Genomic DNA, 113,359 nt, shown 5'->3' on the forward strand with positions numbered 1-113,359 from the left:
TTGGCCGCGGTGCCGGCGTTGGCCCCGGCCCACTGCTGGTTCAGCACGTCGTAGACCTGCTGGCCCGTCAGGGTCATCGAGACGAGGTAGTTGTTGAACGGCTGGACCGTGAACGCCTCCTCGAAGGTGACCTTGCCGGCCGGCTCGCCGTAGGGGCTGTTGGCGTAGGTGAGGTCGGCGCGGATGCCGCCCGGGTTCATGAAGCCGATGACCGGCGTCTGCCCACCGGTCACGACGGACGGGTCGGCGAGCTGGGCGTCGGCGATGAGGTCACCGAGCTGCGACTCCCCGGCCACGTTCTGCGTCTTCGTGACGTCCGCGGAGATCGTGCCGACGATCTTGCTCGCGATGGTCTTGACGAGCTCCTTGTACTTCGCGATGAGGGTCGTCTGGGCCGGGTCGGCCGCGACGGTGCGCGTCACGAGGTTGTTGCGCGAGTCGGCCTCCGTCGGGCGCACGAGGTCCTGCGTCCAGCGGTCGTAGCGCACCTCGGTGTCGTTGTAGAGGCGCCCGAACGACGACGCCGACGTCACGAGCCGCGGCTTGCCATTCGAGTCGGGGATGGCGCAGACGTAGGGCTGGTGCGTGTGACCCGAGATGACCATGTCGATCTCCGGGCGGAGGTTCTTGACGATCGGGATGATCGGCGAGTCGGCCGACAGCGTGCCGCCGCCCTTGCACGTGTAGTCGTAGGGGGTGCTGGCCGGCGGGGTGCCGCCCTGGTGCACGAGCACGACGATCGCGTTGACGCCCTGGCGCTTGAGCTTGGGCACGAGGGCGTTGGCGGTGGCCACCTCGTCCTTGAACTCGAGGCCGGCGATGCCCGATGCGGTGACGATCGAGGGCGTGTCCTTGAGGGTCATGCCGATGAAGCCGACGCGCGCGCCGTTCGGGAAGCGCTTGATCGCGTAGGACGGCAGGATCGTGCGGCCGGTGCGCTTCTCGACGACGTTCGCGGCGAGGTACTGGAAGTCCGCACCCTTGAACCGGCCTGCGGGGCAGGAGTTCTGGTTGTTCGCGCCGTCGCCGTCATCGATGCAGCCGCCGCGCTGGAGGCGCTGGAGCTCCTTGTAGCCCTCGTCGAACTCGTGGTTGCCCACGGCCGTGATGTCGAGGCCGAGCTTGTTGAGCGACTCGACGGTCGGCTCGTCGTGGAAGGCGGCCGACAGCAGCGGCGAGGCGCCGACCATGTCGCCGGCGGCGACCGTCACCGTGTTCTTGTGACCGACGCGGGCCTGCTTGAGGTGCGTCGCGAGGTACTCGACACCGCCGACGTTCGTCGTGTCGGTCGACGCCGGACCCGTCTGGAGCCGGCCGCTCGAGCCGCTGGGGGCCTCGAGGTTGCCGTGGAAGTCGTTGAACGACAGGATCTGCAGGTCCGCGTAGCGGCTCGGCACGGGCCACGGCCAGTGGTGGCCGCCGTGGCCGCCCCCTCCGTGCATCGGCGTCGCGGGCGCGGCGAGCGCCGGGGCCGCCACGGCCGCCGCGCAGACGGCGGCGAACGCGACTCCCGTGATGCGGCGAGTCTTTCGGGTCATGTGCTTCCTCTTTCACTCCGGTGCGTGCCTCCGCGGCACGAGAGGGAGGCTAGCGGCGCGAGGGGCCGGGTGGGGCGCTGGACGGTGTCCGCTCGGTGAACGGCACCCGCCCACCGGCAGGGCCGCCGCGCCGAGCAGTGCCTGTGGTGGAATCGCCGTATGCCGCGCCCGACGGTCGCCCAGCGCGACGAGACCCAGCCGCTCACCGACCGCGAGGCCGACGCCGTGCTCGCCCTGGCCGCCGAGGCCGCGTCGGCCGACGGGTCCGAGCCGCTCTCGGAGCAGTTCCGCCTCTCCGTGCGGGCCCGGGAGCACGACGGCGTCGACCACCTGCTCGCGCTCGGCGCCGACGGGCAGCTGCTCGGCTACGCGCAGTGCCGCCGCGGCGACCCGCACCCGTCGGCGGAGCTCGTCGTCGCCCCCGGGGCCCGCCGGGGCGGCGTGGGCGCGGCGCTGCTGGAGCGGCTGCCGGCCGACGCGCGCGTGTGGAGCCACGCCACGGGCGCCGGCGCCGAGGCAGCCGCCGCCTTCGCCGCCGCCGGCGGCCTCCAGCCGGTGCGCTCGCTCCACGTCATGGGCCGCTCGCTCCGTGCGGGCACGCCCTGGCCCGCCGCCACGGTGCCGAGCGGGTATGCCGTGCGCTCCTTCGAGCCCGGGCGCGACGAGGAGGCGTGGCTGGCCCTCAACGCCGCCGCCTTCGCGCACCACCCCGAGCAGGGCTCGGTGCGCCGGGCGGACCTCGACCAGCGGATGGAACAGGCGTGGTGGGACCCGGCGGGGCTGATCCTCGTCGTGCCCGACGACGACCCCGACGTGCTCGCGGCCTCGCACTGGACCAAGGTCGACCCGCCGGACGGCACCGTCGGCGAGGTCTACGTCGTGGCGGTCTCCCCGGACCGGCAGGGGCAGGGCCTCGGCCGGCTCGTCACCGTGCTGGGCCTGGACCACCTGCGCTCACGCGGCCTCGAGCGCGTCGTGCTCTACGTCGACGAGGACAACGTCGCCGCCGTGCGCACGTACCGCGGGCTCGGCTTCGAGGACGTCGAGCTGCACCGGCAGTTCGCGCGCCCGGACGACTTCACCTCCTCGTCACCCAACGGTGCCACGATGGGGTCATGAGCACCGGCAGCCTCACCTCCACCGACCTCGAGATCCAGGCGAACGGCTCGGCGACGCCCGAGGCGCCCGACGCCCCCGAGGCCCCCGAGGCCCCCGAGGCCGCCGAGGTCAGCTCGTTCACGAGCACGGTGCCCACCCGGCGCGTGCCCGCGCGGGCCCCGAACGGCCGCTTCGTCGGCCAGGGCGGCCCGGCCGACGGCGACGACGACCTGCCGGCCGACCGCTACCTCGAGCGCGAGCTGTCGTGGCTGCAGTTCAACGAGCGGGTGCTCCAGCTGGCGATGGACCCGGCCGTGCCGCTGCTCGAGCGCACCCGGTTCCTCGCGATCTTCGCGAACAACCTCGACGAGTACTTCATGGTGCGCGTGGCGGGGCTCAAGCGCCGCATCGCGACCGGCCTCGCCGTGCGCACCGCGGCCGGTCTCGAGCCGCGCGAGCTGCTCGAGCGGGTGGCGCGCCTCGCGCACGAGCTGATGCAGCAGCACGCCTCCGTGTTCCAGCACGACGTGCGGCCGTCGCTCGGCGACGAGGGCATCACCATCGTGCGCTGGGACGACCTCGACGAGGACGACCGCGAGCCCCTCCACTTCTTCTTCGCGGAGCGGGTCTTCCCGGTGCTCACGCCCCTGGCCGTCGACCCGGCCCACCCGTTCCCCTACATCTCGGGGCTCTCGCTCAACCTCGCCGTGCTGCTGCAGAACCCGAAGACCGGCTCGGAGCACTTCGCGCGCGTCAAGGTGCCGCCGAGCCTGCCCCGCTTCATCCTCGTCGAGGAGGACGTCGACGCCGAGGTCGAGCGCAAGCGCTTCGTGCCGCTCGAGGACGTCATCGCGAGCCACCTCGACCAGCTCTTCCCCGGCATGCTCGTGCAGGAGCACTTCTCCTTCCGGGTCACCCGCAACGAGGACCTCGAGGTCGAGGAGGACGACGCCGAGAACCTGCTGACGGCGCTCGAGAAGGAGCTGACGCGCCGCCGCTTCGGGCCGCCGATCCGCCTCGAGGTCGAGGACGACATCGACCCCAAGGTGCTCGACATGCTCGCCCGCGAGCTGCAGATCAGCGACCGCGAGATCTACCGGCTCCCGACGCCCCTCGACCTGCGCGGCCTGTTCACCATCGCCGACGTCGACCGCAGCGACCTCGAGTTCCCCAAGTTCTTCCCCCGCACCCACCCCGACTTCGCGCCCACCGAGAGCGCCAAGGCGATCGACCTGCTCGCTGCGGTGCGGCAGAAGGACGTCCTCGTCCAGCACCCCTACAACTCGTTCTCGACGTCGGTGCAGGCCTTCATCGAGCAGGCCGCGAACGACCCGAAGGTCCTCGCGATCAAGCAGACCCTCTACCGCACCTCCGGCGACTCCCCGATCATCGACGCCCTCATCGACGCCGCCGAGGCCGGCAAGCAGGTGCTCGCCGTCGTCGAGATCAAGGCCCGCTTCGACGAGGTCAACAACATCTCCTGGGCGCGCAAGCTCGAGGAGGCGGGCGTGCACGTCGTCTACGGCGTCGTCGGCCTCAAGACGCACGCCAAGCTGTGCCTCGTCGTGCGCCAGGAGTCCGAGGGGCTCGTGCGCTACTGCCACATCGGCACCGGCAACTACAACCCGAAGACCGCCCGCGTCTACGAGGACTTCGGCCTCTTCACCACCGACCCGCAGGTCGGCGAGGACCTCTCACGCCTCTTCAACCTGCTCTCGGGCTTCGCCCCGCGGAGCAAGTTCAAGCGGCTGCTCGTCGCGCCGCGGTCGGTGCGCTCCGGTCTCATCGACCTCGTCGACGACGAGATCGAGATCCACGAGGCCCGGCGCAAGGACGCCCCTCCCGGGCGCATCGTCATCAAGGCCAACTCGATCGTCGACGAGGCGCTCGTCGACGCGCTCTACCGCGCGAGCATCGCCGGCGTGCACGTCGACATCTGGGTGCGCGGCATCTGCGCGCTGCGCCCCGGCGTCGAGGGCCTCTCGGAGAACATCCGGGTGCGCTCGATCCTCGGGCGCTTCCTCGAGCACTCGCGTGTCTTCTGGTTCGACCACGGCGGCGACCCGCAGGTCTACATCGGCAGCGCGGACATGATGCACCGCAACCTCGACCGCCGCGTCGAGGCGCTCGTGCGGATCTCCGAGCCCGCCCACGTCGTCGAGCTCGCCGACCTCATCGACCTCGCCTTCGCCGAGACGACGTCGCGCTGGGACCTCGGCTCCGACGGCCGGTGGACCCGGCACCACCAGTCGGAGTCCGGCGAGCCCCTCGACGACCTGCAGGAGAAGCTCATCGAGCGCCACGACAAGCGTCGCCGCAAGGCCCGCCGCCGCTGATCGCACCCCTAGGGTGGGCGGCATGGCGAGCGTGAGGCAGGTCCAGGTCACCTTCGACTGCGCCGACCCCGAGCGGGTCGCCCGGTTCTGGTGCGAGGTCCTCGGCTACGTCGTGCCGCCTCCCCCGCCGGGCTTCGAGGACTGGGGCGCCTTCGACCGCTCGCTCCCGGCCGAGCGCCAGGGGTCGGCGTTCGCGTGCGTCGACCCGACGGGTGCCGGGCCGCGGCTGTTCTTCCAGCGGGTGCCGGAGGGCAAGGTCGTCAAGAACCGCGTGCACCTCGACGTCCGGGTCGGCACGGGCCTGCGCGGCGACGAGCGCCTCGCAGCCCTCGAGTCGGAGGGCGACCGGCTCGAGCGGCTCGGGGCGCGCCGCGTGCAGCTGCTGCGCGCCGACGGCTTCGACGAGTCGTGCCTCGTCATGCAGGACGTCGAGGGCAACGAGTTCTGCCTCGACTGAGCCCTACGGTGTGGGCATGACCTGGAAGCGCACCCACACCCAGCACCTCGCCGCCGACCCCGACGCCGTCTGGTCGGTCGTCGGCGACCCCCGCCGGTGGCCCGAGTGGTGCGCGGCGATCCACGCGGTGACCGTCGACGGCCCGCCCCGTACCGGTGCCACCGGTGCCTACCTGCCGTCCGTGCGCTGGGTCCGCGAGCTGCACCGCCGCACCGCCCCGCCGCTGCGGGTCGTCACCGTCGACGCGCCCCGCACCCTCGTCGTCGAGCAGCCCAACCCCGGCGGGGTCATGCGGGTCGAGTGGACCGTCGAGCCCGACGGCACCGGCACGCTGCTGCGGCAGCGTGTGACGGTGACCGGCCCCCTGACGACGCCCGTCGTGCTCGGCGTCGCGCGCTCGCTGGCCGACGGCTGGCCCGAGCACGTCACCCGGCTGGCCGCCCTCGTCGTCACCCCCTCCCGCGACCTGCTCAAGGTCGTCGTGGCCGGCGGATCGGGCACGCTGGGGCGCAGCCTCGCCGCCGACCTCACCGCGCGGGGCCACGAGGTCGTGCTCCTCACCCGGCGGCGCGACCCACGCCTGCCTCACCGGCAGACCGAGTGGGACGGCATCCGGCAGGGGGCCTGGACCCGTGAGCTCGCGGAGCCCGCCCGCACCGCCGTCGTCAACCTCGCGGGCCGCCTCGTCGACGCCCGGCCGACGGCGCGGACCGTCGACGAGCTGCGCACGTCGCGGGTGCACCCGACGCGCGCCCTCGTCGAGGCGAGCCGCACGCTGCCCCACCCGCTCGCCGCGTGGGTGCAGGGCTCGACGACGGCCATCTGGTCGGACGCCGGCGAGACCCGCGTCACCGAGGGCACCCCGCTGCCCACCGGCGCGGACGCCCTGCCCCAGATGACGGGGGTCGCGCAGCCGTGGGAGGAGGCCGCCACGGGCGCGGCCACCGACCACCTCGTCGTGCTGCGCACCTCGATCGTCCTGCAGGCCGGGTCCCCGGCCTTCGACCGTCTCACCGGCCTCACCCGCGTGGGGCTCGGCGGACGGGTCGGCACGGGCCGCCAGTGGTTCAGCTGGATCCACGTCGACGACTGGCTGGCCGTCGTCCGGGGCGGCCTGGGGCTGCCGTCGGGCCCTGCCCTGCCCGACGGCGTCGTCGTGGGCGCGGCGCCGGCCCCGGTGCGCAACGCCGACCTCATGGCCGCCCTGCGCCGGCACCTGCACCGTCCGCCGTCGCCGCCCACCCCGACGGTCGCGGTGCGGGTCGGCAGCATCGCGCTGCGCACCGACCCGGCGCTCGGGCTGACCGGGCGGCACTGCACGTCCGACGTCCTGCGTGACGCCGGCTTCACCTTCGCCCACCCCACGCTCGACGGTGCGATCGCCGACCTGCTCGGCTGACGGCATACCGCCCCTCGGGACGTGGGGGCGACCGCACGGCGCCGATCGGGCAGACTGGCGCGCGTGGCCTCCGTGATCCCCGCCGCCGGCACCCTGCCGTGGCGTCGCCGCGACGGACGGCTCGAGGTCGCCCTCGTGCACCGACCCAAGTACGACGACTGGTCGTGGGCCAAGGGCAAGCTCGACCGCGGCGAGCACCCCTGCGTGGCCGCGGCCCGCGAGACCCTCGAGGAGACGGGCCTGGTCGTGCGACTCGGCGTGCCCCTGCCGTCGGCGGAGTACCCCGTGCTCGACTCGACGGGCGGGCCCGCGACGAAGCAGGTGCACTACTGGGCCGCGCGCGTCACCGGCGGCACCGGCGAGCTGGAGCACGAGATCGACGAGGTGGCGTGGGTCGACGTGCGCACCGCGCACGACCGCCTCGACTACGCCCGCGACCGGGAGCAGCTGCTCGCGCTCGTGCGCGCCGAGCGCGCCGGGGAGCTGCGCACCTGGCCGCTCGCCCTCGTGCGCCACGCCAAGGCGACGCCCCGCGGCAAGTGGGCGGCCGACGACCGGCTCCGCCCGCTCGACGCGGTGGGCCACGCCCAGTCCCGCACCGTCTCGGCCGCCCTCGGCGCCTACGGCGTGACCCGGGTCGTCTCGTCGTCGTCGGTCCGCTGCGTCGCCACCGTCGAGCCGTATGCCGTGTCGCGCGGGCTGCGCGTGCGCACCCGCGACGCACTCTCGGAGGAGGGCTTCGCCGCGGCCCCCGCGGGCGCGGTGACCCAGCTCGAGCGCCTGCTCGACAAGGGTGACCCCGCCGCCCTCTGCAGCCACGGCCCGGTGCTGCCGACCCTGCTCGGGATGCTCGCCGACCGGGTGGGGCCCACCCCCGAGCGCGGCCGCGCGGCGCTCGACCGGCTGGAGGCGGCGGCCTCCTCGGCGATGGGCAAGGGCGAGGTGCTCGTGTGCCACCTCGTCGGCCGCGGGCCGGACGCCCGGGTCGTCGACGTCGAGCGCATCGACACCTGATCCCAACCCTCCATCGTGGGCCGCGGCGACCCCACCCGCATCCCGAGGGCGGGGCCCGTCCCAAGTCGTCGCCCGGCGTTCACCGGGTGTTCACCGCAGATGGACGAACGGTCACCCGGCGCCCCTATGTTCGCCGTGGACGAGACGTCCGGCAGCGCTGCCCGAGGTCCGTCCCCACCATCCGGAACACCTCAGGAACACCCCATCGAGAGGGATCACACTCGTGTCTGTTTCGCGTTTCAGCGCCATCGGCGCCGTCGCCCTGTCCGGCGCCCTGGCGCTGTCGGCCTGCGCGTCCGAGAACAACGGTGCCGCACCCGGCGCCGGTTCCACCGCCGCCGGTGGGACGGCCAGTGGCGACTGCTTCAGCGGTGACCTCAAGGCGGAGGGCTCCTCGGCCCAGAAGAACGCTATCGACGAGGCGATCAAGGCGTACCAGACGGCCTGCGCCGACGCCAACATCGACTATCAGCCCACCGGCTCGGGCGCCGGCATCAAGCAGTTCATCGCCAAGCAGGTCGACTTCGCCGGCTCGGACTCCGCGCTCAAGACCGAGCCCAAGGACGGCAAGGTCGAGGCCGACGACGCCAAGGCCTCGTGCGGCTCGGACGCCTGGAACCTCCCCATGGTCACCGGCCCGATCGCCATCGCCTACAACGTGCAGGGCGTCGACACGCTCGTGCTGGACGCCGAGGTGGCCGCGAAGATCTTCGACGGCAAGATCACGACGTGGAACGACCCGGCCATCGCCGCCCTCAACAAGGGCGTCACCCTGCCGGCCACGCCGATCAAGGTCTTCTTCCGCTCCGACGAGTCGGGCACCACCGAGAACTTCACGAAGTACCTCAAGGCCGCCGCCCCCGACGCCTGGTCCTACGAGACCGGCAAGAAGTGGACCGGCAAGGGCGAGGGCAAGGAGAAGTCGGCCGGTGTCGCCACCGCGACGAAGGGCCAGGACGGCGGCATCACCTACGTCGAGCTCTCCTACGCCCAGCAGAACTCGCTGAAGATGGCCCAGATCGACACCGGGGCGGGCCCGGTCGAGCTGACCGCCGAGTCGGCCGGCAAGACGATCGCCACCGCGAAGCAGACCGGCACGGGCAACGACCTCGCCCTCAAGATCGACTACGCCACCAAGGAGGCCGGGGCCTACCCGATCGTCCTCGTGACCTACGAGATCGTCTGCTCGAAGTACGCCGACGCCGAGACGGGCAAGAAGGTCAAGAGCTTCCTCAAGACCTTCGCCTCCGACGACGTGCAGAAGGGCCTCGAGGCCAAGGGCTACGCGCCGCTGCCCGCCGAGGTCGCCACCAAGGTGCAGACCGCGGTCGACGCGATCTCCTGACCCACCGCCCACCCAGGGGCGGGCGCCGCACCCGGCGTCCGCCCCTGCGGGTTCACCGCAACCGAAGGAAGGGGGCCAGCACGTGTCCACCGTCACGGGCGTGTCCGCCGCGGACCAGTCTCCCGGGCCCGAGGGCCGACCGCCGCTGCACGCGGACCAGGCGTCGACCGGTCGCCTCGGTGACCGGGTCTTCGGTGGCGCCGCCACCGCGTCCGGTCTCGTCGTCATCGCCGTCGTCACCCTCATCGCGGTCTTCCTCGTCGTGCAGGCCGTGCCGGCCCTGCGCAACAACTCGGAGAACTTCTTCACGAGCCGGGTGTGGGCGCCGGGTGGCGAGCAGCCGGGCTTCGGCATCCTCGAGTTCCTCTGGACGACCGTCGCCGCCTCGACGATCGCGATGCTCATCGCCGTCCCGGTCGGGGTCGCGGTCGCGCTCTTCCTGACGCAGTACGCGCCGGGCTGGCTGCGCCGCCCCGCCGCCACCCTCGTCGACCTCCTCGCCGCGGTGCCCTCGATCGTTTACGGGCTCTGGGGCCTCATCACCTTCTTCCCCGTGTGGAAGCCGGTGCAGACGTGGATCGAGGAGACGCTCGGCTGGGTCCCGGTCTTCGCCCCCGCCGGGATCTCCGGCGGCACGATCTTCTTCATCGGCATCGTCCTTTCGATCATGGTGCTGCCCATCGTCACCGCGCTGTCGCGCGAGGTCTTCGCGCAGACGCCGGTCGCGCACCAGGAGGGCGCGCTCGCCCTCGGCGCCACCCAGTGGGAGATGATCCGCACCGCGGTGCTGCCGTTCGGCCGGCCGGGCGTCATCTCGGCCGCCATGCTGGCGCTCGGCCGCGCCCTCGGCGAGACGATCGCCGTCACCTTCCTCGTCTCGGCGCTGCCCGACGGGGCGAAGTGGACGTTCTCGCTCTTCAACGGCGGCGAGACGTTCGCCTCGAAGATCGCGAACAACGCGGCCGAGTTCAGCAACCCCGGCAAGACGGGCGCCTACATCGCCGCCGGCCTCGTCCTCTTCGTGCTGACGTTCATCGTCAACAGCATCGCCCGCGTCGTCATCGAGCGCAGGAAGGCCTTCACCGAATGAGCACCGCGACCGACCGCCGCGCGGCCGGCGACGCCCCCGGCGCCGTCGACGACGCCGCGACCCCGCCGGGCGACCGCCCGGGCCGCGACGCCCTGGCCGAGATGCGCAGCCCGCACCGGGCCCGCGCCGCCAAGGACGTGCTGGCCCGCGTCGTCATGTGGTCCGCCTTCGCGCTCGCCATGGTGCCCCTCGTCTGGATCCTCGGCACCGTCGTGGCCAAGGGCGCCCACATGCTCACCACCTCGACCTGGTGGACGGGCAACCAGCGCAACGTCAACTCCGACGACTTCGGCGGTGGCGCGCGGCACGCCATCGAGGGCACCCTGACGATGGTCGGCTTCACGGCCCTCATCGCCGTGCCGATCGGCATCCTCACGGCCGTCTACCTCGTGGAGTACGGCCGGGGCCGGCTCGCGAAGGCGATCAGCTTCACCGTCGACATCCTCTCGGGCGTGCCGTCCATCGTCGCGGCGCTGTTCATCTACGCGGTGTGGGTGACGACCTTCGGCATCGGGCGCTCCGGCTTCGCCGCCTCGCTCGCCCTCGTGCTGCTCATGATCCCGGTCGTCGTGCGCTCCACGGAGGAGATGCTGAAGCTCGTGCCCAACGAGCTGCGGGAGGCGGCATACGCCCTCGGTGTGCCCAAGTGGGTCACGGTCGTCAAGGTCGTGCTGCGCACGGCCTTCTCGGGCATCGTCACCGGTGTGCTGCTCGGCATCGCCCGGGTCATGGGCGAGACGGCGCCGCTGCTGATCCTCGCGCCGTACACGAAGAACTTCCAGCGCGACCTGTTCAACGGCAACTTCCCGACGCTGCCGATGATGATCAACCAGGACCGCGGCGACTTCGCCCTGTCGACCGCCGCGGAGCGCATGTGGGGCGCCGCCCTCACCCTGATCCTCCTCGTCCTGCTGCTCAACCTCATCGGCCGGGTCATCGCGCACTACGGCTCGGTCAAGAAGTAAGAGAAAGCGAATCCTCGAACATGGCAAAGCGAATCGACGTCACCGACCTCAACGTCTACTACGGCGCCTTCAAGGCCGTCGAGGGCGTCTCGATGACGGTCGAGCCCCGGTCCGTCACGGCCTTCATCGGGCCGTCGGGCTGCGGCAAGTCGACCTTCCTGCGCACGCTCAACCGCATGCACGAGGTGATCCCCGGCGGCCGCGTCGAGGGCAAGGTCATGCTCGACGACCAGGACCTCTACGCCAGCTCGATGGACCCCGTCACCGTGCGTCGCACGGTCGGCATGGTGTTCCAGCGCCCGAACCCGTTCCCGACGATGTCGATCTACGACAACGTCGCGGCCGGCCTGCGGCTCAACGGCGTCAAGAACAAGAAGACGCTCGACGGCATCGTCGAGTCCTCGCTCAAGGGCGCCAACCTGTGGAACGAGGTCAAGGACCGCCTCGCCAAGCCCGGCGCCGGCCTCTCCGGCGGCCAGCAGCAGCGCCTCTGCATCGCCCGCGCCATCGCCGTGCAGCCCCAGGTGCTCCTCATGGACGAGCCGTGCTCGGCGCTCGACCCGATCTCGACGCTCGCCATCGAGGACCTCATCAACGAGCTGAAGAACGACTTCACCATCGTCATCGTCACGCACAACATGCAGCAGGCGGCTCGCGTCTCCGACCGGACGGCCTTCTTCAACCTCAAGGCGACGGGCGAGCCCGGCCGGCTCATCGAGATCGACGACACGGCGCGCATCTTCAACAACCCGACCCAGCAGGCCACCGAGGACTACATCTCCGGTCGCTTCGGCTGATCCACCGCTCCCCCGACGACGAAGGGCCCCCGCGACCGGACGGTCGCGGGGGCCCTTCGTCGTGCCACCCGCCCGGGGGCGGTCGGCGCGGCGGTCGTCAGCGGAAGACGGACGTCACGTACCAGGCGAGGACGGCGACGAGGCCGGCTCCGGGGAAGGTCAGCACCCAGGCACCGACGATGTTGCCCGCGACGCTCCAGCGCACGGCCGAGAGGCGCTTGGTGGCCCCGACACCCATGATCGCGGACGTGATCGTGTGGGTCGTCGAGATCGGGGCGCCGAAGGCGAGGCCGGCGACGTAGAGGATCGCGGCGGCGGTCGTCTCGGCCGCGAATCCCTGCGGCGGGTTGAGGTCGATGATCCGCCGGCCCAGCGTGCGCATGATGCGCCACCCGCCGGCATACGTGCCGAGCGAGATGACGACGGCGGACAGCACGAGCACCCAGATCGGGATGCTGTCGCTGTCGTGGTGCCCCGAGATGTTGAGGGCGAGCACGACGACGCCTGCGGTCTTCGCGGCGTCCTGCAGGCCGTGGCCGAAGGCCATCGCGGCCGCCGAGGCCGTCTGCGCGAGGCGGAAGCCGCGCGTCACCCGCCCCGGGTTGGCGTTGCGGAAGATCCAGAAGAGGGCCGTCATGACGAGGTAGCCGAGGACGAGGCCGATGATCGGGGACGCGATCATCGGGATGATGACCTTCTCCCAGATGACGGTCCACTGCACGGCGACGCCGGCCACGAGGGCCGCTCCCCCGAGCCCGCCGATGAGGGCGTGCGACGAGGACGACGGGAGCCCGAACCACCAGGTCAGCAGGTTCCAGCCGATGGCGCCGACGAGAGCCGCTGCGACGAGCCAGAGGCCGTCGACGCCCTGCGGCTGCTCGATGATGCCGGAGCCGATCGTCTTGGCCACCTTGGCGCCGAAGAAGGCACCGAAGAGGTTGGCGACGGCCGCCATGGCGAGGGCGACCCGCGGCGTCAGCGCCCGCGTCGAGACCGAGGTCGCGATGGCGTTCGCCGCGTCGTGGAAGCCGTTGGTGTAGTTGAAGCCCATGGCCAGTGCGATGACCGCACCGACCCCGAGGACGGGGATGGTCGTGTCCATCAGCGGGTCAGGACTCCTTGACCGCGATGCCCTCGACGACGTGGGCCACCTTCTCGAACGCATCGGCGGCGTTCTCGAAGCCGTCGACGATGGCCTTGACCTTGATCACGTTGATCGGGTCGGGAGAGTTGTTGAAGAGCGCGGCCACCATCTTGCGGTGGAGCGAGTCGGCCTGGTTCTCGAGACGGTTGATCTCGATCCAGTAGCTCTTGAGGTCCTTCATCGAGCGCAGCCGCGGCATGGCCTCGGCCGTCACCTCGGCCATCCGGGCGAGGATCTCGAACTGCTCCGCGAGGCCCTCCGGGATCTCACCCATGCGGTAGAGCACGATGAGGTCGGCGGTCTCCTCGATGTAGTCCATGCAGTCGTCGAGCGACGCGGCGAGGTTGTGGATGTCCTCGCGGTCGAACGGCGTGATGAACGAGCTGTTCACCTTGTTGATGAGCTCGTGCGTCGCGTCGTCGGCGGCGTGCTCGAGCTCCTTGAGCCGGTCGGCCACCGTCTGCCGCTTCGAGGGCTCGACCTCGAGGAACCGGGTCAGCTCCCGGGTGGCCTCGACGAGCAGCTGTGCGGAGGAGGTGAAGAGGGAGAAAAAGCTCGTGTCCTGGGGTGTGAGGCGAAAACCCACGGGGTGCTCCGGTCGATCGAGGTCTGGTCCGGGGAAGATGCTACGGCGTAGTAGACGCTCCGACGCAACCGAGCCGTCGTCCCCCGTTCACCGCCGGGTCACGAGGGAGGTCGCGGGGTGGCGTCACGGGGTGGCGTCACGGGTGGCGTCACGGGTGCCGTCACGAGGCCGGGTCGACGACGGACGCGCTCGCGGCCGGGGTCCCGGAGGCGGCGTCGGGGCCGGCGTCGGGGCCGGCGTCGGCCGGCGCCTCGGTGGCGTTTCCCACGGCCGGGCCGACGGGTTCGCCGCCGATGCCGAGCAGCTCGTCGACCTCGTCGGGGGTGAAGTGGCGCGGGCTCGACGAGGCCGCCACCACGAGGTCGCTCACGAGCTCGATCTCATCGGCGAGCTCGACATCCAGCAGGTCGGCAGACCGCTCCTCCTCGGGCGTCATGCGCTCAATCTAGGGGGCGCTCGACCCGTTCGTGCGACGAAGCCCCGAACCAGGTCGCTCCGGACCCGTCGTCGTGCGCCGGGTGCGGCCGGCCGCTGCCGGGGAGGGGGTCGCGTCGGGTCGGGAGCGCCTCTCGGCACAGGGCCGCTCGGAGCGGCGATATTTGGGACCCGGGGCTACCGCGACCCGACGCACGAGCAAGGATAAACGCGCCGCAGCGGATCGCCAAAGGGATCGGCGAAGTCCGCCCCGGGCGCGTCGGGCCGCTCAGCCCAGGGCGCCCGTGCGCCACAGGTGGGCGCACACGCTGAGGTCCTGCGCCATGCCGAGCACGCTCGCGGCGCGCTCGGCGCTCTCGTCCCCGGTCGAGGTGTCGGCCCGCCCGGCGGAGACGACGCGGCAGAAGGCCGCCGCGCGCTCGAGGGCGACCGCGAGGTCACCCTCGAAGACCCCGCGCAGCACCTCGTCGATGACGCGGCTCATCTCCGCCGGCCCGGGCGGCTCGGCCGCACCGGCCACGGCGTGGTTGGGACCGGTGAACCGGATGCCGGCGGCGTAGTCGCGGCTCGCCTCCTCCGGGGCGCGGTGGACCCACTCGCGCAGGACGTAGAGGCGCCACAGGGCCCCGGGCAGCGAACGGGCGGGGCGCTGCGACCACAGCTCGGCCAGCGTCGAGAGGCCGATGTCGTCGACGAGGGCGACGAGCTTGCGCGTGACGGCGGGATCGGCAGCGGCCCGTCCCGCGTGGACGAGCGCGAGCGCCGTCTCGTGCGCGACGTGGATCTGCTCCGTCGGGTCGTAGGCGGGCCCGAGGGCCTCGAGCGCGGCCTCGCTGAAGAAGGCAGGCCGCCGAGGCGCCCGGTGCTCGCTCTCACTCATCCCAGCAGGCTAGCCCGGCGCCTGCCACGGGTGCCGCACGCGGGCTCGCGCGGGTCGGCGCGGCCTCCCCGGGTCGACCCCGGCACCGGTGGACGGGGTGCCGCACAACGTTGGACAGACCCTCTACTTGCATCCTGTTCATGCTTTGTCTAGGGTTTGTCACGTCGGTCAAGAAAGCGCCGCCACCTTTGATGGAGGACTCATGACCGACCCGTCGCGCGGCCCGCGCAAGGATGCCCGCACCCGAGAGCTTCTCGACACGATCCGCACCTGCACGAGCGAGACCGAGAAGGCGATCGCCCTCGAGACCGTGACCCGGCTGCACATGCCGCTGGCCCGCTCGCTCGCCCACCGCTACGCCGGCCGCGGCCTCGACCGCGAGGACCTCGAGCAGGTGGCCTTCCTCGCCCTGCTCAAGGCGATCCAGCGCTTCGACCTCGCGCAGACCACGGAGTTCGGGGCCTACGCGACGCCGACCATCACCGGTGAGATCCGGCGGCACTTCCGCGACCACGGCTGGCTCGTGCGCCCGCCCCGCGGGCTGCAGGAGCGGCGGCAGCTCGTCACCGACGCCCGCAACCTGCTCGAGCAGACCCTCGGCCACGAGCCCGACTGCGCCGACATCGCGGCCGCCCTCGACCTGACCCCCGAGCAGGTGCGCGAGGCCCAGGTGGCCTCCACCAACCTGCGGCCCGCCTCGCTCGACGCGACGACCGAGGGTGGGCGCCCGGTGCTCGACCTCGTGGACGCCCACGGCGACCGGGAGGGCGACCCCGGGCTCGACGACGACATCGTCGTGCGCACCGCCCTCGGGCGCCTCCCGGCCCGCGAGCGCCGGATCGTCGAGCTGCGCTTCACCCACGACATGACCCAGGCCGAGATCGCCGAGACGATGGGACTGAGCGCCATGCAGGTGAGCCGGCTGCTGCGTCGGGTGCTCGCCGATCTGCGCGAGCACCTCGGCTCCGCCGAGCTCCTCACGGCCTGAGGCCCGTTCTCCCTTCGGTGCACGCCCGCCACACGGGAACACCGGACGGACGGAGCGAGCGCAGGAACGGTCCCGGACGCGCTCCGTCCGGGACCGTTCCTACGCTCGCGCCATGACGACGAACTCCGGCCCTGACGGCGCACCCGACCCCACCCCGTGGGAGCCGCCGCCGGCGGGCACCGAGACGGAGCAGGTGCTCGGCGCGCTCGAGCGGCTGCGCACGACCTTCCGGTGGAAGGCCGACGCCCTCGACGAGGCCGGCCTGGCTGCGACGGTCGGAGCCTCGAGCCTCAGCCTCGGCGGCCTGCTCAAGCACCTGGCGGCTGCGGAGGACTTCCACCACACCGTCAAGCTGACGGGTGAGCCGCTCGGGGAGCCGTGGGTCGGCTTCGGCTGGGACGGGTCGACCGACTGGGACTTCGAGTCGGCAGCCCAGGACTCCCCCGAGCACCTCTACGACCTCTACGACGCCGCCGTGGAACGCTCCCGCGCCCGGCTCGCGGCGGTGCTCGCGACGGGCGGCCTCGACCAGCCCGTGCACGCGGGCGCGCCCGGACGGCACGCGAGCCTGCGCCGACTGCTGCTCGACCTCGTCGAGGAGTACGGCCGGCACACGGGTCACGCCGACCTGCTCCGCGAGGCCGCCGACGGCGTCACCGGGGAGGACCCGCCCGAGGGCTGGACGCCCCGGGCGGGCCGGTTCCGGCTACCGGGCTGACGGGACACCTGCTCGGGGGCTCGGCGTGCGACCCGCTCCGCGCCTCAGTGCTGGTAGGTGCCGTGCAGGACGGCCCGGCCCAGCGTCTTGAAGGCGAGGTTGAACGAGACGACGGCGGGCGACGCCGAGTCGTCGACGCCGAGCGTCGGCTCCGAGACCGCGTGCACGACGAAGAAGTAACGGTGCGGCATGTCGCCCTCCGGCGGCGCGGCCCCCATGAAGCCCGACGTGCCACCGTCGTTGCGCACGTGGAAAGCCTTGCCGGGCAGGGACGCCGACTCCGCGCCGGCGCCGGTGTCGAGCGACGTGACGTCGGCCGGGAGGTCGACGAGCACCCAGTGCCAGAAGCCCGACGGGGTCGGCGCGTCCGGGTCGAAGCACGTGACGACGTAGCTCTGGGTCCCCTCGGGTGCGCCGCTCCAGGACAGCTGCGGCGAGGTGTTGCCGGCGTCGGCGACCTGCGCGTCGGCGAGCGGGGCACCGTCGGTGACGTCGGTGCTCCTCACGTCGAACGACGCCACCGAGGGCAGCAGCTCGTAGGGGTTCGGGGCGACCGGTCGGTCGAGGCTCATGCGGTTCTCCCTCGCGTGGTGGGTGGTCGTGATCGGTGGGTGGTGCGTGGTCGTGGTGCGTGGTCGTCCGCCCTCCGCGCTGCCCGCCGTGGGGACGGCGGGACCGGGACAGCGGGTCCGGTACGGCGGCGTGGGCGACCTACGGGTGCGTACCCCTCCTGACGCTAACCGCAGCGCACCTGCCGCGACAGGGGCGCTCGACGGGACCGCGCCGACGCGTGCGACGCCGTGGACGCGCCGGTACCCTTTGGGGAGGAATCGGACACGACAGACAGGCTTCGCCGATGCGCGACGACGCCTCACCGGCAACCGGGACAGCTCCCCCGTCGAGCACCTTTCCCGCGCACGCCGTGCGGGAGTGGGCCGCGCGCCTCCACGAGCAGGAGCTGGCACGGCGGGACGCGTCCCCCCGGCGGCTCGCGTGGCCCTTCGCCGTGGCCGCCGCGCTGCTGGTCGGCGCCCTGGCCGTGGCCGTCCCGCGCCTCGTGGCGTCCGGGTGGGCAGGGCTGTCCGACGGTGGCGGGTTCGCGTTCGGCGCGGTCGTCGTCCTGGTGGCAGCGACCGTCGGCCTCCTCGTCGGCGGCGCCCTCCGTCTGCGACAGGCGCGGCGCCGGCTCGAGGTGGCGCGCCGGCGACCGGCGACGGTCGGCTCCCTCCCCGCTGCTGCTCGCGACCTCGTGCTCGACTCGCCGCAGCTGCGTTACCGCCTCCCCCGTGACGCGCCGGGGTTCGCGGCGGCCCGGGACGCCGTCGCGCGCTCGGCCCAGGTCGGCCCGTTCGCGGCCGGGGTGCTCGTGTGGGCCCTCGCGGTCGACGGGCGCGAGGACGGCACCCTCGAGCACTGGCTGCGCTGCGACGACGCCTGACGCGCGGTCAGGGTCGCTGCCAGTCGGGCTTGTTCGCCCAGACCTCCCGGTAGTAGTCGGCAAGCTCGAGGCGCGCGGCGGCCTCGGGGTCGAGGAGCACCGTGACGCGCGGGTGCAGCTGGAGGGCGGTCGCCGGCCACCGGGCGCTCACCGCGCCCTCGACCATCTGCCGCACGGCCTCGGACTTGGCGGCGCCCGTGGCGACGACGACGATCTCGCGGGCCTCGAGGATGGTGCCGACGCCCTGCGTCAGGCAGTGCGTGGGCACCGCGTCGAGGTCTCCGCCGAAGAAGCGCGCGTTGTCGAGCCGGGTCTGTCGGGTCAGCGTCTTGATGCGCGTGCGCGAGGCGAGCGACGACGACGGCTCGTTGAAGGCGATGTGGCCGTCGGTGCCGATGCCCAGGATCTGCACGTCGACACCGCCCGCATCGCGGATCGCCGACTCGTATGCGGCACAGGCACCCTCGACGTCCGACGCGCCGCCGTCGGGGCCGTGCACCCGCGACGGGTCGATGTCGACCTTGCGCGTGAAGATCTCGTCGATGACGGCGCGGTAGGCCTGCGGGTGCCCGACCGGCAGCCCGACGTACTCGTCGAGCATGAAGGCGGATGCCCCTGCGAGCGAGAGCTCGCCACGCGCCACCCGCTGCGCCAGCTCGTCGTAGATGCCGACCGGGCTCGACCCGGTGGCGACGCCGAGCACCGGGCTCGTCGAGCCGACGAGGGCGGCTGCGACGAGGTCCGCCGCCAGGGCGGCCGCCTCCCGGGCCGATCCGGCGATTCCGACGTCCATGGTCGCTCCTCAGGCGTTCTCGGCGCCGGAGTCGACCGGCTCACGGTGCGGACGGCGCGTCGCGTCGAGGTGGTCGATGAACGACCTCGTGATGCGTGTCGGGTGCGTGATCGCCGTGCCGACGACGACGGCATACGCGCCGGCGGCCAGGCACGCGGCCGCGTCGTCGGGGTGGCGCACCCGGCCCTCGGCGATCACCGGGAGGGTGAGCGTCGTGGCGAGCTGGGCGAGCAGCTCGAGGTCCGGGCCCACCGTCGCCGGCCGCTCGCCGGTGTAGCCGGCCAGCGTCGTCCCGACGCAGTCGGCGCCGGCCGCCACGCTGTGCAGGGCGTCGCCGAGGCTGCCGCAGTCGGCCATCACCAGGGCGCCCGCCCGGTGCACCGCCTCGACGCTGTCGCGCAGCGGCCGGCCGTCGGGACGGTCACGGGGGGTGCCGTCGAGGGCCACGACGTCGGCACCGGCCGCGGCGCAGGCGACGGCGTCGTCGACGGTGGGGGTGATGAACACACCGGAGTCGCCCCGCTTGACGAGGCCGATGAGGGGGACGTCGACGAGGGGCCGGATGGCTCGGAGGTCGTCAATGCCCTGGGCACGCACCGCGCGGGCACCGCCCTGCACGACGGCGAGCGCGACGGCCGCCATGATCTGCGGCGAGCGCATCGGCTCGCCGGGATAGGCCTGGCACGAGACGACGAGCTGCCCCTCCAGCGCGCGGAGCACGTCGGGCAGGGGGTCGGTGGTCACGGTGCCATCCTCCCCAGTGCGTGGAGGGCGGCGCCACGCAGGGCCGTCCGGGGGCCGGCATCGGCGACGACGACGGGGGTGCCCGCCGACGCGGGCATGAGGGTGTCCGCGTAGGCCTCGCGCAGGGCGGTCTCCCACACCGCCCCCGCCCTGGTCACGCTGCCGCAGACGGCGACGAGGTCGGGGTCGAGGGCGTTCGCGAGCGAGGCCGCCACGGCCCCGAGGGCCGCGCCGCCCGTCGTCAGCGCGGCCACTGCGGTCGCGTCGTCCGGCCGAAGGGAGAGCTCGTGCGCGCTCGCGACGCCCGGGTCCCCGCCGTTCGCGCGGTACCAGGCGAGGATGCCGTGACCGGAGGCCACCGCCTCGAGGTGGCCGGTCGCGCCGCACGGGCAGCGCAGCCCCCGCGCCTCGGCTGCCACGACGTGCCCGAAGTGGCCGCCGGCGTGGTGCGCACCCGTGAGCGGCTCGCCGTCGACGACGAGGCTGCCGCCGATGCCCGTGCCGGCCACGAGCGCGACGAGCGAGCGCGCCCCGTGATCCGCGGCGAGGGCGGTGCCGAAGGCGTTGCCGTCGCCGACGACCCACCCCGGCAGCCCCAGCACCTCGCCCACCTGCGCGGCGAGCGGCGTCCCCGCCCACCCCGCGATGCTGCTCGTCGCACCCAGCACCGTGCCGGTCGCCGTGTCGACGACCCCGGCGGTCGCGATGCCGAACGCCGCGTCGTCGGGGGCGCGCACCTGCTGGAGGGCGGTGACGGTCGCGGCCACGACGGCCGCGGCCCCCCGCGATGCCGGCGTGGGGACCGACACCACGTCCGAGCAGAGCTCACCGTCGTCACCGGCCCTGGCGACGGCGATCTTCGTCCCGCCGATGTCGGCGACGAGCATCATCCGGCGTCCCGGCTGATGACGAGGTCGTAGCCGTAGCGGTCGCCGCGGTAGATCGTCATGGCGTGCTCGACCGGTCGACCCGCTTCGGTGTAGGTGACCCGGGTGACCCGGAGCGCCGCCGCCCCGACGGCCTGGTCGAGGGCGTGGGCGGTCTCGCGGTCGAGGTTGACGGCCTCGATCGTCTGCGCCGCACGCTCGACGGTCCACCCCTGGGCCGCCATCTGCGCGTAGAGCGACGTACCGGGATCGACCGAGGCCCAGTCGATCCCGAGCGCGGGCAGGTGCACCCGCTCGAGCGCCATCGGGGTGCCGTCCGCGAGTCGGAGGCGCTCGAGGACGAACACCTCCTCCCCCGGCTCGATGCCGAGCCGGCGGGCGATCTCGGCCGAGGCGGCCGTCGAGCCGGTGGACCGGACGGTCGTCGTCGGGGTGAGGCCGCGCTGCTCCATGTCCTCGGTGAAGCTCGTCAGGCGCAGCGTCTTGGTGACGACGGCCGGGTCGGCCACGAACGTGCCGGAGCCCTGCACCTGGTAGACGAGGCCGCGCCGCACGAGCTGCTCGATGGCCCGGCGCACCGTCATGCGGCTGACGCCGAGCTGCTGCATGAGCTCGCGCTCGGACGGCAGGGCGTCGTGCGCCGCGAGGTCGCCGGCCCGGCGGCTCAGCTCGTCGGCCACGAGCTCGTACTTGGGACGCGTCATGGCGCCATCCTCGACCATCGTCATCCCTTCACCGCCCCGGCCGAGAGCCCGCTCACGAGGAAGCGCTGCGCGAAGACCGCGAAGAGCACGGGCGGGAGCGTCGAGAGGATCGTCGTCGCCGAGATGTCACCCCACCGGATGCCCGTGCTCGTCACGAAGTTGGCCGCGCCGAGGGTGATCGGCGTCGCCTCGGACGAGGAGAGCACGAGCGCGAAGAGGTAGTCGTTCCACGAGAAGATGAAGACGAGCACCGAGACCGCGACGAGCGTCGGGGCGAGGATCGGCAGCAGCACCGACCACAGGATGCGGTAGGTGTTCGCGCCGTCGACGGCCGCGGCCTCCTCGAGCTCGACCGGCACGTCGCGGAAGCCCGCCCCGAGCAGGATGATCGCGAGCGGCAGGTTGAGGAAGGTGTTGGCGAGGACCAGCCCGACGACCGAGTCGAGCAGGCCGAGGTTCGACATGAGCAGGAAGTACGGCACGGCGAAGAAGATCGCCGGGAGCAGCCGGAGGGCGCTCGACGCGTTGAGGATGAAGCGGCCCCCGAAACCGAGGCGGATGGCGGCATACGTGCTCGGCACGGCAATGGCCAGGACGAGCGCGACGGCACCGAGCGCGATGAGCCCGGAGTTGAGGAAGAAGCGGGGGAAGTCGTAGCCGGCCGCACCGAGCGCGTTCGCGTAGTGGTCGCCGGTGGGCGTGCCCAGCGTGAGCGCGCCCCGCGAGATGTCGCCGTCGGACTTGACGCTGACGAGCAGGGCGTTGAACCACGGCAGGTTGACGACGACCGCGACGACGCCGACGGCCGCGGTGGTCCACCAGAGCCGGGGACGGGAGGTGGCGGTCACGAGGCCTCCTTCCCGGAGGTGACGATGCGCTTGACGAGGAGCGGGACGAACGGGACCAGCGCGATGAGGACGATGGTCGAGGCGGCGGCCGCGAGGCCGAACTGCCCTGACTCGAAAGCGGTCTTGTAGATGTAGATGCTCATCGTCGTCGTGCTCGTGCCGGGCCCACCGGCGGTGAGGACGTAGATGACGTCGAAGGTGCGGATGGCGTCGATGAGCCGGAGGAAGACGGCCGCGAAGATGATCGGCCGCATGATGGGCAGCACGATCGAGCGCAGCGTGCGCCAGCGGCCGGCGCCGTCGATCTGGGCCGCCTCGAGCACGTCCGTCGGGAAGGACTGCAGGCCGGCATACATGATGAGGAAGGTGAACGGCGTCCACTGCAGCACGTCGAGCACGACGAGCAGGGGCACGACGGTGTCGGGCGCGAAGAGCGAGATGTCGAGGCCGACGCCGCGGAGCAGCTCGGGCACGAGCCCGATGTCGCCGTTGAGCAGGAGGCGGAACATGACGCCCATGAGGGCGGGCGCGATCATGATCGGCACGAGCAGCATCGTGAAGAAGACGCGCTTGCCGGGGAACTGGCGGTTCATCAGCAGCGCGAGGGCGAAGCCGAGCACCGTCTCCAGGGCCGTCACGACGAGGGCGAAGACGATCGTGAAGCGGGCGGCGGACAGGAAGCCCGGGTCGGTGAGCACCTCGGTGAAGTTCGAGAGACCGGTGAACGGGATCTCCGGGTCCTGCAGCGAGAGGCCGAAGAAGCCGGTCTGCACGCCCTGGAACACCGGGTAGGCGACGAGAACCGCGGTGAAGAGGATGAGCGGCGCGCCGAGCACCCACTTCGCGGCGGTGCCGCGCGAGGCCGTGGTGGCAGCCATGGGGAATGGATCTCCTTCGAGGACGGGCCGATTCGAGGATCGACAGGGACCGGCCGGGGCCGGCCGGGACCGCGTCGTGGCGGCCCCGACCGGGCGACGGGTCAGCCCAGCAGCTTCTGCAGGTCGGCGTTCGCGGTCTGCAGCGCGGTCTTGGCGTCACCCTGACCGACCCAGGCGCCGCTCAGCGCCTCGGCGATCTTGCTGTAGGCCTGGAACGTGTTCGGGAAGACCGGCACGGAGTAGCCGTACTTCTCGATCGACTCGGAGATCTTGTCGAAGGCGGGGTTGATCGACGCGTTCGCCTTGAGCACGCTCGGCACGGGCGGGATGCCACCGGCCTTGGCGTAGGCGGTCATCGCGTCGGTCGTCGCGAGGTAGCCGAGGAACTTCTTCGCGGCGGCCTTGTTGCCCGAGTACTTGTTGAGCGCGACCGCGAGGGCGTGGACGTGGGTCTTCTGACCGGGCACCGGCGCGATGGCGATCTTGCCGGCCACCTTCGGCGACTTCGCCGGGTCGTTGAGCTCGGCGAAGCCGGCCGACCACTGGAGGGCGAACGCGGCGCTGCCGGCCTTGAGGGCCGCCTGCGTCTCGGGGAACTCGGCCTGCGAGCTGTCCTTGGACGTCCAGCCGTTCGTGTAGATCGAGCGGTAGACGTTGACGGCCTTGAGTCCCGCCTCGCTGTCGAGGGCGGCCTTGCCGTCGGAGCCCGTCCAGCCCCCGCCCTCGCCCCAGAGCACGTCGTCCCAGATCATCGTGTTGTAGAGCAGGTTCTTGGCCTGCAGGATCGTGCCGTACTGCGTCGGCGACGACGGGTTGGCGTTCTTGCTGAACCACGCCGACATCGCGACGTAGTCGTCCCAGTCCCACTGCTCCGCCGGATTGGGGTCGCGCTTCTCGCCGATCGCCTTCTGGGCGACCGCGGCATACGCCCCCCACTGGCCCTTGTCGGACAGCAGCGCGTCGAGCAGGTCCTTGCGGTAGAGCAGGAAGTGGTTGCTGACGTCGAGCGGCAGGGCGAACTGCTTGCCCTCGTACTTGAGACCGTCGACGGCCACCGGGAAGTAGTTGCTCGCGTCGACGTCGCCGAGCGGCTCGAGCGCGTTGGAGAACTGCCCGACGTTGTAGCTCGCGACGAAGTAGATGTCCTGCTGGCTCGACTTGGCGGCCATCAGCGTGGACTCCTTCGAGAAGGTGTCCTGGCGCGAGAGGAGGGTCATGTCGACCTTGACCTTGTCCTGCTGCCCCTGACCGGCGTTGTAGGCGGCGACGACCTTGCTCATCGCGTCGCCTTCCGGGCCGGGCCACAGCACCATCTTGACGGTGCCCTGCCCGTTCCCCTCGTTCCCGGCGGCGGCGTTCGAGCCGCCGCCCCCCGTGCTCGGCGTGCAGCCGGCCAACGCCACGCCCACCGCGGTGAGCATCACCAACCCGGTGGCTTTCGCCTTCATGCGATCTCCCTAAGTGGTACGGACCAATATGGGGAGGATAGGCGAGCACTCGGGCGCAGGTCTAGGGGTTGCCACAGATTGGTACGAACCACTTTTGATGCACCTGCGACACCCCGCAGAGCGGGCGCACATCGTGCCAGCAGGGGCTTCGGCCCGGAGTCGTCCGTCGTCGCTCGTCACGCCGGCGTGCCGCGGCCGGCGCGGCCGACGCGGCCGACGCGACGGTCGAGCCGGCGAGGCAGCCACCACGCCCGCTCACCGAGCAGCTCGAGCACCGCGGGCGCGAGGAAGAGCCTGACGACCGTCACGTCGATGAGCACGGCGGTCGCGAGCCCCAGCCCGATCATCTTCACCTCGGTCTCGCTGGTCACGGTGAAGCCGAGGAAGACGAGCGTCATGATCGCTCCGGCCGTGGTGATCAGGCTGGCCGTCCGCCCGACGCCGAGCGGCACGGCATCACGCGCACTCCTGCCGGCCAGGCGCTCCTCGCGCACGGCCGAGAGCAGGAAGACGTTGTAGTCCATGCTCAGTCCGAACAGGATCGCGAACATCAGCATCGGGACGAACGACACGATCGGCTGCTCGTTCACGCCCAGCAGGTTCGTGCCGACCTCGGTCTGGAAGGCCAGGGTGACGACGCCGTACGCTGCGCCGATCGACAGCAGGTTGAGCAGAGCGCTGACCACCGGCAGCACCACCGACCGGAACGCCGCCGTCAGCAGGATCAGCGACAGGGCGACCACGACGACGATGAGCAGCACGAGGCTGTCCGACACCTTGGTCGCGAGGTCGTCGTAGGTCGCGGTCTGGCCACCGACGTACGCCGTGCCCCCGGTGCCCGCGAGCGACGACGGGAGCACGTCCTCGCGCAGGAGCCCGACGAGGTCGCTCGTCTCCCGGGCCTGCGGAGCCGTCGTGGGGATGACCGTGATCACGGCGGTGTCCCCGGCCGGGTTGAGCTGGGCGGGAGCCACGGACCGGACGCCGGCAGTGCCAGCGATTCCCTCGGCCACCGCCTGCGCGGTGGCCGCAGGGTCGGTCACGCCGCGCACGTCGACCGCGACCAGGAGCGGCCCGTTGAAGCCGGCACCGAAGCCTTCGGCGAGCCGTTCGTAGGCGACCCGCATCGTGTCTCCGGCCGGTCGGTTGCTGTCGTCGGGCTGGCCCAGCTGCAGGCCGAGCGCGGGCGCTGCGAGACCGAGCAGCAGGACGGTGGAGACCGCGGCCGTCAGAGCTGGGCGCTTCGCGACCCACCGGGCGAGGCCGCGGGCGCGGCGGCCCTCCGGCCCGTCGCCCTGGGGCACGGTCGCACCCTCGGGGAGGTTGCGCTCCGCCTTCGGAAGGACGCGGCGGCCGGCCAGACGCAGCGCCGCGGGGACGATGCTGACGGTGGTGAGGGCGGCGACGGCGACCACGACGGCCGCAGCGAGGCCCATCCGGCCGATGATCGTGATGCCGGTGACGTACAGGCCGCAGATGGACACCACGACGATCGCGCCGGCCGTGACGATCGCGGTCCCCGTGGTGCTGTTCGCCTTCGCGGCCGCCGTGACGACGTCGTCCCCGGCTCGCAGACGCGCCCGGACCCGGGCGAGGAGGAAGAGCGCGTAGTCCACGCCGGCACCGAGTCCGAGCATGATGGCGATGGTGGGCGCGACGGTGGGGATGTCGATGAAACCGGACACGACGGCGAGCACGGCGTTCCCGACCGCGAGGCCGACGAGTGCCGAGCCCACGGTGACCACCGTGGCGACCAACGAGCGGAACAGCAGCGTCACCAGCACGATCGCGGCGACGAGGCCGATCGCCTCACCGAGCGGGACCGGTCGCTCGCGCCAGCGGTCCACGAGGGGGCCCCGCATGCTCGCCTCGACGCCCACGCCCCGGAGCGGCGCCACCGCGTCCTCGAGGCGCTGCAGGTGGTCGACGGACAGGTCTGCAGCCTTCTTCCCGAACAGCACCGTCGCGTAGCCGGTCGTCCGGTCGGTCGACAGCTGCACGGGCGTCGTCGAGACGACGTCGGGCTGCGTCCTCAGGGTCGCCGTCGCTCGATCGACAGCAGCGCGCACGTCGCCGTCGAGTCCCCCGTCGGAGTGGAGGACCACCGTCGCCGTGTCGCCTGCAGCCGCCGGGAACCGCTCGGTCAACAGGTCGGACGCCTGCTGGGACCCGGTGTCGCCCAGGCGCACCTCGTCGGTGAACCCGGCACCGACGGCGCCGGCGACGCCCCCGAGCAGGAACAGGGCGAGCACGAAGCCCGCCAGCACCCGCCACGGCTTGCCGGCCGCGCCGGCCCCCACCCGCTCCAGCAGTCCCGACATCCCCGTCTCCTCACTCATCCAGCGGTTTCAATCAAGTGATTGAATCATTTGATTGAATCATAGGCAAGGTCTGGCATGATGACCGGCATGACGTCGTCCACCGCCGAACGGCTGCGCCTGGCGGTGGAGGACCTGCTGCTCGAGCGGGGACAGGCGGCCACGACGCTGCGCCACATCACCGAGCGAGCCGACGCCAACGTCGCCGCCGTCAGCTATCACTTCGGGTCGAAGGACGCACTCATCGCGCGCGTGTACGGCGACGCGCTGCGCGAGGTGTCCGAGGTGCAGCGCCGTCGTCTCTCCGAGGTGCCGGACGGGGCGCCGCTCGAGGACCTGGTGCGCGTCTGGCTCGCCCCCGCCCTGGGCGAGCGAGATCGTGACCCGCGGGAGACGCGTCTGTGGGCCCTCGTCCAGCGCGGCATGAGGGAGCGCGCTCCGGGTCTGCTCGAGAGCCTGCCCGCGGTACGGGACGCGGTCGACACGCACCTCATGGACCGCCTCGCCGCCGCACTCCCGCACCTGTCCCGCGAGGAGCTGGTGCTGCGCCACGACGCGGTGCTTGCCGCGATCGGCGGCCTCGCGAGCCCCGCGATGGAGGGCATGGCGAGCGGCCGCCCCTCAGCGCGGACGATCGAGATGATCGTCGCCTGGGTCGTCGGCGGCCTCCGGGCACCCGCCGCGTCGCACGGTCACGGCGTCGACCACGGGCACCGCGACCGAGGACCCTCGGCACCGACACCCCGCACACCGCCCGCAGCCCACTGACGGATCTCCGGCATACTGGGCCCCAGGCGTCGGGCCGGCGAGCTACGAGGATGTTCTTCCCACCGTGGTCTCGACTGTGCGTCCGACGTCGCGGGCCTCTAGCTCAGTCGGTAGAGCATCGGACTTTTAATCCGCCGGTCGTCGGTTCGAGCCCGACGGGGCCCACCACTGCGGGAGCGCACCTCCAGCACCCAGCCGTGGCTGGATGCTTGAGGTCGAGCAGGCTCGCGAGCCGCGACGATCCCGCCACGGCTGGAACTCGGGGGCGCGGTGTCAGGCGAGCGAGGCCCCGCCGCAGATGACGAGCGTCTGACCGGTGATCATCGCCCCGCTCGGCTCGAGCAGGAAGCGCGTCAGAGCAGCCACCTCGGCCGGCTCGACGAGCCGGCCCAGCGCCGGCACGACGGGTGGCACCGTGGCACGGTTCGGGTCGTCGAGCATCGCCGTGCGGGTCGGGCCGGGCGCGACGACGTTCACGGTGACGCGTCGCGGCGCGAGCTCCCCGGCCCACGCGCGGGCCATGGCCGCGAGCGCGGCCTTCGTCGCCGCGTACTGGCTCTTGCCCGGCACGCCGACCATCGTGCGGCTGCCGACGAGCACGACCCGGCCGCCGTCGGGCACCAGGTCGAGCAGGCCGTCGACCACCAGCTCGGCGCCCCGCACGTGCACGGCCCACATGCGCTCGCCGTGCCCCGGCGCCAGCTCGCCGACCCGGCCGGTGTGCTGCAGGCCGGCGGCGTGCACGACCGCGTCCACCCCCTGCGCCGACAGCTCCCGCACGTCCCGCACGGCGCGCGCCGCGGAGGCCTGGTCGGCCAGGTCGCAGGGCACCCAGGTCGCCGACGCGGGGAGGGCACCCCGCGACCGGCTCAGGCCGATGACGTGCCACCCGCCCGCGAGGAGGTCCTCGGCGACGGCGAGGCCGATGCCCGAGCTGGCCCCGGTGACGACCGCGCGGCGTGTGCGACGGTCGTCACCGGGTCCCGGCCGGTGCCCTTCGGGCCCGGTCACGCGGACGGGCCGCGACGGAGGGCGTCGACGACCTCGGCCGGCAGATGCACGTGCTTGATCGCCCGCCGGTGGTAGGTGTAGGCGACGTGCAGGTCGCCGTCCGGCCCGGGCAGCACCGAGGGGTAGGAGAGCTCGCGGTTCAGGCCGTCGCGCGAGTTGTTCGACATGCAGTAGCCGTCGCCGGTCTCGAGGTCGACGAGCACGGGCCACGAGGCTCCGTCGTCGGGGCTGAGGCCCAGGGTCATCGGGGCCCGAGGCGCTCCCCAGAAGGCCTTGGGTCTCCCGTCGTCGGCGTCGACGTCGGGCTCGGCGACGACGGGCCCGTCGATGCCGTCGCGCACCCCCTCGTCGTCGATCTCGTCGTAGAGCGAGACCCGGCGCTCGGTCGCGTCGGCGGCAGAGCTGCGGTTGAGCACCATCGCCACCTCTCCCCCGCCGGTGGCGACGGCCTGGATCGACGAGTTGTTGTTCGGCAGGGACGTCGGCGTCGGCGCTCCCCACGTCACCCCGTCGTCGCTCGACGTCGTCTGCCAGACGTGGTCGGCCCAGCGACTGCGGAAGCAGGCCCACAGCGAGTCGTCCTGTCGCACGACGATGTTCATGTGCACGCACCCGAGGGAGCCGGGCACCTCCGACTCCGTCCACGTCGCGCCGCCGTCGTCGCTGCGCCAGACGCTGGACGTGTCCTCGTTGCCGACCCACTTCTCGCCGGGCACGGTGACGCAGTTGAAGACGGGCAGCAGGATGCGGCCGCTCGCGAGGACGACGGGTGGCTGCCGCACGAAGACGCCGCCGCGGTCGGTCGCGGGGAGCAGCACGGTCGGCTCGCCCCACGTGTCGCCGCCGTCGCGCGACACCCGCCGCCGCACCTCCGAGGTGTCCTGGTTGCCGGCGAGCTGGGCCGTGTAGAGCAGCCAGAGGTCGCCGTCGGGCGCCGTGAAGATCACCGGGTTCTGCTCCGAACGCGTCGGGTCGTCGCTCAGCGGCACCGGAGCGAGCCACGTGTCGCTGCCCGAGGGCAGACGCGAGAGGTAGGCCGTGATGTCGCTGACGCCCTCCTGCGTGCCACCGAACCACACGCAGGCGAGGTCGCCTCCGGGCAGCCACGCGAGGTTGGCCGCGTGGCACTGCACCGTCGGGGTGGGCAGGTATGCCGTCCGGCCGCCCCCCTCTCGCGCGCGCAGCACGCCGTCGGTGACGACGGCCTCGGCGGCGTTCACGACTCGCCCCGCGCCACCTTGAGGTGGGCCGTCGCGGCCTGCTCGAGGTGGATGAGGTCGGAGCTGACCGTGGCGAGCGTGAAGCCCTGGCCGATCCGCCTGGCCGCGACCTCCCCGCTGGGCGTGTGGAACCCGGCTGCGATGCCCGCCTCCTTCGCCGCGGCCAGCACCCGCTCGACGGCTGCCTCGAAGACGTCGTCGACGGCCGGGTCGGTCGAGGTGGCACCGCCGACGGCGAGACGGAGGTCGGACGGGCCGATGTAGAGACCGTCGATGCCGGGCGTCGCCGCGATCGCCTCGACGTTCTCGAGGCCCTGCGGCGTCTCGATCATGGCGAGCACCACGGTCGCCTCGTTGGAGTCCGCCGGGTTGGGCCCGATCCGCAGCTGCGAGCGCATCGGGCCGTAGGAGCGCACGCCTTCCGGGCCGTACTTCGCGAACGAGACCGCGCGGGCGGCGTCCTCCGCCGTGTTGACGAGGGGCACGATGATGCCGGCAGCGCCGGAGTCGAGTGCCTGGCCGATGAGGAACGGGTCGTTGGCGCCGACCCGCACCATCCCGACCGACTCGCCGCCGGCGTCGATGGCGGTCATCCCGGCGAGGATGCCCTTGTAGTCGAGCAGGCCGTGCTGCGCGTCGAAGCAGACGTAGTCGTAGCCGAGACGGGCGAGCCGCTCGGTGGAGACGGGTGAGTCGATGATGACCCAGTAGCCGAGGATCGTCTCCCGGGCGCGCACCCGTCGGGCGTAGTCGAGCACGCGCTCCCGGCTGCGCTCCATCGCGGTGCTCATCGGTTGTACCCCGGCATCGAACCGGCGAGGGCCAGGCCTGCCTCGTCGCAGGCGGTGAGCACGTCGTCCGGGAGCGGACCGGCTTGTGCAGCAGTGATGTTGGCCTCCAGTTGGTGTGGTTTGGATCCGCCGAGCAGGACCGACGAGACGACGGGCTTGGAGAGCAGCCACCGCAGCGACAGCTCCGGCAGCGTGATGCCGGCCTCCGTCGCGATGGCTCCGAGCGCCTCGATGACCGCGAACGTCTCGGCGTTCCAGTAGCGGTCCTTGTACATGGTCGACAGCGCCGAGGTGCCGAAGCGGCCCTCGCCCGGCGACTGGGTGAAGGAGTGCCGGCCCGTCAGCAGCCCGCCGCCGAGCGGGTTGTAGACGATCGTCGCCAGGCCCTTCGTCGTCGCGAACTCCACGTACTCGGCCTCGATCCGACGCGCCACGAGGTTGTAGAGCTGCTGGGCCAGCACGGGGCGCGGGGCACCCAGGGCGTCGCACGCGGCGAAGACGTCACCGATCTGCCAGGCCGAGAAGTTCGAGACGCCGATGGCCCGGACCTTGCCCTCCTTGACGAACTCGCCCAGCGCCGAGACGGTCTCGTCGATCGGCACGGAACGGTCGGGCATGTGGAGGTAGTAGATGTCGACGTGGTCGGTACGGAGGCGTCGGAGGCTGGCCTCGAGCGAGGCCCGCAACCCCGCCGCCGAGAGCAGCGGTTCCCCGCCCGCGTCGCCGGGGTAGATCCCGGCCTTGGTCGCGAGCGTGGCGGCGTCGCGCCGACCCGCCAGGATCTCGCCGAGCATCTCCTCGCTGCGCCCGGCGGCATACCCGTTCGCGGTGTCGAGGGAGGTGATCCCGGCCTCGAGGGCGGTGTCGACCATGGTCCGGGCCGTCTCGAGGTCGACGGTGTCGCCGAAGGTCATGGTGCCGAGCACGAGCTGCGAGAGGGGGCGCTCGAGGCCGGGGAGGTCGATGGTCGGGAGGGTCATGAAGCCTTCTCGGTCTCGGCCGCTCGGGAGGCGGCGATGTGGCGGATGAGGTGGCGCGGCTTGACCCCGGTCATGAGACCGGGCTCGAGGGCCGACCTGCGGAGGCGCTGCGTGTAGTCCTCCTGCGGTCGTGAGAGCAGCTCGTCGGTGCGCCCGGCCTCGACGACCCGGCCGGCCCGCATGACGAGGGTCTCCTGCGAGATGGCCCGCACGACGCCCAGGTTGTGCGAGATGAAGAGGTAGGTCAGGCCGGTCTCGGCCTGGATGTCGGCGAGCAGCTCGAGCACCTGGGCCTGCACCGACACGTCGAGGGCGCTCGTGGCCTCGTCGCAGACGAGCAGCTCGGGGCCGGAGGCGAGCGCGCGGGCGATGCCGATGCGCTGGCGCTGCCCACCGGAGAACTCGGGCGGCTTGCGCTCGAGGGCCGTCTTCGGCAGGCCGACCCGGTCGATGAGCTCGGCGGCCTTCTCCCGCTGCACCGCCCGGCTCCGCTCGCCGCGCACCCGAAGGGGCTCGGCGACGATCTCCTGGGCGGTGAGGTGCGGGTCGAGCGAGCCGTACGGGTCCTGGAAGACCATCTGCACGCGGTGCCGTATCGGGCGCAGCTGCTTCTCGCTCAGCTGCGCGAGGTCGGTGCCGGCCAGGTCGATGGTGCCCGACGTCGGCCTCAGCAACCGCACGAGCGCCTTGGCGATCGTCGACTTGCCGCAGCCCGACTCGCCGACGATGGCGAGCGTGCCGCCCCGGGGCACGCTGAACGAGACGTCGTCGACGGCCCGGAAGGTCTCCTTGCCTGTGCGGTACTCGACGACGAGGTTGCGGACGGTGAGCAGGTCCTCAGCCACGGCTGGCCTCCTTGACGACGAGGCTCGGTGTCGGGTCTGCCGTCGACGCCGCGGACACGTCGTCCCACGGGCCGAGCTCGGGGATCGCCCCGAGCAGCTTCTGCGTGTACGGGTGCTGGGGGTGGTCCACGACGTCGACCACCGGACCGCCCTCGACGAAGACCCCGGCCTGCATGACGTGGATGCGGTCGCTCATCAGCCGCGCGACGCCGAGGTCGTGGGTGATGAGGAGCAGGGCGATGCCGGTCTGCTCCTGCAGCTCGAGCAGCAGGTCGAGGATGCCGGCCTGCACGGTGACGTCGAGCGCGCTGGTCGGCTCGTCGGCGACGATGAGGTCGGCGTCGGTCGAGACCGCCATCGCGATGAGCACGCGCTGGAGCATGCCGCCCGAGAGCTGGTGGGGGTAGGCGCCGAACTGCTTCTCGGGGTTGCGGATGTGCACCTGCGCCATGAGGGAGAGGGCCCGCGCCCGCGCCTCGGCCTTGCCGAGCTCGGGGTACTTGATCCGCACGGCCTCGGTCATCTGCCGGCCGATGGTGCGGATCGGGTCGAGGGCGGTCATCGGGTCCTGCGGGATGAGGGCGACGGCCCGTCCGCGGAGCCCGTCGATGACCTTCCGGCTCCCCGTCACGTCCTGGCCCCCGATGCGCGCCTCGCCCGAGATGACCGCGAGGTCGTCGGGCAGCAGCCGCAGGATCGCCATCGCCGTCGTCGACTTGCCGGAGCCGGACTCGCCGATGATCGTCACCGTCTCACCCGCGTCGATGTGGAAGCTGACGCCGTCGACCGCGCGGACGACGCGACTGCCGGTCATCAGCTCGACCTGGAGGTCCCTGACCTCGAGCACGCTCACGACTGGTCTCCCTTCGCCCGGCGCACGCGGTCGCGCAGGCCGTCTCCCACGAGGTTGACGCCGACCACGAGCAACGCGATGACGAGGCCCGGGATCGTGACGAGCCACCACTTGCCGGTGACGAAGAGCTCACGCCCGTCGGAGATGATGCCGCCCCACGTCGGGTAGGGGCGCTGCACGCCGGCGCCGAGGAACGACAGGGCGCTCTCGAGCAGGACGGCCTGGGCCAGCAGCAGGAGCACGACGACGAGCACCTGCTGCAGGATGTTCGGGATGACGTGGCGCAGGATGATCGAGACCCGGTGCAGGCCGAGCACCCGCGCCGCCGCGACGTACGGCTTCTCCCGCTCCACGAGCACGAGGGCCCTGGTGATCCGGGCCGGCTCGGGCCACTGCGCGAAGGCGATGACGAGCGTGATGACCGGGATCGAGGGCCCGAAGAGGGCGACCACGAGGAGCAGCATGAGCAGCAGCGGCAGCGACATCTGCGCCTCGAGCAGGCGCGAGATGATCGTGTCGACCCAGCCGCCGAAGTAGCCGGCCGCAGCGCCCGCCACGATGCCGACGAGGCCCGAGACGACGATCGCGAGCACGCCGATGACGAGCGAGGTCTGGCCGCCGTGCAGGATGCGGCTGAGCAGGTCTCGCCCGTTGGGGTCGGTGCCGAGCAGGTGCCCCGGGCTGAGCGGCGGCAGCGACGACTCGGTCAGTGCGCCGACGATCGGGTCCGGCAGCGGCAGCACCCGGGCCAGGGCCACGGGCACGACGACCAGGCCGGCGCACAGGACGCCCACCCAGATCTTGATGGTGCTGTAGCGGGCCCGCCGTGCGGCGGCCGAGCGACGCAGCAGCAGCTTCGTCACGGCGGAGTCGCGGCCGAGGATCGAACCGGGCACGGCCGTGAGGTCGGGCGCCTGTGGACGCCCCGAGACGTCAGGGGTCGAGGTGGTCATGCGCTCGCCTCTCCGAGTCGGACCCGCGGGTCCATGAGCGGGTAGAGCAGGTCGACGACGAGCTGCACGACGAGCGCGAGCAGCACGGTGACGAGGACGGTCGCCTGGATGAGCGGGAAGTCGCGCTGCTTGAGCGCGTTGACGACGAGCTCGCCCACCCCGGGCCAGTTGAAGACGACCTCGACGATGACGACGCCGTTCAGCATGGCGGCGAACCGGGTGCCGAGCGCGGTGACCACGGGCAGCGCGGAGTTGCCGAACGCATACCTCCACGTCAGCGCGCGCTCGGAGACCCCGCGCGACCGGGCCACCGTGAGGTAGGGGGCCGCCAGGTTGACGACCATCTCGCGGCGCACGAGTCGCGAGATGAGCGCGATCTGCAGGATCGCGATCGTCACGGTCGGCAGCACGATCGAGCCGACCGAGCTGAAGCCCGACGGCGCGAACCAGCCGAGATTGACGGCGAAGACGATGAGCAGGACGAAGCCGATCCAGAAGTCGGGCATCGACTGCCCGGCGATGGTGCCGATGTTGGCGCCGAGCTCCGGTGCCGTGTTGGCGCGCCGGGCCATCCACACGCCGAGCGGGATGGCGACGAGGGCCGTCACGGCGATGGCGGCGACCGCGAGGGTCACGGTGTAGGGCAGGCGTTCCATGACGACCTCGAGCGCCGGCCGCTTGAAGAAGAACGAGGTGCCGACGTCGCCCTGGAAGAGGTGCTGGAGGAACGTCACGAACTGCACCGGGATGGGCTGGTCGAGCCCGAACTGCTGGCGGATCGCCTCGAGCTGGGCCGAGGTGGGGTTCGGCGGCGCGTAGTTCGCCGCCGGGTCGCCCGGGGCCATCCGCAGCAGGACGAACACCGTCGCGGTGGCGAGGAACGCGGTGAGGACGGTCTGTCCGACGCGTTTGAGGACGTAGGTCAACATGGGATCACCTTGGGTGCCGGGGCCCCCGACCGCTCAGGCCGAGACCGTGACGGAGCCGAGGTCGTAGGAGTTGATGGCTCGCAGCTTGAGCGAGGTGACGCGCTTGCGCTTGGCGAGGACGTTGTTCGGCGTCCACGCCCACATGGCCGGCCAGAGCGCCCAGATCTTCTCCTGGGCCTGCTTCAGCAGGTCGTTGCGCTTGGCCTCGTCGGCCTCGGCGCCGGCCTGGTCGAGCAGGTTCGAGACCTCCGGCACGACGAAGCCGTGGTAGCTGTCGCGGGTCTTCTCCTTCTCCGCGGTGCCGCCGTACTGACCGACGAGGTTCGTCAGGGCGAGCCCGGTCTGGTTGCCGTAGCCGTTGGCGAGCACGTCCCAGTCGCCGGCCTCGCCGCGGCGCCAGGCGTTGATCTCGCCGCCCTTCGGGATCATCTTGAGGGTCGCGGTGACCCCGACGGCCGCGAGCATCTGCGAGACCGCCTCGAGCACGCGCGAGGCGCCCGCGAACTCCGAGTCCTCCCAGATGAACGTCAGCTTGAGCCCACTGCCGCCGTTGTCGGCGAGCATCTGCTTGGCCTTGCCCGGGTCGTAGGTGTAGTCACCCGTCTTGGCGAAGCCCGCGAGGGTCTTGGGCACGACGCCCTCGGCCGACGTGACCTGGTTGTTCATCAGGGCCTTGATGAGCGAGTCGTGGTCGATCGCGTACGTGAGCGCCTCGCGCACCTTGGGGTTGGCGAGCGGGTGGCCGGCGGGCTTGCGGAAGTTGTAGAAGAGGTGGATCAGGCGCGTGCCCGGCGTCTCGATGACGTCGACGTCGGAGTTCGTCTTGAGCGACGCGGCCGACTCGGGGGTGATCGTGTCGATGACGTCGGCCTGGCCCGAGGTGATGGCGATGACGCGAGCGCCCTCCTCCTCCTGGTAGGAGACCTTGACGGTGTCGAGGGTGGCCTTGGTGCCCCAGTAGTTCTCGTTGCGGGCCAGCGTGTAGGTGCCGGTGCCGGTGTCGGCGCTCGCGATGGTGAAGGGACCGGTGCCGATCCCGGTGCTCAGCTCCTCGGCCTTGTTGTCCTTGGCCGGCGTGATGAGGATGTTGGACATGAGCGAGTCGAGGGTGACGACGGGGTTCTTGGTCGTCAGCGTGAAGGTCGTGTCGTCGACCTTGGCGAAGGCCGGCTGCTCGGGGAACTGCGACGCGACGTAGCCGGCCTTGACCTCGAAGTAGAGCTTGAGCGCCGTCTCGACGTCCTCGACGGTGACCGGCGACTTGTCGGAGTAGTGGATGTCCTTGCGCAGCTTGACGGTCCAGACGGTCGGCTTGGTCTGCTCGAACGACTCGGCCAGGACGAGCTCGGGCTTGAGGTCGTCGCCGATCTTCGTCAGGGCCTCGCGCACGGCGCGCTGAACAGTGACGGCTGCGTCGTACTGGTTGAGCTTGTTGTCGAGGCTGACCAGGTTGCGGTTGAGCACGATGCTCAGCGTGCCCCCGGCGCCGCCCGCACCGCCGGTGCTCGGCGCGTTGGCCGACTTCGGGCCCGCGCAGGCTGCGAGCGCCGGGGCGAAGAGGGCGCCGGCGCCGGCCAGGGAGGCGAACTTGAGGACCGAGCGACGCGAGACCTCGCGCGCGGGCTGGTCGGACGTGGGGAGCAGTGCGTGCAGGGACTTGGTCATCGGGACTCCTCGTTGAGCGGTGGCCTCCCCGTCGGCGGCGCACGCTGCGCCCCTCGGGTTGAACCACCTTCGCACCATTGCGCGATGTGCGCAATACCTGTAGCGTTTTTTGTGAAGCCAGCGTTGGTCGTATGCCATCCGCCCCCCAGGCGGGAAGCTCGAGCACCGCTCTTCTGAACTCGGCAAGGTCGCCAATCTCCTTGCTGCACAAGCAATATGACGCACACAGCACGGTGAGGAGGAACCATGACGACTCTGCTCCTGGGTGTCGTTGCGGACGACCTCAGCGGTGCAGCCGAGTGTGCGGCACACGCATATTTGCGCGTTTCGCGCAGCGAGGTCATCCTTCACCCTGCCGCTGGGAGGACGCCGGACCGTCCCGTCATCACGATCGACTCGGACTCCCGCCGTCTCGGGGCCGCGGACGCAGCGGTGGCCGCACGGGAAGCCGCCCGCATGGTGGCCGCGGCAACGGTCGTGGTGAAGAAGGTCGACTCTCTCCTGCGCGGCCACGTCGCGATGGAGGTCGCCGCCCTCGCCGAGCAGCTCGACCGCCACCCCGTGGTGTGCGTCGCCAACCCGGCTCTCGGCCGCGTCGTGCGCGAGGGCGCACTGCTCGTGCACGACGCCCCGCTCGGGCAGACCGGGCTGTGGGCCGTCGAGGGCCGTCCGGCTCCCGCCACCGTCAGCGAGGCGCTCGCGCCGCTCCCCACCGTGCTCGTGCCGCTCGGCACCGTGACGCGAGGTGTCAGGGCTGTGGCCGAGGCCCTCCTGGCTGCGCGCCGGGAGGGACGGGTGGCCGTCTGCGACGCCGAGAGCGACGCCGACCTCGACACGGTGCACGCCGCCGCGGTGCTGGCCGGCGGGGAGGGCGGCATCCTGCTCGTGGGATCCGGCGCCCTCGTCGACGCGGCTGTGCGCTCCCTGCCGCTGGATGCGCGCCGTGGCGCACGTGCGGCCGAGCCGGGCGCCGAACCCGGTGGCCGCTCAGCCCTGTTCGTGCTGGGGACCCGCGCCACGGGTCTGCCCGACCAGCTCGCCGCGCTCGCCGCTGCGCACACCACGCACGAGGTGCGCCTCTCCCCCGACCGTCTGCTCGCCGACCCCGCCGGCGTGACCGACGAGCTGCGCGCCGCCCGCGAGAGCCGCTCCGCGGCGCGTCGGGGGCTCGTCGTGACGCTCGATCCGGACGAGCCCGTCGACCCGACGCGGTCGCGCGCGCTCACCGAGTCCCTCGCCCGCGCCGTCGCCCCCGTCGTCGACGCCTACGCGGCGGCCTTCCTCTCCGGCGGGGAGACCGCGCGGGCCGTGCTCGACCGGTTGGGCGTCGACGCCCTCGAGGTCGTGGGCGAGCTCGGGACCGGCACCGTCGTCTCGCGCCGTCCGGGTGGCGCGCTCGTCGTGACCCGCCCGGGCAGCTTCGGCGACCCGACCTCGCTCGTCCGCGTGGCGGACCACCTGCTCGGCCCCGCGCCGGACGCCGTCATGCCCCCGGCAGCCGCCACCCCCGAGCCCCAGAGCGCTCCGGACACCCGCAGCACCACCGAGACCGCCCCACCCCGCCCCACCACCCGCACCGCCACCGGTGCACCCACCGAGGAGAACCCATGACCGTCGCCCTGCCCCGCATCGCCGTGACCATGGGAGACGGCGCCGGCATCGGCCCCGAGATCATCGTCAAGGCCCTGGCCGACCCGCACGTGGCGACCCTCGCCCGCACGGTCGTCGTCGGGGACGCCCTGCGCCTCAAGCAGGCCGCCGAGGCCGCCGGGGTCTCGATCGACATCGTGACGGTCCACGACGTCGAGGAGGCCGTCGAGCTGCCGGGCCGCATCAACGTCATCGACCTCGCGCTCCTCCCCGAGGACCTCCCGTTCGGCGTGCTCTCCGCCGTGGCCGGCGACGCGGCCTACCACTACATCCGCGTGGCCTCGGAGCTCGCGATGAGCGGGGCCGTCCAGGCGATCTGCACGGCGCCCCTCAACAAGGAGGCCCTGCACGCCGGTGGTCACGTCTTCCCCGGGCACACCGAGCTGCTCGCCCACCTCACCGGCACGCCCGAGGTGTCGATGATGCTCTCGACCGAGAAGGTCAAGGTCATCCACGTGACGACCCACATCGGTCTCATCGACGCGGTGAACCGCATCGAGCCCGGCCTCGTCGAGCGCGTGATCCGCCGCGGACACCGCGCCCTCGTCGACGCCGGCAACCCGAACCCGAAGATCGGCGTGTGCGGCATCAACCCGCACGCGGGTGAGAACGGCCTGTTCGGCTACGGCGAGGAGGAGTCGAAGATCAACCCCGGCGTGGAGGCGGCGCGGGCCGACGGCATCGACGTGCACGGGGCCCTGCCGGCCGACACGCTCTTCTTCCTCGCCGGCCGCGGCGACTACGACCTCGTCGTCGCGATGTACCACGACCAGGGCCACGGACCCGTCAAGGTGCTCGGCCTCGAGGCCGGCGTCAACGTGACGATCGGGCTGCCCGTCATCCGCACGTCGGTCGACCACGGCACGGCCTTCGACATCGCCGGTACGGGTGTCGCCGACCACCGGTCGATGATCGAGGCCCTGCGCCTGGGCGCGGAGATGGCGCCACGACCGGCTGGCGCCTAAGGTGCCGAGCGTGGCGAAGCACAGCGCGCAGACGCGTCGGGGAGAGATCGTCCGGCTGGCCACGACGAGCGGCCTGGCGAGCGTCGAGGAGCTCTCCGACCAGCTCGGGGTGACCGCCTCGACGATCCGGCGTGACCTCGCCAAGCTGACGGCGCAGGGCAAGCTCGCCCGCACCTACGGCGGCGTCATGAGCCTCGCCCACCACCCGGAGGCCTCGCTGCGCCAGCGCCTCGGCGAGGCGCACGCGGCCAAGCGGGACATCGCCCGGTGGGCCGCAGAGCAGATCGAGCCCGGCGAGACGGTGCTCCTCGACGCCGGCTCCACGATGGGGGCGCTCGCCGACGCCATCACCAAGACGCCCGAGCTCACCGAGCTGACCGTGGTCACGGCCGGCATCAGCGCCATGGGCACGCTCGCCGACAGCGTCGGCATCGACGTCATCGCGCTCGGTGGACGCCTGCGCCCGCTCAGCCAGGCGTTCGTCGGCCCGCTCGCCGAGGTCGCGGTGCAGCGACTCTCCTTCGACCGCGCCTTCATGGGCGCCGACAGCGTGCACGCCGAGCGGGGCATCTGCGAGGCCGACCTCGAGCAGACCAGGCTCAAGGAGCTCATGATGGGCCGGGCGGAGCGCACCTACGTCCTCGCCCACTCCGAGAAGCTCGGCCAGTCCCCCTTCCACGCGTGGGCGGTCATGCCCCGCACGTGGACGCTCGTGACCGACGATTCCGCGGATCCGGAACGCCTGCAGGCGTTCCGCGACAACGGGGTCGAGGTCGTCGTCGCCCCGCGTCGGGACTGAGCCGTCGAGCCCGAACTCCCAACCGGCCGTCCGGCACCTCCGCGGTCGCCTCGTGCACGCTAGTCCTCGACCACGGTCGTCATCACCCAGTCACGCACCTGCGGCATGTCCTCGAGGTGCTCGACGATGTGGTGCTGGTGCTCGACGAGCTGGGCCTCGCACCACGCCTTGAGTTCGCTCGAGCCGCGCACCTGACGCCCCGCGTTGTTGATGGCGTCCATGACGAGGTGGTAGCGGTCGACCTCGTTGCGCACCACCATGTCGAAGGGTGTCGTGGTCGTGCCCTCCTCGCTGAAACCCCGCACGTGGAAGCGGTCGGCGTCGGGCCGCCCGTGCACGAGCTGGTGGATGGCCCCGTGGTAGCCGTGGAAGGCGAAGACGACGTCGACGTGGTCGGTGAAGAGCTCGCCGAAGCGGATCTCGTCCATGCCGTGCGGATGGCTGCGCGGCCTCGAGAGGCTCATCAGGTCGACGACGTTGACGACGCGCACCCGCAGCTGCGGCAGTCGCTCCCTGAGGATCTGGGCGGCCGCGACGACCTCCATCGTCACGACGTCGCCGGCGCAGGCGAGCACGACGTCGGGGTCGCGGTCCCCGTCGTCGGTGCCGGCCCAGTCCCAGATGCCGGCTCCCGCTGCGCAGTGCGCGACGGCCTCGTCCATGCTTAGCCACTGGGGTTGCGGCTGCTTGTCGATGACGAGGAGGTTGACGTAGTTGCGAGACCGGAAGCAGTGGTCTGCCACGGAGAGAAGGCAGTTCGCGTCCGGCGGCAGGTAGATGCGCGCCACCTCGCCGCGCGCGTTGAGCACCGTCTGGATGAGGCCGGGCCCCTGGTGCGAGAAGCCGTTGTGGTCGTTGCGCCACGCCGTCGACGTCAGGAGGATGTTGAGGCTCGGCACCTTGGCGCGCCAGTCGAGCTTGTTCGCCTCCTGGAGCCACTTGCTGTGCTGCACCGTCATCGACGCGCTCACCATCGCGAACGCCTCGTACGTCGCGAAAAGACCGTGGCGGCCCGTCAGGGTGTAGCCCTCGAGCCAGCCGTGACAGGCGTGCTCGGAGAGCACCTCCATGACCCGGCCCTCGTGCGAGAGCTTGACGTCGTCGTCGACGACCCGCTCCGCCGTCATCCGGTCGCTCACGTCGAAGACGGCGCCGACCCGGTTGCTGTTCGTCTCGTCGGGGCTGAAGAGCCGGAACGTCGTCGGGTTGCGCACGTAGATCTCGCGCATCAGCTCGCCGAGGGCCCGCGTCGACTCCTCGCGCACCGTGGCCGGAGCCGGCACGTCGCGCGCGAAGTCACGGAAGTCGGGCAGGTCGAGGTCCCTCGTCAGGAGACCACCGTTGGCGTGCGGGGACGCGCTCATCCGCAGGTCGCCCTCCGGGTTCGCCTGCAGCACGGTCGCGCTCGGTCGACCTGCGTCGTCGAAGAGCTCCTCCGGGCCGTAGCTGCGCATCCACGCCTCGAGCAGTGCCAGGTGCTCCGGGTTCTCCTTGACGCCCGAGAGCGGCACCTGGTGCGAGCGCCAGGTGCCGGTCACCTTGACGCCGTCGACCTCGTCGGGCCCGGTCCAGCCCTTCGGCGTGCGCAGGACGATCACGGGCCACCGCGGTCGCCCGCCCATCGTCCACCCATCCCTCCGCGCCTCGTCCTGGATGCCGCGGATCCGCCCGTATGCCGTCGCCAGGGTCTCCGCGAAGCGCTCGTGCATGCCGGGCAGGTCGTCACCGCCGACCTCGAGGACCTCGTAGCCGTGCCCCTCGAGCAGGCTGCGGACCTCGGCGGGGTCCTTGCGCCCCAGCACGGTCGGCCCGGCGATCTTGGCGCCGTTGAGGTGCAGCACCGGCAGCACCGCCCCGTCGCGCGCGGGATTGAGGAACGAGATGCCCTTCCACGAGCCTTCGAGCGGACCCGTCTCCGCCTCGCCGTCACCGACGACGGCGAGCGCCAGCAGGTCGGGGTTGTCCATGACCGCACCGAACGCGTGGACGAGCACGTAGCCGAGCTCGCCGCCCTCGTGGATCGACCCCGGCGTAGTCACCGACACGTGGCTCGGGATGCCGCCGGGTGCCGAGAACTGCCGGAAGAGTCGGCGCAGCCCCTCCTCGTCGGTCGTCACGCGGGGGTAGGTCTCGGTGTACGTGCCCTCGAGGTAGCCCGCGGCGACGAGCGCCGGACCGCCGTGACCGGGCCCGGTGAGGTAGATCGTCTGCTGACCCGTGTGGCGGACGACCCGCGACACGTGGGTGTAGACGAAGGACAGGCCGGGGCTCGTGCCCCAGTGGCCGAGCAGGCGCGGCTTGATGTCGTCGGGCGACAACGGACGGCGCAGCAGCGCGTTGTCCTGCAGGTAGATCTGCCCGATCGTCAGGTAGTTGTTCGCCCGCCACCACGCGTCCATCGCCGCGATCTCGTTGGGCGTCGCCGGGGGGACGGGGGCGGTCGTGCTCGTCGGTGTCACGGGAGGCCTCTCGAGGGGAACGAAGAACCGTCCCTCGAGCCTCTCCGCAGAGCCGCGCCGTGGCAAGGGGACGCCGACCTCCTACCCCACCCGGCGGCATACGGACGCCGACCGTCGGAGCTCGGGCGCACGCTCTCCCCGCCACCGGGGCAGAGCAGTGGGCCGGCCCCCGTCGGGACCGACCCACCCCACTCCGGAAGGTCAGCGGTCGAAGGCGTCCTTGACGTCCTTGCCCGCGTCCTTGAGCTGCTCGCCCCGCTGCTTGAGGTCCGCCGAGGCCTGGTCACGCTCGCCCTCGGCCTCGAGTCGCTCGTTGTCGGTGACCTTTCCGGCGGCTTCCTTGGCCTTGCCCGTGAGCTCTTCGCCCATGTTGCTGGCCTTGTCTGCGATACCCATGTCCGGGCTCCTTCCGTATCCGATCGGATGCCGTTGTCCTACCCGCTCCCCCTCGATCCGCACCACGCGAGGGGACGCCGGGGCCGGATGCGCTCCGCGTCCACGGGCGCGCCGCAGCACGCCCGTCGTCGGCCCCGTTTGCCACACTGGTCGGGTGCCAGCGACCCCGAACCCCGACAGCCCGGCCACCGGCCGCGGGCTGCAGACGCGCGACCTCAGCCGGTTCGCGTACCTCTCGATCGCCGCGGCGGTCGTCACGATCACGCTCAAGGTCATCGCCTGGCGCGTCACCGGCTCGGTCGGCCTGCTCTCCGACGCGGCGGAGTCGGTCGTCAACCTCGTGGCGGCCGTCGCCGTGCTCATCGCCCTCAAGGTCGCCGCGATGCCGGCCGACAAGAACCACCACTTCGGCCACACCAAGGCGGAGTACTTCTCGGCCGCGGTCGAGGGCATGATGATCTTCGTCGCGGCCCTCGTCATCATGTACACGGCCGTCGAGCGCTTCCTCGACCCGCAGCCCATCGAGAACGTCGGCCTCGGCCTCGCCATCTCGGTCGTCGCCTCGGCCGTCAACGGGGTCGTCGCGGTCGTCCTGCTGCGTGCGGGGCGGCGGCACCGGTCGCTCACGCTCACCGCCGACGGCAAGCACCTCATGACCGACGTCTGGACGTCCGCCGGCGTCGTCGTCGGGGTGCTCCTCGTCGGGCTCACGCACGTCGAACGGCTCGACCCCGTCATCGCCTTCCTCGTCGGCGTCAACATCGTGTGGACGGGGTGGAAGCTCATCCGCGAGTCGACCGAGGGCCTGATGGACATCTCGATGAGCAAGGAGGACAACGGCGCGATCGCGGACGTCCTCGCCCGCTTCGTCACGAGCGAGGTGCACTTCCACGCCCTGCGCACGCGCGTCTCGGGGCACCACCGCTTCGCCGAGGTGCACGTGCTCGTCCCGGGCGCGTGGACGGTGCAGCGTGGCCACGACCTCGTCGAGGAGGTCGAGGAGGCCGTGCACCGCGAGTTCGGCGAGATCGCCCTCACCTGCCACCTCGAGCCGTCCGAGGACCCCCGCGCCTACGGCGACTACTCGGCCGAGTACCCCGTGCCGACGCACGACGACATCGTCGCCGCCCACGGCGCCGCGACGCCGGACGGGGCGAGCGGCCCGTCCACGGACGTGCCGTGACCGGCTCGGGTCGCGCTCACGTCCTCGTCCCCTCGCCCATCGGCGACCTCACCGTCGTGGCCGAGGGCGGCGCCGTCACGCACCTGCTCATGGATGCCGCGAAGTACCGCCCCGAGGACCCCGACGTCATCGGGGTGCCGGGCGACCCGGCCGACGAGCCGTTCGCGTCGGTCGGCGTGCAGCTCGCCGCGTACTTCACCGGCGCCCTGACCGAGTTCGACCTGCCGCTCGCCCCGCGCGGCGACACCTTTCACCAGCGCGTCTGGGCGCTGCTGCGCGAGATCCCCTACGGCGAGACCCGCAGCTACGGCGACCTCGCCCGCGCGCTGGGCGACCGCAAGCTCGCCCAGGCCGTCGGCACCGCCAACGGGCGCAACCCGATCGCCGTCGTCGTGCCGTGCCACCGCGTGGTCGGCAGCGACGGCTCGCTCGTCGGGTACGCCGGCGGCCTCGACCGCAAGCGTTTCCTCCTCGCGCTCGAGGAACCGCCGGCCGCGGAGACCGGCCGGCTCTTCTGACCCCCGCGCCGTCCCGGGGCCGGGAGTCCGGCCCCGGTCCGGTGACCTGTCGGGCTCCCGGGACCAGGTCGCCGGACCGAAGCCGGATGCCGGGCCCGCGGACCCCCCACACTGGGTGACCTCACACTTCTGCGACCCGGAGCGTCTACAGGACATGTTGCGACCGTTCGAGCAGGCCGTCACCGAGCACGGGGCCGTGGTGCTGCGCGTCTGCCGCACCGTGCTCGGCCCGACCGAGGCCGACGACGCGTGGTCCGAGACCTTCCTCTCCGCCCTCCGCGCCTGGCCCGACCTGCCCGACGACGCGAACGTCCGCGCGTGGCTCGTCACGATCGCGCACCGCAAGGCGCTCGACGTCGTGCGGGCCGGTGCCCGCCGGGCCGTCCCGGTCGCGGCCGTGCCCGACGCCGCCGGCTCCCGGTCCGACGAGCCGGAGGCGGCCCTGCCCGACGGTGCGCTCTGGGCGGCCGTCGCCGCCCTCCCGGAGAAGCAGCGCCTGTGCGTGGCCTACCACCACGTGGCCGGCCTGCCCCACCCCGAGGTGGCCCGCATCGTCGGCGGGAGCGCGGCCGCGGCCCGCCGCGCGGCCGCCGACGGCATCGCGCGCCTCCGGAACACGTACGCCCCTCACGAGCAAAGGTGATCCCGCTCATGTCCGAGAACACGTCCCACCACTCCGTCGCGCTGCTGCGTGAACCCGCTGCCGGCGACGCCGAGCACCTCGACGCGCTCCACGCCGCCCTCGTCTCCCGTGCGAGCGCCGAGTCGTCGGTCGACATGACCTACCGCCTGCTCGACTCCCCCGTCGGGGCGCTGCTCCTCGCGGCGACCGGCCAGGGGGTCGTCCGCGTCGCCTTCGAGGTCGAGGACCACGAGCGGGTGCTCGACGCCCTCGGCGTCTCCGTCGGCTCGCGGATCCTGCGCGGCGGCGACCGGCTCGACCCGCTCGCCCGCGAGCTCGACGACTACTTCGCCGGGCGGCGGCACGCGTTCGACGTGCCGATCGACCTGCGGCTGGCCCGGGGCTTCCGCCTCACCGTGCTGCGGCACCTCCGCGAGATCCCCTTCGGGTCGACCGAGAGCTACGGCGAGGTGGCGGCCGCCTCGGGCAGCCCGCGGGCCGTGCGCGCGGTGGGCACCGCCTGCGCGACGAACCCGCTGCCGATCGTCGTGCCGTGCCACCGCGTCGTCCGCTCCGACGGCTCCCTCGGCGGCTACCTCGGGGGCCTGCCGGCCAAGGAGCGCCTGCTCGCGCTCGAACACGCCGTTCACGAGGGGGTGCGGCCGTGACGTGGCCGGTGCGGCACACCCGGGTCGTCTACGAGAACGCGTGGCTGCGGGTGCGTGAGGACGACGTCGTGCGTCCCGACGGCAGCCCGGGCGTCTTCGGCGTCGTCGAGCTGCGACGCCCGGCGGTCTTCGTCGTGGCCCTGACCGAGGCCGACGAGGTCGTGCTCGTCACCGTCGACCGGCACACCGTCGGCCGCTCGGTGGAGGTGCCCGCCGGCGGCACCGACGGGGAGGACCCGCTCGTGGCGGCCCGGCGCGAGCTCGCCGAGGAGACCGGGCTCGCCGCCGCCGAGTGGCAGCAGGTCGGCACGATGAACGCGCTCAACGGCGTGTGCCGCGCACCCGAGACCGTGTTCCTCGCCCGGGGGCTGACCCCCGTCGACGGGGCCGACGGGCACGCCCGCGCCGAGGAGGGCATCGCAGCCGTGACCCCGGTGCCCGTCGCCGAGGTGCTCGGGATGCTGCGCGACGGGGCCATCACCGACGGGGAGACCATCGCCGCGCTCATGCTCGCCCTCACCGCGCTGGGCCGCGTCGGCTGAGACCGGGATCCGGGTCGCTCCGGATGCAACGGTCCAGGCAGGTGGTGTGTCCTAGGGGTGAACGGGCGCCGACGCACGGCGGCCGACGAGACGACACGACACGACGACGCGACTGACGCGACCGAGAGACCGACGAGCAGACCGGGAGCCCCATGCGACGCAGGGACGAGGCGGCGTTCCGCGCCTTCGTGGAGGAGCGGCAGACCATGCTGCGCCGCCGCGCCTACCTGCTCTGCGGCAACTGGGCCGACGGCGACGAGCTCGTGCAGGAGGCGCTCGCGCGCGTCTACGTCGCCTGGCCCCGCATCGGCCCGGGCGCCGAGACCGCCTACACGAGGCGCACCATGATGAACCTCTACCTCAACGACCAGCGCAAGCGGCGCCGCGAGGTGCTGACCGACGAGACCCCCGAGCCGGCCACCCAAGAGCACGACCGCGAGCTCGCGATGACCCTCACCGAGCTGCTGCACGACCTGCCGGAGAAGCAGCGGGCCGTGCTCGTGCTGCGGTTCTGGGAGGACCTCACGGTGCCCCAGATCGCCGAGTGCACCGGCGTCGCCGAGGGCACCATCAAGAGCCAGATCTCGCGGGGGCTCGCCGCGCTGCGCGGCCGGCTCGCCGACCCACCACTCACCGGGGCAGGAGCCGTCTCATGAGCGACGACACGACACGCGACCCCGGAGGCAGCCCGCCCGCACCGGAGGCCGGCGAGCAGCAGCTGCGAAAGGCGCTGGCCACCATGAACGACCTCGAACCTCCTCGCGACGACCTCTTCGCCCAGCGTGCACTCCAGCGCGGCCGCGCGATGACGTCGCGCCGCCGGAGCCGGGTGCTCGGGGCGGCCGCGGTCGTCGTCGTCGCCGGCGCCGTGGGCGGCACCTGGGTGGCCACGCAGGGCGGCCCGTCGAGCATGACGGCCGGCTCGGCGGTCGCCGATGCGGCAAAGGGCGCGGAGAGCACCCCACCGCCGGACTCCGGCACCGGGTCCACCGGCCGTCCCGAGGCGGTCGACGGCGGTGGCGGCGGGGCCCGCCAACCGGGCACGACCGACGGGAAGGGCCCCTTGGCCGCGCCGTCCGTTCCGTCCGCCCGCGACCTGTCGCAGTGGTTCGGCGCACTCTCGACGCCGCAGACGACGGCCTTCACGGCGGCGGCCCCGACCGTGGTCTCCCGCTGGGGCGACGTCTTCTCGGGGGCGTATGCCACCGAGCCCTCGGGAGCGCGCGTGACCGTCGCCGTCACCCGGCACGACGCCGCGCTCGAGGCCTACGTCAGGCAGGCGATGCCTTCGCCGGACGACGTCGACTTCGTCGTCGTCACCCACTCGATCGCCGAGAAGCAGCGCGTCGCGAACGAGATCATCGACGAGCGGATGCTGTGGCGCAGCAAGGGGATCCAGGTCGTCGGTGCCAAGGTCGACGCCCGCCTCGACGTCGTCGACGTGCTCGTCGACGGTGACGACCCGCAGGGGCTCCTCGCCCAGCGCTACGGCACGATCGTCCGGGTCGTGCCGGGCACGCCGGGCACTCCCGGCAAGCTGCCGGACGGCAGCACGGTGCCGCCCCCGCAGCGCTGACCCCGCGGCTAGGCTGCCGTCCATGGAGCAGCCGACCGCGCCCGAGGCGCCGATCAGCCCGATCGACGCGCTGCGCCGCATCTGCTTCCTCCTCGAGCGCGGGCGCGAGAGCAGCTACCGCATCGACGCGTTCCGCCGGAGCATCGATGCCATCACGCTCATCTCCGACGAGGAACTGCGCGAACGCGTCGAGGCGGGAACTCTCAAGCAGATCAAGGGAATCGGCGACTCCAGTGCCGCGATCATCGGCCAGGCCGTGCGCGGGGTGCTGCCGGCATACCTCGTCTCCACCGAGGAGAAACACGGCGAGCCGCTGACGCGTGGCGGTGCCGAGCTCTACGCGGCGCTGCGTGGCGACCTGCACGCGCACTCGAACTGGAGCGACGGGGGCAGCCCCATCGAGGAGATGGTCCTCGCCGCCGTCGAGCTGGGGCAGGAGTGGATGGCCCTGACCGACCACTCCCCCCGCCTCACGGTCGCCAACGGCCTCAGCCGCGAGCGGCTCACCCAGCAGCTCGGGCGCGTCGACGCCATCAACGCCAGCCTCGGCGACGCCTTCACGCTGCTGCGCGGCATCGAGGTCGACATCCACCTCGACGGCACGCTCGACCAGGACGACGACCTGCTCGACCAGCTCGACGTCGTGACGGCCTCGATCCACTCGAAGCTGCGCCAGCCCTCGTTCGAGATGACCCCGAGGATGGTGGCCGCGGTGCGCAACCCCCGCACGAACGTCCTCGCGCACTGCACGGGGCAGCTCGTCACGGGCAGCCGGGGCAAGCGACCGCCCTCGCAGTTCGACGCCGAGAAGGTCTTTCGCGCGTGCCTCGAGAACGACGTCGCCGTCGAGATCAACTCCCGGCCGGAGCGGTGCGACCCGCCCGACGAGCTCATCGAGCTCGCCCGCGACCTGGGCTGCCTCTTCACCATCGACTCGGACGCGCACGCTCCCGGCCAGCTCGACATGAAGTCGCTCGGCTGTGAGCGCGCGGAGCGCCTCGGCATCCCGGCCGAGCGGATCGTCACGACGTGGCCCGTCGACGACGTGCGGGCCTGGGCGAAGGGCTGACCGGGCGCGTCCGGAGCAGCTGCTCGAGCACCCCCTCGAGCAGCGTCGGGAGCCGATTTGGACGGTTCCCGAAACTCCCATATAGTTTCGACGTCCCAACGGATAGGTCGGGCAGGTCCCCATCGTCTAGCGGCCTAGGACTCCGCCCTTTCACGGCGGCAGCACGGGTTCGAATCCCGTTGGGGATACGCAGTACAGTTCAACCCGCACCACCCAGTAAGGCCCCGTAGCGCAGTTGGTTAGCGCGCCGCCCTGTCACGGCGGAGGTCGCCGGTTCGAGCCCGGTCGGGGTCGCAAGACACCACGAGAGGCGCCGCTCCCAGGAGCGGCGCCTCTCGCGTTCCCGGGTCGTGACGACGCCGCCGCCGCCACGGGCCTCCTAGGGTGGGCGCATGCGGATCGCCGTGCTCGACGACTACCAGGGAGTGGCGCTCTCGAGCGCCGACTGGTCGCCCGTCACCGACCACCCGTCCCACCCGTGCACGGTCGACGTCTTCCGCGACCACGTGTCGGCGCCCGAGGCGCTCGTCGAGCGGCTCGCGCCGTACGACGTCGTCGTCGTCATGCGTGAACGGACACCGCTGCCGGCGACCGTGCTGACCGCGCTGCCGCGGCTGCGCCTCGTCGTGACGACGGGTCGGCGCAACCCGAGCATCGACGTCGAGGCGGCCCGGCGCGCCGGCATCGTCGTCTGCGGCACCGAGAGCCTCGCGACGGCGCCCGCGGAGCTGACCTGGGCGCTCGTGCTGGGACTCTCCCGGCACCTGCTGCCGGAGGCGACGGGCGTGCGCGACGGCGGTTGGCAGTCGACGGTCGGCCGCGACCTCGCCGGCCACACCCTCGGGCTGCTGGGGCTCGGACGCATCGGCAGCCAGGTCGCCGCCGTCGGGCGGGCCTTCGGCATGGACGTCACCGCGTGGAGCCGGTCGCTGACACCCGAGCGCGCCGCGGCCGCGGGGGCCCGGTCGGTCTCGTTCGAGGAGCTGCTGACGACCTCCGACGTCGTCTCGGTCCACCTGCCGCTCGCCGCCGGGACGCACGGCCTGCTCGGAACACGCGAGCTCGGGATGATGCGCCCCGACGCGCTGCTCGTCAACACCTCCCGCGGCCCGATCGTCGACGAGGCGGCGCTGCTCGCCGCGCTCGACCGCGGCCACCTCGGCGGCGTGGGCCTCGACGTGTTCGACGTCGAGCCGCTGCCCGCCGAGCACCCGCTCCGGCGCGCTCCCCGCACCCTGCTGACGCCGCACCTCGGCTACGTCACGCGCGACGTCTACGCGACGTTCTTCACCGGGGTCGTCGAGGACGTCGCCGCCCACCTCGACGGCACCTCCCTCCGCGCGCTCTGACGGCTCTCCCGCAAGACGGCGGGGACGGGGTCGGGTGGGCCGGTCAGCGGTGCCCGGCCCTGAGGACGAGCTCGAGCTCGAAGCGGGCCTGGGGGTCGTCGAGGACGTCGCCGAAGAGGTCCTTGAGCTGGGCGACGCGGTAGCCGACCGTCTGCTGGTGCACGAAGAGCTCCTCGGCGATGGGCGCGCGCTGCCCCTGGTGTCGCAACCACGCGAAGAGCGTCTCGGTCAGGCGCTCGCGCACGGCCGGGCGGAGGTCGTCGAGAGGGGCGAGGCGGGTGCGGGCCAGGTCGGCCGTCGCGAGGGGCTCGGCCCGCACGACGAGCTCGGCGAGGTGCTCGTCCACCCACACGGGGGCCGTGTCGCGGTGCGGGTCGTCGGGGCCCGGACCGAGCCCGTGGGCGTCCGCGGCGGTGGCGAGGTGGAGCGACTCGCCCGCCTGCTGCCACGGCCGGGCCGGGCCCACGATTGCGCTCCGCCCGCGGAGGGCGCGCTCGAGGTCGCGGCGCCGCGGCGCGCGGTGGACGAAGGGGAAGACGACGACGACGTCGGTGCCGCGCTCGGCCACGAGGCCGTCGGGGCCGAGGGCAGCGCGCAGCCCGTCGACGTGCGGGGACGGCACGAGCGCCACGACGACGACCTCGGGCAGCGTCCAGCCGACGGAGGCCGCGAGGCGACCGACACCGCCGTCGCTCGAGTCGCCCCGGAGGATCATCTCGAGCAGCTCGCTGCGCAGCCGCAGCTGCTCCCCCGCCCGCTCCGACTGCTCCTGGGCGTAGCCCTGCGCGCTCGCGGCCGAGATCTCGTCGATGTAGGCGAAGATCGACTCGCCGAGGGCGAGCAGCACGTCGGGCGGCATCTGCGAGACGTCGACGAGGCGCGAGATGGCCCGGAAGGTGACCCGGGCGCCGTAGCGGTAGGCCGCGAGCAGCGACTCGAGCGAGCGCCCGGAGCGCACCTCCCCCCGCCCGAGGCTCTCGTAGACCCACTTGCCGTCGTCCGAGAGCGCCGGCAGCCGCGTGCCGGGCAGGTCGAGGAAGCGGTTGAGCGCGACCGTGACGCCCTGGCGCACGCCCTGCCCGAAGCGTCCCTCCATCGGCATCGCGTAGACCGGGACGTCGCGGGGGATGCCCTCGATGATCGCCTCGACCATGTCGTGCACGACGGGACGCAGGCTGGCGCTGATTTTTGCAGGGAGAGACAACCACGGCGGGTCAGACGTGGTCTGCGCCACATTGGCCTCCGGCAATTTGTTGCGACACGACAGATTCCCTCCTCAAAGAGTACGCCTCACCCCAAGATCCGGAAGCCCCTCCGGCGGCATGATGGTTCCATGGCCCAGATCAGAGCTCTCCGGCGTGTGGCGTCCATGCTGACGACCCCGCTCGCCCCCGAGGACATCCTCGGTCTGGTGAACCCCCTCTCCTCCTCGCGCCAGCTGCGCGGCGTCGTCACGAGGGTGGTCCGCGAGACCTCCGACTCCACGACGATCCACTTCCGCCCCGGTCGCGGCTGGAACCCCCACCTCGCCGGCCAGTGGGCCCGCATCGGCGTCGAGATCGACGGGGTGCGCCAGTGGCGCAGCTACTCGCTGAGCGCCGCCGTCGGGCACGACCCGGCCATCACCGTCACGGCGATCGGCTTCGTCTCCACCGCCCTGGCGCGCGACACGAAGGTCGGCGACATCCTCTTCCTCGACGCGCCCCAAGGTGACTTCGTGCTGCCGGAGCACCCCCGCCCGCTGCTGATGCTGACCGCCGGCAGCGGCCTCACCCCGGTCATGTCGATGATCCGCACGCTCGTGCCGCGGCGTCCCGACGCCGACGTCGTGCTCATCCACTCCGCGCGCACGCGCGACGACGCCCTGTTCCACGACGAGCTGCTCGAGCTCGCCGACCAGTTCCCCGGCCTGACCGTGCGGCACTGGTTCACGCGCGAGGAGGGTGGGCGCCGCCTCGACCTCTCCGACCACGCCGACCTCGAGACGCTCTGCCCCGACTGGCGCGAGCGGGCGGCATACGCCTGCGGCCCCACCGAGTTCCTCGACGCCGCCACGGACCTGTGGCTGCGCGAGGCCGAGACGGACGGCGCCGACGGCGCCGCCCCCGCTCTGACCATCGAGCGCTTCGCTCCCGTCCTGCTGCCGGGCTCCGGCGGCGAGGGCGGGCTCGTCACGTTCGAGAAGTCCGACAAGGAAGTGGAGGTGGGCGGCGACGTCCCCCTCCTCGAGGCCGGCGAGGAGTGCGGGGTGGTGATGCCGAGCGGATGCCGGATGGGCATCTGCCGCAGCTGCCTCACCCCGCTCGTCGCCGGCAAGGTCCGCGACCTGCGCACCGGCGAGGTGCACGGCGACGAGGGCGAGCTGATCCAGACCTGCGTCAACGCCGCCGCCGGACCCGTCCACCTGGACATCTGAGAAGGGAATCCCCATGACCGCCACCACGAACCGACCGACCACGACGCCCACCGGCGCCGCGGTTCCCACGGGATCCGAGGGCGCCGCCGCGACGATCCGGCCCAGGAAGCCCGTCCTCGCAGCGACCGGCGGACCGGTGAAGCGCCCGAGCGCCGCCGCCCACCTCTCCGACGCCGACGTCGTGCGCCTCGGCCAGGAGCTCGACGCCATCCGCGACCGCGTCGTCGCCTCGCGCGGCGCGAAGGACGCGGCCTACATCCGTCGCGTCATCCGCGTGCAGCGCAGCCTCGAGGTCGCCGGCCGCGCCACCCTGATGCTGTCGAAGAGGAAGACCGCCTTCGTCGCCGGCACCGCGATGCTCTCCGTGGCCAAGATCCTCGAGAACATGGAGATCGGCCACAACGTCCTGCACGGTCAGTGGGACTGGATGCGCGACCCCGACATCCACTCGACGACGTGGGAGTGGGACTTCGTCACGCCCGCCGCGGCGTGGAAGCACACGCACAACGACCTGCACCACACGTGGACCAACGTGCTGGGCAAGGACAAGGACGTGGGCTACTCGATCCTGCGCATGGACGAGGACCAGCCGTGGCACCCCGGCAACCTCGGCAACCCGCTCTACAACATGGTCCTCGCCCCCTTCTTCGAGTGGGGCATCGCGATCTACGACCTCGAGCTCGAGGCCGTCAAGGACGGCGAGAAGTCCACCGCCGACCTCAAGAAGGACCTCAAGGCCGTGGGCCGCAAGGTCGTGCGCCAGTTCACCAAGGACTACGTCGCCACGCCGCTCGCCGCCGCGCCCTTCGGCTCCGGCAAGCAGGCCCTCATCGGCACCTTCACCGCGAACGCAATCCGCAACGTGTGGGCGCACTCCGTCATCTTCTGCGGCCACTTCCCCGACGGCGTCGACACCTTCACCGAGGAGGAGATCGAGGGCGAGACCCGCGGCGACTGGTACATCCGCCAGATGCTCGGCTCGGCCAACATCTCCGGCAGCAAGCTCATGCACCTGATGACCGGCAACCTCAGCCACCAGATCGAGCACCACTGCTTCCCGGACCTGCCGAGCAACCGCTACCACGAGGTCGCCGTCGAGATGCGCGAGATCTGCGAGCGCTACGGCCTGCCCTACACGACGGGGCCGCTGCCCAAGCAGGTCTACCAGGCCTGGGCCAAGGTGTTCCGCCTCGCCCTGCCGAACCGGCCGCGCACGCTGCCGAAGGGCTCGGGCAAGGCCGTCAACGACGCCGTCCCGCCGCGCCGCTCCGCCCTCCCCCTGGTGGCCAGTGTCGGGTGAGGCGGGGGCGCTCGCGCCCGCGGCCGCCTTCTTCGACCTCGACCGCACCCTGATCCGCGGCTCCGCGAACTACCCGCTCGCGATCGCCGCCTTCCGCAGCGGCCACGTGCCGTGGAAGGACCTCGTCAAGGACACCGTCAACGCGATCGCCTTCCACCGCAAGGGATCCACCGACGAGGGCTCGGAGGCGCTGCGCGAGCGCATCCTCCGGGCCGTCGCCGGCATCCGGCAGTCCGACATCATCCACCTCACGGACGCCATCACGCCGGGCATCGTGCGCAAGGCGATCCCGACCTCGATGGCGCTCCTGGCCGACGCCCGCGCCGCGGGTCAGGACCGGATCGTCGTGTCGGCCTCACCCATCGAGCTCGTGAGCCGCATCGCGACGGCGCTCGGGCTCGAGGGCGCGGTCGCGACCCGCAGCGAGCTCGACGACGAGGGGCGCTACACCGGCCACCTCGCCGGCGAGTTCTGCTACGGCGCAGGCAAGGTCATCGAGATCGAGAAGCTCGCCGCGGAGCGTGGCTACGACCTCTCGCGCTGCACGGCGTACAGCGACTCGATCAGCGACCTGCCGATGATGGAGCGCGTCGGCACCGCCGTCGCCGTCAACCCGGACGGTGAGCTGCGTGAGCTCGCGCGCGAGCGCGGCTGGCGCGTCGTCGAGGTCGGCCGCAAGCGCCATTGAGCGGCCCGGGCCCGGATGCCGGGTGGCCGGCTCAGAGGGTCCAGCTGGCCTTCTCGTAGCCCACCGCCATGCATCGGGTCGGGGCGCACGCGATCCGACTGGGCAGGAAGCCGATGCGGTTGGCGCTCGCGACCCACGGACCCCCCGCCCACCAGTAGGCCGTTCCGTCATCGGAGGCCATGACGCAGCGCGTGCTGCTCTGGCATCCGAATCGGCCCCCGCCGGCCGGCAGCGTCCTCCGGACCGACCAGCTCGACCCGTTGAACGTCGAGTAGAGGTCGCTGTCGGACTCGACCATGCAGAACGTGCTGGAGGTGCAGGTCAGCTGGTTCGTGTTGGTGACCCCGGACCGGCGTGCCGCCGACCACGACGACCCGTTCCACGTCCGGAACAACCCGTCATCGGTCATGGCGATGCAGAACCGCGAACCGGCGCAGTCGAGACGCACGTCCATGCCCGTGGGGGCGAAGAGCTGGGTGGACGCCGACCACGCGCGTCCGTTCCAGCGCCGCACGTCTCCTGCCTCGAACACGAAGCAGGCCGTCGTGGAGGCACACTCGGCAGGTCGCAGCAGCGTGACGTAGTCGACGCCGGTCACCGCGCCCCACGACCCGTTCCAGATGCGTGACGTGCTCTGTTGCGAGTCGACCGTCATGCACCAGCTGGAGGACGGGCAGGAGACGGACGACGACATCGTCCCCAGGCGCGAAGGTCCGCTCCAGGTCGCGCCCTCCCATCGGAAGGCATTCCCGACCTGATCCGTCGCCATGCAGAAGGACGATGTGGGGCAGGAGAGGTCCGCGACCCCGGACCCCGTCGTCGTGTCAAAGCTCCGGGCCGCGCTCCACGTCGAGCCGCCCCCACGCCACCACCGTCCACGGTCGTCCACGATCACGCAGGTGGAGGACGACGGGCAGTCGACGGCATACGTCGCGCCGATGATCGGGAAGAGCTCACGGACCGACCAGCTCGTGCCGTTCCACCGCCCGACCCGCCCGTACCCGGCAGCGGTGCAGGACGTGGTCGACACGCACGAGACGACGTTCGCATCGAGGTAGATGCCGTCGCGCGTCTCCGCGGCGGCGCGCCACGAGGTCCCGTTCCACCGCCAGCTGCGGTAGCTGTTGCCGCTCGTCGCGAGGCAGAACGACGTGGAGGTGCAGGACAGGTCCAACGTGGCGAAACGGGTCGCCTGCCCCAGGTACGAGGCGACCCATGTCGCCCCCGAGGACCGGAGGGCGATCGCACCACCACTGGGCTCCACGCCGATCGCGAGACACGTCGTCACGGACACGCAGGACACGGCGTCGACCCGGTAGGCCCACGGCATGTTCACGGACGACGTCAGGCTCGAGCCGTTCCAGTACGCCATGGCGTGGGACGAGAAGACATCCCCCCGGATCAGGGCGCAGCGGGTCGCGCTGTAGCAGCCGACCGTGCGGAAGGGTGCGAGCGCCGACCGGGTGACCGTCCAGCTGCCCGAGCGGTACACCGCGTAGCCGGAAGCGTGGGTCGCGAGGCAGAAGGTCGTCGTCGGGCACGACACGGCCGACTGCGGCTGTCCGGGGGCCTTGGGGAAGATCTTCCGCGGGCTGCTCCAGGTGGTGCCGTCGAAGGTGAGCACCTGGCCCGAGAGGTCGATCGCCATGCACCACGTCGTCGATGGGCACGACACGTCGCTCGGCTGGCCGCGGTCGGGGATGGCCGTGACCGGCGCGCTCCAGACCGGGTCGGCCTCGGCGGTGGCTGCCGGGACGCTCTGCTGCGCAGCCCCCGTCGGCGCGCTCGCCTGCGCCGTCTGCGCCGACGGCGACACCACGGTCGTGACGAGGACCGCCACCGCCGCGACGACCTGGACCAGCACGCGGCCACCGCGCATCTCTCACCCCTGTGTGCTCGTGCACGCGACGACCGCGTGGGCCGATGCTAGGGACGGCGACCGGGTGGGGCAAGACCCTGCCGGGACCGGCTCACCAGGAGGTGTGGAGCGGACGTCCCTCCGCGAAGCCGGCCGTGCTCTGCAGGCCGACGATCGCCCGCTCGTGGAACTCCTCGAGGGTGCGCGCGCCGGCATACGTGCAGCTGCTGCGCAGCCCGGCGATGATCTCGTCGATCACGTCCTCGACCGACGGCCGGGCCGGGTCGACGTACATGCGCGCGCTGCTGATGCCCTCCTCGAAGAGGGCCTTGCGGTCGCGGTCGTAGGCGGAGTCGGTCGCGGTCCGGTTGCGCACGGCGCGCGAGCTCGCCATGCCGAACGACTCCTTGTACTGCCGGCCGTCGTTGTCGGTGTAGAGGTCGCCCGGGGACTCGAGGGTGCCGGCGAACCACGAGCCGACCATGACGTTGGAGGCGCCCGCTGCGAGGGCCAGGGCGACGTCGCGAGGATGCCGGACCCCGCCGTCCGCCCAGACGTGCTTGCCGAGCTCTCGTGCGGCAGTGGCGCACTCGAGCACAGCCGAGAACTGCGGACGACCGACGGCCGTCATCATCCGCGTCGTGCACATCGCGCCCGGGCCGACGCCGACCTTGACGATGTCGGCGCCCGCCTCGATGAGGTCGCGCGTGCCGGCGGCCGACACGACGTTGCCGGCCACGACGGGCACGCCGGGGTCGAGCGACCGCACCGCACGCAGCGCGTCGAGCATCTTGTCCTGGTGGCCGTGCGCGGTGTCGATGACGAGCACGTCGGCGCCCGTGGCGAGCACCTGCTCGGCCTTGGCCGCGACGTCGCCGTTGATGCCGACCGCGGCCGCGACGCGCAGCCGGCCGTGGTCGTCGGCCGCAGGGCTGTAGAGGCCGGCTCGCAACGAGCCACCGCGCGTGAGGATCCCGACGAGCTCGCCGGTGCCCGAGACGACCGGGGCGACCTTGCGCCGGGCTGCGGCGAGCCGCTCGTAGGCCTCCTGCGGGTCGATGTCGTCGGGCAGCACGACCATGTCCTGGCGCATCACGTCGTGAACCTGGGTGTAGCGGTCGACGCCGGTCAGGTCCTTCTCCGTCACGATCCCGACCGGCTTGGCACCGTCGACCACGACGGCCGCGCCGTGGGCGCGCTTGCCGAGCAGCACGATCGCCTCGCCGGCGGTCACGTGCCGCTCGAGCGTGATCGGGGTGTCGTGGACGAGGTGGCGCTCCTTGACCCAACGCACGACCTCGCTCACGACCTCGACCGGGATGTCCTGCGGGATCACGGCGATGCCGCCGCGGCGGGCGACGGTCTCGGCCATCCGGCGACCGGCGATGGCCGTCATGTTGGCCACGACGATCGGGATCGTCGTGCCCGAGCCGTCCGCGGTCGCGAGGTCGACGTCGAGACGGCTCGTCACCGAGGAGCGACTCGGGACCATGAAGACGTCGTCGTAGGTGAGGTCGTGGGCGGGCTGGAGGCCGTTGAGGAACTGCACGAGCACCAACTCTAGGCGTCGGGGCCGGAGTCGGGGCACCCGCGCCACCGGACGGCATCGGGCGTTCTGCTGTGCGCGGCGCCTCCGGCGAGGACGATGGAAGGCGGGCGCGGGTGACGGCCCGGGCCCCAGCGACTGAAGGGGTGGCGCCATGACGGATGCACCGCACGTCTGCTTCGACCGGATCCTGCCCAAGGACCTGATGCGCCCCCACCGGCGCCAGCGAGGCCCTGACGGCGCGGATCGCGCCATCTCGCCGATCGGCAAGGCGTGGATGAACGGCACGACCCTCAAGGTCCGCTTCCTCGGCGGCTCCGCCGCAGAGCAGGCCACGGCCCGCGAGCAGGCGGCGTGGTGGTCCGCCGCGTGCAACCTCACCTTCGACTTCGGCGACCACCCCGACGCCGACATCCGGATCTCCTTCGACCCCAACGACGGGGCCTGGTCGTACGTCGGCACCGACAACAGGAGCATCCCGGCGAACGAGGCCACCATGAACCTCGGCTTCCTCGACGGCGGCACGGCCGGTCACGAGTTCGGGCACGCCATCGGGCTCGCGCACGAGCACTCGAACCCGGCGGGCGGCATCCAGTGGAACGAGCCCGTGGTGATCCGCGCGCTCGCCGGGCCGCCGAACTTCTGGGACGAGGCGAAGGTGCGCCACAACGTTTTCATGAAGTACGCGCTAGACCAGATCAAGGGCACGGCCTTCGACCCCGACTCGATCATGCTCTACTCCTTCCCGGCGGCGTGGACCCTCAACGGCGTCGCGACCCACGCCAACGACGTGCTGTCCACGCTCGACAAGGCGTTCGTCTCCGGGGCGTCGATGTATCCCCGGTCGACCACCGGCCCGACCGGCCCGGCCGACGCGACGGCACTCGTCGTCGACGGGCCGAAGGTCGCGGGGTCGATCGGCGCCGCCGGCGAGGAGGACCTCTACGCCTTCGAGGTCGCCGAGGACGGGCTGTACGAGGTGACCACCCGGGGCTCGACCGACGTCTTCCTCTCCGTCTTCGGGCCCGACAGCGACACCGCCCTCGTCGCCGAGGACGACGACAGCGGCTACGGCGTCAACCCGCGCGTCCGCGCGAGCCTGGTGCCCGGGCGCTACGTCGCGCAGGTGCGCCACTACGCGCCGACCGGCACGGGCAGCTACTCGATCCGCGCCCGGCGGCGGTGAGCCCGGGTCGGCCCGGGCCACGCCCTCCCACCTGGCCCGGGCCGGCTCGTCCCCGCTCACTCCCCGATTCACTCCCCCGCTCGCTCCCACGCTCACGGCAGAACGCGTTGACCCGTACCCGCTCCGGCGTAATTTTGATTACATGATTACTACTGAAGCACTGGAGCGGGTGCGTGGCTGGTTCGTCGGCCGTCTGCCCGAGGAGTGGCGCAGCACGCCACCCGAGATCACCGTCGACCGCGAGGAGATCACCGTCGTGCTGACGGTCGGTGACGTCGACCTGCCCGACGGCTCCGGCGACGCGGAGCGGGCCGAGGCCCGCGCCGGCCGCGCCAAGGCCTTCCGTGAGGACACCCGCAGCCGCCGCATCGAGATCGCCCGTGAGGCGGAGCACCGCTTCGACCGCAAGGTCTCGTGGGCCGTGCGCGTGGGCGACCGCACCGAGCTGTTCACGCACGTCGCCGCCCCCTCGATGACGCGGCTGCGCCAGCCGGAACGCCTCGTCCTCGACACGCTCGTCGACGCCGGGGTCGCGCGCTCGCGCGCTGAGGCGCTGGCGTGGTGCGTCAAGCTCGTCGGCCAGCACGAGAGCGACTGGCTCGGCGAGCTGCGCGAGGCGATGTCGCACGTCGCCGACGTGCGCACCAAGGGCCCGTCCGCGTGACGCCGGACGGTTTGCAGGAAGGGGCAGCGGGTCGGCTATAGTTCCACTCGTTGTCCCGGCCAGGTAGCTCAGTTGGTACGAGCGTCCGACTGAAAATCGGAAGGTCGGCGGTTCGACCCCGCCCCTGGCCACAACACGACGAAGCCGCAGTCCGGAGCACTCCGGACTGCGGCTTCGCCCGTTCCCCCCTCGGAGTCAGCCCCCGGTCAGGGCGTCCTCGTCAGGGCGTCGGCGTCAGGGAGTCGGCGTCAGGGCCACGGTCCACATCGCCGTGTTGCTGCTCGTCGCGTTCGTCGTGGCCGTGCGGCCGCCGTAGCTGCCCGAGACCGCGGCCCCGGAGTCGACGAGCAGCGAGCCGAACCGGCCCGAGCCCGTGTCGGCCGACGAGTCGCGAGCGGCCGTGCCCGCCGGCGCCGTCCACGCCGTCGTCGCCGACGACTTGTCGGCCCAGTACGTCACGGCCCACGACCCTGCGGCAGCGGTCACCGTCGGGCTCGTGTGGGTGGCCGTGTTCGCGTCACCGGAGCGCGCGAGCGACGCCGTCGTCAGCGCCGACCCGTTCACACCGGACCACACGCCGAGGCTGAGCACCGCCTTGGCGTATGCCGTCGCGTCCACCCGGACGGTGCGGCCGGCGTCGCCCGTCGCCACCGTCCGCTTCCACAGCGTGGAGGTCACGCCTGCCGTGGTGAAGCTGTCGACCTGGGTCCAGCCGGTGACGCCGGTCGGGGCGCCCCAGCTCGCGGCGGTGCCGCGGGTGAGCCACAGCAGCATCGTGTCGCCGGGCCTCGCCGCCGCCGGCACGACCGCCGACTTGAACAGGGTGGCCCCCGGGGCGGAGTGCGCCGCCCCGACGAAGGCGAGCGGTGAGGTCGGCACCGACGCGATGGTGACCGGGTGCGTGACGACGCCGGTGGCGCCCGCGTTGTCGGTCACCGTGAGCCGCACCGTGTAGGTGCCGGCAGCCGCGTACGGGTGGCTCGGCGACGCCCCGGTGCCGGAGGAACCGTCACCGAAGTCCCACGCGTACGAGGCGATCGAGCCGTCCGGGTCGTTCGAGCCGGAGCTGTCGAACGCCGCCGTCGACCCCGACACCGTGGACGAGAACGCCGCCACCGGTGCGCGGTTCGTGCCGCCCGCGGTGAAGTCGGCGACGCCGGGCGTGCCGCTGCCGGTGGAGAGCCGCCAGTTCGCGCCGTTGTCGTTGTCGGCGAGCGGGTCGTTCAGCTCGAGCGAGCTGCCGTCCGTCGAGACCGGCCAGCCCGGGCCCCCGTAGGTCACGGCGTCCGCGGTCGAGCCGTCGGCGCGCCTGAGCGTCAGGGTCTCCCCCGCCGACAGCCCACCGCTGAACCGCCCGCCCACGAAGACGCGCGGACTGTAGGTCGTGCGGAACGTCGGGTCGTTTGCAACGAAGGTCATCGTGCCCTTGGGCAGGATGACGGTGCCCGGCTGCACGGTGAGCGTGACGCCGTCCGCGATGCTCCACCCCGAGAGGTCGACGGCCTCGGTCGCCGACGGGTTGTAGAGCTCGAGGAACTCGGCGGCGCCACCCGCGGTCGGGCTGTGCTGGATCTCGCTGATGACGACGTCCGGGTTCGCGCCCTGGGCGGCGGGAACCCGCGAGTCGGTGCGGAACACGTTGCGGCGAGCGTTGATTGCGGCGAACAGGTTGGTCCGCTGCGTGCTGTACGCCATCCACGACTGGCTCGGGAAGGCCTGCAGGTCGAGGGCGAACTCGGGCTGCGCCGGACCCACCTTGGCGTCGAAGACCGCCTCGGGGCGTCCCGGCGCGAGGATGTCGTCGACGAGGGTCCGGAGGCGTCGGAAGTACATCGCCCGCCACTCCGGCTGCGACAGCACGGCGGCCATCAGCCGGTTGGGGGTGTCCCCGGGCTCGGACGGGGTCACGAACGTGCTGGTGATGCCGCAGCAGGTGTTGCCCCAGGTCTTGTCGAGGTCCCACGGGATGATCGACCAGCGCCCGGTGGCGGGGTCCTGGCTGTTGTACCAGTTCTTGTTCGACGCGTCGCTGCTCTGGATGATCGCGGTCACCGCCGCGTAGTTGAGCATCTGCGGGATGTCGACGTTGGCGAGGACGTAGTCCCGCTGCGCGGTGCCGTTCAGCTCGATACCGCTGAGGAACGAGCGGATCGGGGCGTAGTTGGGGTCGCTCGGGTTCTTCTTCTCCATCCGGTAGTCCTCGAGCACCCGCGACTCGTCGAAGGCGTCGTGCGAGGCCTTGTAGAACTCCTTGTCGCTGTAGCCCTCCCGGTCGCGCCACGTGCCGTCGAAGAGGTCGACGTAGGTGTAGAGACCCTGGAACTTGTTGTTCCGCTGGGCGCGCATCGGGAAGACCTGGGCGTTGACGACGCCCGCTCGCTGGTAGGCGTCCCAGCCGAGGATCGGGCGCCCGCGCGAGTGGTCGCTCCAGTCCCCGTTCATGGCGAACTCGTCGACCGGCTCGACGAGCCTGCCGGGCATGTCGATCGGGTGGCTGTGCGCGAGCTCGAACTTCCAGCTCGGCTTCGGCGAGGTCTGCGAGATGGCGCCGCGGATGCTGACCATGGTGTTGTCGTAGACCTTGCCGCCGTAGGCGATGACGGCCGGGCGCACGATGTCGACGGTCGGCTGGCTCGTGATCGCGTTGTAGTCGGCGTCCGGGATGAACCACTCGAGCACCGGGATGGCGCTCTGGGTGCCCGTCGGCGGCATGACGCCCTCGTAGGCGATCGTGTCGTCCGTGCGGGGCAGGGTGCTCTGCCCGACGGCGTTCGACGCGACGACCCGGTAGCGGATGACGTGCCCGGCGGTGACGCCCGGGATCGTGCCGGTGTAGACGTCACCGCCGACCGGCGTCAGGGCCGTGCTCTGCTCGGCGCCGAAGTCGACGCGGTAGCGCAGGCTCATCGACGTTGCGTCGGTCACCGTGACCGAGACCTGCACGGCCTGACCGGCGGCGGGCACGGCCGGGGTGGGCGTCATGGCCGAGATGCGCGGGCTGAAGCCTTGGCGGGCGGTGGAGTTCGCGGCCCCAGCCGTGTGGCCGGCCGCCGCGGTGGAAGCCGCCCAGTTGAGCGGGTCGTTGTGGTCGAGCGTCGGGTCGCGCAGCTCGAGGGACGTGCCCCCACCGTCGGGCGTCACGGCCCAGCCACCCGTGTCGCTGTAGGTCACCGAGTCGATGGTGACGCCGCCGGCGTCCTTGAGCGTCAGCTTCTCCCCTCCGTTGGAGAGCTTGCCCGTGTAGACGGCGGCCGGGTTGGAGCCGTAGAGGGTGCGGAACCGTGCGGCATCCGGCGCGACGGTGAGGAAGCCCTTGGCGGCGATCGTCGTCCCCGTCGGGAGGCACAGCGTGACGCCGCTGAAGCACCAGCCCGAGACGTCGACCGGGGCCGTCGTCGTGTTGGCCACCTCGAGGAACTCGTCGGTGTCGTAGTCGGACACGGGGTCGTACATGATCTCGCTGATCACGACGTCCCCGGGTGTGGCGGCGGAGGCGCTGGGCACCGCCACCACGAGAGAGCCGACCACGGCGGCGGTGGCTCCGAGGGCCACCCTGCGTCGTCGGCTGCGCGTTCGATCGCTCATGTCCATCGCCCAACGTCCTCCCTGACGTGGCACGGAATGCGTGCCGCACGTCGGTCGGGGTGGTCGGCAAGACCCCCTGTCCCCGTCCGACCGGCACAGTATGGCGCCGCTCTGCGGGGGCCGGCGGTTCTTTCACCACTTGCCGAACGCGTATCAGACATATGGGAGATCCAGTGCGGCACAAGGGTTCTCATCCGCCGACATTGCGGACACCCCTTCCCTCCCGGCCGCTACGGGCGTAGCCTCCGGACACACTCGGGCAGCCCGCGCCCGGCACCAGGGGGAGAGATCATGGGTCGCGCTCGCGTCGTGTCCGTCCTTGCCGCGGCAGCCCTCGGGCTCGCCGCTGCCGTCACGCCCGCCGCTCCGGCACCGACCGCCGCGGCCGCGACGACGCCGGTGCATCTCTCCGCGGCCGGCGACTTCTCCGCGACGGGCGACACGGCCAGGGTGCTCGACGGCATCCGCGCGTCCGGCTCGCAGCTGACCCTCGCCCTCGGCGACCTCTCCTACGGGATGACCGCGACGGAGCAGGCATGGTGCGACTTCGTCACGAGCCGGGTGGGCACGAGCCACCCGTTCCAGCTCGTCGCCGGCAACCACGAGAGCAACGGCACCGACGGGCGCATCGACGCCTTCGCCGCCTGCCTGCCCAACCGCCTGCCCGGCATGGTCGGCACGTACGCCCGCCAGTGGTACGCCGACGTGCCCCAGACCGCTCCCCTCGTGCGCGTCATCATGATCTCGCCCAGCCTGCGCTTCCCCGACGGCACGTACTCCTACGCCAAGGGGAGCGCGCGCTACACGTGGACCGCCAACGCCATCGACAGCGCCCGCGCGGCCGGGGTCAGGTGGGTCGTCGTCGGCTTCCACAAGCCCTGCTTCTCGATGACGTCGGTCGCCTGCGACCCCGGCGCCGACCTCGTCAACCTGCTCGTCTCGAAGAAGGTCGACCTCGTCCTCACGGGCCACAGCCACGTCTACGACCGCACAAAGCAGCTGTCCCTGTCCGCGGGCTGCCCCGCCCTCGTGCCCGGCACGACGTCGGCGGCCTGCATCGCCGACTCCGACTCCTCCTTCACGCAGGGGGCCGGCACCGTGTTCTCCACGGTCGGCACCGGCGGCACCCCGGTCGAGCTCGTGCGCCCGGCGGACGCGGAGCGCAACTACTTCTCCGCGTATGCCGGCAACGGCTCGAACCCGACGTGGGGCTTCCTCGACGTCACGGCCGACGAGAACCGGCTCTCCGCGCGGTTCGTCCCGACGAGCGGCGCCGGGTTCACCGACGCGTACACCATCACCAGACCGACGACGCCGGCGCCGGTCACGAGCGTGGCCTTCGTCGGCGCCGGGCACTCGGCCCCGGGTGCCACCCTCTACAAGTCGGCGACCGTGCCGGCCGCGGCCCAGCCCGGCGACACCCTGCTGCTGTGGCTGACCCGCGGTGCCGCCGTGACGTGGGGCGCGCCCACGGGTGTGACCGGCTGGACGCAGGTCGACACGGTCACCACCGGCTCGGTCACCTCGACGCTCTGGAAGAAGGCGGTCGTGGCCGGCGACCCCGGTCGCACGGTGCGCGTCGACGCCACGACCTACACCAAGGGCGTGCTCACCGTGGCCGCCTACTCCGGCGTCGACACCGCGGCACTGACCGCCGCCACCCTGGCCCGTGCCGGTGACGCGAACACCGCGACGCACACGAGCCCCACGGTCGCGACGACGGCTGGGACGTGGCCGGTCACCTACTGGGGCGAGAAGTCCTCCGGCACGACCGCGTGGACGGCTCCCGCCGGTGTCACGAGGCGTGACACGTCCACCGACACCGGCGCCGGCCGCTTCAGCTCGCTCCTCGTCGACGCCGGTACGGCCGTGGGAGCCGGCAGCTACGGTGCCCGGACCGCGACGACCGACGCGACGAGCAGCAACACGGTGATGTGGACGGTCGGGCTGCGACCCCGGCCCTGAGGATTCACGTGAAAGCACCGCCATTCACGTGAAATCCACATCGTTCACGTGAGGAATCACGTGAGAATTAACGTGAATGGCATTCACTGCCTGCCGTTATTCTTTTCTTCACAAAGAGTCCGCAAAGAATGTGGCCAGCGGCAGGAATGTCCTTTAGCGTCGGCTTGCCATTGACGCCAACGACATTCTCTGGAGCTCACGTGCCTCGCCTTCGCATCCTCGCCGCGCTCGTCGCCGCGGCGCCCCTCGCCCTTGCCGGCCCCCAGGCCGCGACGGCGGTCGCCGACGTCCAACCGTGCCGCGACGCCCCCACCGGGCCGGTGCGCACGGGAGCCGTGCTCAACAACCCGGCGGAGGGCGACCCGACCGCCGTCGTCCGCCAGGTCTGCAGCCTCGTCAAGCAGGCGCCCCCCGGGTCCCTGGTCCGGATCGCCCACTTCGTCGTGAGCGGGTCGGCCGGCCTCGACTTCGCCCAGCAGGTCGTCGCCGCCCACGACCGCGGTGTGCGGGTGCAGGTCGTCCTCGACGGGTGGCAGGACACAACGCCCGCAGCGCAGCTCCTGCGAGAGGGTCTCGGCGAGGACGCCGGCGCCGAGTCGTGGCTGCACGTGTGCAGCAACGTCTCGCCCGAGGGCAACACCTCGTCCTGCCTCGGCACGAAGGGAATGCACAACAAGTTCTACCTCTTCTCCCAGACGGGCGACGCGGACAATGTCGTCGTGCAGTCCTCGGCGAACTTCACCGACGTGAATTCACGGTCGTACTGGAACAACGCCCTGACGCTGGTCGGGAACGAGCGGCTGTACGCGGCATACGGCCGCTACTTCGAGGAGCTCGCGGCGGAGCAGCGCACGGACCGCACCCGCGGGCCCATCCACACGGGGATGCGCGGCGGGCCGGTCACGGCCTACTTCTTCCCCGTCGTCGACGGCGACCCGGTGCTCGACGAGCTGGAGGGCGTGCGCTGCCACCGGGGTGGCACCGTCCGGGTCGGCATGTCCGAGTGGGACGACACCCGCATCGCGCTCGCCGAGCGCCTGGGTGAGCTCGCCGAGGCCGGATGCCGGGTCCGCGTCGTGCACGGGCCCCTGGAGCCGGGCGTGACGGCCACCTTCGCCGCGCACCCGTCGATCGAGACCCGCGCCCTCGACTCGTCCGCCCTGCCCGGGCGCATCCACTCCAAGTTCCTCGTCGTCGACGCCGGCGACGGCGCGCGGTCGCGGTGGGTGCTGACCGGGAGCCACAACTACAACGCGACGAGCCTGCGGCGCAACGACGAGGCCCTCGTCAAGGTGGCCGACCGCTCGGTCGTGCGCACGTATGCCACGGGCTTCGACAGGATGTTCGCCCACGCGCAGTGACGGCCGGCCGCCGGGTGGCGGCGCCGTGGGTCAGCCGGCGTGGAAGACGACGTCCTCACCGGTGGGCAGCCGGAGGTGCAGCTGCACGTCTCCCACGTTCGGGTCGTGCCCCACGGCATAGGGGAACGAGCGTGGGCCCTCGTCGGAGTCGGGCTCGGGCACGAGCGACAGCACGCCCCCGGCAGCGCGCACGACCCCCTGCTCGGACCCCTCCAGCACACAGCTCGTCGACGACTCGCAGCGGGCCAGGCGGTACTCGTAGCGACCGTCGGGGGTGAAGGTGTAGGTGCGCACGATCGCCCGCGACCCGCTCGGGTCGAGCCAGTGCTGGGTCTCCCAGGAGCCCACGAGCTCCTTCGAGAGGGCGGGCGGGTCCTCGTGCCGCACCGGGGTCGCCGTGTGGCTCGAGGTGCGGTCGCCGGGCGTCACGACCGCCGGGCCCGGGCACACCGGGCCGGGCGGCGGCGCGGCGTCGCAGCCGGCGCAGGCTGCCACCGCTCCGGCGAGCAGCAGCGCCGCCGTGCCGGTGCGGCGGGCGTGGACGAGGTGGGTGACGTGACCGACGACCATGGCCGGGCCTCCTTCGGGCGGCGGCAGGTCGCCGAGCGGTCGGCCGTCGACGTGACCCGCCCCGATGCTCCGCCTTCCAGCATGGGGCCGAACGCGCGCGAGGTCACCCGATCGGTGATCTTCGGCCCCGGGGCGGGCGCCGGGTCAGCCGCACCACCGCCGTGCGGGCCGCACCGGCCTCGTCGACCGTCAGGCCACGGGGAGGAGCAGGCGGATGCTCGTGCCCCGGCCGAGCTCGGAGTCGAGGTCGATCTCGCCGCCGTGGCGGGCCACGACGCGCTGGGCGATGCTGAGGCCGAGCCCGGTGCCGGGCACGGCGAGGCTCTCGGGGTTGGTGCCGCGGAAGAACTCGGTGAAGAGGCCCGCCTGGTCCTCCGGGGAGATGCCGATGCCGTCGTCGATGCACTCGAGCACGACCTGGTCGTCGTCCTGCCCCACCGACACCGCGACCGTGCCGCCGGGCGGGGTGAACTTCACCGCGTTGCTCACGAGGTTCTGCACGACCCGCTCGAGGTCGGACGCGCTGCCCCGCACGGCCGGCAGCGGCACGGCCTGCTCGAAGCGGAGCTTGACCTGCTGGTTGTCGGCGCGCGGCCGGAACATGTCGACGACGTCGCGCGAGAGCGTGCCGAGGTCGACCTCCACCTCCGGCAGCGGACGGTCGGGGTCGCTGACCCGCGAGAGCGTGAGCAGGTCGTCGACGAGGTGCTGGAGGCGCTCGGTGTTGCGGGCGATGACCCCGAGCGACCACTCGCTCTCGCCGTCCGAGTCCTGCCGCAGCAGCTCGACGTGGCCGACGATCGAGGCGAGCGGGTTCTTCAGCTCGTGCGAGACCGTCGAGAAGAGCTGGGTCTTGCTCCGGTCGGCCTCGCGCAGCTCCGCGGCCACGCGGCGCTCGACCGCGTAGAGGCGCGCGTTGCGGATCGAGCGCCCGAGGTCGCGGCCCATCTCGAGCGCGGCCCGCGTCTCGGCCTCGATCCACTCGGCGTCGTCGGGCCCGCGCGTGCAGGCGATGTAGCCGTAGCACGTCTGGCCCGAGCCGATCGGCACGAGCAGGAGCGAGCCGGCACGGGCGTCGGAGAGGAAGGTGCGCACCTTCTCGACGTCCGCCGCGTCCCAGAAGTGGTCGGGGACGGCGCGGTGGTGGTCGACGAGGGCGACGACGCCCTGCTTCCAGCACTCCCCGACCATCGACCGGGCGACGGTGATGAGCGAGACAGGGGTCTCGACCGGCATGCCCGTACGCGCCGACACGCTCTCGCGCTCGTCGTCGTCGGCGCTGGCGAAGGCCCGCAGCCAGAGGCCCGAGCAGGCGAGGCCCGCAGCGATCTCGGCCGCGGCGACGTCGATGACGCGCGCCGCGTCGAGGTCCTCCTGGGCGATGCGGGCCACGGCCTGCACCGCCTCGCCGAGGCGCACCCGCTCCGAGAGTGCCTGACGCTCGCGAGCCGCCGAGATGGCGATGCCGGTCTGGTTGGCGAAGAGCTCGAGCACGGCACGTTGGGTCACGTCGGGCCGCCGACCACTGAGCGGCAGGTCGACCGAGAGGATCCCGAGCAGGTCGCCGACGGCGTCGAAGAAGGGTGCGATGAGGGTGTCCTCGGGGTGCCAGGCATCTGGGTCGCCGGCCGGGGTCGGCGCGGTCCAGTCGGCGCTGACCCAGCCGTCGTCCGACCCGTCGGGCAGCTGGCCCGCAGGCACGAAGCGCAGGCTGCCCCACCGCTGCGCCACCGCGAACTCGGCCTCGAGGCTCGCGCGGGTCGTGCGGCGGCCCATGAGCTCGACCCGGGCGTCGTCGTCGCCGGCCACGGCCACGATCTCGACGTCACCCGACGGCACGACGAGGCTGATCGCGGCGACCTTGAAGCCGACGACACCGGCCGCGCCGTCGACGACCATGGAGAAGAGGCTGTCGAGGTCGTCCTGGGCGCTGACGCGGTTCATCAGCTCGGTGAGTCGACGCAGCGCGAGGACCTCCCAGAGCTCTCCCTCGCGCACCCTTGCTCCCTCAGTCGGGCCCATCACGGGTCTCTGATCGATACCGAGCCTCACCATATGGTGCAAATGTTGACTTTGTGGCCGGTTCGGTTGATTCCATACCCGATGTCCGGTCCTGCCGCATCTCGAGATCCGCGGCGGGCAGGATCACGGAGAAGGTCGCGCCCGCGTCGGGCTCGGACTCGACGTCGACGCTCCCGCCGTGACCCTCGACGATGGCCCGCACGATCGACAGGCCGAGCCCCGAGCCCTGGATGGCGCGCTCGTTGGCGACGCTCGTGCGGTAGAAGCGCGCGAAGACCCGCTCGTGCTCGGCCCGCTCGATGCCGATGCCCGAGTCCGACACGTCGAGCCGCACCTCGCCGTCACCCCCGCGCGCCATGAGCGCGACGCGCCCGCCGTCGGGGGTGAACTTCACGGCGTTCGTCAGCAGGTTCGTGGCCATCCGCTCGAGCGCGGCGGGATCACCCTCGACCCACAGCGGGGACGCCGGCAGGTCGAGCTCGCGGGCCAGGTCGCGCTCCTGGGTGACCGCCTCCACGGCGCGCCAGGCCTGCGTCAGCACCGGCCGCAGGTCGCAGCGGCGGGTCGTCAGGTCGAGCCGGCCCGACTCGATGCGGGAGTTGAAGAGCAGGTCCTCGATGAGCGAGAGGAGCCGGCGGCCGTTGCGGTCGACGCGAGCCACGAGCTCGAGCTGGCGGTCGGTGAGCGGGCCCGCCGCGCCGTCCTCGAGCATCTCGGAGTAGCCGAGCACGCTCGCGAGCGGGGTGCGCAGCTCGTGGCTGACCGAGGAGACGAAGTCGGACTTGGTGCGGTCGAGCTCGGTCAGCTCCTCGACCGCCTGGCGCTCCCGCTCGAGGGCGACCTGGAGGGCCACCTCGGCCTGGCGCCGGTGCGTCACGTCCTCCGCGACCCCGAGGTAGCCGGTGAGGTGCCCGCCGTCGCCCCGGATGCCGCTCACCGTCAGCGACACGGTGCGTCGCGCGCCGTCCCGGCGCACGTAGGTCCAGTCGCGGGTCTCGGTGCTCGCGCCCTCGCGCACCCGGTGGACGAGGACGTCGAGCCCCGGCTCGATGCCGATCTCGGCCGCGTGGCTCTCGACCTGGTCCCAGTCGTGCAGCAGCGTCCAGTCGTGGTGGCCGACGACGTCCTCGGCGCGGTGCCCGAGCACGTTCTCGGCGCCGTGGTTGAACAGCGTGATGCGGCCCTCGAGGTCGAGGCCGACGATGACGGTCGCCGTGGCGGCCTCGAGCACGGTCTCCACGAACGCGCGGGCCGCGCGCTCGTCGGTCACGTCGACACCGGTCTTGACGAGGTGCGTGCGCCGCCCCTGCTCGTCGGTGAGGTAGGAGTTGGTCCAGACGATGCGACGCACGCCCAGGCCCTCGACGTGCCAGTCCTGCTCCTCGCCGAGCGGCACGGCGCCCTCGGCGATGCGGGCCATGCGGCTCGCCACCGCGTGCCGGTCGGCGACCGGGAACACGTCGGCGGCGAGCCGCCCGACGAGCTCCGGCTCCGGCCGGCCGAGGAGGCGGGCCGCCGTGGCGTTGAGGCGCTCGATGCGTCCGTCGCCTCCGACGACGACGATGAGGCTCGCGGCCGTGTCGAGCACGACGGCGGTCAGCTCCACCTCGCTGCGCAGGTCGCTGAGCGCGGTGCGACGCTGCGTGGCCGCGACGGCGAGCGCCAGGGTGGTGACGGCTGCCGTCGCGAGGAACGCCTGCGTCAGGGCGCCCACGGTCTCCGGCCGGATGCCGGTCAGCGTGGCCGCTCCGGCGAACGGCCCGCCGCCGAGGCTCGTCAGGACCACGGCGAGCACGCCGACGAGGAGCAGCTGCACCGACACGGTGCGCAGGCTGAGCCGCAGCGCCCCCCAGACGAGCAGCGGGATCGGGAGGAAGGCGAGCGGCAGGCCCTGACCGGCTCCGAAGACCCAGGTCGTGACGCCGACGACGGCGACCCACTGGACGACCTCCTCGAGGCTCAGCCGTCGACGGCGGTGGAGGCGGGCGGCGATGCCGAGCGGGGCGAAGACGAGGACCGCGGCCGCGTGGGAGGCCGCGACGGCATACACGGTGGCGAGGAACGGGCCCCCCAGCCCGAGGCGCACGGTGAGCCCGGCGAGCAGGCCGAAGACGAGGGCGCCGGCCAGCGTCGCCGCGAGCAGGCGCCAGAGGTCGTCCATCGAGGCGAGGGTGGGGCGCCGCCGCTCCCGGGTCAGCAGCCCGTGCACGACGGCCGTCTCGGCGGCGTTGGCGATGCCGAAGCACGCGGCCACGAGCGGCGGACGGCCGGCATACGCGTTCGCGAGCCCGCTCGAGACCACCACCGCGGCGATGAAGATCCACGCGCGCGCGCTGCGCCCGGTGGCGAGCGCGAACGACACCGCGAGGCCGCCGGCCGGCCACCAGACCGCCACGGTCGAGCCGGGCGGGGCGAAGCGGACGGCTGTGGCGCCGAGCACGAAGATGCCGACGTGCGCGAGGAGCGCGCTGACCCACCACCGGGGTCGGCCGAGCACCGGCACGGTCATCGGTGCGCTCCGGGGGTGGTCACTGCGGTCACGTCTCTGCTCTCGGGGTCGTTCGGTCGACGCGACGCGTCGGCTGCTGCGGCAGCCAGGCGCGGGACCGCATGCGCACATGATGGCGCACACCGGCACCCGCGTCCCAACGAAACGGACTTTTCGGGCACGCGTGTCGAGGGTGGCACCCGGCCGCGCGCCTCAGCCGAGGTGTCCGCGCACCGACGCGTGGCCCTTGAGCAGGTTGCGGGCGATGGTGCGGCGCTGGATCTCGTCGGTGCCCTCGTAGATGCGCAGCAGGCGCAGCTCGCGGTACCACCGCTCGACGGGCAGCTCACGGGTGTAGCCCATCCCGCCGTGCATCTGCAGCACGCGGTCGACGATCTCGTTGGCCTTGACCCCGCCGTAGAGCTTGGCCATCGACTGCGCCTGGCGCGAGTCGAGGCCGCGGTCGACCTGCCAGGCGGCCGTGAGCACGAGCCAGCGCAGCGCCTCGATCTCGACGGCCGAGTCGGCGACCATCCACTGGATGGCCTGGCGCTCGGCGATCGGCCGGCCGAACGTGACGCGGTTGCGGGCCCACTCCATGCCCATCTCGACGAGCCGCTCGCACGAGCCGAGCGCGCGGGCCGGCAGCATGTAGCGACCCTTGCCGATCCAGCGCATGGCGAGCTCGAAGCCCCTGCCCTCCTCGCCGAGGATCGCCGAGTGCGGCACGCGGACGTCGTCGAAGACGAGCGCCGCGGGGCCCCACTCCCCCATCGTGTCGATGGGGGTGCTCGTCCAGCCCCGGTCGCGATCGACGAGGAAGCACGTGACGCCCCCGTCGGCGCCCTTCTCCCGGTCGGTCACGGCGAAGACCATGACGAAGTCGGCCTCGTGGCCGCCGGTGATGAAGGTCTTCTCGCCGTTGATGACCCACTCGTCGCCCTCCCGCCGCGCGCTCGTGCGGATGGCCCGGGCGTCGGAGCCGGCGCCGGGCTCGGTGATCGCGAAGCACGACCTCCGCGTGCCCTCGATGGTCGGCACGAGGTAGGTCTCCTGCTGCTCCTCGGTGGCCGAGAAGAGGATGTTGTCGGCCTCGCCGGCGAAGCGGAACGGCACGAACGAGCGGCCGAGCTCGATCTCGATGAGCGCCGCGACGACGGCGCCCTGCCCCATGCCGCCGTGGCTCTCGGGCGTCTGGATGCCGAAGAAGCCCGAGGTGCGCGCCTTGTCCTGCAGGCCCTTCAGCCCCTCGGCCGTCAGGCCGCGCTCGCCGCGACGCTCGCGCTCGAGCACCTGCGGCTCGAGGGGCACGATCTCCTTGCGCACGAACGTGCGCACCCAGTCACGGATCTCGCGCTCCTCGGCGCTGAGGTCGAAGTCCATCAGGCGTGCCTCCTCAGCTCGGCCTTGGCCAGGGCGTTCTTGTGCACCTCGTCGGGACCGTCCGCGAAACGCAGGGTGCGGATGCCGGCGAAGGCGGCGGCGAGCTCGGTGTCCTGGCTGAGACCGGCCGCGCCGTGGGTCTGGATCGCCTTGTCGAGGATCCACTCGACGGTCTTCGGGGTCGCGATCTTGATGGCCTGGATCTCGGTGTGGGCACCCTTGTTGCCCACGGTGTCCATGAGCCAGGCGGTCTTGAGCACGAGCAGGCGCAGCTGCTCGATGCGCACGCGGGACTCCGCGATCCAGTCGCGCACGACGCCCTGCTCGGCGATCGGCCGGCCGAAGGCGACGCGCTCGGACGCGCGGCGGCACATGGCCTCGATGGCCACCTCGGCGAGCCCGATGGAGCGCATGCAGTGGTGGATGCGGCCGGGCCCGAGGCGCGCCTGGGCGATGGCGAAGCCGGTGCCCTCCTCGCCGATGAGGTTGCTCGCCGGCACCCGCACGTCGGTGAACCGCAGCTCGGCGTGGCCGCCGTGGTCGTGGTCGTCGTAGCCGAAGACCTCCATGCCGCGCACGACCTCGAGGCCGGGGGCGTCGCGCGGCACGAGGACCATCGACTGCTGGCGGTGCCGGTCGGCGTCGGGGTCGGTCTTGCCCATGACGATAAGGACCTCGCACTCGGGGTTCATCGCCCCGGTGATCCACCACTTGCGCCCGTTGATGACGTAGTCGTCGCCGTCACGCCGGATGCTCGTGCCGATGTTCGTGGCGTCGCTGCTCGCGACGTCGGGCTCGGTCATCGCGAACGCGGAGCGGATCTCGCCGCGCAGCAGGGGCTTCAGCCACCGCTCCTGCTGCTCGGCCGTGCCGAACTGGGCGAGCACCTCCATGTTGCCGGTGTCGGGGGCCGCGCAGTTGAGCACGGCCGGGGCGAGGCGGATGGAGCGGCCGGTGATCTCGGCGAGCGGGGCGTACTGGAGGTTGCTCAGGCCCGCGCCGTGCTCGCCGGGGAGGAAGACGTTCCACAGCCCGAGGTCGCGGGCCTCCCGGCGGAGATCCTGCAGCACCGGGACGGAGCTCCAGGCCCACCGGTCGGGCAGCGCCGAGACCTGCTCGTCGAAGACCGGGAGGCTGGGGACGATGCGCTCGTCCATGAAGCCGAGCAGCGATCGGCGCAGCTCCTCGGTGCGGGCATCGAATCCGAAGTCCATGTCAGCTCTCCTTGAGCGCGGCGAGACCGGCCGTGACGAGAGGGACGGTCGCCTCGCCGATGCCGGCGAACCCACCGCCGACCGTCTGGCCCCGGGTGTGGCGGTAGTGGATGCCCTCGAGGATCACGGCGAGCTTGAAGTAGGCGAGCCCGAGGTGGAAGGCGAGGTGGCCGAGGTCGCGGCCGCTCGCGTCGGCATACCGGCGGCGCAGCTCGGGGCCGCCGAGGAAGCCGGGTGCGCGGGAGACGTCGGACACTGCGACGGTGTCCATGAGCAGCGGCAGCCGCTGGTAGGCCTCGAGGAGCGCGACGTCGGTGAGCGGGTCGCCGAGCGTCGCCATCTCCCAGTCGAGCACGGCCGACACCTCGTCGTCGGCCGTGACGAGCAGGTTGTCGAGGCGGAAGTCGCCGTGGACGATCGTCGGGTCACCTTGTGCCGGAACGGAACCCGCGAGGCGTTCGTGCAGCTCGTCGATGCCCGGCAGGTCGCGGCTGCGCGAGGCGTCGAGCTGCTGCTTCCAGCGGCGCACCTGGCGCTCGAGGAAGCCCTCGGGTCGGCCGAAGTCGGCCAGCCCCACCGAGGCGGGGTCGACCGCGTGGAGCGCGACGAGCGTGTCGACCATGCGCTCGCTGATGTCGCGCACCCGCTCGGCCCCTAGGGGCGCGAGCTGCGCCTCGAAGCGGAACGGCGTGCCGGCGACGCGCTCCATGACGTAGAACGGGGCGCCGACGACGTCGGGGTCCTCGCAGACGGCATACGTCACGGGGACGGGCACCGCGGTGTCGCGCAGGGCAGTGATGACGCGGTGCTCGCGCACCATGTCGTGGGCCGTGGCGAGCACGTGGCCCAGGGGCGGGCGGCGCACGATGACGGTGCTCGTGCCGTCGCCCACCTCGTAGGTGAGGTTGGACTTGCCGCCCGCCACGACCCGCCCGGCCAGCGGCCCGTCGAGCAGCCCGGGGGCCTCGCGGTCGAGGAACCCCCGGAGCGCGTCGAGCGGCAGTCCCGGCGGGTCGGTGCGGTCGGCGTCCGTCACGTCAGTCCTTCGGCCCGCCGGCGACGTAGACGACCTGGCCGGAGACGAACCCGGCCTCGTCGCGCACGAGAAAGGACGCGGTCGCCGCGATGTCCTCGGGCTGCCCGACGCGCGCGACGGGGATCTCCTTGGCCGCGCCCTCGAGGAACTGCTCGAAGGTGATGCCCATGCGCTCGGCGGTCTGCCGGGTCATGTCGGTGGCGATGAAGCCGGGCGCGATGGCGTTGGCCGTGACACCGAACTTGCCGAGCTCGATGGCGAGGGTCTTCGTGAAGCCCTGCAGCCCGGCCTTGGCGGCGGAGTAGTTCGCCTGGCCGCGGTTGCCGAGGGCGGAGGTGGAGCTGAGGTTGACGATGCGGCCGAACTTCGCGTCGATCATGTGCTTCTGGGTCGCGCGGGTCATGAGGAACGAGCCGCGCAGGTGGACGTTCATGACGGCGTCCCAGTCGTCGGCGCTCATCTTGAAGAGCATGTTGTCGCGGATGATGCCGGCGTTGTTGACGAGCACCGTCGGGGCGCCGAGCTCGGCGGCCACGCGGTCGACGGCGGCCTGGACGCCGGCCTCGTCGGAGACGTCGACACCCACGGCGAGACCCTTGCCGCCCGCGGCCTCGATCTCGGACACGACTGCGGCACAGGCCGACTCGTCGAGGTCGAGGACGGCCACGGCATACCCGTCGGACGCCAGGCGCTTGGCGACCGCGGCGCCGATGCCGCGCGCGGCTCCCGTGACGATCGCGGTGCGCTGGGACGTCGTGTCGGGCGTGGTGGGCTGGTCGGTCATGCGTTCTCCTCGTGGGTGGTACCGGTCTGGTGGTCGAGCTTCTGCTGGAGCCGGTTCATGCCGGCGAGCCAGGCGTCGGGGTGCGCGGCGCGCTGCACGGCGTAGTCGTGGACCTCGGGGTGGGGCAGGACGAAGAAGTCGTCGGTCGACAGGGCCTGCCACGCGGCCTCGGCGACGTCGTCGGCGCTGACCGTGGCGTCGCGGGTCAGCAGGTCGCGCAAGGGACCCGACTCGTCGAGCATGCGCGTCTGCACGCCCTGGGGGCAGATCGCCTGCACGACGACGCCGCGGTGCCGGTAGGTCGCGCTCAGCCACTCGGCGAACGCGACGGCGCCGTGCTTGGTCACCGCGTAGGGCGCGTCGCCGAGCATCGTCAGCAGCCCGGCCGCCGAGGCCGTGACGACGAGGCGCCCGCCTCCGGACTCGAGCCAGCGCGGCACGAGGTGGCGCGCGGCGCGCACGTGCGCGAGGACGTTCGTCTCGAGCGCCCGGCTCCACTCGGCGTCGTCGGCGTCGAGCCCCTTGAGCGTGCCGATGCCGGCGTTGGCGAAGAAGACGTCGACGTGACCGAGGTGGGCGTGGGCCGTGTCGACGAGGTGGCGCACGCCCGCGTCGGTCGACGTGTCGCCGGGCACGGCGAGCGCCCCGGTCTCGTGGGCGACGACCTCCAGCTCGTCGGCGTCGAGGTCGGCGACGACGACCCGCCACCCCTCGCGGCCCAGGCGGGTCGCGATGGCACGGCCGATCCCCCGGGCGGCCCCGGTGACGACGGCGGTGTCGGGCATGCCAGCTCCTCGCGGTTGACTAAGCGCTTGCTTACCTTGACGACAAAGCCCCCTCCACGTCAAGTGCCCCAACCGTCGAGAGGCCACCCTTTGCGGGTCCCCTACCGTCGAGAGGCCACCCTTTGCGGGTCCGCCACCGTCGAGAGGCCGGGGTTCGCGTCGACGCCCTCAGCGGGTGACGCGCTCGATGAACGCCACCGCCCGGTCGAGGGCCTCACGACCGTCCGCCCCGTCGAGGTCGAACTGGAACTCGTGCCCGAGCCGCGGCTCGTGGGCGTCGTCGAAGAGCAACGTGTCGTGGTCGACGCCGTGCCGGTCGAGTGTCTCCACCAGGGCGACCGTGTGCGGGAGGAGCGGGTCGCCGTTGCCGGCCGACACGAAGGTCGGCGGGAACGACGGCGTGACGTGGACCGGAATCGACCCCTGTCGCGTCGTGCGGTCGTCGTGTCGTCGGCCCGAACCGAGGTAGGACCAGACGGCCGTCTCGATGAGCCAGCTGCCGAGCCGGGTCGACCCGCGCGCGAGCCTGAAGTCGTACGCCCCGCAGAAGAGCACGAGACCCTTGAGCGCGTCGGTGGGCAGGTCCACGTCGATGCCGACGTCCTTCGCGTATGCCGTGTCGCCCACGAGGAGCGCGACCTGCGCCGCGATCTGGGCTCCGGCCGAGTCGCCCGCGAGGACGATGCGGCCCGGGTCGACGCCGAGCCGGTCGGCGTGGTCGAGCAGGTGGGCAAGCGCGGCGGCGACCTGCTCGACAGGCCGGGGGTAGCGGGAGCCGGGCGCGACGGAGTAATCCACCCCGACCGTCGTGAAACCGCGCGCGGCCAGCACACGCAGGTAGTTGGCGACGTCGTTCTTCGAGCCGGACACGAAGGCGCCGCCGTGCACCCAGACGACGGTGGGAAGGGGCTCCTCCCGAGACGGACGGAAGACGTCGAGCCTCCCGTCGGGCGACGCGATGTCGTAGGCCTCGTCGACGACCTCGACGAGGTCGCCGGGGACGTGCTTCTCCAGGCCGGCGCTCGCCCGTGCCGCGCCGCGGTCGAAGACGGCCCGCACGAGCAGCGCCGACGGCCACGGCGTGGTCCTGGCCGTCACGACCAGCGCGCCGACAGCGGTGGCCGTACCCAGTCCGACCCGGCGTGCGAGACCGCGGGCTCGGTCGACGATCGCTGCCATGTCGCGAATCTAGTCCGGCGACCCACGAACGGTGGCCTCTCGACGGTGGCGCACCCGCCAACGGTGGCCCCTCGACGGCGGCGCAACCGCAAACGGTGGCCCCTCGACGGTGGCGCACCCGCAAACGGTGGCCTCTCGACGGTGGCGCACCCGCAAACGGTGGCCTTTCGACGGTGGAGGGGAGGGTTGGGATGTGGGTGGCAGCGGGCAGGATCAGGGCATGGAGCTCTCCGACGTCGTCGCCACCTCGCACTCCGTCGCCGCCACGTCCTCGCGCACCGCGAAGGTCGAGGCCCTCGCCGCCTGCCTGCGCAGCGCGGCCGACAGCGGGCCCGACGTCGTCGAGGTCGTCACGGCGCACCTGTCCGGGGTGCTGCCCCAGCGCCGCATCGGCGTCAGCTGGCGCGGCCTGCGCGACCTCCCACCCCCGGCCGACACCTCGACGCTCACGGTCGAGGAGGTGGACGCGGCGGCCACCGCCATCGCGGCGATCGGCGGTGCGGGGTCGGGCGCCGCCCGGGCGTCGGCCGTGCGCGACCTCTTCGCGCGCGCCACGGCCGACGAGCAGGCGTGGCTCCGCGGCCTCATCACCGGCGAGACCCGCCAGGGCGCCGGCGACGGCGTCATGCTCCAGGCGATCGCCAGGGCGGCCGACGTGCCCGACGCCGCCGTCCGCCGTGCCGTCATGCTCGCGGGCTTCGCCGGGCCCGTCGCGCGGGCCGCCCTCACCGGCGGCGTGGAGGCCCTCGAGGCCCTGACCCTCGAGGTCGGCCGGCCCTTGCGCCCCATGCTGGCGGGCTCCGCCCCGGACGTCGCCGCCGCGCTCACGACGCTGGGCGGCGAGGTGGTCGTCGAGACCAAGCTCGACGGCATCCGGCTGCAGGCGCACGTCGACAACCGCACGACACCGGGCACCGTGCGCCTCTTCACCCGCACGCTCGAGGAGGTGACCGAACGGATGCCGGAGATCACCGAGGCGCTCGCGGCGCTCCCGGTGCAGACGCTCGTCCTCGACGGGGAGGTCATCGCGCTCGCCGCGGACGGGCGGCCGCAGCCGTTCCAGGTGACGGGCGCCCGCACGGCGAGCAGCGCCGACGTGGACACGCTGCGTCGGGACGTGCCGCTGACGCCGTTCTTCTTCGACCTGCTCCACCTCGACGGCGAGGACCTCCTCGACGCGCCGGCGCGCACCCGCTGGGAGCGGCTCGCGGCCACGGTGCCGCCCGCGTGGCGCGTGCCGCGCGAGCTCACCGACGACCCCGAGCGCGCCCGGCAGTTCTTCACCGACCTCGTCGCGGCCGGTCACGAGGGCGTCGTCGTCAAGGACCCCGAGCTGCCGTATGCCGCCGGACGCCGCGGCCCCGGGTGGGTCAAGGTCAAGCCCCGCCACACCCTCGACCTCGTCGTGCTCGCCGTCGAGTGGGGCAGCGGCCGCCGGAAGGGGTGGCTGTCCAACATCCACCTCGGGGCGCGCGACGCCGAGACGGGCGAGCTCGTCATGCTCGGCAAGACGTTCAAGGGGATGACCGACGAGATGCTCGCGTGGCAGACCGAGCGCTTCACCGAGCTCGCCGAGGGCCCCGTCGACCGCAGCGAGTGGGTGGTGCGGCTGCGGCCCGAGCAGGTCGTCGAGATCGCCTTCGACGGCGTGCAGCGCTCGAGCCGCTACCCCGGGGGCATGGCGCTGCGCTTCGCCCGGGTGCTGCGCTACCGCGACGACAAGCCGGTGACGGAGATCGACACCGTGCAGACCGTGCGGTCGCTCGCCGGCTGGTGAGGTCACGCGCGGTCGGCCTCCTGTCGCGGTGACGGCCGGACGGGCGCACCGCCTGACGCACGGCCCTGACGCTCGGCCACGTCGCACAGCCCTGTCGCCCAGGAGATCGGCGGGCGCTATCTGTTGCCTACGTCCGAGTACGTAGGTAAGTTCCGGTCGGACGACACACTGCGTGAATTCTTCACATCCCTGGAGGCACCATGTCCACGTCCGACCTCTCCCGCCGCTCCGTCCTGGCCGGCAGCCTCGCCGCAGCCGCGGTGGGCGCGACCGCGACCGGCGCGAGCGCCACCGGGGGCGACGCCGGGGGCGCGGGCCACCCGGCTTCGCACGGCTCCAAGGGCCGCGAGCACGCCTGGGTCACCTCGACGATCCGACGGATGACCCTGGAGGAGAAGGTCGGCCAGCTGTTCGTCCAGAACGTCTACGGCTCCGACGCCACGACCCCCGACGACCGGAACCTGCCGCTCTACGGCGTCGCAAGCCCGGCCGAGGTCGTGCGCAAGTACCACCTGGGCGGCGTCATCTACTTCGCCTGGACCGACAGCGTGCGCGACCCCGACCAGATCGTCGGACTCTCCAACGGACTCCAGAAGGCGGCGCTCACCCAGCGGAGCAAGGTCCGTGTGCCCCTGTCCATCTCGACCGACCAGGAGCAGGGCGTCGTCACCCGGATCGGCCCGCCCGCCACGCAGTTCCCGGGCTCGATGGCCCTGGGTGCCGGCCGGAGCGCCGCCGACGCGCGCACGGCCGCGGCCATCACCGGGCGCGAGCTGCTCGCGATGGGCGTCAACACGAACTTCGCGCCCGACTGCGACGTCAACGTCAACCCGCTCAACCCCGTCATCGGCACGCGGTCGTTCTCGTCACGCCCCGACCTCGCGGCGCAGCTCGCGGCCGCGCAGGTCGCCGGCTACCAGCGCGACGGCGGGGTCGCCTCCTCGGCGAAGCACTTCCCCGGCCACGGCGACACGGCGACCGACAGCCACGTGGCCTTCCCGGTCATCACGCACACGCGTGAGCAGTGGGAGACGATCGACGCCCCGCCGTTCCGCGCCGCGATCCGCGAGCAGATCGACATGATCATGACGGCCCACCTGTCGTTCCCGGCGCTCGACGACTCCGGCGACCCGGCCACGCTGAGCCACCCCATCCTCACCGGCCTGCTCCGCGAGGAGCTGGGCTACGAGGGCGTCGTCATCACCGACTCCCTCGCCATGCAGGGCGTGCGCGACCTGTACGGCGACGCCGAGGTCGCCGTCCGGGCCCTGCTCGCCGGCGTCGACCAGCTGCTCATGACCCCCGCGATGGACGACGCGTACGCCGCCGTCATCGAGGCCGTGCGCACGCGCCGCCTCAGCACCCGGGCCCTCGACGAGAAGGTGGCGCGCGTGCTCCACCTCAAGTACCGCCGCGGCATGGTGGCCCGTCCGTTCGCCGACCCGCGGGCGGTCGCGCGGACCGTCGGCACCCCGCGCAACCTCGCGGCGGCGGCGTCCGTGACCGACCGCACGACCACGGTGGTCAAAAACGACGACGCCGTGCTGCCCTTCGCCCCGAAGGACAGGAAGGTCCTGGTCACCGGCTACGGCGCGACGACGACCGCGACGCTCGCGGCCGCCCTGGGCGCGCAGGGCGCGACGACGACGACCGTCGAGACCGGCACCTCCCCGACCGACGCCACCGTGTCCCGAGCCGTCGCCGCGGCGGCCGGCCAGGACCTCGTCGTCGTGACGACGATGAAGGCCTGGGACACCTCGGTGACGGACCCGAAGGGCGGTCAGCAGAAGCTCGTCAAGGCCCTGCTCGCCTCCGGCACGCCGGTCGTCGTCGTGGCCGTGCGCGACCCCTACGACATCGCCCACCTCACCGACGCCCCGACCTACGTCGCGACCTACTCCTACAGCCCCGTCGCGATCGAGGCCGCCGCCCGCATCCTCACCGGGGCGTCCACGCCGACGGCGACCCTTCCGGTCGACATCCCGGCCGCCGGCGACCCCGGCTCGATCCTCTACCCGTTCGGCCACGGCCTCACCTACTGACCCGGAGACGACGCATGACGAACCTCAACCGCAGACAGCTCTTCGCCGCCGGAGCGGCCGGCACCGTCGGGGCCGTAGCCACCGCCGCGTCGGCCAGCGCGGGCGACGACCACGGTGGGCCCGGCGGTCCCGGCAAGCCGGGCGGCGGGGGACGTCCGCCGCACGGTGCGACCCTGCTCACCGGTGCGCAGCGCGCGGCCGCCTCGGGCTGGAAGGTCCTCGCGGGGCAGAAGGTCGGCGTCATCACGAACCCGACCGGCATCCTGACGAACCTGCGGACCGTCGTCGACGAGATGCACGAGTCGGGGGCCGTCGACATCGTCGGCGTCTTCGGCCCCGAGCACGGCTTCCGCGGCACGGCGCAGGCCGGCGACTCCGAGGGCACCCACACCGACCCGCGCACCGGCCTCACCGTCTACGACGCCTACGGCGCGGGCGTCGAGAAGATGACGACGATGTTCCGCACGGCCGGTGTCGAGACCGTCGTCTTCGACATCCAGGACGTCGGCGCGCGGTTCTACACCTACATCTGGACCATGTACACGGCGATGCGCGCAGCGGTCGCCGTCGACGCCCGGTTCGTCGTGCTCGACCGGCCCAACCCGGTCGGCGGCACGGCCCGCGGCCCGATGATGACGACGCCGTGGACCTCCGGCGTCGGCGCCAAGGAGATCGTCCAGGCGCACGGCATGACCGTCGGCGAGCTGGCCCGCTACTTCGACGGAGAGTTCCTCCCGGCCGACGCAGGGGAACGGCTGGGAGAGCTCTCCGTCGTCGAGGTGACGGGCTGGTCTCGCAGCACCCCCTTCGCCGAGACCGACCTGCCCTGGGTGACGCCGAGCCCCAACATGCCGACGCCCGACACGGCGCTCGTCTACCCCGGCACCGGCATGTTCGAGGGCACGAACCTCTCGGAGGGCCGCGGCACGACTCGACCCTTCGAGCTCATCGGCGCACCGTACGTCGACTACCGCTGGGCCGAGGCGCTCGCCGCGCTCGACCTGCCGGGCGTCATGTTCCGCGAGGCCTACTTCACGCCGACCTTCAGCAAGCACACCGGAGTCGTGTGCGGTGGCGTGCAGCTGCACGTCACCGACGCCCGCCGCTTCGACCCCATCCGGTCGGCCGTCGAGATGCTCGTCGCGGCCAAGCGGCTCTACCCCGACTTCGCCTGGCGCTACGACAGCTACGACCCGGCGCGGCCGTACTGGATCGACAAACTGACCGGCTCGCAGCGCCTGCGCACCCAGATCTCGGCCGGCGCCGACGGCGACGAGGTCGTCGGTGCGTGGCGGCGCGAGCTCGCCGCCTTCGACGCGCGCCGGCGTCCGTACCTGCTCTACCGCGGCGCCACCCGCTGACCCCCCCTCCCCGTCCCCCGCTGCGGCACCCTTCAGGAGTGACATGCGCCTGCGCACCCTCGTCCCGGCCCTCGGCAGCCTCGTCCTCGTGGGCGGCCTCATGAGCGCCGCGCCCGCCACCGCCGACGACTTCGACGACCCCCACGCGGGGTTCGCGTCGCCGCGCACGGTGCTGCGCGACGCCGCGCCCGCCCGGGTCGGCCTCGACCCGGCACCGATCGCGGAGGCCGTCGAACGGATCCACGCCCACGAGCAGGCCCCGGCCGGCGGGCACCCCCTCTTCGCGGGCGCCGTCGGCATCATGGGCCACGACGGGCGCATCGTCGAGCGCGACGCGAGCGGCTGGGCCCTCAGGTATGCCGACGCGACGACCGAGCTCCCCCGTGACGCCTGGGTGCCCATGCGCACCGACACGATCTTCGACCTCGCCTCGATGTCGAAGCTGTTCACCTCGATCGCCGTCGTGCAGCTCGTCGAGGAGGGCCGGGTCTCGCTCGAGAGCCCGGTCGCGGCATACCTGCCCGAGTTCGCCGCGGGCGGGAAGGAGGCGGTGACCGTGCGTCAGCTGCTGACGCACACCTCCGGCTTCACCTCGTGGCTGCCGCTCTGGAGCAGGTGGCCCGACAAGGCCGCGCGGATCAAGGCGGTCATGGACCAGCCCCTGACCAACGCTCCGGGCACGACGTACCTCTACAGCGACCTCAACCTCATCACGCTCGGCGTCATGGTCGAGCGGCTGCGCGGCGAGTCGCTCGACCGCGTCGTGCACGACCGCATCACGGCGCCCCTGCGCATGACCGACACGGGCTACAACCCGATCGCGGTCGAGCGCACCGCCGCCACCGAGTTCCAGACGGCACCCCCGCGCGGCATGGTGCGCGGCGAGGTGCACGACGAGAACGCCTGGTCGCTCGGCGGGGTCGCGGGGCACGCGGGGGTCTTCTCGACGGTCGACGACCTCGCCGTGCTCTCGCAGGCGCTGCTCAACGGGGGCACCTACCGGGGCCATCGCATCCTCCAGCGCTCGAGCGTCGAGCAGCTCATCACGAACTTCAACGAGGCCTTCCCCGGCGACGCCCACGGCCTCGGCTTCGAGCTCGACCAGCGGTGGTACATGGATGCCCTCTCCGGGCCGCGCACCGCCGGGCACACGGGCTACACCGGCACCTCGATCGTCATCGACTTCGACAGCCGCTCCTTCGCCATCCTGCTGACCAACCGCGTGCACCCTTCCCGCGACTGGGGATCGGTCAACGGCACGCGACGCGAGTGGGCCCACGGGCTCGCCACCGCGATGCCCGTGCGCCCGCGGCACGGCCGTACGTCCTGGTACGCCGGTGGTTCCGACGCGACGACCGCGACCCTCACGACCCGCCCCCTCGCGGTCGACGCCCGCGGCGCCCGGCTCGGCTTCGACCTCTTCGTCGACACGGAGGAGACCGACCTGCTGCACCTCGAGCGCTCGACGGACGGCGGCGCGACGTGGGTGTCGTTGCCCTTCACGCTCAAGGACCGCGGCACCACGCGGACGACGGACGGCACCGTCGCCGGGTCCGGCACCCGACGCTGGACGGAGGCGCGGGCCGCCCTCGCGGCAGGCACCCAGCTCGTGCGCTGGCGCCTCACGACCGACGCGGCATACCTCGGCCGTGGGGTGCTCGTCGACGGCATCCGCGTCACCGGGCACCGCGGACCGCTGCTCGACGCGGAGCGACACCCCGAGTCGCTCACGGCGGATGGGTGGCGGCCGACGGGCCGCGACGCCGTAGCGTAGGGCCATGCCCAAGACCGAGGACGGAGCACCGGCCCCCGCCGCCGCGGTGAGCACCTCGCTGCTCATCCGGCTCCGGGGCATCAAGCCCTCGCTGTCGCCCGCCGAGGACCGCGTGGCCGACATCGTGCTCGCCGACGCGCGGCGGGCGGCCGGACTGACCATCAGCGAGCTCGCCGCAGCGGCGCGCACGTCCGAGACCACGGTGCTGCGCTTCTGCCGGCGGCTCGGCCTGCCCGGCTACCCGCGGCTGCGGCTCGCGCTCGCCGAGGAGTCGGCCCACCCGCGCACGCTCGTGCGGGGCGGCACGGACATCAGCGCGAGCGACACGATCGACGACATCATCGCCAAGGTCGCCTTCACCGACTCGAGCGCGGTCGAGGAGACCGCCCAGCAGCTCGACCGAGAGGCGCTCGCGGCGGCGGCCGCGGCCATCGCCAAGGCCGGTCGCGTCGACGTCTACGGGGTGGCCGCGAGCGCGGTCGTCGGCACCGACCTGCAGCAGAAGCTGCACCGCATCGGCATCGTCGCCTTCGCCTGGAACGACCCGCACCTCGCCCTGACGAGCGCCACGCTGCTCGGGGCGGGCGACGTCGCCATCGGCATCTCGCACTCCGGCACGACGACCGAGACGATCGAGGCGCTCGCCGCCGCCCGCTCGACGGGCGCCAAGACCCTCGCGATCACGAACTTCCCGCTCTCCCGGCTCGCCGAGGGCGTCGACTTCCTGCTCACGACGGCCGCGCGAGAGACGAGCCTGCGCTCGGGCGCCACGGCGAGCCGCATCGCCGCCCTCACCGTGGTCGACTGCCTCTACATCGCGGTCGCCCAGCGCAACCTGCGCCGCGTCCGCAAGGCCGTGGCCGAGACGCGCGAGGCCGTGGCCGGCCACCACGTCACCGACTGACCGCCGGGACTCGATCGATGTTACTCATTTACACCATTGACGCTGACTGCGTAGGAAACTAACCTCACTCGGGTGAGTAGCGAGGTGACCGTGGACGCCCCCACCGAGGAGCGCCATCCGGGGACGATGTCGATCGACACCCACCCGTCGCTCGACATCCTCCGTGCGCTCAACGCCGAGGACGCCACCGTCGCCGGCGCCGTGAGCGCCGTGCTGCCCGAGCTGGCCCTCCTCGTCGACCGGGCCGTCGAGTCCCTGCGCGACGGCGGCGCGGTGCACTACTTCGGCGCCGGCACCTCGGGCCGCCTGGCCGTGCTCGACGCCGCCGAGCTGCGGCCGACGTTCAACGCCCCGGCGGGACTCGTCGTCGCCCACCACGCGGGCGGACCGGCCGCGCTGCTCCAGGCCGTCGAGAACGTCGAGGACGACGTCGACCTCGGCCGCTCCGAGGCCGGCGTGCTCCACCGGGGTGACGTCGCCATCGGCCTCACCGCCTCGGGACGCACCCCCTTCGTGGCCGGCGCGCTCGCCCGTGCGCGTGAGGTCGGCGCCGTGACCGCCCTCGTCACCGCCAACCCGCACGCCGAGCTCGCCCCGCTCGCCGACCACCTCCTCGCCGCCGACACCGGCCCCGAGGCGCTCACCGGGTCGACCCGGCTCAAGGCCGGCACGGCGCAGAAGCTCATCCTCAACTCGTTCTCGACCGCCGTGATGATCCGCCTCGGCCGCACGTGGAGCAACCTCATGGTCGACGTCGTCGCGACGAACGCCAAGCTGCGGGGCCGCGTCGTGCGCATCCTGCAGGAGGCCACCGGGGCGAGCGCCGAGCAGGCGCGCCGCGCCCTCGACGACGCCGACGGCGAGCTCAAGCCCGCGCTCCTGTCGATGCTCGCCGGGGTCGACGCCGCGAGCGCCCGCCGCGCCATCGCCGACCACGACGGCTCGGTCGCGCAGGCCCTCGTCGTGCTGGGCGGACCCGTCACGGCCGGTCCGGCCCGGATCCACTGAGCCCGCGCCACGGCCCCGCCCTCCTCGCTCTCCCCAGCACCCACCGCCAGCACCCACCGCCAGCACCCATCGCCAGCACCATTCGACCCGCCACCCGACCCACCACCTGCGAGCCACCACCCGGCACGCCGCAGCACCGACAGGAGCACCACCCATGACGTCCTCACGCCCCGCCGGCTCGTCGCGTCTCACCCGCCGCACGGTCCTCACGATCGCCGCTCTCACGGGCACGCTCGCCGTGACGGCCTGCTCGCCCTCCTCGTCGGGCTCCTCGGGCAGCGGCGACGGCGGGAGCGGCGACGTCACCCTGTCGGTGTGGTCGTGGCGCGTCGAGGACGAGGCCGCCTACAAGAAGATCTTCGCGGCCTACGAGAAGGCCCACCCCGGCGTCACGGTCGACTTCAAGGCCTTCAAGGCGACGGAGTACAACAAGATCCTCGCGACCGGCCTCGCTGGCTCGAGCGGCCCCGACGTGCCGCAGGTGCGCTCCTACGGCCAGCTCCAGGGCACCGTCGCCGCGAAGTCGCTCCTGCCGCTCGACGGCAAGGTCGACCTCACCGGCTGGGACGAGAACGTCGTCGCGAGCGCCAAGGGCAAGGAGGACGGCAAGACCTACTCGGTGCCCCTCGCCCGCCAGACCGTGCAGATGTTCTACAACCAGGGCCTCTTCGACAAGAACGGCATCGCCGCGCCGAAGACGTGGGACGAGTTCATCGCCGCCAACGACAAGCTCATGTCGGCCGGCGTGACGCCGATCGCCGTCGGCGCCAAGGACGACTGGACCCTGCCGATCGTGCACGAGGTGCTCGCCGGTGCCCGCTTCGGCGGCAAGGCCTTCCAGGACGAGGTGCTCTCGGGCAAGACGTCGTTCACCGACCCCGACTGGGTCGACTCGGTCAAGGTCGTGGGCGACCTCGAGAAGTACATGCCGAAGAACGTCACGGGCGTGGCCCAGACCGACGCCCAGACGCTCTTCTCGGCCGAGAAGGCCGCGATGATCCCGGGCGGCTCCTTCGACCTGTCGGTGCTGCAGAAGGCGAACCCGGCCATGAAGATCGGCATCTTCCAGGTGCCGCCGGCCCCGGGCTCCCCGAGCGGCTCCGCCGCCACCACGGCAGGATGGGCCGATGGCAACTTCGCCGTCAGCGCCAAGTCGAAGCACCCGACCGAGGCCACGGAGCTCGTGAAGTGGATGACCTCCAAGGAGTTCGGCCAGATGGTGAACGACGACATCAAGCAGATCTCGGCCGTGCCGGGCGTCGACCCCAGCGACCCGCTGCTCAAGCAGATGAGCGACAACTACACGAACTCCGGCTCGCCCTACCTGCTGCTCACCGACTTCCGCTACGGCTCGCCGTCGGGCACCGATCTGCTCGGCAAGGGCCTGCAGGAGATGCTGCTCGGGTCCAAGGACGCCGGTGGCGTCAGCCAGGACCTCGACACCGGCATCAAGACCTGGTTCAAGCCGAGCGCCTGACGCTCGACCCGAAAGGCACAGCATGAGGCGCCGCACCGGCCTTGTCTTCGTCGCGCCCGCCCTCGCGCTCTTCGCGGTGTTCGTGCTCTACCCGATGGTGACGGCGTTCTCGTACGCCTTCTTCTCGTGGCAGGGCACGACCCGCGGAGCGTTCGCGGGGCTGGAGAACTTCGTGACGCTCTTCACCAAGGCCCCCTTCACGACCGACCTCCCGCGCGCGCTGCTGCACAACGTGCTCTTCTTCGTCGGCACGATGCTCATCCAGAACACGTTCGGGCTGGCCATCGCCTACCTGCTCTACAGCCGCCCGCGCAGCCGCCGGGTGCTGCAGACGCTCTACGCGATGCCCTACCTCGTCAGCCCCATCGTCATCGGCTACCTCTGGACGCTGCTGCTGTCGCCGACCTTCGGACCCGTCAACACGCTGCTGACGAAGGTCGGGCTCGAGTCGTGGGCACTGCCCTGGCTCGGCGACCCGAAGACGGCCATCTGGGTCGTCATCCTCGTCAGCGTCTGGCAGTGGATCGGCTTCCCCGTGCTGCTCTACGGCGCGGCCCTCGGCGGCGTGCCCGAGGAGCTGACCGAGGCCGCCCGCGTCGACGGTGCGACGAACCGCCAGGCGTTCTTCAAGATCACTCTGCCGCTCCTCGTGCCGGCCATCGGCACCGTCTCGGTGCTGACGTTCATCTTCGCCATGGAGGCGTTCGCGCTGCCGTACGCGTTCGGCGGGTCGACCGGCAACCCGGCCGGCGCGACGGACTTCGTCTCGCTGCTCTTCTACCGCACGGCCTTCGACTCGGGCGCGACCGATGCCATCGGCAGCTCGTCGGCCCTCGCGACGCTGCTCTTCCTCATCATCTTCGGCGGTGCGTACGCCGCCACGGCCGTCCTGCGCCGTCACGAGCGGAGGATCACCGCATGACCACGGTCATCGTGCCCACCGAGGCCGCCGAGCAGCCGGTCGCCCCGCGTCCGGCCACCCGCGGCCGCCGCCGCCCGCCCCGGGCCGGCGCTCCCGTCGGCGGTGCCGGCGCGAGCCTGCTCCTCTGGGGCTACGCGGCGCTCGCCCTCGTGCCGCTGCTGCTCATGCTGAGCAACAGCTTCCGCAGCAACGCCGACCTCATCACCGACCCGCTCGGCCTGCCGACCCCACCGACGACCGCGAGCTACGTCGAGGCCTGGACGACCGGCAACTTCGCGACGTACTTCGGCAACTCGCTCCTCGTCACGGTCGGCGCGGTCCTCATCTCGACGGCGGTGGCGACGATGGCCGCCTACGCGATCGCCCGCGGTCGCTCCCGGATCTTCCGCTGGCTCGAGGCGCTCTTCCTCTCCGGCCTCATGCTGCCGATCCACCTCGCGATCCTGCCGATCTTCTACCTCTTCGACGGCCTCGGGCTCATCGACTCCCGGCTCGGCCTCGTGCTCATGTACGCCGCGTCGGGCGTGCCGTTCTCGATCTTCGTGCTGACGACGTTCTTCCGGCAGCTGCCCGAGGAGCTCGAGGAGGCAGCGGCGCTCGACGGCGCGAGCCCGTGGCAGACCTTCACGCGGATCATGGTGCCCCTCGTGCGGCCCGCCCTCGCCACGGTGGCCGTCTTCCGCTTCGTGCCGATCTGGAACGACTTCCTCTTCCCCCTGGTGCTGCTGCGCAACGAGGAGAAGTACACCCTCCCCGTCGGGCTGACGAACTTCTTCGGCGAGAACGCGACGAACTACTCGGCCGTCTTCGCCGGGCTCGTCATCACGACGATCCCGCTCGTCGTCCTCTTCCTCGTGGCCACGAAGCAGATCGTGGCGGGCCTCACCGCCGGCATGGCCAAGTGACCGGCCCGCTCGTCGCCGTCGACGTCGGGGGCTCGGGCCTGCGCCTGCGCAAGGATGCCGGCACCCCCGGTCCCGTGCTCACCGCGCCGGGGGTGCGGGTCGGGGCGGGCGGCATCGACGTGCCGGCGCTCGTGCGCGACGCGCGGAGCCTGCTCGCCTCGGCCGAGGGCCACTCCGGCGCTACGGACCCGATTCGGCCGGACGTGCTCGTCTGGTCGACGCGCGGCCTGCTCTTCCTCGCCGACCGGGCCGCGGTGATGCGCACGGTGGCCGAGGGCCTGGGCGCCCGGTGCACCGTCGTCGTCAGCGACGCCGTCGCCGGGCTCGTCGGCGCGACGGGTCGCGTCGGCCCCGGCGCCGTCGTCGCGGCCGGCACCGGTGCGGTTGCCTTCGGCACCGACTTCGACCGCCGGTGGCGGCGCGTCGACGGGTGGGGCCACGTGCTCGGCGACGCCGGATCGGCGGCCACCCTCGGCATGGCGGGGCTGCGGGCCGCCCTGCGCGCCCACGACGGCCTCCCCGACGGCTCGCCGGTCCTGCTCGCCGCGGCCACCGACCTGCTCGGCCCGCCGGAGGGGTGGCCGCGCCTCGTCATGACGACCCCGGACGCCCCCGAGCGGCTCGCCTCGGTCGCACCCCTCGTCACGGCGGCCGCGGCCCACGACCCGGTCGCCCTCGCCCTCTGCACCCGGTCGGGCACCGACCTCGCCGATGCCCTGCTGCGCGCCGCCGAGGGCCTCGAGCAGCCGGTGCTCGCGGCCACCGGTGGCCTGCTCGCCGCGGCGCCGGTGGCCGCCGCGCTGGACGCCCGGCTCGCCGGGCACGGCGCCCACCGCTCCCCCGCCCGGGGCGGGGCGCTCGACGGCGCGCTCCTGCTCGCCCGGCAGCTGCGCGACACGGGCGCCCTGCCCGAGCACCCGGCATACCTGCTCGTCGGCTGACGCGCCGCGAACGGGTACGTCACGGGTCGGTCCCTCCACGGCCGGCGACGTCCGGAGGTGACCGCCCCTCACGTGCCGCAGACTGGAGCCCGACATGCCCGCCCCCGAAAACCACCGCCCCGGACTCGGCTCGATGCCCCACGACGGGGGCACGGCCTTCCGCGTGTGGGCCCCGAACGCCGACGCCGTCGCGGTCACCGGCAGCTTCACCGACTGGTCCGAGGACGGCCACGCCCTCGAGGCCGAGGAGAACGGCCACTGGTACGCCGACGTCGACGGTGCTCGCGCCGGCGACGAGTACCAGTTCGTCATCACGAACGGCGACCAGCGCCTCATGCGGATCGACCCGCGCGCCCGCGTAGTCACGAACTCGTCGGGCAACGGCGTCATCTACGACCGCGACGGATTCGACTGGGAGGGAGACTCGTTCGGCTGCCCGCCGCACGACGACCTCGTCATCTACGAGACGCACATCGGCTCGTTCGTCGCCTCCGAGGGTGACGCGGGTGACCTCGGCGGCCTGGCCGGCAAGCTCGGCTACCTCGCCGAGCTCGGCATCACCGCCGTCGAGCTGATGCCGGTCGCCGAGTTCGCGGGCGACTACTCGTGGGGCTACAACCCGTCGAACCCGTTCGCCGTCGAGAGCGGCTACGGCGGCGCCGACGCCCTCAAGGCGTTCGTGCGCGAGGCGCACCGGCACGGCATCGCCGTGATCCTCGACGTCGTGCTCAACCACTACGGACCGAGCGACCTGTCGCTCTGGCAGTTCGACGGGTGGAGCGAGAACGACAAGGGCGGCATCTACTTCTACAACGACGAGCGGTCGGCCACCCCGTGGGGCGACACCCGGCCCGACTACGGCCGCGAGGAGGTGCGGGCCTACCTGCTCGACAACGTGCTCATGTGGCTCGAGGAGTTCCACCTCGACGGCCTGCGCTTCGACGCGACGCTCTACGTCCGCACCGTCGACGGGCTCGGCACCGGCGACCTGCCCGAGGGCTGGGACGTCATGCGGGCCATCACCTCGACGGTGCGCGAGCGCCACCCCGACAAGATCCTCATCGCCGAGGACCTGCAGGCCGACCCGGCGATGACCTCGACCGACGACGGTGGCGCCGGCTTCCACGCCCAGTGGGACACGAGCTTCGTGCACCCCGTCCGCGAGCTGCTCACGGCCGTCGACGACGCGGGGCGCTCGATGGGCGCGCTCGCCGAGGCGCTGCGCGGGGTCGACGAGCCCTTCCGCCGCATCGTCTACACCGAGAGCCACGACGAGGTCGCGAACGGCAAGCTCCGGGTGCCCCACGAGGTCGACGGCGACGACCCGAGCGGCTGGGCCGCCCAGAAGCGGGCCACGCTCGGCTTCGCCCTGGCCCTGACCGCGCCCGGCATCCCGATGCTCTTCCAGGGCCAGGAGTTCCTCGAGGACGAGTGGTTCCGCGACGACGTGCCGCTCGACTGGGAGCGCGCGGAGCAGTTCCGCGACATCGTGCGCCTCACGCGCGACCTCATCCGGCTCCGGCGTGACGCCGAGGGCGTCTCGCGCGGCCTGCGGGGCGAGGGGTTCGACGTGCTGCACCTCGACGACGAGGCCAAGACCCTCGCCTGGGCGCGGCAGTCGGACGACGCCGCCGCCGTCGTGGTCGTCAACGCGGCCGCCGAGCCGCGCGAGGTGAGCACGCGGCTGCCCCACGGTGGGCACTGGGCGGTGCGCTTCAACTCCGACGCCTCGACCTACAGCGCCCTCTTCGCCGGTCACGACACGCAGGGCGTCGACGCCGTCGAGGGGCCGGTGGAGGGTTCCGAGGGCGAGGGCCCCGACTCCGGTGAGGGTTCGGTCGCGCACGGCACGGTCTCCGTGGGCGCCTACTCGCTCGTCGTGCTGACCCCCGCCTGAGAGCCGCGAGAACTTTTTTCCCGGAGCACCCATCCGACCGCGCCGGGGGTCCGAAGCACCAGAGACGGCCGTCGCCGCACTGAGGGGTCCGGCGGCGGCCGTCCGCCGCCTGCCCGCCTCGTGCACGGGCCGGCGGGATGGGGGACGCACGCCGAGGCCCACCTGACGACTGGTCGTCAGGTGGGCCCTGTCCGTGCTCGAGCGCCGTGGTCAGCGGCGCCGCGTGCCTCAGCGCAGCGGGTCGAACGGCGCGAGCTGCGCGGGCGCGGTGCCCGTCACGATCTGCTCGGCGAGGAGGCGGCCGGTGACCGGGCCGAGGGTGATGCCCCACATGCCGTGGCCGCCGGCGACGAAGACCTTCGAGCTGCGGGTGGCACCGATGAGCGGCAGGCCGTCGACGGTGCAGGGGCGCGAGCCGACCCACTCGTCCTGGCGGTGGTCGAGGTCGGCGCCCTTGAGCAGCGGGCGGGCCGACTCGACGATGGCCTGGATGCGCCGCGGGTCGAGGGCGGCCTCCGGCTGGCGGAACTCCATCATGCCGGCCACGCGCAGACGGTCGCCGACGGGCGTGCAGGCCACGCGGGCGGCCGGGAAGTAGACCGGGCCGTTGGGCAGGTCGTCGACGGCGACGCTGAAGGAGTAGCCGCGGCCGGCCTGCACGACGCGCTTGACGCCGAACTCGCGGGCCAGGCGCCCGAGCCACGCGCCGGTCGCCACGACGACGGCGTCGTACTGCTCGGTCGTGCCCATCTCGGTCGTCAGGGTGACACCCGAGGCGGTCTCGGTGAGGCCGGCGACCGCGCTGCCGGTGAGGATCTTGCCACCGCGGGCCGTGACGGAGTCGGCGAGGGCCGCGACGTAGGCGCCGGGGTTGATGAAGCGCTGGCCGTGCAGCACGATCGCGGCGCCGATCTCGTCGGACAGGGCCGGCTCGATGGCCCGGGCCTGGTCGCCCGAGAGGACGTCGAAGGTGATGTCGCCGCCCGAGGCGTGGATGTGCTCGATCTCCTCGAGCAGCGTCTGGCGCTCCTCCGCGGTGCGGTAGGCGGCCGTGAACGACTTGGCCTCGTACGTCTCGGCGTCGACGCCGCCGTCCCGCAGCAGGTCGAAGCTCTGGAGGGACAGGTCGTTGACGGGCACGAGCGCGCCCATGGCCTTCTTCCACGCCTTCATCGTGCTGTTGCGCGTGAAGCCGGTGACGAAGCGCAGGAAGTCGGGGCGCGCGCTCGGCGGCACGTAGACGGGCGAGCTCGGGCTCAGCACGGCGCGCAGGCCGTACTTCAGCACCGCCGGCTCGGGCAACGGCGTCGCGATGCCGGGGGTCAGCCAGCCGGCGTTGCCCCAGGACGCGCCGGCGGCCACGCCGTCGCGGTCGATGACGGTTACCTCGACGCCACGCTCCTGGAGGAACCAGGCGGTCGCGAGGCCGACCATGCCGGCGCCGACGACGGCGACGCGCTGGGGGGCGGGGGCGGTGGGGTTCACGGCGGACATACGGGTCGGCTCCTGGTTCTCGGCGGGACTCGGCAACACTGACGGGCTCGGTGCCTGCGTCCATGGTCGGGCCGCTGGAAGACCTCCCCCTGGTGCCGGAGCGCCAGACTTCACTCCTCGCTTTGTGCTGTAGACACAGTTCCACGCGACAATGAGGTATGCCGTCACCCCCCTCGCGCTCGCGGTCCGCCACCCGCACGTCGTCGACGACGACGGTCGGCCTCGCGGTCAACCGGCTCGTCGACACCCTCGGCGGCGGGCTGCTCACCGTCGCCGTGGACGCCGGCGGGGCCACGGTCGACGACGTGACCCTCGCGGAACCGGCATCCGGCGTCTTCGGGCAGGCGGGCGACCTGCTGCTCGGTGTCGGCGTCGAGCGGGTGGACGACGCGGTCGCCCTGCTCGAGGGTGCGGCCTCGGCGGGGAGCGGTGCGGTCGTGCTGCGTCGGGTCGCGGCGCGCCACCCCCGCGTGCGGGCGGCCGCGAGCCGGGTCGGGGTGCCGCTCGTCGAGCTCGCCGACCACGCCTCGTGGGCGCACGTCGTGTGGCTGCTGCGCGGGGTGCTCGACCGCGCGGCGAGCGGACCCGCCCTGCGCGCCGAGGGTCCGGTGCTCGACGAGCTCTTCGCCCTCGCCGACGCGTGCGCCGCGCTCGTCGGCGCCCCCATCACGATCGAGGACACGCAATCGCGCGTGCTCGCCTACTCCTCGACCCAGGACGTCGCAGACCCCGCACGCGTCTCGACGATCGTCGGCCGGCGGGTGCCCGACGAGGTGCTCGCGGGCCTGCGCGGGCGCGGGGTCTTCCGCCGGCTCGCCCGCTCCGACGAGCCCTTCTTCGTGCCGGCCGGTCGCGGCCTCGGCGCCCGCGCGGTGGTGCCGGTCCGCGCCGGCACCGAGTGGCTCGGATCGATCTGGGCCGTCGTCGACGACGAGCCCCCGGCACCGGTGCTCGCCTCGCTCGCCCAGACCGCGTCGGTCGTGGCGCTCCACCTGCTGCGGCTGCGCTCGCAGGCCGACCTCGCCCGCCGGGTGGCGGCCGACCGGCTGCGGGCGCTGCTGAGCGGCGACACCCTCGAGGCCGAGAGCTGGCTGCCACCCGCGCCGTGGCGGGTCGTCGTGCTCTCCGGCGCGCACGCGGGCGAGGCCCGACCGGGCGAGCCTCGCCGGGGCGACGGCTCCGACGACCCCCGTCCCGGTCGGCACCACCCCGGTGACCCCGAGCGCGAGCTCGACGTGTGGGAGTCGGTGGCGCGCCGCCGGTCGTGGCGGCAGCCGCTGCTCGCGGTCTACGACGGCGTCGCCCTGGCCCTCGTGCGGGACGTCCCGGCCGACGACTCCCCCGGCACGTGGGAGTGGCTCCTCGGCGTCGTCGGGGAGGTGGCCGGCGTCGCCCCGACGGCCACCGCGAGCGCCGGCGGCCGGGTCACCCGTGCGACCGAGCTCGACCGGTCGCGGCGCGAGGCCGTCGAGGTGCAACGGCTGCGCGAGGCCGGGCGGGTGGCCGGCGCGACGACGACGGTCGAGGACGCGTGGGCGGCCGTGACGAACGCCCGGGCCCTCGGCGGCATCTGGACCGAGGAGCTGCTCGGCCCCGTCGCGGTGCTGCGCGCGCACGACGAGGGCCACGACACGGCATACCTGCCCACCCTCGCGGCCTGGCTGGACCACCCGGGCGACCCACGGGAGGCGGCGGGCCGGCTGCACGTGCACCCGAACACGCTGCGCTACCGGCTGCAGCGGCTCTCCGAGCTCGTCGAGCTCGACCTCCACGACCCCGAGACGCGCCTCGCGCTGCGACTGCAGCTGCGGGCGCTGGGCCACTGACGCGGCAGGCGCTACGCCTCGCCGAGGTGCACGGTGCCGTCCGCGTCGACGCGGAAGTTCGGGTTGTGCACGAAGTCCCAGCGGAAGCCGTCGGGGTCGGCGACGCACGCGCTCGTGCCACCCCACTCGCGCTCGGTCGGGGCGGAGATGGAGGTGGCCCCGGCCGCGAGCGCCGCGGCATACAGGCTCTCGACATCATCGGCCGTCGCGGCGTTGTGGCCCAACGACGTCGGCGGGGCGCTCGGCCCGTGTGCGACGTCGCCGTACTCGCCCGGCATCGCCGCGACGTCCCAGAGCGCGAGCAGCTGGCCCGGGGCGCACTGGACGAAACAGATGTCGCCGGGCAGGTGCAGCACCTCCCGGAAACCGAGGCCCTCGACGTAGAACGCGCGCGACGCCGCGACGTCGCGCACCCCGAGGGTGATGGCCGTGATGGCTGGGGGCAGGTCCATCGACCCAGCCTAGGAGCCGCCGTCCCCCGACGGCGGCTCCTAGGCTGGTCGGGAGCGCGTGGCCCGGCCGGGAGCAGTCGGGGGAGGGCACCAGGTGGTGCCCTCCCCCGTCTGTTCGGCCGTGCTTACCCCCTACTCACGGTCCTGCTCAGTGCCCGCCACCCAGTAGGTCGCGAACCTCTGACTCGCGGTACCTCCGGTGCCCTCCAAGGGTCCGGATCGAAGTCAGCTTGCCTGCCTTGGCCCACCGGGTCACCGTCTTCGGGTCCACCCGGAAAAGGGCTGCAACTTCGGCAGGAGTCAGCAGCTTCTCGGTCTCGTGTCGATCCTGAGTCGTCATTGTCATATCCCCACCACCCTGTCGCTAGGTGCAGCGACACGCATGCGCCCCAAGCGGGGCTCAGTAAAGCAAGGGTAAAGTCTCGAGCGCCTCAATGGCAGTTAAACACCGAAAAGTCTCAAATCGGTGCGGCATTTTTTTCGGTGGTGTATAGCGGTCGGGTGCCGCGGGCGGGCCCTCCGGGTGCCCGGGAGGACGCCGGGGAGGACGCCGGGGAGGACACCGGGGAGGGCGTCGCGGCAGCGCTGAGGGACGCACTCTCCGACCTGGCGGCCGGCCGCCTCGCCACCGTGGGTCCGGGCCGGGCGAGTCGCAGGTCTGCCGGCGGCGGGATTTGCGTCACTCATGTAGCGTTAGCACCACGAGAACACACACATTCCCGGGGCCGCTACGCGGACATCGAAGAGCCACCCGGTTCTCCGACGAGCGATGCCGTCCCGGCACGACGCACGAGGGGGTCACGCCATGGGGCGCGGCCGAGCCAAAGCCAAGCAGACCAAGGTCGCACGGCAGCTCAAGTACTACACACCTGACACGGACTTGAGCGCGCTGGAGCGTGAGCTGCACGGACCGTCGCAACGCGACACGTCCGCCCAGCCACGTGCCGTCGACGACGAGTACGACGAATACGGGAAGTGGGCCTCGGGCGAGCGCTGAGCTCGCCCCTCCTCTTCCGTCTGCACCTCGTGCGTCGGGTGTTCGCACCCGGCGCGCGATCGGTGCTGCCCGGGCCACGCCCGATCAGCGCCGCGCACCGGCTCCGTGCTCCGACCGGCGTCGACCTGCCCGGCTCACGCCGACCCGTGGGGTTCGCTGCACCGCGCCCGGTGTCGCCGACCCGCGTCGGGCGGTGACACCGGTAGGAGCCGCGTGCGGGCGCGCAGGGTGCACCATCGGGTGCACCGCCGCGTGCACCGCCATGCCGGTCAGCCGGCGGGGTGCTCCCCCACGACCTGCACCGCGCCACCGTCGACGCCCTTGGCCCCGCGGACGACCTCGACGCCGGCAGCCACGCGACCGTCGGCCTGCGCGCGCTCCTCGGTGGTGACCTCGCCCAGGCGCCACGCCCGGATGCCGCGGGCCTCGCTGAGGGCGATGGCGCGCTCGGCGTGCGCCTCGGGCAGGACGGCCACGAAGCCCACCCCCTGGTTGAGGGTGCGCTCGATGTCGGCCTGCGGCACGTGGCCGAGGGACTGCACGGTGCGGAAGACGGCCGGCGGGGTCCAGCTCGACCGGTCGAGCCGGGCGAAGGTGCCGGTCGGCAGCACGCGGGCGAGGTTGGCGGCCAACCCGCCGCCGGTGACGTGGCTCAGGGCGTGCACGTCGACGCCGTCGTCGGCGATGATCTCGAGCAGCGGCCGGGTGTAGAGGCGCGTCGGCTCGAGCAGCTCCTCGCCGAGGGTGCGGCCGAAGTCGTCGACGTGCCGGTCGAGGGCCCAGCCGGCGCTCGCCACGACGCGCCGCACGAGGCTGTAGCCGTTGCTGTGCAGGCCGCTGCTCGCGAGCGCCACGACGACGTCGCCGTCGGCCACGCGGTGCGGGCCGAGCACGGCCGCGTGCTCGACGACCCCGGTCGCCGCGCCCGCCACGTCGTACTCGTCCGGGTCGAGCAGGCCCGGGTGCTCGGCCGTCTCGCCGCCGACGAGCGCCACCCCCGCCTCCTCGCAGGCCCGGGCGATGCCGCCGACGATGGCGGCGATGCGCTCGGGCACGACCTTGCCGGTCGCGATGTAGTCGGTCATGAAGAGCGGCTCGGCGCCGCACACGACGATGTCGTCGACGACCATGCCGACGAGGTCGAAGCCGATGGTGTCGTGCACGTCGAGGGCCTGGGCGATCGCCACCTTGGTGCCGACGCCGTCGGTGCTCGTGGCGAGGACCGGCCGGGTCATGCGGGCCAGGGCGCTGGCGTCGAACATGCCCGCGAAGCCGCCGAGCCCGCCGAGCACCTCGGGCCGGGTGGCCCGGCGCACTGAGGCCTTCATCAGCTCGACGGCCCGGTCACCCGCCTCGACGTCGACACCGGCGGAGGCATACGTGATGGGGGCATCGCTCACCCCCACACCCTACCGGCCCCGCCGCCTCCCCCTCCTGCATCGACCGTGGGGACGCCACCGCCTGGTTCGAGGTGTGCCGCGGTGCGGGGCCGCGCGGTTTCACCTCGACCCGCGCACCGGGTCATCGGTTCGAGGTGGTTTGTCGCGGCATGGCCCGCGGATTCACCTCGACCGGGTCGTCGCCAGACCGAGGGCGACCTGGTCCATGAAGGCCTGCTCGTGCAGCCGCAGGCCCACGCGGTCGATCCGCAGCACCCGGTCGCCGGCGAGGACGACGGCGTTGCGGCTCAGGTTGTCGATGCTGACCGCCAAGCCCTCCCGATGGTGCGCCCCGTCGATCTCGACGACGAGGCCGTGGCCGTCCCACCGGACGTCGAGGTAGATGCGGCCTCGCGGTCCCTCGCGGACGACCTGCCGCGACGGTTCCGGGAGCCCGCTAGCGCGGCACAGACGGGCGAAGTCGAGCTCGGCGAGCGACTGGACCCCGTTCGCCGCGTCGTCCACCACCCCGCGGATGAAGGCACGGCGCCGTCGGCCGAGCACGGACCGGGCTGCCTCGGCCACCAATGGAGGCGTCGTCAGCCTCTGCTGGATCGGCATGAGGAGCAGCAGGGCCGCCTGACGGTCGCTCACCGCCCAGCCCGCCGCGCGCACCGCGGCGACCGCAGGCGTCGTCCGGGGCACGCCCACCGGCACCACCTCACCCTCGACGCGGCGGATCACCTTGTGGATGCGCACCCCGTCGAGGCACGGGATGTCGTGCGAGTGCCGGACCGATACGTGCAGGTGCTGCTCGTCGAAGCCGGTCATGCCGGATGCGGCCAGACTGGTGACCCCGTCGAGCACGGCGATCCGTTCGCCGATCTCCCAGATGGCGCTCCAGGCTCGGGCGAGCACCGGCAGCGGGCCGGTGTGGACGGCGACCGTCTGCCTGCCGATCGTGGTCCAACGCTCGGCCGCGACCTCGTGGCGCACGTGGTCGTGCGAGATGCCGAGCTCCCGCAGCGCCCGTCGGGAGACGACGCCGCTGTGTGTCGCAGCGGCCGCTCGGGCGAGGGAACGCCGCTCAGGTCCGGTCACGAGACCGATGCCGGACCTTCAGGCCCCGGTTTCTTCTCCCCCGACCCCGACCTGTGGACACTCGGCCGTGCGGGCGCGGGGCTGTGGACAAGGGGTCACGCCCCGGTTCAAGGTGGTCTGTCGCTCCCCAGCGCGGCGGCATACCTCGAACCGGCGAGACCGAGCCCGAATCGAGGTGGAACCTCGCTCGATGGCGCGGCGCATTACCTCGAACCGCGCGCCGGAGGAGAGCCATCCCCCCGGGCAAGGCCGGCGCGGAGGGGGGCGGTCAGGGGTGGCGGAGGGCGCTCTCGCCGCCGACTGCGACACCGAGGCTCACGCCGTCGACGTCGACGGAGCGGTCGTGGCCGGTGCGGACCGTGAGCGGGAGGGTCTCGAGCACGTGCTTGCCGACGCGGCCGTCCTCGGGCAGCTCGATCGGGTAGCGGCCGGTGAAGCAGGCCGCGCAGAGCTCGTCGGCGGGCTGGTCCGTCGCGCCGATCATGCCCTCCTCGGAGATGTAGCCGAGCGAGTCGGCGCCGATCGAGGCGCGGATCTCCTCGACGCCGAGACCCGTCGCGATGAGCTCGGCGCGGGTGGCGAAGTCGATGCCGTAGAAGCAGGGCCACTGCACGGGCGGCGCCGAGATGCGCACGTGGATCTCGGCCGCCCCGGCCTCGCGGAGCATCCGGATCTGCGCCCGCTGGGTGTTGCCGCGCACGATCGTGTCGTCGACGACGACGAGGCGCTTGCCCCGGATCGTGTGCTCGAGCGGGTTGAGCTTGAGCCGGATGCCGAGCTGGCGCAGCGTCTGCGACGGCTGGATGAAGGTGCGCCCGACGTAGGCGTTCTTGACGAAGCCCTGCCCGAACGGGATGCCGCTCTCCTGCGAGTACCCCACGGCCGCGGGCACGCCCGACTCGGGCACGCCGATGACGAGGTCGGCGTCGACGGGGTGCTCGCGCGCGAGCACACGGCCCATCTCGACGCGGGCCTCGTGGACGACGCGGCCCCGGATGACGGCGTCGGGCCGGGCGAGGTAGACGTACTCGAAGACGCAGCCCTTGGGCTGGGGCGTCGCGAACTTGTGCGAGCGCAGGCCGTCCTCGTCGATGACGATGAGCTCGCCGGGCTCGACCTCGCGGATCACGGCCGCGCCGATCGTCTGCAGTGCGGCCGTCTCAGAGGCGACGACCCAGCCGCGCTCGAGGCGGCCGAGCGCGAGGGGGCGCACCCCCCAGGGGTCGCGGGCGGCATACAGGCTCGTCTCGTCCATGAAGACGAAGGAGAACGCGCCGCGCAGCTTCGGCAGCAGGTCGAGGGCGGCCTGCTCGAGGGTGCGGTCCTCGTCGGAGGAGAGCAGCGTCGTGACGAGCGCGGTGTCGGAGGTGTTGCCGCGGGCGAGCTCACCGGTGATGCGGGCGCCGTCGAAGTGCTCGTCGACGAGGGCCTTGAGCTCGACCGTGTTGATGAGGTTGCCGTTGTGCGCGAGCGCGATCGTGCTGCGCCCGGTGCCGCCGAGGGTCGGCTGGGCGTTCTCCCACGTCGAGCCGCCGGTCGTCGAGTAGCGCGTGTGGCCGATGGCGATGTGGCCGCGGAGCGAGCTGAGCGCGGTCTCGTCGAAGACCTGCGAGACGAGCCCCATGTCCTTGTAGACGAGGATCTTCTCGCCGTCGCCGGTCGCGATGCCGGCCGACTCCTGGCCGCGGTGCTGCAGCGCGTAGAGCCCGAAGTACGTCAGCTTGGCGACGTCCTCCCCGGGTGCCCAGACGCCGAAGACCCCGCAGGCGTCCTGCGGGCCCTTCTCGCCGGGGATGAGGTCATGGTTCAACCGCCCGTCGCCACGTGCCACGCCGCCAGTGTCGCACACGCGACCGGGCCCACCCGACCGTGCCCGGAAGCCTCACGGGCGCAGCGGCAGCTCGGCGAGCACCTCGTGGCGCGGCCGGCGCTCCCGCCCCTGCCCGAGGTGCGACTCGACGAGCGCGAGCGAGCCGACCTGCCACGCTGGGCCCTCCCACGCGTCGAGCGCGCGGATCCAGCGGGTCGCCTCGGTCGGCCGGTGGAACCGTCCCAGCGTCACGTGCGCGCGGAAGCGCGTGCCGTCCGGGCTCGCTCCTGCCGCGCTCGCCGCCCGCCGTATGCCGGCCGCCGCGGCCCCGAGGTCACCGCGCAGCTGCTCGACGCCCGCCCAGAGCACCCGGGCGGCGTCCGGGCCGGGGAAGGCCCCCGCCCCGGCGAGGCGCAGCACGAGCGGGTCGCGGCGCGCGGCTGCGTCGGCGAGGGCGTCGGTCAGCGGCTCGAGGCGCGCCTCCGGCACGGCGCCGAGGAAGGCGAGCGTCACGTGCCACTGGTGCCGGTCGGTCCAGCGGACCTCCGGGCCGGCGTCGCGCCGTGGCTCGACGTGCGCCTCGAGGTCGTCGAGCACGTCGTCGGGTGGGAGGACGGCGACGAAGAGCCTCACGACTGGACGGCCGCGCCGGAGGCGACGAGGGCGTCGACGTCGTCGATCCCCCATGCGGACAGCGTCGCCCGGGTGCCGGCCCCCGGGGCCGTGGGCGGTGACCCGAGGGCCGTGGGCGTGCGGGAGAACCGCGGCGCGGGGGCCGGCTGGACGGTGCCGTGGTGCTCGACGTAGGTGCGGCGGGCCGCGAGGTGCGGGTGGCCCGGGGCCTCGGCATAGCTCAGCACCGGCTCGACGCAGGCGTCGGTGCCCTCGAGGACGGCGGTCCACTCGTCGCGGGTGCGGCGGCGGAAGGTGTCGGCGAGCAGGGCCCGCAGGGCGGGCCACTGCCGCGGGTCGAGGCGGTCGGGCGCACGGTCGGTGAGGTCGAGCAAGCGGAGCAGCTCGGCGTAGAAGGCCGGCTCGAGGGGGCCGACGGCGAGCCAGCCGCCGTCGCTCGTCTCGTAGACGTCGTAGAACGGGGCGCCGGTGTCGAGCACGTTCGTGCCGCGCCGGTCGGACCACAGCCCGGCCGCGACGAGGCTCGTCACGAGCGTCGACAGGTGGGCCGTGCCGTCGACGACCGCGGCGTCGACGACCTGGCCCCGGCCGCTCGTGCGCGCCTCGTGCAGCGCGGCGAGGACGCCCACGACGAGGTAGAGGGCTCCCCCGCCGAAGTCACCGACGAGGTTGACCGGCACCTGCGGCGGTCCGCCGGCCCGGCCGATGGCGTGCAGCGCGCCGGTCACGGCGACGTAGCCGATGTCGTGCCCAGCCGCCTGCGCGAGCGGGCCGTCCTGCCCCCACCCCGTCATCCGCCCGTAGACGAGGGCCGGGCGGCGGGCGAGGCACACGTCCGGCCCGAGGCCGAGGCGCTCGGCGACGCCGGGGCGGTAGCCCTCGACGAGCACGTCGGCCCGGTCGACGAGGGCGAGCGCGGTCGCGAGGCCGTCGGGGTGCTTGAGGTCGAGGCACACGGACGGGCGTCCGCGCCGGAGCAGGTCGGCCTCCGGCGGCAGCGGCACGGGCAGCGACGGCTCGCCCGGCCGGTCGATGCGCACGACGTCGGCGCCGAGGTCGGCGAGCAGCATCGCGGCGAACGGCGCGGGACCGATGCCGGCCAGCTCGACGACGCGCAGCCCAGCGAGCGGCCCGGCGGACGTGCCGCCCTCCGCCTCGGCGGGCCTGCCGCCCGCCGCTGCGGCGGTCACGGCCGGTCGCGACCCGAACGGTCAAGGACGATGCCGAGCACCCCGGCCAGGCCGGTGCCGACGAAGGCGCCGAGAGCGCCGATGTAGAGGGCACCCGTCGTGGTCGTGTAGCCCTGCACGTCGTCGCCGAGGAGCGAGATGACGGCGCCGACGACGAAGCCGAGCACGGCACCGGTCACGAGGAAGCGCTTGAAGTTCGGGATGCGGGGGCGCTCGGGGCTGTGGTTCGGCGAGGGCATGGTCACCCCTCCAGCGTAAGCGAGGTGAGCGGCAGGAGTCCGTCGAGGTGCGCGCGCTGGCCGCTGGCGCGCACCCGGGCGGCCGCGAGGGCGTCGTCCCAGGCCAGCTCGCCCACGGCCAGGCGCAGCCAGGTCGCGGCGTCGGTCTCGATGACGTTGGGCGGGGTACCGCGCGTGTGGACCGGGCCCTCGATGCACTGGACCGCGCCGTGCGGCGGCACCCGCACCTCGACGGTGCGCCCCGGGGCGACGGTGGCGAGCTCCTCGAGGGTGTAGCGCACGGCGGTCGCCGTCGTGCGCCGGTCGGCCGCCCACCCGGAGTCACGGCAGGCCGTGAGGGCGGCGCGCCCCTCGGCGACGGGCGTACGGCGACGTGGCGGCATACGGGCAGGGTAGCCGCGGGCACCGACGGGACGTCCGCCGCACCGTCCGGTCAGGCGGGCGTGCGCCAGCGCGGGAGGACGTCGGCGACGACGGCGTCGAGGACGTCGCGGGTGCCGCGGTAGGGGTCGGTCGGGCGCGGCCAGTGCGTGATGACGTCGGTGAAGCCGAGGTCGTGGGCCCGGCCGACCGCGTGCTCGAAGGCGGCGGGGCTCGTCAGCGAGAAGGTCGGCGCCGAGTCGAGGTTGAGGTAGCGGGCGAAGGTGGAGCCGTCGCGACCGGTCGCCTCGAGCGCGTCGTCGACGCGGCGCGCGTGGCCCGCCACGAGCCGCCACCAGTCCTCGTCGGTGTCGGCCGAGCCGCCGTACGTCATCCACGCGTCACCGCGGTCGACGGCGAGCCGGATCGCCTTGGGGCCGTTGGCGGCGATGACCAGTGGCACGCGGTTGCCGGTGTCGCCGCCGCGCACGGGCCCGGGCAGGGTGCGCACGTCGCGCGCGGCGTAGAAGCGACCCTCGGCGTCGACGTGGTCGTGGGTCAGCAGCCGGTCGAGCAGGTCGGTGAACTCGTGGAAGCGGGCCACCCGGTCGCGCAGGGGCAGGTCGTCGCCCATGATCCGCGCGTCGAGGTCGCCGCCCGTGCCGATGCCGAGGAGGAACCGACCGCCGGAGATGTCGTCGAGCGAGAGCACCTCGCGCATGAGCTGCACGGGGTGGTGGTTGTTGGGCGAGGACACGAAGGTGCCGAGCCCGATGCGCTCGGTGACCGCGGCCGCCGCGGCGAGCGTCGGCACCGCGCCGAACCACGGGGAGTCGGGCAGGCCGCCCCACACGACGTGGTCGAAGGTCCACGCGTGGTCGAAGCCCAGCTGCTCGGCCTCGCGCCACATCGGCTCGGCCGCGCGCCAGGAGTGCTCGGGCAGGATGGCCAGACCGAATCGCATGCCCCGACCGTAGCCTGTCCCGGTGACGACGAACTGGGACGCCGAGTCGGTGCTGGCCGCCTCCACCGCGTGGACCTGGGTGCCGGACGGCGCCCCGCACGTGCGGACCGCGGAGTACCTCGTGGTCGCCTACCCGGAGCACTTCGTCACGCCGACCGCCGCACGCGTGCTCGGCTCGGACCGGCCGGCCGGCGAGCTCGTCGACGAGGTCGCCGACGTCGTCCGCGGCTGGGGTCGCGAGCGGCTCTGGTGGCGCCTGTCCGACACGACCCGGCCCGCGTCGCTCGAGGCCGAGGTCGTGGCGCGGGGCGCGCGGCTCGTCGACCGCATGGACGTGCTGGCGCTCCCGCTCGGCCCGGGCCGCTCGCTGCCCGACCTCCAGGTGCCTGCGGACGTGCGGGTGGAGGCGGTCGTCGACGAGCGCACGGTGCGCGACGCGCTCGTCGTCGGTGCCGACGCCTTCGGGGCCGAGGAGCCCTCGGCCGACCAGGTGGCGACGGCCCTCGCGGACGTCGAGCAGGGCCTGGCCGACGGCACGAGCGGCCGCTGGGTCGCCTCGGTCGACGGGCAGCCCGCGGCCACGGGCGGCTTCACCCTCGCCGACGGCGTCTGTCGGCTCTGGGGCGGCGGCACCCGCGCGACGCTGCGTGGCCGCGGCGCCTACCGTGCCGTCCTGGCCGCACGACTGGTGGCCGCCCGGGACGCCGGCGCCACGCTGGCCCTGACCCACGGCGTCGTCGAGACGTCGTCGCCGATCCTGCGGCGGGCCGGCTTCACCCGCTACGGCGAGGAGCGCACCCTCGTCCAGGTGCTCGCATGAGTGCCGACCACGTCTCCCTGGAGTGGGACGAGCGCGGCGGCGTCACGGTGCACATGGACGGCTCGCCCCAGTCGCACGTGCAGCCCGACGACCCGACGCTGCTCGTCTTCGAGTACGTCCAGCACCTCGCCCTCGCGCTCGACACGATGCCCGCCGGCCCGCTCGGGGTGACGCACGTCGGTGGCGCGGGGCTCACGCTGCCCCGGTGGGTCGAGGCCACCCGCCCGGGCTCCCCGCAGATCGTCCTCGAGCCGGATGCCGCCCTGACCGACCTCGTGCGCGCCGAGGTGCCGCTCCCCCGGCGCCACCGGATCCGCGTGCGCCCCGTCGACGGCCTCACCGGGGTGGCCGCGCTCAAGGACGACTCCGCCGACGCCGTCGTCACCGACGCCTACGCGGGAGGGCGCGTTCCCGGCGAGCTCGTCGGGGCGGCATACGTCAGCGGGGTCGCCCGGGTGCTCAGACCGGCGGGGCTGGCCCTCTGGAACCTCGCCGACGAGCCCGGGATGCGTTGGGTGGCAAGGGTGGTCGCGACCGTGGCCGAGTCGCTGCCGCACGTCGCGCTCCTCGCGACGCACGAGGTGCTCAAGGGACGGCGCTTCGGCAACTCCGTGCTCCTGGCGAGCGCGACGCCCCTGCCGCTCGACGTGCTGCAACGGGACGTCGCCCGCGCGAACCTGCCGACCGGGCTGCGGCACGGCGCGGCCCTGACGCGGCTGCTGGCCGGGGCCAGGGCGTTCGGCGCGGACGGCGAGCCGAGTCCCCCACCGCCCGAGGCCGGCAGGTGGCGTGCACGCTGACGCCGGGTGCGGCACGTCGCCCGAGCCCGGCTTCGCTACCGTCCTGCCCATGGACCGACCGGACGCGACGGGAGAGCGGTTCCTGCTGGCGGCTGCCGTCGTGGCCCTCGCGCACGCGCTGCCCAGCCTCTACTGGGCGTTCGGCGGCACGCTCGGCACGGACTCGCTGGGCAGCTGGGCCCCGGCCTGGCGCGCCGACAGCCCCGTGCTCGTCGGAGCGGTGCTCGTCGGCGTCTTCGTCGCCAAGGCGCTCGGTGGCGTCGTGCCGGTGCTCGCCACCCGCGGTCGGCTGCCACGACCGCGGGTGTGGCGCGCGCTCAGCTGGGCCGGCGCGGCCGTCCTCGTGCTCTACGGCGCCGCGAACGTCGTCGTCGGGGGGCTCGCCCTGCTCGGTGTCGTGGAGGGCCCGACCGACCCCGCCGCTCGCGCCGCCCTCGCCGGGCACGTGCTGTTGTGGGACCCGCTCTTCCTCGTCTGGGGACTGCTGCTCGCCGCCGGGCTCGCCCGCACGCGACGCACCGGAAGGGATCGCGCCCGCCCGGTGTTGCACGGCACGTGAAGAACATCGGGTTTCTCTCCTTCGGCCACTGGACGCCGTCACCGCACTCGCAGACCCGCTCCGCCGGTGACGCGCTGCTCCAGTCCATCGACCTCGCCGTCGCCGCCGAGGAGCTCGGCGCCGACGGCGCCTACTTCCGCGTGCACCACTTCGCCCGGCAGCTCGCCGCGCCGTTCCCGCTCCTCGCGGCCGTCGGGGCCCGCACGAGCCGCATCGAGATCGGCACGGGCGTCATCGACATGCGCTACGAGAACCCGCTCTACATGGCCGAGGACGCCGGCGCCGCCGACCTCATCTCCGGGGGCCGCCTGCAGCTCGGCATCAGCCGTGGGTCACCCGAGCAGGTCGTCGACGGCTTCCGGTACTTCGGCCACGAGCCCGTCGACGGCGACCACGCCGCCATGGCGCGGGAGCACACGGCCCGCTTCCTCGAGGTGATCGGGGGCGAGGGCTTCGCCGAGCCCAACCCGCGACCGATGTTCCCGAACCCGCCCGGCCTGCTGCGCGTCGAGCCCCAGTCGCCCGGGCTGCGCGACCGCATCTGGTGGGGCGCCGGTTCGCGCGCGACAGCCGAGTGGACGGCGCAGCAGGGCATGAACCTGATGAGCTCGACGCTGCTGACCGAGGACACCGGGGCGCCCTTCCACGAGCTGCAGGCCGAGCAGATCCGGATGTTCCGCGACGCGTGGGCCGCCGCCGGGCACGAGCGCGAGCCGCGGGTCTCGGTGAGCCGCAGCATCTTCCCCCTCGTCAGCGACCTCGATCGGCAGCTCTTCCTGCGCGAGACCGCGAGCCGCGACCAGGTCGGTCACCTCGACGGCGGGCTGGCGCGCTTCGGCCGGTCGTATGCCGGTGAGCCCGACGAGCTCGTGCGCGCGCTCGCCGAGGACTCGGCCATCGCCGCCGCCGACACCCTCCTGCTCACCGTGCCGAACCAGCTCGGCGTCGACTACAACGCGCACGTCATCGAGAGCGTGCTGACGCACGTGGCACCTGCGCTCGGCTGGCGCTGATCCGCGGGACGACGAGACCCCGCCCGGTCGCCGGGCGGGGTCTCGTCGTATGCCGTTGTGGTTCAGACCATTCGGGGCGCTCAGCCGCCGAAGACCGCCGGCAGCGTGAACGCGTGGGCCGACTTCAGCTCGGCGACCGAGAGCGCGAAGAGGCCGGCGACCTCGAGGTCGCGGCCGCCGGTGACCCCGATGCGCACGTGCGGCACGTCGCCGAGCAGGGCCTCGAACTCCGACGCGTGGCCCGAGGGCACCGCGACGAGCGCGCGGGCGCTCGACTCGGAGAAGAGCGCCGTGAACGCGTCGAGCGGGTTGCCCTCGTCGTCGACGCCCACGCGGTCGAGGCCGTCGATCGTCACACCGACGCCGTGGCGCATGCACGCCTCCGCGAGGGCGACGGCGAGGCCGCCCTCGGAGAGGTCGTGCGCCGCCTCGACGAGCCCCGTGCCGGCCGCCGCGACGAGCACCCGGCCGAGCGCCTGCTCGGCCGCGAGGTCGACCTTCGGCGGGTGGCCACCGAGGTGCTTGTGCACGACGTGCGCCCACTCGGAGCCGTCGAGCTCGTCTCGCGTCGTGCCGAGCAGGTAGACGTGCGCGTCGTCGCTGCGGAAGCCCGTGGCGGAGCGCTTCGCGACGTCGTCCATGACGCCGAGCACGCCGATGACCGGCGTCGGGTGGATGGCGACGTCACCGGTCTGGTTGTAGAACGAGACGTTGCCGCCGGTGACGGGGATGCCGAGGAACTTGCACCCCTCGGCGATGCCGCGGATCGCCTCGCGGAACTGCCACATGACGCCCGGGTCCTCCGGCGAGCCGAAGTTGAGGCAGTCCGTCACCGCGAGCGGCGCGGCACCGGCGGTGGCGACGTTGCGGTAGGCCTCGGCGAGCGCGAGCTGCGCACCGGCATACGGGTCCAGCTTGGCGAAGCGGCCGTTGCAGTCGGTCGAGATCGCGACGCCGCGGCCGGTCTCCTCGTCGACGCGTACGACGCCGGCGTCGTCGGGCTGGGCGAGCGCCGTGTTGCCGAGGACGTAGCGGTCGTACTGGTCGGTGATCCACGACTTGTCGCAGAGGTTCGGTGAGCCGATGAGCGTGAGCAGCTGGGCGCGGATCTCCTCGCCGGTCTGCGGCTTGGCGAGCGCGGCCGTGCCCGCGGCGTTGAGCCCGTCGAGGTATGCCGGCCGCTCGAGCGGGCGCTCGTACGTGGGCCCCTCGTGGGCGACCGAGCGCGGCGGCACGTCGACGATGGTCTCGCCGTGCCACGTGATGACGAGGTGCTCGCCGTCGGTGACCTCACCGATGACGGTCGCCTCGACGTCCCACTTGTCGGTGATCGCCATGAACTGCTCGAGGTGCTTCGGCTCGACGACCGCCATCATGCGTTCCTGCGACTCCGACATGAGGATCTCCTGCGGCTGCAGGCTCGCGTCGCGCAGCGGCACGAGGTCGAGCTCGACCTGCATGCCGCCGTCACCGTTGGATGCGAGCTCGCTGGTGGCACAGGAGAGCCCGGCCCCGCCGAGGTCCTGGATGCCGTCGACGACGCCGGCCGCGTAGAGGTCGAGGCAGCACTCGATGAGCACCTTCTCGGCGAAGGGGTCGCCGACCTGCACGGCCGGGCGCTTCGTCGGGCCGCCCTCGTCGAAGGTCTCGGAGGCGAGCACCGAGACACCGCCGATGCCGTCGCCGCCGGTCTTGGCGCCGAAGAGGATCACCTTGTTGCCGACGCCCGAGGCCTTGGCGAGGTGGATGTCCTCGACGCGCATCGCGCCGACGCAGAGCGCGTTGACGAGCGGGTTGCCCTGGTAGCAGTCGTCGAAGACGACCTCGCCGCCGATGTTGGGCAGGCCGATGCAGTTGCCGTAGCCACCGACACCGGCGACGACACCGGGCAGCACGCGCTGGGTGTCGGGGTGGTGGAGGTTGCCGAAGCGGAGCGGGTCCATGACGGCGATGGGGCGCGCGCCCATCGACATGATGTCGCGGATGATGCCGCCCACGCCGGTCGCGGCGCCCTGGTAGGGCTCGACGTAGGACGGGTGGTTGTGCGACTCGACCTTGAAGGTGACGGCCCAGCCGTCACCGATGTCGACGACGCCGGCGTTCTCACCGATGCCGACGAGCAGCTTCTCGCGCATCTCGTCGGTGGTGTTCTCGCCCCAGAGCTTGAAGTGGACCTTGCTCGACTTGTACGAGCAGTGCTCGCTCCACATGACGGAGTACATCGCGAGCTCGGCGATCGTCGGGCGGCGCCCGATGATCTCGCGGATGTTCGCGTACTCGTCCTCCTTGAGGCCGAGCTCGGCCCAGGGCTGCTCGACCTCGGGGGTGGCGGCCGCGTGCTCGACGGTGTCGAGGACGGGCGCCGCGGGAGCGGGCTGGACGGTCTGGGTGTCGGTCATGCGGTGGCTGCGCTCTCGAGGGTCTGGCGGATGATCGAGGTGAAGAAGCCGCGACCGTCGAGGCTCGGGCCGTAGCCCGCCTCGACCGCGTGCTCGGGGTGGGGCATGAGCCCCACGACGTTGCCGCGCTCGTTCGTGATGCCGGCGATGTGCCGGTAGGAGCCGTTCGGGTTGCGGCCCTGCGCGTCCGGCACGTAGCGGAAGACGACGCGGCCCTCCCCCTCGAGCTCGTCGAGCGTGCGCTCGTCGGCGACGTAGCCGCCCTCGCCGTTCTTCAGGACGATCGTGATCTCCTGGCCGGCCTCGAAGTCGGCGGTCCAGGCGGTCGAGGCGTTCTCGACGACGAGCCGCTGGTCGACGCAGTTGAACTTGCGGTGGTCGTTGCGGATGAGCGCGCCGGGGAGCAGGTGGCTCTCGGTGAGCACCTGGAAGCCGTTGCAGATGCCGAGCACCGGCAGGCCGCCCTGCGCGGCCGGCACGAGCGCCTCCATGACCGGCGCGAAGCGGGCGATGGCGCCGCAGCGCAGGTAGTCGCCGTAGGAGAACCCGCCGGGGAGGATGACCGCGTCGACGCCCCTGAGGTCGGCGTCGCCGTGCCACAGAGCGACGGCCTCGCCGCCGCACTCGCGCACGGCGCGGGCCGCGTCACGGTCGTCGAGGGAGCCGGGGAACGTGACGACGCCGATCCTCACTGCTCGGCGTCCTCGTCCTGCTCGGAGTCCTGCTCGGAGTCCTGGTCGAGCACCCGCACCGAGACGACGTCCTCGATGACCGGGTTGCTGAGCAGCTTCTCGGCGGCCTCGCGGGCCGCGGCGAGGTGCTCGTCCGTGACGTCGCCGTCGACGGTCAGCACGAAGCGCTTGCCCTGGCGGACGTCGGTGAATCCGGAGAACCCGAGCCGCGGCAGGGCGCCACCGACGGCCTGTCCCTGCGGGTCGAGGATCTCGGGCTTGAGCATGACGTCGACGACGATGCTTCCCATCAGTGGTGGTTCTCCTGCGCTCGCGGGGGTGGGGGCGACGTCCGGGAGGACGGCCCCGAGTCTATCCGCCACCGCGCACGCGGCGGACCGCGTCTCGGCGGACCGGCCTGCGCCGGCTCAGCGCGACTGGAGGGCGTCGAGCGCGACCGCCATCGCCATGCCGACCCGCCAGTCGATCGCGCTGCCGTCGGCGAGCGCCGGCAGCTCCACGTGGTAGACGTCCTTGAGGCCGGCCTTCTTCGTCGAGCTGAGCGCGATCCGGCCGTCCGCACCGGTGAAGTCGAAGTGGAACAGGAACGGACCGGGGATCTCGCTGACGATCGGCAGCACCTCCCAGAGCCGCCGCGCCACCGCCACCTTGGCGTTGCGCTCGCGGCCGACGAACTCGCGCCCGTCCGGCAGGCCGAGCGTCCACGTCGAGTTGAGGAGCGAGGCGCCGAACTGCTTCTTGAACCAGCCGATCGGCTGGCCCTGGCTGTCCGTGACGTCGTAGCCGGAGCCGAGGTCGAGCCGCTTGCGCGCCTTGAAGCCGAAGAGCGGGTGGGTCTTGGCGGCGTCGGTGAAGAAGGTGACCTGCTCCTTGGCCGCCAGTCGCTTCTGCTCGGCGAAGCACAGCAGGCCGAGCTCGCGTCCCGCCTCGTCGA

Annotated in this window: 102 protein-coding genes and 4 tRNA genes (2 of these 106 only partly in view); 53 read left to right on the top strand and 53 right to left on the bottom strand. The window is 72.6% G+C overall.

Annotation, left to right across the window (positions count from 1 at the left end; genetic code table 11):
* A protein-coding gene (locus ABT295_RS09725) for a bifunctional metallophosphatase/5'-nucleotidase (protein ID WP_352394149.1) crosses the window boundary here: on the bottom strand, positions 1-1,538 show its 5' portion. Its footprint begins 286 nt before the window's first position; the window shows 1,538 of its 1,824 coding nt (coding positions 1-1,538); the start codon lies at positions 1,536-1,538; the stop codon falls past the left edge of the window.
* 159 nt (positions 1,539-1,697) lie between these two features.
* Here ABT295_RS09725 and mshD point away from each other — a divergent pair, with 159 nt between their 5' ends.
* The 9 genes from mshD (at position 1,698) to pstB (ending at position 12,039) form a co-directional block, all read left to right on the top strand.
* Positions 1,698-2,657, top strand: coding sequence for a mycothiol synthase (gene mshD / locus ABT295_RS09730; protein ID WP_352394150.1), 960 nt, complete (start codon positions 1,698-1,700; stop codon positions 2,655-2,657).
* On the top strand, positions 2,654-4,972 hold the full coding sequence (locus ABT295_RS09735) for an RNA degradosome polyphosphate kinase (RefSeq protein ID WP_352394151.1): 2,319 nt from the start codon (positions 2,654-2,656) through the stop codon (positions 4,970-4,972). The genes mshD and ABT295_RS09735 overlap by 4 nt, the downstream gene beginning before the upstream one ends.
* A gap of 22 nt (positions 4,973-4,994) precedes the next feature.
* Positions 4,995-5,429: a VOC family protein gene (locus ABT295_RS09740; protein WP_352394152.1), complete on the top strand. Its 435-nt coding sequence runs from the start codon at positions 4,995-4,997 to the stop codon at positions 5,427-5,429.
* A gap of 16 nt (positions 5,430-5,445) precedes the next feature.
* Positions 5,446-6,828 (top strand): DUF1731 domain-containing protein, encoded by a 1,383-nt coding sequence (locus ABT295_RS09745; RefSeq protein ID WP_352394153.1) that lies wholly within the window; start codon positions 5,446-5,448, stop codon positions 6,826-6,828.
* A 63-nt stretch (positions 6,829-6,891) separates the two neighbouring features.
* The gene (locus tag ABT295_RS09750) at positions 6,892-7,842 is read left to right on the top strand and encodes an NUDIX domain-containing protein (protein ID WP_352394154.1); all 951 of its coding nucleotides are present in this window, start codon (positions 6,892-6,894) and stop codon (positions 7,840-7,842) included.
* A 223-nt stretch (positions 7,843-8,065) separates the two neighbouring features.
* Positions 8,066-9,187, top strand: coding sequence for a phosphate ABC transporter substrate-binding protein PstS (pstS, locus tag ABT295_RS09755; RefSeq protein ID WP_352394155.1), 1,122 nt, complete (start codon positions 8,066-8,068; stop codon positions 9,185-9,187).
* 82 nt (positions 9,188-9,269) lie between these two features.
* Complete coding sequence (gene pstC / locus ABT295_RS09760) at positions 9,270-10,277, top strand: phosphate ABC transporter permease subunit PstC (RefSeq protein WP_352394156.1); 1,008 nt, start codon at positions 9,270-9,272, stop codon at positions 10,275-10,277.
* Positions 10,274-11,242, top strand: a complete 969-nt coding sequence (gene pstA, locus ABT295_RS09765; protein ID WP_352394157.1) for a phosphate ABC transporter permease PstA — start codon at positions 10,274-10,276, stop codon at positions 11,240-11,242. The genes pstC and pstA overlap by 4 nt, the downstream gene beginning before the upstream one ends.
* Positions 11,243-11,262: 20 nt before the next feature.
* Entirely contained in the window at positions 11,263-12,039 is a 777-nt protein-coding gene (gene pstB / locus ABT295_RS09770) for a phosphate ABC transporter ATP-binding protein PstB (RefSeq protein WP_352394158.1), read from the top strand.
* A 97-nt stretch (positions 12,040-12,136) separates the two neighbouring features.
* Here pstB and ABT295_RS09775 read toward each other — a convergent pair whose 3' ends face one another.
* From ABT295_RS09775 to ABT295_RS09790, 4 genes are all read right to left on the bottom strand, one after another.
* Entirely contained in the window at positions 12,137-13,141 is a 1,005-nt protein-coding gene (locus ABT295_RS09775) for an inorganic phosphate transporter (RefSeq protein ID WP_352394159.1), read from the bottom strand.
* Between the two features lie 7 nt (positions 13,142-13,148).
* Positions 13,149-13,769: a DUF47 domain-containing protein gene (locus tag ABT295_RS09780; RefSeq protein WP_352394160.1), complete on the bottom strand. Its 621-nt coding sequence runs from the start codon at positions 13,767-13,769 to the stop codon at positions 13,149-13,151.
* 160 nt (positions 13,770-13,929) lie between these two features.
* A complete protein-coding gene (locus tag ABT295_RS09785; protein ID WP_352394161.1) occupies positions 13,930-14,205 on the bottom strand; it encodes a hypothetical protein in 276 nt (91 codons plus the stop codon).
* A 267-nt stretch (positions 14,206-14,472) separates the two neighbouring features.
* Positions 14,473-15,084 (bottom strand): hypothetical protein, encoded by a 612-nt coding sequence (locus ABT295_RS09790; RefSeq protein WP_352394162.1) that lies wholly within the window; start codon positions 15,082-15,084, stop codon positions 14,473-14,475.
* A gap of 202 nt (positions 15,085-15,286) precedes the next feature.
* On the opposite strand from ABT295_RS09790, the gene ABT295_RS09795 reads away from it, so the two are divergent.
* Together ABT295_RS09795 and ABT295_RS09800 are read left to right on the top strand one after the other, a co-directional pair.
* Positions 15,287-16,072 (top strand): sigma-70 family RNA polymerase sigma factor, encoded by a 786-nt coding sequence (locus ABT295_RS09795; RefSeq protein ID WP_352394163.1) that lies wholly within the window; start codon positions 15,287-15,289, stop codon positions 16,070-16,072.
* Between the two features lie 112 nt (positions 16,073-16,184).
* Positions 16,185-16,790, top strand: coding sequence for a mycothiol transferase (locus ABT295_RS09800; protein ID WP_352394164.1), 606 nt, complete (start codon positions 16,185-16,187; stop codon positions 16,788-16,790).
* 44 nt (positions 16,791-16,834) lie between these two features.
* Here ABT295_RS09800 and ABT295_RS09805 read toward each other — a convergent pair whose 3' ends face one another.
* Entirely contained in the window at positions 16,835-17,362 is a 528-nt protein-coding gene (locus tag ABT295_RS09805; RefSeq protein ID WP_352394165.1) for a YbhB/YbcL family Raf kinase inhibitor-like protein, read from the bottom strand.
* Between the two features lie 284 nt (positions 17,363-17,646).
* Here ABT295_RS09805 and ABT295_RS09810 point away from each other — a divergent pair, with 284 nt between their 5' ends.
* Positions 17,647-18,228 (top strand): hypothetical protein, encoded by a 582-nt coding sequence (locus ABT295_RS09810; RefSeq protein ID WP_352394166.1) that lies wholly within the window; start codon positions 17,647-17,649, stop codon positions 18,226-18,228.
* A gap of 7 nt (positions 18,229-18,235) precedes the next feature.
* On the opposite strand, the gene nagB is transcribed toward ABT295_RS09810, so the two are convergent.
* From nagB to ABT295_RS09850, 8 genes are all read right to left on the bottom strand, one after another.
* Positions 18,236-19,021, bottom strand: coding sequence for a glucosamine-6-phosphate deaminase (gene nagB, locus ABT295_RS09815; RefSeq protein ID WP_352394167.1), 786 nt, complete (start codon positions 19,019-19,021; stop codon positions 18,236-18,238).
* Positions 19,022-19,030: 9 nt separating this feature from the next.
* Entirely contained in the window at positions 19,031-19,765 is a 735-nt protein-coding gene (locus tag ABT295_RS09820; RefSeq protein ID WP_352394168.1) for an N-acetylmannosamine-6-phosphate 2-epimerase, read from the bottom strand.
* Positions 19,762-20,655: an ROK family protein gene (locus ABT295_RS09825; protein WP_352394169.1), complete on the bottom strand. Its 894-nt coding sequence runs from the start codon at positions 20,653-20,655 to the stop codon at positions 19,762-19,764. The genes ABT295_RS09820 and ABT295_RS09825 overlap by 4 nt, the downstream gene beginning before the upstream one ends.
* Positions 20,652-21,356 carry a GntR family transcriptional regulator gene (locus tag ABT295_RS09830; RefSeq protein ID WP_352394170.1) on the bottom strand — a complete coding sequence of 235 codons (705 nt, stop codon included), beginning with the start codon at positions 21,354-21,356 and terminating at the stop codon, positions 20,652-20,654. Before ABT295_RS09830 ends, ABT295_RS09825 begins: the two co-directional genes overlap by 4 nt.
* Positions 21,357-21,376: 20 nt before the next feature.
* Positions 21,377-22,204 carry a carbohydrate ABC transporter permease gene (locus tag ABT295_RS09835; RefSeq protein WP_352394171.1) on the bottom strand — a complete coding sequence of 276 codons (828 nt, stop codon included), beginning with the start codon at positions 22,202-22,204 and terminating at the stop codon, positions 21,377-21,379.
* A complete protein-coding gene (locus ABT295_RS09840) occupies positions 22,201-23,082 on the bottom strand; it encodes a carbohydrate ABC transporter permease (RefSeq protein WP_352394172.1) in 882 nt (293 codons plus the stop codon). The genes ABT295_RS09835 and ABT295_RS09840 overlap by 4 nt, the downstream gene beginning before the upstream one ends.
* Positions 23,083-23,183: 101 nt before the next feature.
* Positions 23,184-24,530, bottom strand: a complete 1,347-nt coding sequence (locus ABT295_RS09845; protein ID WP_352394173.1) for an extracellular solute-binding protein — start codon at positions 24,528-24,530, stop codon at positions 23,184-23,186.
* Positions 24,531-24,706: 176 nt separating this feature from the next.
* Positions 24,707-26,851, bottom strand: coding sequence for an MMPL family transporter (locus tag ABT295_RS09850; protein ID WP_352394174.1), 2,145 nt, complete (start codon positions 26,849-26,851; stop codon positions 24,707-24,709).
* An 87-nt stretch (positions 26,852-26,938) separates the two neighbouring features.
* Between ABT295_RS09850 and ABT295_RS09855 the strand changes: the two genes are divergently transcribed.
* Together ABT295_RS09855 and ABT295_RS09860 are read left to right on the top strand one after the other, a co-directional pair.
* Entirely contained in the window at positions 26,939-27,616 is a 678-nt protein-coding gene (locus ABT295_RS09855; protein ID WP_352394175.1) for a TetR/AcrR family transcriptional regulator, read from the top strand.
* A 92-nt stretch (positions 27,617-27,708) separates the two neighbouring features.
* A tRNA-Lys gene (locus ABT295_RS09860) sits at positions 27,709-27,784 on the top strand.
* A 105-nt stretch (positions 27,785-27,889) separates the two neighbouring features.
* On the opposite strand, the gene ABT295_RS09865 is transcribed toward ABT295_RS09860, so the two are convergent.
* From ABT295_RS09865 to ABT295_RS09905, 9 genes are read right to left on the bottom strand one after another with little or no spacing between them, the layout of a single operon-like run.
* A complete protein-coding gene (locus ABT295_RS09865) occupies positions 27,890-28,627 on the bottom strand; it encodes an SDR family NAD(P)-dependent oxidoreductase (RefSeq protein ID WP_352394176.1) in 738 nt (245 codons plus the stop codon).
* A complete protein-coding gene (locus ABT295_RS09870) occupies positions 28,624-29,847 on the bottom strand; it encodes a sialidase family protein (protein WP_352394177.1) in 1,224 nt (407 codons plus the stop codon). The genes ABT295_RS09865 and ABT295_RS09870 overlap by 4 nt, the downstream gene beginning before the upstream one ends.
* The gene (locus tag ABT295_RS09875; protein ID WP_352394178.1) at positions 29,844-30,638 is read right to left on the bottom strand and encodes an HpcH/HpaI aldolase family protein; all 795 of its coding nucleotides are present in this window, start codon (positions 30,636-30,638) and stop codon (positions 29,844-29,846) included. The genes ABT295_RS09870 and ABT295_RS09875 overlap by 4 nt, the downstream gene beginning before the upstream one ends.
* Positions 30,635-31,618: an aldo/keto reductase gene (locus tag ABT295_RS09880; RefSeq protein WP_352394179.1), complete on the bottom strand. Its 984-nt coding sequence runs from the start codon at positions 31,616-31,618 to the stop codon at positions 30,635-30,637. Before ABT295_RS09880 ends, ABT295_RS09875 begins: the two co-directional genes overlap by 4 nt.
* Positions 31,615-32,463: an ATP-binding cassette domain-containing protein gene (locus ABT295_RS09885; RefSeq protein ID WP_352394180.1), complete on the bottom strand. Its 849-nt coding sequence runs from the start codon at positions 32,461-32,463 to the stop codon at positions 31,615-31,617. Before ABT295_RS09885 ends, ABT295_RS09880 begins: the two co-directional genes overlap by 4 nt.
* Positions 32,456-33,316 (bottom strand): ABC transporter ATP-binding protein, encoded by an 861-nt coding sequence (locus tag ABT295_RS09890; protein WP_352394181.1) that lies wholly within the window; start codon positions 33,314-33,316, stop codon positions 32,456-32,458. The genes ABT295_RS09885 and ABT295_RS09890 overlap by 8 nt, the downstream gene beginning before the upstream one ends.
* Complete coding sequence (locus tag ABT295_RS09895) at positions 33,313-34,269, bottom strand: ABC transporter permease (protein ID WP_352394182.1); 957 nt, start codon at positions 34,267-34,269, stop codon at positions 33,313-33,315. The genes ABT295_RS09890 and ABT295_RS09895 overlap by 4 nt, the downstream gene beginning before the upstream one ends.
* Positions 34,266-35,198, bottom strand: coding sequence for an ABC transporter permease (locus ABT295_RS09900; protein ID WP_352394183.1), 933 nt, complete (start codon positions 35,196-35,198; stop codon positions 34,266-34,268). Before ABT295_RS09900 ends, ABT295_RS09895 begins: the two co-directional genes overlap by 4 nt.
* Before the next feature lie 33 nt (positions 35,199-35,231).
* Positions 35,232-36,863, bottom strand: a complete 1,632-nt coding sequence (locus ABT295_RS09905) for an ABC transporter substrate-binding protein (protein WP_352394184.1) — start codon at positions 36,861-36,863, stop codon at positions 35,232-35,234.
* Positions 36,864-37,109: 246 nt separating this feature from the next.
* Here ABT295_RS09905 and ABT295_RS09910 point away from each other — a divergent pair, with 246 nt between their 5' ends.
* The 3 genes from ABT295_RS09910 to ABT295_RS09920 are packed head-to-tail and all read left to right on the top strand — an operon-like array spanning position 37,110 to position 40,277.
* Positions 37,110-38,474, top strand: a complete 1,365-nt coding sequence (locus tag ABT295_RS09910; RefSeq protein WP_352394185.1) for a four-carbon acid sugar kinase family protein — start codon at positions 37,110-37,112, stop codon at positions 38,472-38,474.
* Positions 38,471-39,478 carry a 4-hydroxythreonine-4-phosphate dehydrogenase PdxA gene (pdxA, locus tag ABT295_RS09915; protein ID WP_352394186.1) on the top strand — a complete coding sequence of 336 codons (1,008 nt, stop codon included), beginning with the start codon at positions 38,471-38,473 and terminating at the stop codon, positions 39,476-39,478. The genes ABT295_RS09910 and pdxA overlap by 4 nt, the downstream gene beginning before the upstream one ends.
* A gap of 10 nt (positions 39,479-39,488) precedes the next feature.
* A complete protein-coding gene (locus tag ABT295_RS09920) occupies positions 39,489-40,277 on the top strand; it encodes a DeoR/GlpR family DNA-binding transcription regulator (protein ID WP_352394187.1) in 789 nt (262 codons plus the stop codon).
* Positions 40,278-40,336: 59 nt separating this feature from the next.
* Here the strand turns inward: ABT295_RS09920 and ABT295_RS09925 are convergent, their stop codons facing one another.
* A complete protein-coding gene (locus ABT295_RS09925; protein WP_352394188.1) occupies positions 40,337-42,736 on the bottom strand; it encodes a phosphoketolase family protein in 2,400 nt (799 codons plus the stop codon).
* A 201-nt stretch (positions 42,737-42,937) separates the two neighbouring features.
* Positions 42,938-43,132, bottom strand: a complete 195-nt coding sequence (locus ABT295_RS09930) for a CsbD family protein (protein ID WP_352394189.1) — start codon at positions 43,130-43,132, stop codon at positions 42,938-42,940.
* 154 nt (positions 43,133-43,286) lie between these two features.
* On the opposite strand from ABT295_RS09930, the gene ABT295_RS09935 reads away from it, so the two are divergent.
* From ABT295_RS09935 to ABT295_RS09985, 11 genes are all read left to right on the top strand, one after another.
* Positions 43,287-44,315, top strand: coding sequence for a cation diffusion facilitator family transporter (locus tag ABT295_RS09935; RefSeq protein WP_352394190.1), 1,029 nt, complete (start codon positions 43,287-43,289; stop codon positions 44,313-44,315).
* Positions 44,312-44,833 (top strand): methylated-DNA--[protein]-cysteine S-methyltransferase, encoded by a 522-nt coding sequence (locus ABT295_RS09940; protein ID WP_352394191.1) that lies wholly within the window; start codon positions 44,312-44,314, stop codon positions 44,831-44,833. The genes ABT295_RS09935 and ABT295_RS09940 overlap by 4 nt, the downstream gene beginning before the upstream one ends.
* Positions 44,834-44,987: 154 nt before the next feature.
* A complete protein-coding gene (locus tag ABT295_RS09945) occupies positions 44,988-45,476 on the top strand; it encodes an RNA polymerase sigma factor (protein ID WP_352394192.1) in 489 nt (162 codons plus the stop codon).
* A gap of 8 nt (positions 45,477-45,484) precedes the next feature.
* Entirely contained in the window at positions 45,485-46,123 is a 639-nt protein-coding gene (locus tag ABT295_RS09950) for a methylated-DNA--[protein]-cysteine S-methyltransferase (protein ID WP_352394193.1), read from the top strand.
* On the top strand, positions 46,120-46,665 hold the full coding sequence (locus ABT295_RS09955) for an NUDIX domain-containing protein (RefSeq protein WP_352394194.1): 546 nt from the start codon (positions 46,120-46,122) through the stop codon (positions 46,663-46,665). The genes ABT295_RS09950 and ABT295_RS09955 overlap by 4 nt, the downstream gene beginning before the upstream one ends.
* A 152-nt stretch (positions 46,666-46,817) precedes the next feature.
* Entirely contained in the window at positions 46,818-47,321 is a 504-nt protein-coding gene (locus tag ABT295_RS09960; protein WP_352394195.1) for an RNA polymerase sigma factor, read from the top strand.
* Positions 47,318-48,241, top strand: coding sequence for a hypothetical protein (locus tag ABT295_RS09965; RefSeq protein ID WP_352394196.1), 924 nt, complete (start codon positions 47,318-47,320; stop codon positions 48,239-48,241). The genes ABT295_RS09960 and ABT295_RS09965 overlap by 4 nt, the downstream gene beginning before the upstream one ends.
* A gap of 22 nt (positions 48,242-48,263) precedes the next feature.
* On the top strand, positions 48,264-49,310 hold the full coding sequence (locus ABT295_RS09970; protein WP_352394197.1) for a PHP domain-containing protein: 1,047 nt from the start codon (positions 48,264-48,266) through the stop codon (positions 49,308-49,310).
* 115 nt (positions 49,311-49,425) lie between these two features.
* A tRNA-Glu gene (locus tag ABT295_RS09975) sits at positions 49,426-49,498 on the top strand.
* Between the two features lie 32 nt (positions 49,499-49,530).
* Positions 49,531-49,604: transfer RNA gene (locus ABT295_RS09980), tRNA-Asp, on the top strand.
* Positions 49,605-49,702: 98 nt separating this feature from the next.
* Positions 49,703-50,659 (top strand): D-2-hydroxyacid dehydrogenase family protein, encoded by a 957-nt coding sequence (locus tag ABT295_RS09985; RefSeq protein ID WP_352394198.1) that lies wholly within the window; start codon positions 49,703-49,705, stop codon positions 50,657-50,659.
* Positions 50,660-50,702: 43 nt separating this feature from the next.
* Here ABT295_RS09985 and ABT295_RS09990 read toward each other — a convergent pair whose 3' ends face one another.
* The gene (locus ABT295_RS09990) at positions 50,703-51,893 is read right to left on the bottom strand and encodes a PucR family transcriptional regulator (RefSeq protein ID WP_502991088.1); all 1,191 of its coding nucleotides are present in this window, start codon (positions 51,891-51,893) and stop codon (positions 50,703-50,705) included.
* Positions 51,894-51,992: 99 nt separating this feature from the next.
* On the opposite strand from ABT295_RS09990, the gene ABT295_RS09995 reads away from it, so the two are divergent.
* The 3 genes from ABT295_RS09995 to ABT295_RS10005 are packed head-to-tail and all read left to right on the top strand — an operon-like array spanning position 51,993 to position 55,063.
* Positions 51,993-53,075 carry a ferredoxin reductase gene (locus tag ABT295_RS09995; RefSeq protein ID WP_352394199.1) on the top strand — a complete coding sequence of 361 codons (1,083 nt, stop codon included), beginning with the start codon at positions 51,993-51,995 and terminating at the stop codon, positions 53,073-53,075.
* A gap of 13 nt (positions 53,076-53,088) precedes the next feature.
* On the top strand, positions 53,089-54,375 hold the full coding sequence (locus ABT295_RS10000) for a fatty acid desaturase family protein (RefSeq protein WP_352394200.1): 1,287 nt from the start codon (positions 53,089-53,091) through the stop codon (positions 54,373-54,375).
* A complete protein-coding gene (locus ABT295_RS10005) occupies positions 54,365-55,063 on the top strand; it encodes an HAD family hydrolase (RefSeq protein ID WP_352394201.1) in 699 nt (232 codons plus the stop codon). The genes ABT295_RS10000 and ABT295_RS10005 overlap by 11 nt, the downstream gene beginning before the upstream one ends.
* Before the next feature lie 31 nt (positions 55,064-55,094).
* Here ABT295_RS10005 and ABT295_RS10010 read toward each other — a convergent pair whose 3' ends face one another.
* Together ABT295_RS10010 and ABT295_RS10015 are read right to left on the bottom strand one after the other, a co-directional pair.
* On the bottom strand, positions 55,095-56,942 hold the full coding sequence (locus ABT295_RS10010) for a hypothetical protein (protein WP_352394202.1): 1,848 nt from the start codon (positions 56,940-56,942) through the stop codon (positions 55,095-55,097).
* A gap of 91 nt (positions 56,943-57,033) precedes the next feature.
* Positions 57,034-58,470, bottom strand: coding sequence for a GuaB1 family IMP dehydrogenase-related protein (locus tag ABT295_RS10015; RefSeq protein ID WP_352394203.1), 1,437 nt, complete (start codon positions 58,468-58,470; stop codon positions 57,034-57,036).
* Positions 58,471-58,621: 151 nt separating this feature from the next.
* Between ABT295_RS10015 and ABT295_RS10020 the strand changes: the two genes are divergently transcribed.
* The 3 genes from ABT295_RS10020 to ABT295_RS10030 all read left to right on the top strand — a co-directional run bounded on the left by ABT295_RS10020 (position 58,622) and on the right by ABT295_RS10030 (position 60,448).
* On the top strand, positions 58,622-59,653 hold the full coding sequence (locus ABT295_RS10020; RefSeq protein WP_352394204.1) for a M12 family metallopeptidase: 1,032 nt from the start codon (positions 58,622-58,624) through the stop codon (positions 59,651-59,653).
* A gap of 142 nt (positions 59,654-59,795) precedes the next feature.
* Positions 59,796-60,317 carry an ATP-binding transcription factor AbmR gene (gene abmR / locus ABT295_RS10025; RefSeq protein ID WP_352394205.1) on the top strand — a complete coding sequence of 174 codons (522 nt, stop codon included), beginning with the start codon at positions 59,796-59,798 and terminating at the stop codon, positions 60,315-60,317.
* A 57-nt stretch (positions 60,318-60,374) separates the two neighbouring features.
* Positions 60,375-60,448: transfer RNA gene (locus ABT295_RS10030), tRNA-Phe, on the top strand.
* A 103-nt stretch (positions 60,449-60,551) separates the two neighbouring features.
* Here ABT295_RS10030 and ABT295_RS10035 read toward each other — a convergent pair.
* Positions 60,552-63,902: a lamin tail domain-containing protein gene (locus ABT295_RS10035; RefSeq protein ID WP_352394206.1), complete on the bottom strand. Its 3,351-nt coding sequence runs from the start codon at positions 63,900-63,902 to the stop codon at positions 60,552-60,554.
* A gap of 291 nt (positions 63,903-64,193) precedes the next feature.
* Between ABT295_RS10035 and ABT295_RS10040 the strand changes: the two genes are divergently transcribed.
* Together ABT295_RS10040 and ABT295_RS10045 are read left to right on the top strand one after the other, a co-directional pair.
* Positions 64,194-65,867, top strand: coding sequence for a metallophosphoesterase (locus tag ABT295_RS10040; RefSeq protein WP_352394207.1), 1,674 nt, complete (start codon positions 64,194-64,196; stop codon positions 65,865-65,867).
* 200 nt (positions 65,868-66,067) lie between these two features.
* Positions 66,068-67,228 (top strand): phospholipase D-like domain-containing protein, encoded by a 1,161-nt coding sequence (locus ABT295_RS10045; protein WP_352394208.1) that lies wholly within the window; start codon positions 66,068-66,070, stop codon positions 67,226-67,228.
* Between the two features lie 30 nt (positions 67,229-67,258).
* Here ABT295_RS10045 and ABT295_RS10050 read toward each other — a convergent pair whose 3' ends face one another.
* The 9 genes from ABT295_RS10050 to ABT295_RS10090 all read right to left on the bottom strand — a co-directional run bounded on the left by ABT295_RS10050 (position 67,259) and on the right by ABT295_RS10090 (position 78,689).
* Positions 67,259-67,798, bottom strand: coding sequence for a hypothetical protein (locus ABT295_RS10050; protein WP_352394209.1), 540 nt, complete (start codon positions 67,796-67,798; stop codon positions 67,259-67,261).
* A 189-nt stretch (positions 67,799-67,987) separates the two neighbouring features.
* Complete coding sequence (locus tag ABT295_RS10055) at positions 67,988-69,796, bottom strand: sensor histidine kinase (protein WP_352394210.1); 1,809 nt, start codon at positions 69,794-69,796, stop codon at positions 67,988-67,990.
* 10 nt (positions 69,797-69,806) lie between these two features.
* A complete protein-coding gene (locus tag ABT295_RS10060; RefSeq protein ID WP_352394211.1) occupies positions 69,807-72,329 on the bottom strand; it encodes a sensor histidine kinase in 2,523 nt (840 codons plus the stop codon).
* 192 nt (positions 72,330-72,521) lie between these two features.
* Positions 72,522-73,691, bottom strand: coding sequence for an acyl-CoA dehydrogenase family protein (locus tag ABT295_RS10065; RefSeq protein ID WP_352394212.1), 1,170 nt, complete (start codon positions 73,689-73,691; stop codon positions 72,522-72,524).
* Positions 73,691-74,905 carry an acyl-CoA dehydrogenase family protein gene (locus ABT295_RS10070; protein ID WP_352394213.1) on the bottom strand — a complete coding sequence of 405 codons (1,215 nt, stop codon included), beginning with the start codon at positions 74,903-74,905 and terminating at the stop codon, positions 73,691-73,693. The genes ABT295_RS10065 and ABT295_RS10070 overlap by 1 nt, the downstream gene beginning before the upstream one ends.
* Before the next feature lies 1 nt (position 74,906).
* The gene (locus tag ABT295_RS10075) at positions 74,907-75,941 is read right to left on the bottom strand and encodes a phosphotransferase family protein (RefSeq protein ID WP_352394214.1); all 1,035 of its coding nucleotides are present in this window, start codon (positions 75,939-75,941) and stop codon (positions 74,907-74,909) included.
* A 1-nt stretch (position 75,942) separates the two neighbouring features.
* Positions 75,943-76,725: a 3-oxoacyl-ACP reductase FabG gene (fabG, locus tag ABT295_RS10080; RefSeq protein ID WP_352394215.1), complete on the bottom strand. Its 783-nt coding sequence runs from the start codon at positions 76,723-76,725 to the stop codon at positions 75,943-75,945.
* Positions 76,722-77,510 (bottom strand): SDR family oxidoreductase, encoded by a 789-nt coding sequence (locus ABT295_RS10085; protein WP_352394216.1) that lies wholly within the window; start codon positions 77,508-77,510, stop codon positions 76,722-76,724. The genes fabG and ABT295_RS10085 overlap by 4 nt, the downstream gene beginning before the upstream one ends.
* A gap of 168 nt (positions 77,511-77,678) precedes the next feature.
* Positions 77,679-78,689: an alpha/beta hydrolase gene (locus ABT295_RS10090; protein ID WP_352394217.1), complete on the bottom strand. Its 1,011-nt coding sequence runs from the start codon at positions 78,687-78,689 to the stop codon at positions 77,679-77,681.
* Between the two features lie 220 nt (positions 78,690-78,909).
* On the opposite strand from ABT295_RS10090, the gene ABT295_RS10095 reads away from it, so the two are divergent.
* The 11 genes from ABT295_RS10095 (at position 78,910) to ABT295_RS10145 (ending at position 93,697) form a co-directional block, all read left to right on the top strand.
* On the top strand, positions 78,910-80,466 hold the full coding sequence (locus ABT295_RS10095) for an ATP-dependent DNA ligase (RefSeq protein ID WP_352394218.1): 1,557 nt from the start codon (positions 78,910-78,912) through the stop codon (positions 80,464-80,466).
* Positions 80,467-80,666: 200 nt separating this feature from the next.
* Positions 80,667-82,508: a glycoside hydrolase family 3 protein gene (locus ABT295_RS10100; protein ID WP_352394219.1), complete on the top strand. Its 1,842-nt coding sequence runs from the start codon at positions 80,667-80,669 to the stop codon at positions 82,506-82,508.
* A gap of 14 nt (positions 82,509-82,522) precedes the next feature.
* Complete coding sequence (locus ABT295_RS10105; protein ID WP_352394220.1) at positions 82,523-83,869, top strand: exo-beta-N-acetylmuramidase NamZ family protein; 1,347 nt, start codon at positions 82,523-82,525, stop codon at positions 83,867-83,869.
* A gap of 43 nt (positions 83,870-83,912) precedes the next feature.
* Positions 83,913-85,643, top strand: a complete 1,731-nt coding sequence (locus tag ABT295_RS10110; RefSeq protein ID WP_352394221.1) for a serine hydrolase domain-containing protein — start codon at positions 83,913-83,915, stop codon at positions 85,641-85,643.
* A 4-nt stretch (positions 85,644-85,647) separates the two neighbouring features.
* Positions 85,648-86,547 (top strand): MurR/RpiR family transcriptional regulator, encoded by a 900-nt coding sequence (locus ABT295_RS10115; protein ID WP_352394222.1) that lies wholly within the window; start codon positions 85,648-85,650, stop codon positions 86,545-86,547.
* 72 nt (positions 86,548-86,619) lie between these two features.
* Complete coding sequence (locus ABT295_RS10120) at positions 86,620-87,555, top strand: N-acetylmuramic acid 6-phosphate etherase (protein WP_352394223.1); 936 nt, start codon at positions 86,620-86,622, stop codon at positions 87,553-87,555.
* Positions 87,556-87,709: 154 nt separating this feature from the next.
* Positions 87,710-89,032 carry an ABC transporter substrate-binding protein gene (locus tag ABT295_RS10125; RefSeq protein ID WP_352394224.1) on the top strand — a complete coding sequence of 441 codons (1,323 nt, stop codon included), beginning with the start codon at positions 87,710-87,712 and terminating at the stop codon, positions 89,030-89,032.
* Between the two features lie 22 nt (positions 89,033-89,054).
* Complete coding sequence (locus ABT295_RS10130; protein ID WP_345506222.1) at positions 89,055-89,954, top strand: carbohydrate ABC transporter permease; 900 nt, start codon at positions 89,055-89,057, stop codon at positions 89,952-89,954.
* Positions 89,951-90,859 (top strand): carbohydrate ABC transporter permease, encoded by a 909-nt coding sequence (locus ABT295_RS10135; protein WP_352394225.1) that lies wholly within the window; start codon positions 89,951-89,953, stop codon positions 90,857-90,859. The genes ABT295_RS10130 and ABT295_RS10135 overlap by 4 nt, the downstream gene beginning before the upstream one ends.
* Positions 90,856-91,800, top strand: a complete 945-nt coding sequence (locus ABT295_RS10140) for an N-acetylglucosamine kinase (RefSeq protein ID WP_352394226.1) — start codon at positions 90,856-90,858, stop codon at positions 91,798-91,800. Before ABT295_RS10135 ends, ABT295_RS10140 begins: the two co-directional genes overlap by 4 nt.
* A gap of 94 nt (positions 91,801-91,894) precedes the next feature.
* On the top strand, positions 91,895-93,697 hold the full coding sequence (locus tag ABT295_RS10145) for an alpha-amylase family glycosyl hydrolase (protein ID WP_352394227.1): 1,803 nt from the start codon (positions 91,895-91,897) through the stop codon (positions 93,695-93,697).
* A 228-nt stretch (positions 93,698-93,925) separates the two neighbouring features.
* Here the strand turns inward: ABT295_RS10145 and ABT295_RS10150 are convergent, their stop codons facing one another.
* Positions 93,926-95,191, bottom strand: a complete 1,266-nt coding sequence (locus tag ABT295_RS10150; RefSeq protein ID WP_352394228.1) for an NAD(P)/FAD-dependent oxidoreductase — start codon at positions 95,189-95,191, stop codon at positions 93,926-93,928.
* Positions 95,192-95,349: 158 nt separating this feature from the next.
* Between ABT295_RS10150 and ABT295_RS10155 the strand changes: the two genes are divergently transcribed.
* A complete protein-coding gene (locus tag ABT295_RS10155) occupies positions 95,350-97,017 on the top strand; it encodes a PucR family transcriptional regulator (RefSeq protein ID WP_352394229.1) in 1,668 nt (555 codons plus the stop codon).
* An 11-nt stretch (positions 97,018-97,028) separates the two neighbouring features.
* Here ABT295_RS10155 and ABT295_RS10160 read toward each other — a convergent pair whose 3' ends face one another.
* Entirely contained in the window at positions 97,029-97,469 is a 441-nt protein-coding gene (locus tag ABT295_RS10160; RefSeq protein ID WP_352394230.1) for a VOC family protein, read from the bottom strand.
* 148 nt (positions 97,470-97,617) lie between these two features.
* Entirely contained in the window at positions 97,618-97,809 is a 192-nt protein-coding gene (locus ABT295_RS10165) for a BldC family transcriptional regulator (protein WP_045191048.1), read from the bottom strand.
* A 465-nt stretch (positions 97,810-98,274) separates the two neighbouring features.
* On the opposite strand from ABT295_RS10165, the gene ABT295_RS10170 reads away from it, so the two are divergent.
* Complete coding sequence (locus ABT295_RS10170; RefSeq protein ID WP_345506214.1) at positions 98,275-98,466, top strand: DUF3073 domain-containing protein; 192 nt, start codon at positions 98,275-98,277, stop codon at positions 98,464-98,466.
* A 269-nt stretch (positions 98,467-98,735) separates the two neighbouring features.
* Here ABT295_RS10170 and purM read toward each other — a convergent pair whose 3' ends face one another.
* The 8 genes from purM to ABT295_RS10210 all read right to left on the bottom strand — a co-directional run bounded on the left by purM (position 98,736) and on the right by ABT295_RS10210 (position 106,142).
* Positions 98,736-99,866 (bottom strand): phosphoribosylformylglycinamidine cyclo-ligase, encoded by a 1,131-nt coding sequence (gene purM / locus ABT295_RS10175; protein WP_352394231.1) that lies wholly within the window; start codon positions 99,864-99,866, stop codon positions 98,736-98,738.
* A 162-nt stretch (positions 99,867-100,028) separates the two neighbouring features.
* Positions 100,029-100,946, bottom strand: coding sequence for a putative endonuclease domain-containing protein (locus ABT295_RS10180; protein WP_352394232.1), 918 nt, complete (start codon positions 100,944-100,946; stop codon positions 100,029-100,031).
* A gap of 268 nt (positions 100,947-101,214) precedes the next feature.
* The gene (gene purF / locus ABT295_RS10185) at positions 101,215-102,777 is read right to left on the bottom strand and encodes an amidophosphoribosyltransferase (protein ID WP_352394233.1); all 1,563 of its coding nucleotides are present in this window, start codon (positions 102,775-102,777) and stop codon (positions 101,215-101,217) included.
* 51 nt (positions 102,778-102,828) lie between these two features.
* The gene (gene thpR, locus ABT295_RS10190) at positions 102,829-103,389 is read right to left on the bottom strand and encodes an RNA 2',3'-cyclic phosphodiesterase (protein WP_352394234.1); all 561 of its coding nucleotides are present in this window, start codon (positions 103,387-103,389) and stop codon (positions 102,829-102,831) included.
* A complete protein-coding gene (locus ABT295_RS10195) occupies positions 103,386-104,579 on the bottom strand; it encodes a CaiB/BaiF CoA transferase family protein (RefSeq protein ID WP_352394235.1) in 1,194 nt (397 codons plus the stop codon). The genes thpR and ABT295_RS10195 overlap by 4 nt, the downstream gene beginning before the upstream one ends.
* On the bottom strand, positions 104,576-104,818 hold the full coding sequence (locus tag ABT295_RS10200) for a hypothetical protein (RefSeq protein ID WP_352394715.1): 243 nt from the start codon (positions 104,816-104,818) through the stop codon (positions 104,576-104,578). The genes ABT295_RS10195 and ABT295_RS10200 overlap by 4 nt, the downstream gene beginning before the upstream one ends.
* A 2-nt stretch (positions 104,819-104,820) precedes the next feature.
* A complete protein-coding gene (locus ABT295_RS10205; RefSeq protein ID WP_352394236.1) occupies positions 104,821-105,201 on the bottom strand; it encodes a sterol carrier family protein in 381 nt (126 codons plus the stop codon).
* Positions 105,202-105,251: 50 nt separating this feature from the next.
* Positions 105,252-106,142 (bottom strand): LLM class flavin-dependent oxidoreductase, encoded by an 891-nt coding sequence (locus tag ABT295_RS10210; protein WP_352394237.1) that lies wholly within the window; start codon positions 106,140-106,142, stop codon positions 105,252-105,254.
* Between the two features lie 22 nt (positions 106,143-106,164).
* On the opposite strand from ABT295_RS10210, the gene ABT295_RS10215 reads away from it, so the two are divergent.
* From ABT295_RS10215 to ABT295_RS10230, 4 genes are read left to right on the top strand one after another with little or no spacing between them, the layout of a single operon-like run.
* A complete protein-coding gene (locus tag ABT295_RS10215; RefSeq protein WP_352394238.1) occupies positions 106,165-106,962 on the top strand; it encodes a hypothetical protein in 798 nt (265 codons plus the stop codon).
* The gene (locus tag ABT295_RS10220; RefSeq protein WP_352394239.1) at positions 106,959-107,762 is read left to right on the top strand and encodes a spermidine synthase; all 804 of its coding nucleotides are present in this window, start codon (positions 106,959-106,961) and stop codon (positions 107,760-107,762) included. The genes ABT295_RS10215 and ABT295_RS10220 overlap by 4 nt, the downstream gene beginning before the upstream one ends.
* Before the next feature lie 49 nt (positions 107,763-107,811).
* Entirely contained in the window at positions 107,812-108,321 is a 510-nt protein-coding gene (locus ABT295_RS10225; protein WP_352394240.1) for a DUF3995 domain-containing protein, read from the top strand.
* Positions 108,318-109,334: an LLM class flavin-dependent oxidoreductase gene (locus ABT295_RS10230; protein ID WP_352394241.1), complete on the top strand. Its 1,017-nt coding sequence runs from the start codon at positions 108,318-108,320 to the stop codon at positions 109,332-109,334. The genes ABT295_RS10225 and ABT295_RS10230 overlap by 4 nt, the downstream gene beginning before the upstream one ends.
* An 80-nt stretch (positions 109,335-109,414) precedes the next feature.
* On the opposite strand, the gene purL is transcribed toward ABT295_RS10230, so the two are convergent.
* The 4 genes from purL to ABT295_RS10250 form a co-directional block, all read right to left on the bottom strand.
* Positions 109,415-111,733, bottom strand: a complete 2,319-nt coding sequence (purL, locus tag ABT295_RS10235; RefSeq protein ID WP_352394242.1) for a phosphoribosylformylglycinamidine synthase subunit PurL — start codon at positions 111,731-111,733, stop codon at positions 109,415-109,417.
* Positions 111,730-112,425: a phosphoribosylformylglycinamidine synthase subunit PurQ gene (purQ, locus tag ABT295_RS10240; protein ID WP_352394243.1), complete on the bottom strand. Its 696-nt coding sequence runs from the start codon at positions 112,423-112,425 to the stop codon at positions 111,730-111,732. The genes purL and purQ overlap by 4 nt, the downstream gene beginning before the upstream one ends.
* Complete coding sequence (gene purS / locus ABT295_RS10245; protein ID WP_352394244.1) at positions 112,422-112,715, bottom strand: phosphoribosylformylglycinamidine synthase subunit PurS; 294 nt, start codon at positions 112,713-112,715, stop codon at positions 112,422-112,424. The genes purQ and purS overlap by 4 nt, the downstream gene beginning before the upstream one ends.
* Positions 112,716-112,832: 117 nt before the next feature.
* Positions 112,833-113,359, bottom strand: partial view of an LURP-one-related family protein gene (locus tag ABT295_RS10250; protein ID WP_352394245.1) — the 3' portion only. It continues 103 nt past the right edge of the window; 527 of the gene's 630 nt are visible here — the last part of the coding sequence; its start codon lies off the right edge, out of view; its stop codon occupies positions 112,833-112,835.

The sequence above is a fragment of the Terrabacter sp. NPDC000476 genome, assembly GCF_040300125.1.
In the GTDB taxonomy this organism is placed as follows: domain Bacteria; phylum Actinomycetota; class Actinomycetes; order Actinomycetales; family Dermatophilaceae; genus Terrabacter.

Bases quoted from the DNA above. Each gene is read 5' to 3' on its own strand.
- mshD (WP_352394150.1), top strand. From the start codon at position 1,698: ATGCCGCGCCCGACGGTCGCCCAGCGCGACGAGACCCAGCCGCTCACC.
- ABT295_RS09735 (WP_352394151.1), top strand. From the start codon at position 2,654: ATGAGCACCGGCAGCCTCACCTCCACCGACCTCGAGATCCAGGCGAAC.
- ABT295_RS09740 (WP_352394152.1), top strand. From the start codon at position 4,995: ATGGCGAGCGTGAGGCAGGTCCAGGTCACCTTCGACTGCGCCGACCCC.
- ABT295_RS09745 (WP_352394153.1), top strand. From the start codon at position 5,446: ATGACCTGGAAGCGCACCCACACCCAGCACCTCGCCGCCGACCCCGAC.
- pstA (WP_352394157.1), top strand. From the start codon at position 10,274: ATGAGCACCGCGACCGACCGCCGCGCGGCCGGCGACGCCCCCGGCGCC.
- pstB (WP_352394158.1), top strand. From the start codon at position 11,263: ATGGCAAAGCGAATCGACGTCACCGACCTCAACGTCTACTACGGCGCC.
- ABT295_RS09775 (WP_352394159.1), bottom strand. From the start codon at position 13,141: ATGGACACGACCATCCCCGTCCTCGGGGTCGGTGCGGTCATCGCACTG.
- ABT295_RS09785 (WP_352394161.1), bottom strand. From the start codon at position 14,205: ATGACGCCCGAGGAGGAGCGGTCTGCCGACCTGCTGGATGTCGAGCTC.
- ABT295_RS09790 (WP_352394162.1), bottom strand. From the start codon at position 15,084: ATGAGTGAGAGCGAGCACCGGGCGCCTCGGCGGCCTGCCTTCTTCAGC.
- ABT295_RS09795 (WP_352394163.1), top strand. From the start codon at position 15,287: ATGACCGACCCGTCGCGCGGCCCGCGCAAGGATGCCCGCACCCGAGAG.
- ABT295_RS09800 (WP_352394164.1), top strand. From the start codon at position 16,185: ATGACGACGAACTCCGGCCCTGACGGCGCACCCGACCCCACCCCGTGG.
- ABT295_RS09805 (WP_352394165.1), bottom strand. From the start codon at position 17,362: ATGAGCCTCGACCGACCGGTCGCCCCGAACCCCTACGAGCTGCTGCCC.
- ABT295_RS09810 (WP_352394166.1), top strand. From the start codon at position 17,647: ATGCGCGACGACGCCTCACCGGCAACCGGGACAGCTCCCCCGTCGAGC.
- nagB (WP_352394167.1), bottom strand. From the start codon at position 19,021: ATGGACGTCGGAATCGCCGGATCGGCCCGGGAGGCGGCCGCCCTGGCG.
- ABT295_RS09825 (WP_352394169.1), bottom strand. From the start codon at position 20,655: ATGATGCTCGTCGCCGACATCGGCGGGACGAAGATCGCCGTCGCCAGG.
- ABT295_RS09830 (WP_352394170.1), bottom strand. From the start codon at position 21,356: ATGACGCGTCCCAAGTACGAGCTCGTGGCCGACGAGCTGAGCCGCCGG.
- ABT295_RS09840 (WP_352394172.1), bottom strand. From the start codon at position 23,082: ATGGCTGCCACCACGGCCTCGCGCGGCACCGCCGCGAAGTGGGTGCTC.
- ABT295_RS09845 (WP_352394173.1), bottom strand. From the start codon at position 24,530: ATGAAGGCGAAAGCCACCGGGTTGGTGATGCTCACCGCGGTGGGCGTG.
- ABT295_RS09850 (WP_352394174.1), bottom strand. From the start codon at position 26,851: ATGTCGGGACTGCTGGAGCGGGTGGGGGCCGGCGCGGCCGGCAAGCCG.
- ABT295_RS09855 (WP_352394175.1), top strand. From the start codon at position 26,939: ATGACGTCGTCCACCGCCGAACGGCTGCGCCTGGCGGTGGAGGACCTG.
- ABT295_RS09875 (WP_352394178.1), bottom strand. From the start codon at position 30,638: ATGAGCACCGCGATGGAGCGCAGCCGGGAGCGCGTGCTCGACTACGCC.
- ABT295_RS09880 (WP_352394179.1), bottom strand. From the start codon at position 31,618: ATGACCCTCCCGACCATCGACCTCCCCGGCCTCGAGCGCCCCCTCTCG.
- ABT295_RS09895 (WP_352394182.1), bottom strand. From the start codon at position 34,269: ATGACCACCTCGACCCCTGACGTCTCGGGGCGTCCACAGGCGCCCGAC.
- ABT295_RS09900 (WP_352394183.1), bottom strand. From the start codon at position 35,198: ATGTTGACCTACGTCCTCAAACGCGTCGGACAGACCGTCCTCACCGCG.
- ABT295_RS09905 (WP_352394184.1), bottom strand. From the start codon at position 36,863: ATGACCAAGTCCCTGCACGCACTGCTCCCCACGTCCGACCAGCCCGCG.
- ABT295_RS09910 (WP_352394185.1), top strand. From the start codon at position 37,110: ATGACGACTCTGCTCCTGGGTGTCGTTGCGGACGACCTCAGCGGTGCA.
- pdxA (WP_352394186.1), top strand. From the start codon at position 38,471: ATGACCGTCGCCCTGCCCCGCATCGCCGTGACCATGGGAGACGGCGCC.
- ABT295_RS09930 (WP_352394189.1), bottom strand. From the start codon at position 43,132: ATGGGTATCGCAGACAAGGCCAGCAACATGGGCGAAGAGCTCACGGGC.
- ABT295_RS09945 (WP_352394192.1), top strand. From the start codon at position 44,988: ATGTTGCGACCGTTCGAGCAGGCCGTCACCGAGCACGGGGCCGTGGTG.
- ABT295_RS09950 (WP_352394193.1), top strand. From the start codon at position 45,485: ATGTCCGAGAACACGTCCCACCACTCCGTCGCGCTGCTGCGTGAACCC.
- ABT295_RS09960 (WP_352394195.1), top strand. From the start codon at position 46,818: ATGCGACGCAGGGACGAGGCGGCGTTCCGCGCCTTCGTGGAGGAGCGG.
- ABT295_RS09965 (WP_352394196.1), top strand. From the start codon at position 47,318: ATGAGCGACGACACGACACGCGACCCCGGAGGCAGCCCGCCCGCACCG.
- ABT295_RS09970 (WP_352394197.1), top strand. From the start codon at position 48,264: ATGGAGCAGCCGACCGCGCCCGAGGCGCCGATCAGCCCGATCGACGCG.
- ABT295_RS09985 (WP_352394198.1), top strand. From the start codon at position 49,703: ATGCGGATCGCCGTGCTCGACGACTACCAGGGAGTGGCGCTCTCGAGC.
- ABT295_RS09995 (WP_352394199.1), top strand. From the start codon at position 51,993: ATGGCCCAGATCAGAGCTCTCCGGCGTGTGGCGTCCATGCTGACGACC.
- ABT295_RS10000 (WP_352394200.1), top strand. From the start codon at position 53,089: ATGACCGCCACCACGAACCGACCGACCACGACGCCCACCGGCGCCGCG.
- ABT295_RS10010 (WP_352394202.1), bottom strand. From the start codon at position 56,942: ATGCGCGGTGGCCGCGTGCTGGTCCAGGTCGTCGCGGCGGTGGCGGTC.
- ABT295_RS10020 (WP_352394204.1), top strand. From the start codon at position 58,622: ATGACGGATGCACCGCACGTCTGCTTCGACCGGATCCTGCCCAAGGAC.
- abmR (WP_352394205.1), top strand. From the start codon at position 59,796: ATGATTACTACTGAAGCACTGGAGCGGGTGCGTGGCTGGTTCGTCGGC.
- ABT295_RS10035 (WP_352394206.1), bottom strand. From the start codon at position 63,902: ATGAGCGATCGAACGCGCAGCCGACGACGCAGGGTGGCCCTCGGAGCC.
- ABT295_RS10040 (WP_352394207.1), top strand. From the start codon at position 64,194: ATGGGTCGCGCTCGCGTCGTGTCCGTCCTTGCCGCGGCAGCCCTCGGG.
- ABT295_RS10050 (WP_352394209.1), bottom strand. From the start codon at position 67,798: ATGGTCGTCGGTCACGTCACCCACCTCGTCCACGCCCGCCGCACCGGC.
- ABT295_RS10060 (WP_352394211.1), bottom strand. From the start codon at position 72,329: ATGACCGTGCCGGTGCTCGGCCGACCCCGGTGGTGGGTCAGCGCGCTC.
- ABT295_RS10065 (WP_352394212.1), bottom strand. From the start codon at position 73,691: ATGGACTTCGACCTCAGCGCCGAGGAGCGCGAGATCCGTGACTGGGTG.
- ABT295_RS10070 (WP_352394213.1), bottom strand. From the start codon at position 74,905: ATGGACTTCGGATTCGATGCCCGCACCGAGGAGCTGCGCCGATCGCTG.
- fabG (WP_352394215.1), bottom strand. From the start codon at position 76,725: ATGACCGACCAGCCCACCACGCCCGACACGACGTCCCAGCGCACCGCG.
- ABT295_RS10085 (WP_352394216.1), bottom strand. From the start codon at position 77,510: ATGCCCGACACCGCCGTCGTCACCGGGGCCGCCCGGGGGATCGGCCGT.
- ABT295_RS10090 (WP_352394217.1), bottom strand. From the start codon at position 78,689: ATGGCAGCGATCGTCGACCGAGCCCGCGGTCTCGCACGCCGGGTCGGA.
- ABT295_RS10095 (WP_352394218.1), top strand. From the start codon at position 78,910: ATGGAGCTCTCCGACGTCGTCGCCACCTCGCACTCCGTCGCCGCCACG.
- ABT295_RS10100 (WP_352394219.1), top strand. From the start codon at position 80,667: ATGTCCACGTCCGACCTCTCCCGCCGCTCCGTCCTGGCCGGCAGCCTC.
- ABT295_RS10105 (WP_352394220.1), top strand. From the start codon at position 82,523: ATGACGAACCTCAACCGCAGACAGCTCTTCGCCGCCGGAGCGGCCGGC.
- ABT295_RS10110 (WP_352394221.1), top strand. From the start codon at position 83,913: ATGCGCCTGCGCACCCTCGTCCCGGCCCTCGGCAGCCTCGTCCTCGTG.
- ABT295_RS10115 (WP_352394222.1), top strand. From the start codon at position 85,648: ATGCCCAAGACCGAGGACGGAGCACCGGCCCCCGCCGCCGCGGTGAGC.
- ABT295_RS10125 (WP_352394224.1), top strand. From the start codon at position 87,710: ATGACGTCCTCACGCCCCGCCGGCTCGTCGCGTCTCACCCGCCGCACG.
- ABT295_RS10130 (WP_345506222.1), top strand. From the start codon at position 89,055: ATGAGGCGCCGCACCGGCCTTGTCTTCGTCGCGCCCGCCCTCGCGCTC.
- ABT295_RS10135 (WP_352394225.1), top strand. From the start codon at position 89,951: ATGACCACGGTCATCGTGCCCACCGAGGCCGCCGAGCAGCCGGTCGCC.
- ABT295_RS10145 (WP_352394227.1), top strand. From the start codon at position 91,895: ATGCCCGCCCCCGAAAACCACCGCCCCGGACTCGGCTCGATGCCCCAC.
- ABT295_RS10150 (WP_352394228.1), bottom strand. From the start codon at position 95,191: ATGTCCGCCGTGAACCCCACCGCCCCCGCCCCCCAGCGCGTCGCCGTC.
- ABT295_RS10155 (WP_352394229.1), top strand. From the start codon at position 95,350: ATGCCGTCACCCCCCTCGCGCTCGCGGTCCGCCACCCGCACGTCGTCG.
- ABT295_RS10160 (WP_352394230.1), bottom strand. From the start codon at position 97,469: ATGGACCTGCCCCCAGCCATCACGGCCATCACCCTCGGGGTGCGCGAC.
- ABT295_RS10165 (WP_045191048.1), bottom strand. From the start codon at position 97,809: ATGACGACTCAGGATCGACACGAGACCGAGAAGCTGCTGACTCCTGCC.
- ABT295_RS10170 (WP_345506214.1), top strand. From the start codon at position 98,275: ATGGGGCGCGGCCGAGCCAAAGCCAAGCAGACCAAGGTCGCACGGCAG.
- ABT295_RS10200 (WP_352394715.1), bottom strand. From the start codon at position 104,818: ATGCCCTCGCCGAACCACAGCCCCGAGCGCCCCCGCATCCCGAACTTC.
- ABT295_RS10205 (WP_352394236.1), bottom strand. From the start codon at position 105,201: ATGCCGCCACGTCGCCGTACGCCCGTCGCCGAGGGGCGCGCCGCCCTC.
- ABT295_RS10210 (WP_352394237.1), bottom strand. From the start codon at position 106,142: ATGCGATTCGGTCTGGCCATCCTGCCCGAGCACTCCTGGCGCGCGGCC.
- ABT295_RS10220 (WP_352394239.1), top strand. From the start codon at position 106,959: ATGAGTGCCGACCACGTCTCCCTGGAGTGGGACGAGCGCGGCGGCGTC.
- ABT295_RS10225 (WP_352394240.1), top strand. From the start codon at position 107,812: ATGGACCGACCGGACGCGACGGGAGAGCGGTTCCTGCTGGCGGCTGCC.
- purL (WP_352394242.1), bottom strand. From the start codon at position 111,733: ATGACCGACACCCAGACCGTCCAGCCCGCTCCCGCGGCGCCCGTCCTC.
- purS (WP_352394244.1), bottom strand. From the start codon at position 112,715: ATGGGAAGCATCGTCGTCGACGTCATGCTCAAGCCCGAGATCCTCGAC.